Annotated in this window: 99 protein-coding genes, 2 tRNA genes and 2 pseudogenes (1 of these 103 only partly in view); 64 read left to right on the forward strand and 39 right to left on the reverse strand. The window is 67.8% G+C overall.

The genetic code is table 11. The features are described 5' to 3' along the window. From KHC28_RS16940 to KHC28_RS16990, 11 genes are all read left to right on the forward strand, one after another. Positions 1–353, forward strand: partial view of an HAD family hydrolase gene (locus tag KHC28_RS16940; RefSeq protein ID WP_214009957.1) — the end only. It extends 670 nt beyond the left edge of the window; only the last 353 of its 1,023 coding nucleotides appear in the window; its start codon lies off the left edge, out of view; the stop codon is at positions 351–353. A 1-nt stretch (position 354) separates the two neighbouring features. Continuing rightward, positions 355–1,326 carry an AAA family ATPase gene (locus KHC28_RS16945; RefSeq protein WP_214009520.1) on the forward strand — a complete coding sequence of 324 codons (972 nt, stop codon included), beginning with the start codon at positions 355–357 and terminating at the stop codon, positions 1,324–1,326. A gap of 10 nt (positions 1,327–1,336) precedes the next feature. Continuing rightward, positions 1,337–2,356 carry a DUF58 domain-containing protein gene (locus KHC28_RS16950; protein ID WP_214009521.1) on the forward strand — a complete coding sequence of 340 codons (1,020 nt, stop codon included), beginning with the start codon at positions 1,337–1,339 and terminating at the stop codon, positions 2,354–2,356. Continuing rightward, on the forward strand, positions 2,356–2,823 hold the full coding sequence (locus tag KHC28_RS16955; protein WP_214009522.1) for a DUF4381 domain-containing protein: 468 nt from the start codon (positions 2,356–2,358) through the stop codon (positions 2,821–2,823). Before KHC28_RS16950 ends, KHC28_RS16955 begins: the two co-directional genes overlap by 1 nt. A 2-nt stretch (positions 2,824–2,825) precedes the next feature. Then, a complete protein-coding gene (locus KHC28_RS16960) occupies positions 2,826–3,830 on the forward strand; it encodes a VWA domain-containing protein (RefSeq protein ID WP_214009523.1) in 1,005 nt (334 codons plus the stop codon). Continuing rightward, on the forward strand, positions 3,827–4,735 hold the full coding sequence (locus KHC28_RS16965) for a VWA domain-containing protein (RefSeq protein ID WP_246564924.1): 909 nt from the start codon (positions 3,827–3,829) through the stop codon (positions 4,733–4,735). Before KHC28_RS16960 ends, KHC28_RS16965 begins: the two co-directional genes overlap by 4 nt. Beyond that, on the forward strand, positions 4,732–5,385 hold the full coding sequence (locus KHC28_RS16970) for a tetratricopeptide repeat protein (RefSeq protein WP_246564925.1): 654 nt from the start codon (positions 4,732–4,734) through the stop codon (positions 5,383–5,385). The genes KHC28_RS16965 and KHC28_RS16970 overlap by 4 nt, the downstream gene beginning before the upstream one ends. An 8-nt stretch (positions 5,386–5,393) precedes the next feature. Beyond that, positions 5,394–6,659: a BatD family protein gene (locus KHC28_RS16975; RefSeq protein ID WP_214009525.1), complete on the forward strand. Its 1,266-nt coding sequence runs from the start codon at positions 5,394–5,396 to the stop codon at positions 6,657–6,659. Between the two features lie 74 nt (positions 6,660–6,733). Next, positions 6,734–8,374, forward strand: a complete 1,641-nt coding sequence (locus KHC28_RS16980; protein ID WP_214009526.1) for an arylsulfatase — start codon at positions 6,734–6,736, stop codon at positions 8,372–8,374. 166 nt (positions 8,375–8,540) lie between these two features. Next, on the forward strand, positions 8,541–10,052 hold the full coding sequence (locus KHC28_RS16985; protein WP_246564926.1) for an MltF family protein: 1,512 nt from the start codon (positions 8,541–8,543) through the stop codon (positions 10,050–10,052). Between the two features lie 114 nt (positions 10,053–10,166). After that, positions 10,167–10,952 carry a hypothetical protein gene (locus KHC28_RS16990; protein WP_214009527.1) on the forward strand — a complete coding sequence of 262 codons (786 nt, stop codon included), beginning with the start codon at positions 10,167–10,169 and terminating at the stop codon, positions 10,950–10,952. 54 nt (positions 10,953–11,006) lie between these two features. Here the strand turns inward: KHC28_RS16990 and KHC28_RS16995 are convergent, their stop codons facing one another. Beyond that, positions 11,007–11,783, reverse strand: coding sequence for a siderophore-interacting protein (locus KHC28_RS16995; protein WP_214009528.1), 777 nt, complete (start codon positions 11,781–11,783; stop codon positions 11,007–11,009). A gap of 194 nt (positions 11,784–11,977) precedes the next feature. Here KHC28_RS16995 and KHC28_RS17000 point away from each other — a divergent pair, with 194 nt between their 5' ends. From KHC28_RS17000 to KHC28_RS17030, 7 genes are all read left to right on the forward strand, one after another. Then, complete coding sequence (locus KHC28_RS17000; RefSeq protein WP_214009529.1) at positions 11,978–12,469, forward strand: RNA polymerase sigma factor; 492 nt, start codon at positions 11,978–11,980, stop codon at positions 12,467–12,469. Positions 12,470–12,532: 63 nt separating this feature from the next. After that, positions 12,533–13,501 carry a FecR family protein gene (locus KHC28_RS17005; RefSeq protein WP_214009530.1) on the forward strand — a complete coding sequence of 323 codons (969 nt, stop codon included), beginning with the start codon at positions 12,533–12,535 and terminating at the stop codon, positions 13,499–13,501. A gap of 149 nt (positions 13,502–13,650) precedes the next feature. Continuing rightward, positions 13,651–16,074 (forward strand): TonB-dependent receptor, encoded by a 2,424-nt coding sequence (locus KHC28_RS17010; protein ID WP_214009531.1) that lies wholly within the window; start codon positions 13,651–13,653, stop codon positions 16,072–16,074. Positions 16,075–16,131: 57 nt separating this feature from the next. Next, positions 16,132–17,010: an ABC transporter substrate-binding protein gene (locus tag KHC28_RS17015; protein ID WP_214009532.1), complete on the forward strand. Its 879-nt coding sequence runs from the start codon at positions 16,132–16,134 to the stop codon at positions 17,008–17,010. Further along, positions 17,007–18,002: a FecCD family ABC transporter permease gene (locus KHC28_RS17020; RefSeq protein ID WP_214009533.1), complete on the forward strand. Its 996-nt coding sequence runs from the start codon at positions 17,007–17,009 to the stop codon at positions 18,000–18,002. Before KHC28_RS17015 ends, KHC28_RS17020 begins: the two co-directional genes overlap by 4 nt. Beyond that, positions 17,999–19,051 carry a FecCD family ABC transporter permease gene (locus KHC28_RS17025; protein ID WP_214009534.1) on the forward strand — a complete coding sequence of 351 codons (1,053 nt, stop codon included), beginning with the start codon at positions 17,999–18,001 and terminating at the stop codon, positions 19,049–19,051. The genes KHC28_RS17020 and KHC28_RS17025 overlap by 4 nt, the downstream gene beginning before the upstream one ends. Then, positions 19,048–19,863, forward strand: a complete 816-nt coding sequence (locus KHC28_RS17030) for an ABC transporter ATP-binding protein (protein ID WP_214009535.1) — start codon at positions 19,048–19,050, stop codon at positions 19,861–19,863. Before KHC28_RS17025 ends, KHC28_RS17030 begins: the two co-directional genes overlap by 4 nt. On the opposite strand, the gene KHC28_RS17035 is transcribed toward KHC28_RS17030, so the two are convergent. The 9 genes from KHC28_RS17035 to KHC28_RS17075 form a co-directional block, all read right to left on the reverse strand. Next, complete coding sequence (locus KHC28_RS17035) at positions 19,860–20,321, reverse strand: SRPBCC family protein (RefSeq protein WP_214009536.1); 462 nt, start codon at positions 20,319–20,321, stop codon at positions 19,860–19,862. The genes KHC28_RS17030 and KHC28_RS17035 overlap by 4 nt on opposite strands. Before the next feature lie 20 nt (positions 20,322–20,341). Beyond that, positions 20,342–21,046, reverse strand: a complete 705-nt coding sequence (locus tag KHC28_RS17040) for an ABC transporter ATP-binding protein (RefSeq protein ID WP_214009960.1) — start codon at positions 21,044–21,046, stop codon at positions 20,342–20,344. Next, complete coding sequence (locus KHC28_RS17045; RefSeq protein WP_214009537.1) at positions 21,039–21,794, reverse strand: ABC transporter ATP-binding protein; 756 nt, start codon at positions 21,792–21,794, stop codon at positions 21,039–21,041. Before KHC28_RS17045 ends, KHC28_RS17040 begins: the two co-directional genes overlap by 8 nt. Continuing rightward, on the reverse strand, positions 21,791–22,756 hold the full coding sequence (locus tag KHC28_RS17050) for a branched-chain amino acid ABC transporter permease (RefSeq protein WP_246564990.1): 966 nt from the start codon (positions 22,754–22,756) through the stop codon (positions 21,791–21,793). The genes KHC28_RS17045 and KHC28_RS17050 overlap by 4 nt, the downstream gene beginning before the upstream one ends. Positions 22,757–22,801: 45 nt before the next feature. After that, positions 22,802–23,674: a branched-chain amino acid ABC transporter permease gene (locus KHC28_RS17055; protein WP_214009539.1), complete on the reverse strand. Its 873-nt coding sequence runs from the start codon at positions 23,672–23,674 to the stop codon at positions 22,802–22,804. A 28-nt stretch (positions 23,675–23,702) separates the two neighbouring features. After that, positions 23,703–24,959, reverse strand: coding sequence for an ABC transporter substrate-binding protein (locus KHC28_RS17060; protein WP_214009540.1), 1,257 nt, complete (start codon positions 24,957–24,959; stop codon positions 23,703–23,705). Positions 24,960–25,056: 97 nt separating this feature from the next. Then, the gene (locus KHC28_RS17065; RefSeq protein WP_214009541.1) at positions 25,057–27,432 is read right to left on the reverse strand and encodes a xanthine dehydrogenase family protein molybdopterin-binding subunit; all 2,376 of its coding nucleotides are present in this window, start codon (positions 27,430–27,432) and stop codon (positions 25,057–25,059) included. After that, on the reverse strand, positions 27,429–27,941 hold the full coding sequence (locus KHC28_RS17070) for a (2Fe-2S)-binding protein (RefSeq protein WP_214009542.1): 513 nt from the start codon (positions 27,939–27,941) through the stop codon (positions 27,429–27,431). The genes KHC28_RS17065 and KHC28_RS17070 overlap by 4 nt, the downstream gene beginning before the upstream one ends. Then, positions 27,938–28,798: an FAD binding domain-containing protein gene (locus KHC28_RS17075; RefSeq protein ID WP_214009543.1), complete on the reverse strand. Its 861-nt coding sequence runs from the start codon at positions 28,796–28,798 to the stop codon at positions 27,938–27,940. The genes KHC28_RS17070 and KHC28_RS17075 overlap by 4 nt, the downstream gene beginning before the upstream one ends. A gap of 214 nt (positions 28,799–29,012) precedes the next feature. Here KHC28_RS17075 and KHC28_RS17080 point away from each other — a divergent pair, with 214 nt between their 5' ends. Beyond that, on the forward strand, positions 29,013–29,636 hold the full coding sequence (locus KHC28_RS17080; protein ID WP_214009961.1) for a TetR/AcrR family transcriptional regulator: 624 nt from the start codon (positions 29,013–29,015) through the stop codon (positions 29,634–29,636). A 47-nt stretch (positions 29,637–29,683) separates the two neighbouring features. Here the strand turns inward: KHC28_RS17080 and otnC are convergent, their stop codons facing one another. From otnC to KHC28_RS17105, 5 genes are all read right to left on the reverse strand, one after another. Next, on the reverse strand, positions 29,684–30,319 hold the full coding sequence (gene otnC, locus KHC28_RS17085; protein ID WP_214009962.1) for a 3-oxo-tetronate 4-phosphate decarboxylase: 636 nt from the start codon (positions 30,317–30,319) through the stop codon (positions 29,684–29,686). Positions 30,320–30,359: 40 nt separating this feature from the next. Next, positions 30,360–31,643, reverse strand: a complete 1,284-nt coding sequence (gene otnK, locus KHC28_RS17090; RefSeq protein WP_214009544.1) for a 3-oxo-tetronate kinase — start codon at positions 31,641–31,643, stop codon at positions 30,360–30,362. A gap of 2 nt (positions 31,644–31,645) precedes the next feature. After that, a complete protein-coding gene (locus KHC28_RS17095; protein WP_214009545.1) occupies positions 31,646–32,317 on the reverse strand; it encodes an aspartate/glutamate racemase family protein in 672 nt (223 codons plus the stop codon). Between the two features lie 97 nt (positions 32,318–32,414). Further along, positions 32,415–33,797: a CitMHS family transporter gene (locus KHC28_RS17100; RefSeq protein WP_214009546.1), complete on the reverse strand. Its 1,383-nt coding sequence runs from the start codon at positions 33,795–33,797 to the stop codon at positions 32,415–32,417. 57 nt (positions 33,798–33,854) lie between these two features. Next, the gene (locus KHC28_RS17105) at positions 33,855–35,270 is read right to left on the reverse strand and encodes an NAD(P)H-dependent oxidoreductase (protein WP_214009547.1); all 1,416 of its coding nucleotides are present in this window, start codon (positions 35,268–35,270) and stop codon (positions 33,855–33,857) included. A 270-nt stretch (positions 35,271–35,540) separates the two neighbouring features. Here KHC28_RS17105 and KHC28_RS17110 point away from each other — a divergent pair, with 270 nt between their 5' ends. Beyond that, positions 35,541–36,416 (forward strand): LysR family transcriptional regulator, encoded by an 876-nt coding sequence (locus KHC28_RS17110; RefSeq protein ID WP_214009548.1) that lies wholly within the window; start codon positions 35,541–35,543, stop codon positions 36,414–36,416. A 55-nt stretch (positions 36,417–36,471) separates the two neighbouring features. On the opposite strand, the gene KHC28_RS17115 is transcribed toward KHC28_RS17110, so the two are convergent. From KHC28_RS17115 to KHC28_RS17125, 3 genes are all read right to left on the reverse strand, one after another. Continuing rightward, positions 36,472–37,902, reverse strand: coding sequence for a basic amino acid/polyamine antiporter (locus KHC28_RS17115; RefSeq protein ID WP_214009549.1), 1,431 nt, complete (start codon positions 37,900–37,902; stop codon positions 36,472–36,474). Positions 37,903–37,995: 93 nt separating this feature from the next. Next, positions 37,996–39,231: an arginine deiminase gene (locus KHC28_RS17120; protein WP_214009550.1), complete on the reverse strand. Its 1,236-nt coding sequence runs from the start codon at positions 39,229–39,231 to the stop codon at positions 37,996–37,998. A 27-nt stretch (positions 39,232–39,258) separates the two neighbouring features. Continuing rightward, on the reverse strand, positions 39,259–40,692 hold the full coding sequence (locus KHC28_RS17125; protein WP_214009551.1) for a basic amino acid/polyamine antiporter: 1,434 nt from the start codon (positions 40,690–40,692) through the stop codon (positions 39,259–39,261). A 522-nt stretch (positions 40,693–41,214) separates the two neighbouring features. On the opposite strand from KHC28_RS17125, the gene KHC28_RS17130 reads away from it, so the two are divergent. Together KHC28_RS17130 and KHC28_RS17135 are read left to right on the forward strand one after the other, a co-directional pair. Next, entirely contained in the window at positions 41,215–42,339 is a 1,125-nt protein-coding gene (locus KHC28_RS17130) for a Ppx/GppA phosphatase family protein (protein WP_214009552.1), read from the forward strand. Beyond that, positions 42,336–43,106 (forward strand): RlmE family RNA methyltransferase, encoded by a 771-nt coding sequence (locus KHC28_RS17135; protein WP_214009553.1) that lies wholly within the window; start codon positions 42,336–42,338, stop codon positions 43,104–43,106. Before KHC28_RS17130 ends, KHC28_RS17135 begins: the two co-directional genes overlap by 4 nt. A gap of 12 nt (positions 43,107–43,118) precedes the next feature. Here the strand turns inward: KHC28_RS17135 and KHC28_RS17140 are convergent, their stop codons facing one another. Next, complete coding sequence (locus tag KHC28_RS17140; protein WP_214009554.1) at positions 43,119–44,555, reverse strand: MFS transporter; 1,437 nt, start codon at positions 44,553–44,555, stop codon at positions 43,119–43,121. A gap of 307 nt (positions 44,556–44,862) precedes the next feature. Between KHC28_RS17140 and guaB the strand changes: the two genes are divergently transcribed. The 5 genes from guaB (at position 44,863) to KHC28_RS17165 (ending at position 51,364) form a co-directional block, all read left to right on the forward strand. Next, positions 44,863–46,353, forward strand: a complete 1,491-nt coding sequence (guaB, locus tag KHC28_RS17145; protein ID WP_214009555.1) for an IMP dehydrogenase — start codon at positions 44,863–44,865, stop codon at positions 46,351–46,353. Positions 46,354–46,416: 63 nt separating this feature from the next. Then, positions 46,417–46,854, forward strand: coding sequence for an MAPEG family protein (locus tag KHC28_RS17150; protein WP_214009556.1), 438 nt, complete (start codon positions 46,417–46,419; stop codon positions 46,852–46,854). Positions 46,855–46,869: 15 nt separating this feature from the next. After that, positions 46,870–48,171, forward strand: a complete 1,302-nt coding sequence (locus tag KHC28_RS17155) for an RsmB/NOP family class I SAM-dependent RNA methyltransferase (protein WP_214009557.1) — start codon at positions 46,870–46,872, stop codon at positions 48,169–48,171. A gap of 71 nt (positions 48,172–48,242) precedes the next feature. Then, entirely contained in the window at positions 48,243–49,814 is a 1,572-nt protein-coding gene (guaA, locus tag KHC28_RS17160) for a glutamine-hydrolyzing GMP synthase (RefSeq protein WP_214009558.1), read from the forward strand. Positions 49,815–50,107: 293 nt separating this feature from the next. Beyond that, complete coding sequence (locus tag KHC28_RS17165) at positions 50,108–51,364, forward strand: tyrosine-type recombinase/integrase (protein WP_214009559.1); 1,257 nt, start codon at positions 50,108–50,110, stop codon at positions 51,362–51,364. On the opposite strand, the gene KHC28_RS17170 is transcribed toward KHC28_RS17165, so the two are convergent. Further along, complete coding sequence (locus tag KHC28_RS17170; RefSeq protein ID WP_214009560.1) at positions 51,330–51,614, reverse strand: helix-turn-helix transcriptional regulator; 285 nt, start codon at positions 51,612–51,614, stop codon at positions 51,330–51,332. The genes KHC28_RS17165 and KHC28_RS17170 overlap by 35 nt on opposite strands. 449 nt (positions 51,615–52,063) lie before the next feature. Further along, positions 52,064–52,954, reverse strand: coding sequence for a LysR substrate-binding domain-containing protein (locus KHC28_RS17175; RefSeq protein ID WP_214009561.1), 891 nt, complete (start codon positions 52,952–52,954; stop codon positions 52,064–52,066). Positions 52,955–53,043: 89 nt separating this feature from the next. Between KHC28_RS17175 and KHC28_RS17180 the strand changes: the two genes are divergently transcribed. From KHC28_RS17180 to KHC28_RS17195, 4 genes are all read left to right on the forward strand, one after another. Further along, entirely contained in the window at positions 53,044–54,129 is a 1,086-nt protein-coding gene (locus KHC28_RS17180; protein WP_246564929.1) for an alpha/beta fold hydrolase, read from the forward strand. A gap of 4 nt (positions 54,130–54,133) precedes the next feature. Next, entirely contained in the window at positions 54,134–54,640 is a 507-nt protein-coding gene (locus tag KHC28_RS17185) for a hypothetical protein (protein WP_214009562.1), read from the forward strand. A gap of 9 nt (positions 54,641–54,649) precedes the next feature. Further along, positions 54,650–55,108, forward strand: a complete 459-nt coding sequence (locus KHC28_RS17190; RefSeq protein WP_214009563.1) for a hypothetical protein — start codon at positions 54,650–54,652, stop codon at positions 55,106–55,108. Between the two features lie 271 nt (positions 55,109–55,379). Next, positions 55,380–56,354, forward strand: a complete 975-nt coding sequence (locus tag KHC28_RS17195; protein WP_214009564.1) for a LysR family transcriptional regulator — start codon at positions 55,380–55,382, stop codon at positions 56,352–56,354. On the opposite strand, the gene KHC28_RS17200 is transcribed toward KHC28_RS17195, so the two are convergent. The 8 genes and pseudogenes from KHC28_RS17200 to KHC28_RS17235 form a co-directional block, all read right to left on the reverse strand. Then, positions 56,318–56,566, reverse strand: coding sequence for a DUF2274 domain-containing protein (locus KHC28_RS17200; protein WP_214009565.1), 249 nt, complete (start codon positions 56,564–56,566; stop codon positions 56,318–56,320). The genes KHC28_RS17195 and KHC28_RS17200 overlap by 37 nt on opposite strands. Next, the gene (locus tag KHC28_RS17205) at positions 56,566–57,702 is read right to left on the reverse strand and encodes a TraB/TrbI/VirB10 family type IV secretion system protein (protein WP_246564993.1); all 1,137 of its coding nucleotides are present in this window, start codon (positions 57,700–57,702) and stop codon (positions 56,566–56,568) included. The genes KHC28_RS17200 and KHC28_RS17205 overlap by 1 nt, the downstream gene beginning before the upstream one ends. 71 nt (positions 57,703–57,773) lie before the next feature. Then, positions 57,774–58,802: a P-type conjugative transfer protein TrbG gene (gene trbG / locus KHC28_RS17210; protein ID WP_214009567.1), complete on the reverse strand. Its 1,029-nt coding sequence runs from the start codon at positions 58,800–58,802 to the stop codon at positions 57,774–57,776. After that, positions 58,799–59,482 carry a conjugal transfer protein TrbF gene (gene trbF / locus KHC28_RS17215; protein WP_214009568.1) on the reverse strand — a complete coding sequence of 228 codons (684 nt, stop codon included), beginning with the start codon at positions 59,480–59,482 and terminating at the stop codon, positions 58,799–58,801. Before trbF ends, trbG begins: the two co-directional genes overlap by 4 nt. Next, on the reverse strand, positions 59,482–60,840 hold the full coding sequence (trbL, locus tag KHC28_RS17220; protein ID WP_214009569.1) for a P-type conjugative transfer protein TrbL: 1,359 nt from the start codon (positions 60,838–60,840) through the stop codon (positions 59,482–59,484). The genes trbF and trbL overlap by 1 nt, the downstream gene beginning before the upstream one ends. Before the next feature lie 4 nt (positions 60,841–60,844). After that, complete coding sequence (trbK-alt, locus tag KHC28_RS17225) at positions 60,845–61,231, reverse strand: putative entry exclusion protein TrbK-alt (protein WP_214009570.1); 387 nt, start codon at positions 61,229–61,231, stop codon at positions 60,845–60,847. 10 nt (positions 61,232–61,241) lie between these two features. Continuing rightward, positions 61,242–62,006, reverse strand: coding sequence for a P-type conjugative transfer protein TrbJ (trbJ, locus tag KHC28_RS17230; protein WP_214009571.1), 765 nt, complete (start codon positions 62,004–62,006; stop codon positions 61,242–61,244). Beyond that, a pseudogene (locus tag KHC28_RS17235) lies at positions 62,003–62,989 on the reverse strand (TraG/VirB4 family ATPase); the annotation flags it as partial. The gene trbJ and the pseudogene KHC28_RS17235, both read right to left, overlap by 4 nt. Between KHC28_RS17235 and KHC28_RS17240 the strand changes: the two are divergent. The 9 genes and pseudogenes from KHC28_RS17240 (at position 62,976) to KHC28_RS17280 (ending at position 75,048) form a co-directional block, all read left to right on the forward strand. Continuing rightward, entirely contained in the window at positions 62,976–63,521 is a 546-nt protein-coding gene (locus tag KHC28_RS17240) for a type IV toxin-antitoxin system AbiEi family antitoxin domain-containing protein (protein ID WP_214009572.1), read from the forward strand. The pseudogene KHC28_RS17235 and the gene KHC28_RS17240 sit on opposite strands and share 14 nt — an antisense overlap. Then, a pseudogene (locus KHC28_RS17245) lies at positions 63,514–64,335 on the forward strand (nucleotidyl transferase AbiEii/AbiGii toxin family protein); the annotation flags it as partial. The gene KHC28_RS17240 and the pseudogene KHC28_RS17245, both read left to right, overlap by 8 nt. 580 nt (positions 64,336–64,915) lie before the next feature. Next, complete coding sequence (locus KHC28_RS17250) at positions 64,916–66,346, forward strand: DUF3300 domain-containing protein (protein ID WP_376772733.1); 1,431 nt, start codon at positions 64,916–64,918, stop codon at positions 66,344–66,346. Between the two features lie 21 nt (positions 66,347–66,367). Further along, positions 66,368–67,318, forward strand: a complete 951-nt coding sequence (locus tag KHC28_RS17255; RefSeq protein ID WP_214009965.1) for a DUF2950 domain-containing protein — start codon at positions 66,368–66,370, stop codon at positions 67,316–67,318. 47 nt (positions 67,319–67,365) lie between these two features. Beyond that, positions 67,366–68,229 carry a bile acid:sodium symporter family protein gene (locus tag KHC28_RS17260; RefSeq protein ID WP_214009573.1) on the forward strand — a complete coding sequence of 288 codons (864 nt, stop codon included), beginning with the start codon at positions 67,366–67,368 and terminating at the stop codon, positions 68,227–68,229. A gap of 137 nt (positions 68,230–68,366) precedes the next feature. After that, complete coding sequence (locus KHC28_RS17265; RefSeq protein WP_214009574.1) at positions 68,367–69,638, forward strand: alpha/beta hydrolase; 1,272 nt, start codon at positions 68,367–68,369, stop codon at positions 69,636–69,638. Between the two features lie 133 nt (positions 69,639–69,771). Beyond that, positions 69,772–70,848, forward strand: coding sequence for a recombinase RecA (recA, locus tag KHC28_RS17270; RefSeq protein ID WP_214009575.1), 1,077 nt, complete (start codon positions 69,772–69,774; stop codon positions 70,846–70,848). A gap of 191 nt (positions 70,849–71,039) precedes the next feature. Then, positions 71,040–73,691, forward strand: a complete 2,652-nt coding sequence (gene alaS, locus KHC28_RS17275; RefSeq protein ID WP_214009576.1) for an alanine--tRNA ligase — start codon at positions 71,040–71,042, stop codon at positions 73,689–73,691. A gap of 106 nt (positions 73,692–73,797) precedes the next feature. Next, entirely contained in the window at positions 73,798–75,048 is a 1,251-nt protein-coding gene (locus tag KHC28_RS17280) for a cyclic nucleotide-gated ion channel (RefSeq protein WP_214009577.1), read from the forward strand. Between the two features lie 986 nt (positions 75,049–76,034). Here KHC28_RS17280 and KHC28_RS17285 read toward each other — a convergent pair. Next, entirely contained in the window at positions 76,035–77,246 is a 1,212-nt protein-coding gene (locus KHC28_RS17285) for an NADP-dependent isocitrate dehydrogenase (RefSeq protein ID WP_214009578.1), read from the reverse strand. A 294-nt stretch (positions 77,247–77,540) separates the two neighbouring features. Here KHC28_RS17285 and KHC28_RS17290 point away from each other — a divergent pair, with 294 nt between their 5' ends. Then, positions 77,541–78,407: an NHL repeat-containing protein gene (locus KHC28_RS17290; protein WP_214009579.1), complete on the forward strand. Its 867-nt coding sequence runs from the start codon at positions 77,541–77,543 to the stop codon at positions 78,405–78,407. Between the two features lie 174 nt (positions 78,408–78,581). Further along, positions 78,582–79,376 carry an RNA methyltransferase gene (locus KHC28_RS17295; protein ID WP_214009580.1) on the forward strand — a complete coding sequence of 265 codons (795 nt, stop codon included), beginning with the start codon at positions 78,582–78,584 and terminating at the stop codon, positions 79,374–79,376. Between the two features lie 96 nt (positions 79,377–79,472). On the opposite strand, the gene KHC28_RS17300 is transcribed toward KHC28_RS17295, so the two are convergent. Further along, a complete protein-coding gene (locus tag KHC28_RS17300; RefSeq protein ID WP_214009581.1) occupies positions 79,473–80,819 on the reverse strand; it encodes a dicarboxylate/amino acid:cation symporter in 1,347 nt (448 codons plus the stop codon). Positions 80,820–81,096: 277 nt separating this feature from the next. Between KHC28_RS17300 and KHC28_RS17305 the strand changes: the two genes are divergently transcribed. Next, positions 81,097–82,902, forward strand: a complete 1,806-nt coding sequence (locus KHC28_RS17305) for a sensor histidine kinase (RefSeq protein WP_214009582.1) — start codon at positions 81,097–81,099, stop codon at positions 82,900–82,902. Further along, on the forward strand, positions 82,902–84,233 hold the full coding sequence (locus KHC28_RS17310) for a sigma-54-dependent transcriptional regulator (RefSeq protein ID WP_214009583.1): 1,332 nt from the start codon (positions 82,902–82,904) through the stop codon (positions 84,231–84,233). The genes KHC28_RS17305 and KHC28_RS17310 overlap by 1 nt, the downstream gene beginning before the upstream one ends. Positions 84,234–84,251: 18 nt before the next feature. Here KHC28_RS17310 and KHC28_RS17315 read toward each other — a convergent pair whose 3' ends face one another. The 5 genes from KHC28_RS17315 to KHC28_RS17335 all read right to left on the reverse strand — a co-directional run bounded on the left by KHC28_RS17315 (position 84,252) and on the right by KHC28_RS17335 (position 92,428). Next, positions 84,252–85,142, reverse strand: coding sequence for an alginate lyase family protein (locus KHC28_RS17315; protein ID WP_246564995.1), 891 nt, complete (start codon positions 85,140–85,142; stop codon positions 84,252–84,254). Between the two features lie 635 nt (positions 85,143–85,777). Beyond that, entirely contained in the window at positions 85,778–87,565 is a 1,788-nt protein-coding gene (locus KHC28_RS17320) for a polysaccharide pyruvyl transferase family protein (RefSeq protein ID WP_214009585.1), read from the reverse strand. Between the two features lie 164 nt (positions 87,566–87,729). Beyond that, positions 87,730–88,470: a DUF6270 domain-containing protein gene (locus tag KHC28_RS17325; protein WP_214009586.1), complete on the reverse strand. Its 741-nt coding sequence runs from the start codon at positions 88,468–88,470 to the stop codon at positions 87,730–87,732. Beyond that, complete coding sequence (locus KHC28_RS27480; RefSeq protein WP_214009587.1) at positions 88,467–91,469, reverse strand: glycosyltransferase; 3,003 nt, start codon at positions 91,467–91,469, stop codon at positions 88,467–88,469. Before KHC28_RS27480 ends, KHC28_RS17325 begins: the two co-directional genes overlap by 4 nt. Positions 91,470–91,729: 260 nt before the next feature. Further along, on the reverse strand, positions 91,730–92,428 hold the full coding sequence (locus KHC28_RS17335; protein ID WP_214009588.1) for a hypothetical protein: 699 nt from the start codon (positions 92,426–92,428) through the stop codon (positions 91,730–91,732). A 420-nt stretch (positions 92,429–92,848) separates the two neighbouring features. On the opposite strand from KHC28_RS17335, the gene KHC28_RS17340 reads away from it, so the two are divergent. Then, positions 92,849–93,355, forward strand: a complete 507-nt coding sequence (locus KHC28_RS17340) for a hypothetical protein (protein ID WP_214009589.1) — start codon at positions 92,849–92,851, stop codon at positions 93,353–93,355. Positions 93,356–93,422: 67 nt separating this feature from the next. Here the strand turns inward: KHC28_RS17340 and KHC28_RS17345 are convergent, their stop codons facing one another. Beyond that, positions 93,423–93,845, reverse strand: a complete 423-nt coding sequence (locus KHC28_RS17345; protein WP_214009590.1) for a VOC family protein — start codon at positions 93,843–93,845, stop codon at positions 93,423–93,425. A 68-nt stretch (positions 93,846–93,913) separates the two neighbouring features. Between KHC28_RS17345 and KHC28_RS17350 the strand changes: the two genes are divergently transcribed. The 11 genes from KHC28_RS17350 (at position 93,914) to cofD (ending at position 103,077) form a co-directional block, all read left to right on the forward strand. After that, positions 93,914–94,675: an SIR2 family NAD-dependent protein deacylase gene (locus KHC28_RS17350; protein WP_214009591.1), complete on the forward strand. Its 762-nt coding sequence runs from the start codon at positions 93,914–93,916 to the stop codon at positions 94,673–94,675. A 131-nt stretch (positions 94,676–94,806) separates the two neighbouring features. Next, the gene (locus KHC28_RS17355) at positions 94,807–95,409 is read left to right on the forward strand and encodes a cold-shock protein (protein ID WP_214009592.1); all 603 of its coding nucleotides are present in this window, start codon (positions 94,807–94,809) and stop codon (positions 95,407–95,409) included. Positions 95,410–95,551: 142 nt separating this feature from the next. Beyond that, positions 95,552–96,043: a DUF192 domain-containing protein gene (locus KHC28_RS17360; protein ID WP_214009593.1), complete on the forward strand. Its 492-nt coding sequence runs from the start codon at positions 95,552–95,554 to the stop codon at positions 96,041–96,043. A 265-nt stretch (positions 96,044–96,308) separates the two neighbouring features. Beyond that, a tRNA-Pro gene (locus tag KHC28_RS17365) sits at positions 96,309–96,385 on the forward strand. 91 nt (positions 96,386–96,476) lie between these two features. Beyond that, complete coding sequence (locus tag KHC28_RS17370) at positions 96,477–96,782, forward strand: ETC complex I subunit (protein ID WP_214009594.1); 306 nt, start codon at positions 96,477–96,479, stop codon at positions 96,780–96,782. Between the two features lie 70 nt (positions 96,783–96,852). After that, positions 96,853–96,929: transfer RNA gene (locus tag KHC28_RS17375), tRNA-Arg, on the forward strand. Positions 96,930–97,086: 157 nt separating this feature from the next. After that, positions 97,087–98,286, forward strand: coding sequence for a CehA/McbA family metallohydrolase domain-containing protein (locus KHC28_RS17380; RefSeq protein WP_214009595.1), 1,200 nt, complete (start codon positions 97,087–97,089; stop codon positions 98,284–98,286). Positions 98,287–98,478: 192 nt separating this feature from the next. Then, on the forward strand, positions 98,479–99,870 hold the full coding sequence (locus tag KHC28_RS17385; RefSeq protein ID WP_214009596.1) for an aspartate aminotransferase family protein: 1,392 nt from the start codon (positions 98,479–98,481) through the stop codon (positions 99,868–99,870). Between the two features lie 110 nt (positions 99,871–99,980). Next, a complete protein-coding gene (locus tag KHC28_RS17390; protein ID WP_214009597.1) occupies positions 99,981–100,898 on the forward strand; it encodes an LLM class F420-dependent oxidoreductase in 918 nt (305 codons plus the stop codon). Positions 100,899–100,922: 24 nt separating this feature from the next. Beyond that, positions 100,923–102,098 carry a M24 family metallopeptidase gene (locus tag KHC28_RS17395; protein ID WP_214009598.1) on the forward strand — a complete coding sequence of 392 codons (1,176 nt, stop codon included), beginning with the start codon at positions 100,923–100,925 and terminating at the stop codon, positions 102,096–102,098. A 10-nt stretch (positions 102,099–102,108) separates the two neighbouring features. After that, entirely contained in the window at positions 102,109–103,077 is a 969-nt protein-coding gene (cofD, locus tag KHC28_RS17400) for a 2-phospho-L-lactate transferase (protein WP_214009599.1), read from the forward strand. Between the two features lie 114 nt (positions 103,078–103,191). Here cofD and KHC28_RS17405 read toward each other — a convergent pair whose 3' ends face one another. Then, positions 103,192–104,136: a nucleoside hydrolase gene (locus KHC28_RS17405; protein WP_214009600.1), complete on the reverse strand. Its 945-nt coding sequence runs from the start codon at positions 104,134–104,136 to the stop codon at positions 103,192–103,194. 253 nt (positions 104,137–104,389) lie between these two features. On the opposite strand from KHC28_RS17405, the gene KHC28_RS17410 reads away from it, so the two are divergent. The 8 genes from KHC28_RS17410 to KHC28_RS17445 all read left to right on the forward strand — a co-directional run bounded on the left by KHC28_RS17410 (position 104,390) and on the right by KHC28_RS17445 (position 111,533). Then, entirely contained in the window at positions 104,390–105,511 is a 1,122-nt protein-coding gene (locus KHC28_RS17410) for an ABC transporter substrate-binding protein (RefSeq protein WP_214009601.1), read from the forward strand. A 139-nt stretch (positions 105,512–105,650) separates the two neighbouring features. Next, a complete protein-coding gene (locus KHC28_RS17415; protein WP_214009602.1) occupies positions 105,651–106,535 on the forward strand; it encodes a branched-chain amino acid ABC transporter permease in 885 nt (294 codons plus the stop codon). Between the two features lie 4 nt (positions 106,536–106,539). Next, positions 106,540–107,412: a branched-chain amino acid ABC transporter permease gene (locus KHC28_RS17420; protein WP_214009603.1), complete on the forward strand. Its 873-nt coding sequence runs from the start codon at positions 106,540–106,542 to the stop codon at positions 107,410–107,412. Further along, positions 107,396–108,151: an ABC transporter ATP-binding protein gene (locus KHC28_RS17425; protein ID WP_214009966.1), complete on the forward strand. Its 756-nt coding sequence runs from the start codon at positions 107,396–107,398 to the stop codon at positions 108,149–108,151. Before KHC28_RS17420 ends, KHC28_RS17425 begins: the two co-directional genes overlap by 17 nt. A gap of 5 nt (positions 108,152–108,156) precedes the next feature. Continuing rightward, on the forward strand, positions 108,157–108,879 hold the full coding sequence (locus KHC28_RS17430) for an ABC transporter ATP-binding protein (RefSeq protein WP_214009604.1): 723 nt from the start codon (positions 108,157–108,159) through the stop codon (positions 108,877–108,879). Between the two features lie 10 nt (positions 108,880–108,889). After that, positions 108,890–109,777: a polysaccharide deacetylase family protein gene (locus KHC28_RS17435; RefSeq protein ID WP_214009605.1), complete on the forward strand. Its 888-nt coding sequence runs from the start codon at positions 108,890–108,892 to the stop codon at positions 109,775–109,777. 84 nt (positions 109,778–109,861) lie between these two features. Beyond that, the gene (locus KHC28_RS17440; RefSeq protein WP_376772736.1) at positions 109,862–110,971 is read left to right on the forward strand and encodes a DmpA family aminopeptidase; all 1,110 of its coding nucleotides are present in this window, start codon (positions 109,862–109,864) and stop codon (positions 110,969–110,971) included. Positions 110,972–111,005: 34 nt separating this feature from the next. Next, positions 111,006–111,533: an Lrp/AsnC family transcriptional regulator gene (locus tag KHC28_RS17445; RefSeq protein WP_214009607.1), complete on the forward strand. Its 528-nt coding sequence runs from the start codon at positions 111,006–111,008 to the stop codon at positions 111,531–111,533. 7 nt (positions 111,534–111,540) lie between these two features. Here the strand turns inward: KHC28_RS17445 and KHC28_RS17450 are convergent, their stop codons facing one another. Beyond that, positions 111,541–112,302 (reverse strand): SDR family oxidoreductase, encoded by a 762-nt coding sequence (locus KHC28_RS17450; RefSeq protein WP_214009608.1) that lies wholly within the window; start codon positions 112,300–112,302, stop codon positions 111,541–111,543. Positions 112,303–112,581 lie beyond the last annotated feature (279 nt).

Consider the following 112,581-nt stretch of genomic DNA (forward strand, 5'->3'; position numbering starts at 1 on the left):
AGTTCGCGCTCGACGGCGACACGCCGGTGCTGCGCAAGCTGCCGGAGGTCGAGTTCATCGACGATGGCCCCGGCAAGCCGGTCGGTATCAACCGCTTCATCGGCCGCCGGCCGGTGTTCGCCGCCGGCAATTCCGACGGCGACGAGCAGATGCTGCAATGGACCACGATGAACACCGGCGCGCGCTTCGGCCTGATCGTGCACCACACCGATGCGGTGCGGGAATGGGCCTATGACCGGAACTCCCCGGTCGGCAGGCTCGACAAGGCGCTCGACGAGGCGCCGGCGCGCGGCTGGCTGGTGGTCGACATGAAGAACGACTGGAACGTCATCTACCCGTTCGAGAAGAAGTGACATGAGCGCGCGCGAGTCCGTCCTCGAGATCCAGTCCCGTGTGAACCGTGCCGTCATCGGACAGGAACGGGTGGTGGAGCGGCTGGTCATCGCCCTGCTCGCCAATGGCAACATCCTGCTGGAAGGCCTGCCGGGCCTCGCCAAGACCCGCGCCATCAAGAGCCTGTCGGAAGCGCTGGAGAGCGAGTTCAGCCGCATCCAGTTCACACCCGACCTCTTGCCCTCCGACGTCACCGGCGGCGAGATCTACCGCACCGACGCGCAGGGGACGGGAAGCTTCGAGTTCCGCAAGGGGCCGATCTTCGGCAATCTGGTGCTGGCGGACGAGATCAACCGCGCCCCGGCCAAGGTGCAGTCAGCGCTCTTGGAGGCGATGGAGGAGCGGCAGGTGACCGTCTCCGGCACCCGCTACGCGATGCCGGACCTGTTCATGGTGCTGGCGACGCAGAACCCCATCGAGCAGGAGGGCACCTATCCGCTGCCCGAGGCGCAGATGGACCGCTTCCTGATGCACGTCACCATCGGCTACCCCAGCGACGCCGACGAGGCGAAGGTTCTGCGCCTGGTGCGCGCCGAGCAGGCCGGCACCGCCGAGGCGCCGCCGCCGAAGGTCGCCCAGAGCACCGTCTTCGACGCCCGCAAGGAAATCGACGCGGTGAAGATGGTCGAGGCGGTGGAGAGCTACATCGTGGCGCTGGTCGCCGCCACCCGCCGCCCGGCCGAGTTCGGCGACCAGCTGAAGGACTGGATCGGCATCGGCGCCAGCCCACGCGGCACGCTGGCGCTCGACCGCGCCTCGCGCGCCTATGCCTGGCTGCAGGGGCGGGACTATGTCACGCCTGAAGACGTGCAAAGCGTGGCGCATGACTGCCTGCGCCACCGCGTCTCGCTCACCTATGAGGCGAGCGCCGACGGCAAGCGCGCCGACGACGTGATCGACGAGCTGATCCGCCAGGTCGCGGTCGCGGTGTGAGGGGGCGGCGATGGCACGGACCATTCAGCCAAAGGCCCGTGACACCGCAAGCCGCGATCAGGGGGGGCGCACTCACGAAGCGCGCGCTTACGTCACGCTCGACGATTTGCTGCGGCTGAACCACCGCGCCAAGGGCTTCAGCTTCCTGCCGAAGCAGCCGGTGCATTCGCTGCTGGCCGGCCGGCATGCCTCGCGGCTGCGCGGACGCGGGCTCGAATTCGAGGAACTGCGCCATTATTACGAGGGCGACGACGTGCGCGCCATCGACTGGCGCGCCACCGCCCGGCTCGGCGAGCCGCAATTGCGGGTCTATACCGAGGAGCGCGACCGGCCGGTGCTGCTGCTGGTCGACCAGCGGCTCTCCATGTTCTTCGGCAGCCGGGGGGCGATGAAATCGGTGGTCGCGGCCGAGGCGGCGGCGCTGGCGGCGTGGCGGGTGACCTCGCTCGGCGACCGGATCGGCGGGCTGGTGTTCTCCGAGAACGGCATGGACGAGGTGCGCCCGCGCGCCCGGCAGGCCGCCATCGGGCCGCTGTTCGAGGCCATCGTCCGCCGCAATGGGGAACTCAGGGCCGAGGATCCGCGTCCCTCCGACCCGGGCCTGCTCAACGCCGCGCTCGCCAAGGTGCCGCGGCTGCTGCCGCATGACGGGCTGCTCACCCTGATCACCGACGCCGCCGGCGCCGACGCCGAGACGGTGCGGCTGGTGACGGAGATCACCGCGCATAACGACGTGCTGACCGTCTTCGTCTTCGACCCGCTGGAGGCCGAGCTGCCGGATATCGGCCGCACGGTCGTCGCCGATGCCGGCCGGCAGATCGAGATCGACAGCGCCTCGGGCAGCCTGCGCCACCGCTTCGCCGCCAGCTTCGCCGAGCGTCGGGAGGCGATCGAGGGATTTTCCCGCCGCCGCGCCATTCCGGTGCTGCCGCTCTCGACCGGGCGCGACACCGCCGACCAGTTCCGCGAACTGCTCGGCCGGCGGCTGGCGCGGTCGGTGGCGCCGGGACCTCGGGCGAGGGCGGGGTGATGGACGAGGCCGACCTCTCCCGCCTTGCCGATATCGTGGTGCCGCCGCCGGTGGCGTGGTGGCCGCCGGCACCCGGCTGGTGGATGCTGCTCGCGGCCCTGCTCGCGGCGGGCCTGATCCTGCTGGTCGCGGCGGTGCGGCGCTGGCGGCGCAACGCCTATCGGCGCGAGGCGCTGGCCGCGCTCGACCGCCTTGGCCCCGCCACCGATGCGGCGGGCATCGCGGCGGTCTCGGCGGTGCTGAAGCGTACCGCGCTCGCCGCCTATCCGCGCGACCAGGTGGCCTCGCTCACCGGCCGGGCCTGGGTCGCCTTTCTCGACCGGACCTCCGGCAGCCAGACCTTTTCCGCCAGCGGTCTCGCCGGGGCGGCATCGGGAGCCCCGGCCGGCGAGGAGACGGAGCAGCTTGGGGCGGCGCTGCTGGCGGCGGCGCGGCGCTGGGTGACGCATCACCGGGTGGAGGGCTGACCATGCTGTCCTTCGCCTATCCCTGGGTCGCCTTGCTGTTGCCCGCGCCGCTGCTGGTCTACTGGCTGCTGCCGGCGCACGAGACCCGGCGTCCGGCGGTGCGGGTGCCGTTCTTCGCCGCGCTGGCGCAGCTGACCGGGGCGGAGCTGCGCGAGGGGGCGGGCATCAGCCGGCGCGGCCTGTGGCGGCTCATCGCGCTGGTGCTGTGCTGGCTGCTGGTGCTCGCCGCGCTGGCGCGCCCGCAATGGGTGCTGCCGCCGATCCATCAGGACAAGCCGGCGCGCGACTTGCTGCTGCTGGTCGACCTGTCGGCGTCGATGGACACGCCGGACTTCACCGACGCGGCCGGCAACAAGGTGAGCCGCCTCGTTGCGGTGAAGCAGGTACTGGACGATTTTCTCGCCCGCCGGCAGGGCGACCGGGTCGGCGTCGCGGTGTTCGGCAATTCGCCCTTCGCGCTGGTGCCGTTCACTCCCGATCTCGACCTCGCCCGGCAGCTGACGGGCGAGATGCAGGTGGGCATGGCCGGGCCGCGCACCGCCTTGGGCGACGCCATCGGCCTTGGCATCAACCTGTTCTCCGCCTCCACCGTGCCAGCCAAGACCATCATCGCGCTGACCGACGGCAACGACACCGCCAGCCAGGTGCCGCCGGCCGAGGCGGCGCGGGTGGCGCATGACAAGGGCATCGTCATCCACACCGTGGCGGTGGGCGACCCGGCGGCGGCGGGCGAGGAGAAGCTCGACGAAGCCGCGCTGAAGCAGGTCGCCGATGTGACCGGCGGCGGCTTCTACCGCGCGCTCGACCGCGACCAGCTGGCGCAGATCTATACGCGGCTGGACCAGATCGAGGCGCGCAAGGTCGACACCGTGTCGTTCCAGCCCAAGGTCGAGCTGTTCTGGCTGCCGCTGGCCGGGCTCACGCTGCTCTCCATGCTGGCGCAGGCGCTGCGGCTGCTGCGCTGGCCGCGCCGGCGGGCGGTGTCGCCCTCGGAGGTCGCGCGATGATGGGGGAAGTTGCGCAGTTCCATTTCCTGCGTCCGTGGTGGCTGGTGCTGGCGCTGCCGGCGCTCGGCCTGTGGTGGCTGCAGCGGCGCGAGGCCGACACCACGGCACGCTGGCGCCGGGTGATCGATCCGGTGCTGCTGCGCCATCTCACCATAGGCGGCGACCGGCGCCGGTGGCTCAGCCCGGAGAACCTCTTGCTGGTGCTGTGGGCCCTCGGCCTCCTCGCGGTGGCCGGGCCGACCTGGCGGCAATTGCCGTCTCCCTTCGCGCAGGCGGCGCGGCCGGCGATGTTCGTCGTCAAGGTGACGCCCTCCATGCTGGAGCGCGACCTCGCCCCGACCCGCCTCGACCGCGCCCGGCAGAAGATGGCCGACCTGCTCAAGCTGCGCGAGGGCGCGCCGACCGGGCTCGTCGCCTATGCCGGCTCGGCGCATCTGGTGCTGCCGCCGACGCCGGACGCGGCGGCGCTGACCACGATGACCGGGGCGCTGGCGCCCGACCTCATGCCACGCCAGGGCGACGCGCTCGGCGACGCGGTGACGCTCGCCGCCGACACGCTGCGGCGCGGCGGGCAGGGCGGCTCCGTGCTGGTGTTCGCCGATGCGGCGCCGACGCTGGCCGAGGGCGCGTCGGGAGTGCCGGTGACGCTGTATGCCCTGCATCCGCCGTCGCGCGAGGCCGACCCGTCCATCGCGGCGGCGGCGGCCGTGCTTCATGCCGATGTCGTCGACGTCACCCTTGATGACGCCGATGTCGGCGATCTCGCGCATATCCTCGCCACCGCCGGGGCGCCGCCGCCGGCACCGGGGGAGGGCGTGCGCTGGGAGGAGGCAGGGTACTGGCTGACGCCGCTGCTCGCTTTGTTCGCGCTGCTCTGGTTCCGTCGCGGATGGGTGCTGGCATGAGGACGGCGCGCGGCTTCGCCCTCGTCGGCCTCGCGCTGGCGGCCGGTCTCGCCGCCGCCAGTTGGGCGGTCGGCTGGCACCAGCTCTGGGCGAGCCCCGACCAGCGCGGGCGCTATCTGTTCGAGCACGAGCGCTGGGCGGATGCCGCGAGCGCCTTCCGCAATCCGATGTGGCGCGGCGTGGCGCAGATGCGCGGCGGCGACTTCAAGGCGGCGGAGGTCTCCTTCGCCGGCATCGACACCGCCGAGGGCGCCTACAACCAGGCCAACGCATTGGTGATGCTCGGCAAATATGACGAGGCGGTGAAGCGCTACGACCACGCGCTGGAAAAGCGGCCGGGCTGGCCGCAGGCGCAGGCCAATCGCCGGATCGCGCAATTGCGCGCCGAGCGACTGAAGGCGCCCGGCGCCGATGCCGGCGACCAGCGCGAAGGCGCCGACCAGATCGTCTACGACAAGGACGCCAAGAACCCGGAAGGCCAGGAGACCCAGACCGCCGGCGCGCCGATGGACGACGAGGCGGTGCGCGCCCTCTGGCTGAAGCGGGTGCGTACCGAGCCGGCAGACTTCTTGCGCGCGCGCTTCGCCTGGCAGTTGCAGGCGCAGCAGGCGCCGGCGGGCGCGGCACCCTCAGCGGGGACGCAGCCATGAGGTGGATCATGGCGCTGCTCGTTCTGGTCGGCTTCGGCGCGCCGCTCGCCGCGCAGGACAGCGCCTCGCCGGCTGTGTCTCCCGCCGCGCCGGCCACCGCCCCGGCCATCGTGGTGCGCCAGAGCGTCGACCCTGCCAGCGGGGCTGTGGTCGGCCAGCATGTCGCCGTCTATGTGGATGTGCTGTTCCCCGGCGCGATGCCGCATCCGCCGCGCGTGAGCGTGCCCGACGTGCCCGGCCTGCAGGTCTTCCGCTTCGAGACGCAGGGCGTGACGATCAGCGAGACCATCGACGGCGCGGCCTATGCCGGCCAGCGCTTCGAATTCGCGCTCTATGCGCGGCGCGGCGGCACGTTCGAGGTGCCGCCCGCCGTGGTGACGCTGCTCGACCGCGCCGGCGGCGACACGGGAAGCGCGCAGGGACAGGCGGTCCGCCTCGAGGTGACGGTGCCGCCGGGCGTCGACGTCTCGCAGCCGGTGGTCGCCACGCACCGGCTGACGCTCGGCGAGCAATGGGACCCGGTGCCGACCGGACGCTTCAAGGCGGGCGACGCGGTGGTGCGCACCCTCACCCGCAGCGCCGAGGACGTGCCGGGCCTCGCCATGCGCGACCTCGCCTTTCCCGCGCCCGAGGGCGTGCGGGTCTATGCCGATCCGCCGGACATCCAGGACCGCAGCAATCGCGGCGTCGTCACCGGCCGGCGCACCGACCGCGTCACCTATGTCTTCGAGCGCGGCGGGTCCTTCGCCCTGCCGGCGGTGACGCAGCCCTGGTGGGATCTCGGCGCGCGGCGGCTGAGCAACGCGACGGCCCCGGCGGTGACGGTGAAAGTCGAGGCCGGCGCGGCGCCGGCCGCCGCTGGCCGCCATTCTTGGACGCGGCGGGGCCTCGCCTGGGCGGGGCTCGGACTTGTGGGTCTGATCGGGCTGGCCTTGGTCGCGTGGCAGGTGGACCGGCGGCTGCGGGATCGGCGCGCCGATCCCGAGCGCGTGGCCTTCGCCGCGCTGCGCCATGCCTGCGCCGGCACCGATATCCCCGCCATCTATCGCGGCTTTTCCCTCTGGGCGGGCCAGCTGGCACCGGAGCGGCGCCGGGCGGCGAACCGCGAGGCGGCGGCGCTGCAGACCGCGCTGTTCGCCGCCGGCCCGGAAGCCTGGGGCCCGGAGGATTCCCGCCGGCTGCTCGCCGGCCTCGACGCACTTCGTCGGCAACACCCTCCGGCCCATGCGCCGGCGGCGCTGCCGCCGCTCAATCCCGCCACGCCGGCTGCCTAGCCGGGTGGAGGCTACGTGCCTTCAAGAACAAGAAAACGATCGCAGGCCTCGAAGAACACGAAGGAGAGAGACAAATGTCTACGGATAACACCAGTTCGCCCGCGAACGGCACGATGAGCCGTCGCTCGCTGCTGGCGGGCTCGACCGCACTGGTCGCGGCCGCCGCCGCGATCGGCTCCGCCTCGCAGGCCGGTGCCCAGACCCAGCCCGCCGGGGGCTCCGGCAAGCAGCCGAACATCCTCGTCATCTTCGGCGACGACATCGGACAGTCCCAGATCAGCGCCTACACGATGGGGCTGATGGGCTATCGCACGCCCAATATCGACCGCATCGCCAAGGAAGGTGCGATCTTTACCGATTCCTACGGCCAGCAGAGCTGCACCGCCGGCCGTGCCTCGTTCATCCTCGGGCAGGAGCCGTTCCGCACCGGGCTGCTCACCATCGGCATGCCCGGCGACCCGCACGGCATTCAGGACTGGATGCCGACCATCGCCGACGTGATGAAGACGCGCGGCTACGCCACCGGCCAGTTCGGCAAGAACCATCTCGGCGACCAGGACCAGCACCTGCCGACCGCGCATGGCTTCGACGAGTTCTTCGGCAATCTCTACCATCTCAATGCCGAGGAGGAGCCGGAGGGCTATTTCTACCCGAAGGATCCGGAGTTCCGGAAGAAATACGGCCCGCGCGGCGTGATCCATTCCTATGCCGACGGCCGCATCGAGGACACCGGCCCGCTCAACACCAAGCGGATGGAGACCATCGACGAGGAGTTCCTCGGCGCGGCCAAGGACTTCATCGACCGCCAGCACAAGGCCGACAAGCCGTTCTTCGTCTGGTTCAACTCGACCCGCATGCATATCTTCACCCACCTCAAACCCGAGAGCAACGGCAAGACCGGCAAGGGGTTGGAAGCCGACGGCATGACCGAGCATGACGGGCATGTCGGGCAGCTGCTGAAGCAGCTCGACGATCTCGGCATCGCCGACGACACCATCGTGCTCTACACCACCGACAACGGCGCCGAGCTCGCGCTGTGGCCGGACGGCGCGATGACCCCGTTCCACGGCGAGAAGGGCACCACCTGGGAAGGCGGCATGCGCATCCCGATGATGGTGCGCTGGCCGGGCGTGGTGAAGCCGGGCTCGCAGGTCAACGAGATCGTCACGCTGATGGACTGGATGCCGACCTTCGCCACCGCGGCGGGGCTTCCGGACCTCAAGGAGAAGATGAAGACCGGCTTCCAGGCCGGCTCCAAGACCTTCAAGGTGCATCTTGACGGCTTCGACCTGACGGAGCTCCTGAAGGGCACGGCCAAGACGCCGCCACGCGACGCGATGTACTATTTCGATCAGGGCGGCAACCTGAACGCCATACGCTGGAACGACTGGAAGCTCAGCTTCGCCGTCGCCAGCGAGGGCAACATCGCCACCGCGCTGCGCGAAACGCCGAGCTGGGCGGTGATCGCCAATCTCCGCATGGACCCCTATGAGCGCGGCATGAAGGAAGGCGGCGGCGCCATCGAGTTCCTCGCCCGCAACATGTGGCTGCTGGTGCCGATCCAGGGGAAGATCAAGGAGTTCTTCGCAGACTTCAACGACTTCCCGTATCAGGAGGGCAGCACGCTGAACGCCAGCGGCATCAATTACGGATTGCTGCGCCAACAGGCGGCGTTCAAGCGGCTGCAGGAACTGGAGCAGCTGGCGCCGCGCTAGGCGCCGACACGGCAGGCCCGGCGGGAGATTGCTTCCGCCGGCGCCGCACCGGCCGATCCCGGCCGTGGCGGCCTCCACGGGGACCGAGCTATCGAGGCGCGTCATGCTCCAGCAGGCAGAGAACGGCTCTCCCCGGCACCGACCGGCCGGTGGAAGGGGAGGCCGGATGACGGCGACATTCCCGGACGGGGCCGGGTCGACGGACGGGCCGGCACGTGCCGGCGGCCTCGGCGTGCTGGTACGCCTCCTCATGGGGCTGTCCGTGGTCCTGCTCGCGCTGGGGTGGCTGCCGATGGCGGCGCTGGCGCAGGGCGTCACTTCCGGGCCCGGCTTCCGGGGCTGGGCCGGCGATCTCGACGGCATGGAGAAGCGGCGCCTGATCCGCATCCTCGTGCCCTACAGCAAGACGATCTACTTCATCGACCGCGGCCGCCAGCTCGGCACCGCCGTCGAGTTCGGGCAGGCGCTGGAGACCCAGATCAATCGCGGCCGCAAGAAGGAGGTCGAGCGCATGCGCGTCGCCTTCGTGCCGACCGCGCGCGACCAGCTGATCCCGGCGCTGATCGCCGGGCGCGGCGACATCGTCGCCGCCAACCTCACCATCACCCCGGAGCGGCAGGTGCTGGTCGACTTCACCGACCCGCTGGCGACCGGCGTGAGCGAAATACTGGTGACCGGCCCGTCCGCGCCTGCCATCGCAACGCTCGACGACCTCGCCGGCAAGACGGTGCCGCTGCGCAAGAGCAGCAGCTATTTCACCCATGTCAGCGCCCTCAACGAGCGGCTGAAGCGGGAGGGCAAGCCGGAGGTGATCATCCAGCCCATCGACGAGAGCCTCGAGGACGAGGACCTGCTGGAGATGGTCAATGCCGGGCTGCTGCCCTGGACCATCGTGGACCGCCACAAGGCGGAGATCTGGGCGACGACCTTCGAGCACGTCACCCTGCGCGACGACATCGCGGTTGCCGAGGGCGGCGCGATCGCCTGGGCGATCCGCAAGGACAGCCCGAAACTGGCGGCGCTGCTCGACGCATTCGTCGCCGGCCACAAGGTGGGCACCGGCTTCGGCAACATGCTGAAGAAGCGCTACTACCAGAACGACAAGATGGTGCGCGCCGCCTATGACCGCGGCGAACTGGAGAAGTTCGAGGCGCTGGTCGTGCTGTTCGCGCAATACGGCAAGAGCTACGCCTTCGACGAATTGCTGCTGGCCGCGCAGGGCTATCAGGAATCGCAGCTCGACCAGAGCCGGCGCAGCCCGCGCGGGGCGGTCGGCATCATGCAGCTGCTGCCGTCGACGGCGGCCGACAAGGCGGTCGGCATCGCCGGTATCGACAAGAGCGCCGAGCGCAACATCGAGGCGGGCGCCAAATATCTGAACTACCTGTCCACCCGCTATGTGGACGACCCGGCGCTGACGCCGATCAACCGCATGCTGTTCACCATCGCCGCCTACAATGCCGGGCCGGGCAACCTGCGCAAGTTCCGCCGCGAAGCCTCCAGGATGGGGCTCGACCCGAATGTCTGGTTCGGCAATGTCGAGAATGGCGCGGCGAAGATCGTCGGCCGCGAGACGGTCCAGTATGTCGGCAACATCTACAAGTACTACATCGCCTACAAGTTGTACTTCGAGCGCAGGAACGGCGCGCCTTCCGCCGCGACGGCGACGACCAACTAGCCCCGGATGACCGGCCCGCGCACGGCCGACGGCGCGCAAGGGGCGAGGGTGGCGGGAGCCGGCCTCGCTGATAGGATCGGCGCCGTGCCGATTCACCTCGGTCGGGGGGACATGATGAAATCTCTGCACACCTGCGCCGCGCTCGTGGCGCTGCTCGCGCTGGCGACTCCCGCCATCGCGGCGGACCTGCCGGCACCGCCGCCCGCCTCGCCGGCGCCGGTCGCCAAGGACGGCTGGACCTACACCATCGCCCCGTATTTCTGGGCGGCGGGACTGGCGGGCGATGTCGGCCAGTTCGGCCTGCCGGCCGTGCATGTCGATGCGGATTTCGGCGACATCTGGGACCATCTCGACTTCGCCGCCATGGTGATGGGCGAGGCGCGCAACGACCGCTTCAGCGTGTTCGGCGACATCCTCTATGTGAAGCTGTCCTCCGACATCGACGCACCGCGCCGCCTGCCCGCCGACCGGGTGGATATCGGCTCAGAGACCTTCGCCGGTTTCGCCGGCGTCGGCTATTCCGTGCTGCAGGGTCCCGGCGGCAACCTCGACGTGGTCGGCGGGATGCGGGTCTGGCACGTCAGCACGGACATCGATTTCCACGGCCAGTCCCTCGACGGGCGCAGAGGCCGCGACAGCGCGACCTGGGTCGACGGCCTCGCCGGGCTGAAGGGGCGCTACGACCTGACCGACAAGCTCTACCTCACCGGCTGGGGCCTCGTCGGTGCCGGCGGCGCCGATCTCGACTGGGATGTCGGGGGCGGGGTGGGCTATGCCTTCAACGAGCGGCTGTCGCTGATGGTCGGCTACCGCGCCCTCGGCGTCGACTACTCGCAGGACGGCTTCCTGTTCGACGTGGTCGAGCAGGGTCCGATGCTCGGCACGGTACTGAAGTTCTGAGGCTTGCGAGGGCAGGGCGGGGGATGGCCGCGCCGCCCCCCAGCGCGTGACGGCTCAGCCGGGCGCGCGCTTTTCCGCGCCGTGGATCCAGTAGGCTACCGCCTTGCAGGGCACGTCCGCGAAGGCCGGCAGGCGGCGCGCGACGTTGCGGATGCTGCGTGCCACCTTCTGCTCGGCGGCGGCCCAGAGATAACCGACGCCGTCACCGCGCGGGATCTGCGCCAGCTGCCGGTCGAGCGCGCTCACCGCCAGCCCGTTGCCGGTGCCGTGGCTCCAGGTGACGGTGGCGCGCGGATGCGGCGGCAGCGGCTGCTCATGCGCGCGGTCGGCGACCTCGATGACGATACGGCTCTCGACATGCGCCGGGGTCTGCTCCAGCAGCCGCGCCAGCGCCGGCAGGCCGGTGGCGTCGGCCATCAGCACCTGCCAGCCGAGATCGGCCGGCGGCTCGTAGAGGCCGCGCGGGTTGTTGATGACGATACGGTCGCCCGGCTCAGCCGCCTGCGCCCAGCTGCTCGCCAGCCCGCCCTCATGGACGACGAAGTCGATGTCAAGCTCGCCGGCCGCCTTATCGAAGCGGCGTATCGTGTAGGTGGCGTAGCGCACCCGCTCGCGCTCGGCCGGGAAGGTCCAGTGGCCGTCGGCGTCGATCTCGGGCAGCACCATCTCGCCGCTCGCCGGATCGGGGAAGAACAGCCGCACATATTCGTCGCCGATGCCGGTGGAGCGGAAGGCGGCGAGCCCGGCGCCGGCGAAGGTGAGGCGCACCATGCCCGGCGTCAGCAGCCGGCGGCGCGCCACGCTCACATCGTGGAAGGTCGGATGGCTCATCAAGGATCCCGGTCGCTGCGGGCGCCCGGCCGCCCGCCCCTGTCAGGGCATAGTGATAGTGAAGCCAGGCTATTGATGAAAGTCTTCCGAAGAAGAATTATATTATAACAGTTCTAAATATTGCTTGTTGAAGATGTTTTGCAACGTTGCTAGGTGTTGCTGGTTCTTCTCCGATCTGGACGGGCGCCCGACGCATGTCGACGAGTCTCGACGACATCGAGAGTCTTTACGTCTCCGAGCATCGCCGGCTGGAGCGCGTCGCGGCGCGCCGGGTCGGGGCGGCGCACGCGGCCGACGTGGTGCATGACGTCTTCATGGCGCTGTGGGACCGCGCTCGCGGCGAGCAGCCGTTCTCCCCGCGCTACCTGACCGGCGCCACCCGCTATGCCGCGATCGGCCATTACCGCGCCGAGCGTCGCCGCGAGGCGCTGCTGCGGCGGATGACCGAGGAGCAATATGCCGCGCCGGTGCCGTCGCCCGACCAGATCGTCGCGGCGCGGCAGGACCTCGACCGGCTCAACGCCGTGCTGGCGGCGCTGCCGGCGCGCACCCGCCAGATCTTCCTCTTGAACCGCGCGCACCAGTGCACCTATGACGAGATCGCGGCGGCGCTGGAGATTTCCTACAGCACGGTCGAGCGGGAGATCGCCCGCGCTCTTCTCGCCTGCCGGGCCGGCATCGAGTGAGGGACGCGCCGCCGTCGCGCGGCGGCGGGGCAGGCGGCGGACAAGCGGGCCGAACGAACGGACATGGACGAGGAACTGATCCGGCGGCAGGCAGTGGCCTGGTTCACCCGCATGAACGGGCGGCCGTCGTCCGAGGATCGGCGCGACTTCGCGCACTGGCTCGCCGCCTCCGCCGCGCATGAGCAGGCCTATGAGGGCGTGTGCGGCCTGTGGTCGGGCCTCGGCGCGGCGAGCGGGCTCGGCGCGGAGGACGAGGCGGCCCTCGAGCGTTCGCTGGAGCGCATCCGCGAGATGCGCCGCGCGCGCCGGCGCGGCCGGGGGGCGGCGGGTCTCGCGCTCGGCCTCGCGCTGCTGGTCGCCGGCGGCTGGCTCTGGCTCGATCATCCCCACGTGCTGCAGGACCTGCGCGCCGACTATGTGGCGCCGCGCGGCGAGACGCGCAGCGTGGCGCTCGCCGACGGCTCGCTGCTGCTGCTCGACGCCGACACCGCCATCGAGGTCGAACTCGGCGCGGAGCGGCGTCGCGTCGACATCCTGCGCGGCACGGTGTTCTTCCGGGTGAAACCCTCCGCGGTGCCCTTCGTGGTCGGCGCCAGCAATGGCGAGGCGCGCGTGCTCGGCACCGAGTTCGACGTGGCACGGCGGGAGGAGGGCGAGGTGACGGTGACGCTCGACAGCGGCCGCGTCGAGGTCGGCCTCACCGACCGCGCCGGCGCGGTGGTGTTGCAGCCGGGCGAGAGCGTCGACTATGGCGAGGAGGGGCTGGGCGCGCCGCACGCGGTCGACCTCGAGGAGGCGGGGGCGTGGCGGCAGGGCCGCTACATCTTCACCAATGCCCGGCTCGCCGACGTGCTGGAGCGCATCGGCCGCTACCGCGACGGGCGCATCGTGGTGCTCGGCTCGGCGCTCGCCGAGACGCGGGTGAGCGGCAACATCGCCCTGCGCGACACCGACGCCGCGCTGGCCGCGGTGCGCTCCTCGGTCGGCTTCCCGCTGCACGAGATCGGCCGGCTGACCATTATCGGCCCGTGATTTTTGCCGGACGCGGAAAAAAATCGCGATCGGCTGAGGGTGCCGGCCATCCCCGCGCGACATGTCAGTGAAAGCCAGCCGCACCCGCACCGGGTTTGCCGGCGAAACGGCTTTCTCGGACGGGCGGATGCAAGGGGACGGGGATGGGAATGAGCGTTGAGGACGGGGCGGGCAGGCGCGCGGGACTGCTGGCGACCACCTTCCTGTTGGTGGCGGCGGCGGGCGTCGCGACGAGCGGGCCGGCCGGCGCGCAGGCGGCGGTGCAGGCCGCCTATGTCTTCGACATTCCCGCCAAGCCGATCCGCGCGGCGATGAACGATATCGTGCGCGTCACCCGCCTCGACGTGGTGTTCCGCGAGACGCCGACCGCCTCCCGGCTCGGCAATCCGGTGCGCGGCTCGCTCACCGCCGGCCAGGCAGTGGCGATGCTGCTGGCCAATACCGGCCTGTCCTACCGCTTCAGCAACCCGACCACGGTGGAGATCTTCGACCCGGCGACGGCCGGCGCGACCGGCGCCGCGCCCAACGGCGCCATCGCGCTCGACACCATCCAGGTCGAGGGCTCCGGCACGCTGCCGGCTCCCTATGCCGGCGGGCAGGTCGCCACCGGCGGCACGGTGGGCGTGCTCGGCGTGCGCGACGTGATGGACACGCCGTTCACCGTCGCCAACTACACCTCCAAGCTGATCGACGACCAGAACGCCCAGTCGATCGCCGATGTGGTGAAGAACGATCCGGCGATCCGCAATGTCGAGCCGACCAACACCGGAAACGGCAATTATTTCCTCATTCGCGGCATCCAGGTCGGCAACGGCGCGGTGGCGTTCGGCGGCCTGTTCGGCGTGGCGCCGAACAACCAGTCGACGCTGGCCGGCATCGAGCGGGTGGAGGTTCTGAAGGGGCCGGGCGCCTTCCTCAACGGCCTGTCGCCGAGCGGCGTCGGCGGCGTCATCAACCTGGTGCCCAAGCGCGCCGGCGACGACCCGCTGACCGAGCTGACCACCACCTACATCACCGACACCCAGTTCGGCGCCCATCTCGATGTCGGCCGGCGCTTCGGCGAGAACAAGGAATGGGGCGTTCGCGGCAACCTGCTCTATCGCGACGGCGACACCCCGGTCAGCCAGCAGTCGCAGGAGCTGATGAACGCCACGCTGGGCATCGACTACAAGGGCGACAAGCTGCGCCTCGCGCTCGACCTCGGCACGCAGGTCCTCAACACCGACCGGATGAACAACACCGTCACCCTGGCCGCCGGCGCGCAGGTGCCCCGCCCGCCCTCGCCGGAGGACGGCTGGGTATCGCCGTGGAACTACAGCGACTTCCGCGACAATTACGGCATGCTGTCGGCGGAATACGACATCACCGACAACATCATGGTCTATGCCAAGGCCGGCATCGACACCACCGACTGGGACCAGGCGGTCGAATCCGGTACCAACCTGCAGTCCAACGGCAACTTCACCGCCAACGGCTATCGCTACCTGATCGACATCGAGCGGCAGTCAGGCGAGACCGGCGTCAGGGCGAGCTTCGACACCGGGCCCGTGGCGCACCAATTGGCCCTGTCGGCGAGCGCCTATACCGCCACACGCTGGTCGGCACCGACGACGAAGATATCGACCACCCCGTCCAACATCTACGACCCGACCTTCGCGCCCGAGCCCGTCATCCCCACCATGGTGATGGGCCCGCAGAGCGAAACCTCGTTCTCCAGCTACGCGCTGTCCGACACGCTCTCCATGCTCGACGAGCGCATCCAGGTGACGCTCGGGCTGCGCCAGCAATATGTCGACGTCGACAATTTCAACGTCGTCACCGGCGCGCAGACCGGCGCCTATGACAGCGACGCGCTCACCCCGATGGTGGCGGTGCTGGTGAAGCCGTGGGAGCGGGTGTCGCTCTATGCGAGCTACATCGAGGGCCTGACCGCCGGCCAGGTGGTGCCGGTGTCCTACGCCAATGGCGGCGAGGTGCTGCCGCCCTTCACCACCAAGCAGTACGAGGCCGGCATCAAGGTCGACTGGGGCACGCTGCTCACCACGCTGAGCGTCTTCCACACGACGCAGGCTTCCGGCATCGCCAACACCGCGACCAACACCTTCACCGCCGACGGCGAGACGGTGTATCGCGGCATCGAGTTCGACGTCGCCGGCGAGATCGCCCCCTCGCTGCGCATCCTCGGCGGCTTCGTGCTGCTCGACGCCGAGATGACGCAGACCGCCAACGGCACCTATAACGGCAATGACGCCACCGGCGCGCCGCCGGTCACCGCGACGCTCGGCCTCGAATGGGACCCGAGCTTCGTGCCGAACCTCACTTTGTTCGGTCGGATGAACGCCACCGGCTCCGCCTATGTCGACGCCGCCAACACCCAGAAGATCGGCAGCTGGACCACGTTCGACTTCGGCGCCCGCTACAAGATCGAGCGCGAGGGCCGCGAGCCGGTGATCATCCAGGCCAACCTGACCAACGCCTTCAACGAGGCCTACTGGACGACCTATCCCGGCTACAACCTGCTGTACTCGGGCGAGGCGCGCACGCTGGCGATCTCCACCGTGTTCAAGTTCTGAGGCCGGCGGCCGATGCGGGGAACCGCCAGTCGGCGCGGCGTCATCGGGGGCGGGCTCATGCTCGCCCTCTCGGCGTTTTCCGCGCGGGGCGAGGATGCGCGCCGGCGGGTGGAGATGCCGCTCGGCGCGCTCGACGTCCCCGTACCGCCGCGCCGCGTCGTCGCCATCGATTCCCGCATCAGCCTCGAATCCGCGCTGGCGCTCGACCTGCCGCTGGTTGGCTACAGCCACAGCCGCGCACGGCCCTGGGTGCCGGTGCCGGCCTCGGTGCCGATGCTGGCGGCGCCGCCGGACCTCGAGCAGATTCTCATGCTGGCGCCCGACCTCATCCTGTGTCCGGACACCGCGCCCGCCTCCGACTGGTGGCCACTCGACCGGCTGCAGGCCATCGCTCCGGTGCTGCCAAGCAGCCACCGTGTCACCTGGCAGGCCAATCTGCGCGATCTCGCCGGCTGGCTGGACCGCATGGATCTGGCGCAGGCGCGCATCGCCGACCACGCCGCCCGCATCGCCGGCATCCGCGCGCGCCACGGTGCCACCATTGCCGGCACCCGCGTGGCGGCGCTGTATTTCGACCCGCTGAAACGCCGCGCCATGGTGTGCAGCGCCGGCACCGGCTACGGCCTGCTGATGCCGGCGCAGGTGTTGGCCGAGCTTGGCGGCAGCGAGATCGCCGCCGACCGGCTCGGCCCTTATGGCGAGGTGGCGCTGGAATCCTTCGGCGCGGTGCTCGGCGCCGCCGATGCGCTGCTGCTCATCGATTTCGGCGACGGTGCGCCCCAGGCGCTCGCCCGCGAGCCGCTGTGGCGCCGGCTGCCGGCGGTGCGGGCCGGCCGCGTGGAAACCGTCGCCGGCAACTGCACCTTCGGCGCCGGCTACACCGCGGACTATCTGGCGACCGCCTGGCAGGCGCTCTATGCGCGGGTGGAGGCATGAGCCGGCGCGCCTTCCGCCTGGCGCTGTTCTCGACGGCGCTGTTGGTGCTCGCCGCCGGCCTCGGGCTGCTGGCCGGCCCGCGCAGCCTGTCGCTGGCCGCGCTGGCCGAGGCGGTGCGCGGGCACGGCGACGACGAGGCCTGGCTGATCCTCGCCGGGCTGCGCGCACCGCGCGTGCTGCTCGGCGGCCTCGTCGGCGCGGCGCTGGCGGTAGCGGGCGGCATCATCCAGGCGGCGACACGCAATCCGCTCGGCGATCCCGGCCTTCTCGGCATCAATGCCGGCGCCGGCCTCGCCGTGGTGGTCGGCACCGGGCTGCTCGGGCTGGCCGGCGCCGGCTGGATTCTCGTCCTCGCCGCGCTGGGGGCGACGCTGGCGGCGCTGGCGGTGCCCCTGCTGGCCGGGCTGGCGCGCAGCAGCGACGCGCCGGTGCGGCTTACCCTGGCGGGCGTCGCGGTGGGGGCATTGTGCTACGGGCTGACCCAGGCGGCGGCGCTGGCCGATCCCGAGCGCTTCGACCTGGTGCGCAACTGGCGGGTGGGCGCGCTGTCCGGCGACGCGGCGGCGCTGCTGCCGGCGGTGGCGCCGGCACTGCTCGCCGGCTTTCTCGTGAGCGCGCTGCTGGCGCCGGCACTCAACGTCGCGGCGCTCGGCGAGGAGCGCGCGGCGACGCTCGGCCTGCCGCTCGGCGCCACGCGGGCGCTCGCCCTGCTCGCGGTGATTCTGCTCGCGGGCGGCGCGACGGCGGCGGCCGGGCCGATCGGCTTTGTCGGCCTCGCCGCACCGCATGCCGTGCGGCTGCTGGTCGGGGCCGATGCGCGGGCGGCGCTCGTCCATGCCGGACTGATCGGCGCCGCGCTGGTCATCGCCGCCGACGCGCTCGGCCGGGTGGCGGTGGCGCCGGCCGAGGTGCCGGTCGGCATCGTCACCACGCTTGTGGGCGCGCCGGTGCTGCTCCTGCTGGTGCGCACCCGCGCCCGGAGGCCGGCATGAGCCTCGTCCGCGACACCGTGCGGCCGGCGCCGCTGCGGCTGCGCGTCGGGCCGGCGGCGCTGAAGCTGGAGCGACGCATGGCGGGCGTGTGCCTCGCTCTGGCGCTGGGCGCCGTCGCGCTCGCGCTCGCGGCCTTGTGCATCGGCACGCTGCCGGTGACGCCGCTGCAGGCGGGACGGGCGCTGATCGGCGAGGGGCCGGCGGCGGTCCGGCTGGTGGTGACCGAGTGGCGTGCGCCGCGCGTCGCCGGCGCGCTGATGGTCGGCGCCGCGCTCGGCATGGCCGGCGCGCTGTTCCAGACGCTGCTGCGCAACCCGCTCGGCAGCCCGGACATCGTCGGCTTCGACGCCGGGGCGTTCAGCGGCGCACTGCTCGCCATGCTGGCCGGGGCGGGGCCGCTGGCGGTCGCCGGCGCCGGTTTCGGCGGCGGGCTCGTCGCCGGGCTCGCGGTGTTCCTGCTCGCCGGCGCCGGGAGGCGGCTGGCGCTGATCCTCACCGGCATCGCTGTCGGGGCGCTGTTCACCGCGCTGAACGACTGGATCATCCTCACCGCCCGGCTCGATACCGCGCTGGCGGCGGCAAGCTGGCGGCTCGGTTCGCTCGCCGGCATCGAGCGCGGCCGTCTTGTCGCGGCGGCGGCGCTGCTCCTCGTGCTGCTGCCGCTCGGGCTCGCCTGCGCGCGCACGCTACGGGCCCTCGAACTCGGCGAGGAGCGGGCGGCGTCGCTGGGCGAGGCGCGCCGGCCGGCATGGACGCGCATCGCGCTGGTCGGGCTGGCGCTCACGGCCACCGCGACCTTCCTCGCCGGGCCGATCGGCTTCGTGGCGCTGATCGCGCCGCAGATCGCGCGGAGCCTCACGCGCAGCGCCGGCCTGCCGCTGCTGGCCTCGGCACTGTCCGGCGCGGTGTTCCTGCTGGCGAGCGACGTGGCGGGGCGGCTGCTGTTCGCCCCGCGCACTATCCCCGCCGGGGCGCTGACTGCGGCAGTCGGCGGCGTCTATTTCGTCGCGCTGCTGTGGATGCGGCGGACCGGCGGAGCGATGCGATGAGCGTGGCGGCGAGCGCGACACTTGCGCTGGAGGCGCGCGGCCTGGTGGCCGGGCATGGCGGACGCGCGGTGCTGGACGGCATCGATATCGGCTTTCCGCGCGGCGGCTTCTCGATCGTCGTCGGCCCCAACGCTTCCGGCAAGTCGACGCTGCTGCGCTGCCTCGCCAGCCTGATCCGGCCGATGGCGGGGGAGGTGCGGCTGGACGGCGAGAACATCGCCGGGCTGGGGCGGCGCGTGCTGGCCCGCCGGCTCGGCCTGCTGCCGCAACACATGGAGTTTCCCGAGGGCATACGGGTCGAGGAACTGGTGGGGCGCGGCCGCCACCCGCATCAGAGCCTGCTGCGGCAATGGTCCGATGCCGACGAGGTCGCCGTCACTGACGCGATGCGGGTCACCGGCACCGCGTCGCTGGCCGGACGGCCGGTGCAGCAGCTCTCCGGCGGCCAGCGCCAGCGTGTGTCGATCGCCATGGCGCTGGCCCAGGAAACGCCGATCCTGCTGCTCGACGAGCCGACCACCTATCTCGACCTCGCCCACCAGATCGAGGTGCTCGATTTGTGCCTGACGCTCAACCGGCTGGGTAAGACGCTGGTCGCGGTGCTGCACGACCTCAACCTCGCCTGCCGCTATGCCAGCCATCTCGTCGCGATGAAGGACGGGCGGATCGCGGCGCAGGGCGCGCCGGCCGATATCGTCAGCGCGTCCTTCGTCGCACGGGTGTTCGGCATCGATGCCCTGGTGCTGCCGGACCCGCTGACCGGCACGCCGATGGTGATTCCCGCCGCCCCGCACGGGCACCGGGCCGGCTAGGACGGCAGCGCGGCGGCACTGGCCTTCAGCCGCTCGGCGAAGGCGGTGAAGAACTGGTCCGCCAGCTTGCGCGCGGTGGCCTGCACCAGCCGGCCGCCGAGCGAGGCCAGCTTGCCGCCGATCTCCGCCGTGGCAGCGTAGCCGAGCACGGTCTCCTCGCCGTCGGCGGCGAGCGTCACCGCCGAGGCGCCCTTGGCGAAGCCGGCGACGCCCCCATTGCCCTGGCCGACGATGCGGCAGCCCTCGGGCGCCTCGATGTCCTGCAACTCCACCGTACCGGCGAAGTTCGCCGACATCGGCCCGACCTTGAGCTGCACCTTGGCGCGGAAGCCGGTCGGCGAGGTCTGTTCCAGTTCCTTGCAGCCGGGAATACAGGCCTTCAATGTCTCGACGTCGAAAAGCGCCGCCCAGACCGCCGCGCGCGGCGCGGCGATGCGGTGTTCGCCGGTAATCTCCATGAAGTGTCCTCCGGGCGCCGTCACACGGCGCAGTAGCGTTCCTGGATGGCCTTGTCGGCGAGCAGCGCCGCCGCAGAGCTGGAATGGACGATCTCGCCCTGGTCGATGATGACCGCCCGGTCGGCGAGCCTGAGCGCCCATTCGACGTTCTGCTCGACCAGCAGGAGGGTGACGCCCTCATCGCGCAGCCGGCGGAACAGCGCGCCCATCTCCTCGACCAGCACCGGCATGATGCCTTCCGACGGTTCGTCGAGCAGGATCATGCGCGGGCCGGCAATCATGGCGCGGGCGATGGCCAGCATCTGCTGCTCGCCGCCCGACAGGGTGACGCCCTGCTGGTCGAGCCGCTCCTTCAGACGCGGGAAGGTGCGGGCGATTTCGTCGATGGCGGCCCGCTCGTCGATACGGCCGCCAGCGGCGAGCAGGCCGAGCTGCAGGTTCTCCCGCACCGACAGGCCCGGCACGATGCGCCGCTCCTCCGGCACATAGGCGAGGCCGAGCCGGAAGCGGGCATGGGCGGGAAGCGTCAGCAACTCGGTGCCGGCGAAGCGCACCGAGCCGGTCGCCTTCGGCATCAGCCCCATCACCGAGCGGATGGTGGTGGTCTTGCCGGCGCCGTTCCGGCCGACCAGCGCGACGATCTCGCCCGGCTCCACCGCCAGCGACAGGCCGTGCAGCACATGGCTGGCGCCGTACCAGGCGTTCAGTTCCTCGATTTCAAGCATAGCCATCGTTCTGTCCCAGATAGACGCGGCGGACCTCCGGGTCCGACTGGATGTGGCGCGGGTCGCCGTCGGCGATCAGCCGGCCGTGATGCAGCACGAGGATGCGGTCGCTGAGACCGAGGATCATCTTCATCTTGTGCTCGACCAGGAGGACGGTGCGGTCGGCCGCCAGCTTCTCCAGCAGCGCGACCATGTCGCGGGTCTCCTCCGGGCCCATGCCGGCGGTCGGCTCGTCGAGCAGCAGAAGCTCGGGATCGGCGACGAGGGCGATGGCGATCTCCAGCGCCCGCTGCTGGCCATGGGCGAGGAACTTCGCCGTGGTGGCGCGCCGGCCGATGAGGCCGACGGCGGCCAGCGCGGCGTCGGCCTTCGCGTCGAGCTCGCTCATCGCCTCGCGCGGACGCCAGATGTCGTAGCGCGCGCGGAAGGCCTGCGCGGCGACGCGGACATTCTCGTGCACCGACAGCTCTGGGAAGATGTTGGTGATCTGGTAGGAGCGGGCGATGCCGAGATGCACGAAGCGGTGCTGCGGCGTGCCGGTGATGTCGCGGCCCTTGAAGCGGATCGTCCCGGCCGAGGGGGCGAGCACGCCGGAGAGCAGGTTGAAGAAGGTGCTCTTGCCGGCACCGTTGGGGCCGATGATCGCCGTCACCCGGTTCGGCTCGAAGGCGGCGGTGACGCCTTCGAGCGCGACGAAGCCACCGAAGCGCCGACCGATATTCTCCACCGCGAGAAGGGGCGCGCTCATCGGCCGGCCCTCCAGGCGAGCGCGGTGCCCCAGATGCCCTTGGGCAGGAACAGCACGAACAGGATGAACACCGTGCCGACGACGATCTGCCAGTGCGGGGTCCACAGCGCGACCACGTCCTCCATCAGCAGGAAGGCGAGGGCGCCGATGAAGGGACCGAAGAAGCTGCCGGCGCCGCCGAGCAGCGTCATCATCACGATCATGCCGGAGGTCTGGATGCTCAGCGTGTCCAGCGGCACGATGGCGAGGTGCAGCGCGAACAGCGTGCCGGCCAGCGCGCAGACGAGGCCCGACAGGGTGAAGGCGATCACCTTCGAGCGCTCGACGTCGTAGCCGCAGGCGCGCGCCCGGGTCTCGTTCTCGCGGATCGCCTCGATCACCGCCCCGAAGGGCGAGCCGAGCACGCGCGAGACGAACCACAGCGCGGCGGCGGCGAAGGCCATCAGCACATAGTACTTCTTGATGGGATCGAGGAAGTCGACCGGCCAGCCGAACAGCTCGATGCGCGCCACGGTGAAGCCGCGCAGGCCGTTCTCGCCGCCGGTGAGCGAGGTGGCCTGCAGCGCCGTGTAGTAGACGAGCTGCGCCAGCGCCAGCGTCACCATCGAGAAGTAGATGCCGCGGGTGCGGATCGACAAGAGGCCGACCACGAAGGCGAGGGCGCCGCCGACCAGCATGCCGAACGGGATCGCCGCGTACCAGGGCAGGCCGAGCTGGCCGATGCCGAGGCCGGCGGCATAGGCACCGGCGCCGAAGAAGGCGGCGTGGCCGAAGGACAGCATGCCGGTATAGCCGAACAGCAGATTGTAGCCGACGGCGACCAGCCCGTAGATCAGCACGTTGACGGCCAGCGCCTGCGAGGGCAGCACCCAGGGCAGCAGGCACAGGACGAGGATGGAGAGCGGCACCCGCCAGGCGGCGAGGCGGGCGCGCCAGCCGCGCCGGCCGGCGGGGCCGGCCATCACCTGCGCGACGGAGTGGACGGAGGCGGTCATGTCGGGATCTCCTCACGCCCGTCCGGGCTTGCCGAACAGCCCCTGCGGGCGGATCAGCAGCACGAGGGCCATCAGGGCGAACATCACGATGGTCGCCATTTCGGGGGCGAACAGCGCCGTCATGCTGACGGCGATGCCAATGAGCAGGCCGGCGACCACCGCGCCGACCAGCGAACCCATGCCGCCGATGACGGTGACGACGAAGGCTTCCGCGAGCACCAGCGCCCCCATTTCCGGGTCGACGCTACGCATCGGCGCGGCGAGCACGCCGCCGAGCGCGGTGAGCCCGACGCCGAGGCCGAACACCATGAGCCAGACCTTCGCGACGTCGACGCCGAGCACCCGCATGATCTGCGGGTCGCGCGCGCCGGCCCGCACGATCAGGCCGAACCTGGTCTTCTCCAGCCCCAGCCACAGCAGCACGAGCACCACCGCGACGACGCCGACCACGAACAGCCGGTAGATCGGGAAATAGCCGATGCCGAGATCGGCGACGCCCGACAGCTCCGGCGGGGTGGGGAAGGGCATGCCCTCATTGCCGAAGGCGATGCGCACGCTCTCCACCAGCACGTAGCCGAGGCCGAAGGTGAGCAGCAGCGGATCGTCGACCGAGCGCTTGTAGAGCGGGCGGATCAGCACTCTCTCGATCAGCATCCCGAAGGCGCCCACCGCAAGGGGGGCGATCAGCAGTCCCCACCAGAAGCTGCCGGTGAGCGTGGCGACGTAGAGCCCGGCATAGGCTCCGACCATGAACAGCGCGCCATGGGCGAAGTTCACCACGCCCAGCATGCCGAAGATGATCGACAGGCCGAGCGCGACCATGACGAGGATGGCGCCAAGCGCCACCCCCGAGAAAAGCTGCATGGCGATGAGTTCGGCATCCATCACGGCGCCTCCCTGACAAGGTGGCGGATCAGGACGGGAAGCCGAGCTCGGCGCAGCTGCGCAATATGTCCTCGGAGGCCGGCTCGACCGCGAGGATGCGGAACGGATCGGCCTGATCCGGCGTGTCGGCCTTGGCCTTGGATTGCAGCACCAGCACCGACTGCACCGACTGGTGGTCGCATTTGCGGTAGTGCTGCGGCCCCTTGGCGACGTCGTAGGTGAGGTTCTCCAGCGCCGCCACCACCTTGTCGGTGTCGGTGCCGCCGGCCTTCTCCATGGCGAGCAGCAGCGAGGAAATGCCGGTGAAGCCGTAGGCGCCGTAGTCGGTCGGGTAGGCGCCGTTATACGCCGCCTTGTAGGCGTCGTTGAACGCCTTGGCCGAGGGCAGGGTGTCCTGCAGCTTCCAGTAATAATTGGCGCCGCCGATCACGCCCTCATAGGCCTCCGCGCCGATGCCGAGGCGCTGGGTGTAGAGCAGCACCGGCACCACGATCTTCGCCTGCTTGTTGAGGCCGAAATCCACCGCCTGCTTGATCGAATTGGCCTGGTCGCGGCCGAAATTGCAGATGCAGAGGATGTCCGGCTTCATCGCGCGCAGTCGCGGCATGAAGGTCGAATAATCGGGAGCACCGATCGGGTGCAGGATCTCGCCGACGCTCTCGGCGCCGATCGCCGCCTGCGCCCGCTTGAAGCCGCGCAGGATCTCGTGGCCAAAGGCGTAGTCGGCGACGAGATAGGCGATCTTCATGCCGGGCTTGAAGCTGTGCTTGGCGACGGCGGCGGTGGTCATGTGCGGGTTCAGCGCCTCGTGGAAGGTGACGCGGCTGAAATCCTTGACCTCGTTGATGGTGTCGGACTGGCTGATCGAGACGAAGATGACACCGCGGGCGCGGGTCACCTCGTTGATCGCCAGCTGCACCGCACTCGACAGCGAGCCGACCACGGCGTGGACCTTTTCCTTCTCGATCAGCTCCAGCGTGCGGGTGGCGGCCTCGCCGGCGTTCATCTTGTCGTCGCGTACGAGCAGCTCGACCTTGCGCCCGCCGATGCCGCCCTTGTCGTTGACGAGCTTCACCGCCAGCTCGGCGCTGCGCACCTGGTCCTTCGCCTCGGCGGCATAGGGGCCGGTCAGCGGGGTGGGAAAGCCGATGCGGATCGTCTCAGCCTGCGCCCGCAGCAGCCCGGGCATGGCGAGCGTGGCGGTGCCGGCGGCGAGGCCGGCCAGCGCGTGGCGGCGGGTTATGCGAAACGCAGGCAGGCCGGATGTCGGGCCGTTGCTGGTCATGGTTTCCTCCGAGGAATTTCATTCTTGTCGTTGTGTTTGGCGTTGTGCTTGGCGGCAGTGTGTTGTCAGTCGATACGTTTTAATCAGTGGCTTGTCGTCAGATCTTGCCGAGCGACTTCAACAGTCGCTCCGGTGTCATCGGTATCTGGGCGATGCTCGCCCCGAGGGGCGCCATCGCGTCGTTGACGGCATTGAGTGCCGCTGCCGAGGCGGCGGCGGTGCCGGCCTCGCCGCAGCCCTTGGCGCCGAGCGCGGTGTCGGCGGTCGGGGTCTCGATATGGCCGACGACGATGTCGGGCATCTCGCAGGCCATCGGCACGAGGTAATCGGCGAGCGAGCCGTTGGTAAGCTGGCCGTTGTCGTCGTAGCGGCACTCCTCGAAGAAGGCGGCGCCGAGCCCCTGCACCACGCCGCCGCGCACCTGCTCGTCGACCAGCAGCGGGTTGATGATGCGGCCGCAATCCTCCACCACCCAATGCTTCAGGACCTTCACCAGCCCGGTGTCGGCGTCGAGTTCGACATGGCAGCCCTGGATGCCGTTGGTGAAGGCGAAGGGGTAGCCCTGCGGCGCGTAGTGATGGGTGATAGACAATTGCGCCCGCGCGTCCGGCGGCAGGGTGTCGGAGCGGAAATAGGCGATGCGGGCGACCTCGGCGAGGCTGACCCGCTCGGCACCGGAGAGGGCGTCGACGACGATGCCATCGCGCAGGTCGAGATCGCCGGGCCGCGCCTGCAGGATGGTGGCGGCCAGCGCCAGCACGTTGTCGCGCAGCCGGCGGGCCGCCTGTAGCGCCGTCTCGCCGCCGATGCCGGCGCCCCGGCAGGCCCATGTCGCCCCGCCATGCGGGGTGATCTCGGTGTCGCCGGTGATGACCCGCACCTTCTCGCGCGCCACGCCGAACTGGTCGGCGACGATCTGGCCGATGATGGTCTCGGTGCCCTGGCCCTGCTCGGTCACCGAGATTAGGCACCGCACCTCGCCCGAGGGGGTGACGCTCAGCGTGGCGCCGTCCTGTGCCGAGATGCGGGCGCCGCCTATGCCGTAGAAGGCCGGGCTGGGATTGGAGATCTCGACGAAGCTGGCGATGCCGATGCCGCGATGGATGCCGCGCGCCCGTAGCGCCGCCTGCTCGGCGCGCAGCGCGTCATAATCCATCAGCGCCTTGAGCCGGACGAGGCTGGCCTGGTGCGACAGCGCCTCGAACTGGTAGCCGGTCGGCGAGGAGCAGGGGTAGGCGTCGTCGGGGATCAGGTTCCTCTCGCGCATCGCCGCCGGATCGAGGCCGGCGCGGGCGGCGGCCAGATCGACCAACCGCTCGGTGACGGCGCAGGCAACGGGATGGCCGACGGCGCGGTACTGGCTGGTCTGCACCTTGTTCTGGAACACCACCGACAGCTCCGCGCGGTAGTTGCGGAAGCGGTAGGGTGCGCCCATCAGCCGGATCACCTGATTGCCTTCCACCGCGCTGGTGCGCGGATAGGTCGAGAAGGCGCCGATGGCGGTGACATCGTCGACGTCCATGGCGAGGATGGTGCCGTCATCATCCACCGCCATGCGGGCGCGCACCCGGTGATCGCGGGCATGGATGTCGGAAACGAAGGATTCCATCCGGTCGGCGACGTATTTCACCGGCCGGCGGCACAGGAGGGAAAGGCCGACCACCGCCATGTCCTCGTGATAGACATGCAGCTTCATGCCGAACGAGCCACCGAGGTCCGGCGCGATCACCCGCACGCTGGCTTCCGAAATGCCGTAATGGCGCGAATAGAGGTCCTGGAACTGGTAGGGCGTCTGGGTGGCGTGGTGGACGGTGAGCTTGCCCTCGCTGGCGTCCCAATCGGCGAGGATGGCGCGCGGCTCCAGCGTCACCGCGGTGTGGCGGCCGAAATGGAACTCTTCCTCGACGACATGGGCGGCGCCCGCGAACAGCGCGTCGATGCCGCCGGTGTCGAGGCGGCTGCGGAAGCACAGATTGTCCTCGATCCCCGCCGCCGCACGGGCGGCGTCGGGTTCGCGGGCGGTGTCGATGTCGGCGACCGGCGGCAGTTCCTCGAACTCGACGAGAACCGCCTCGGCGGCGTCCTCCGCCTGGGCACGGCTGTCGGCGACCACCGCGACCACGGCCTGCCCGGACCACAGCACCTCCTCGACCGGCAGCGGCAGCTGCGGCGCCGACTTCATGCCCTTGAAATGGTCGAGCGTGCCGACCCAGGGCGTGCAGAGCCGCGCGAGGTCGGCGCCGGTGGCAACAAGGCGCACACCCGGCATGGCTCGCGCCGCTTCCACATCGATGGAGACGATACGGGCATGGGCATAGGGGCTGCGCAGGAAGGCGGCGTGCAGCATGCGTGGCAACACGAGATCGGTGACATAGCGCCCGCGCCCGGCCAGAAGGCGCTTGGCGTTGGGGCGCGTCACCGCGCGGCCGATATAGGAGTTGGGGCGGTCGAGGCTCCCGAGCGGGGCGTTCATGCCGGCTCCTCCGCGAAGGCGGGCGCCGTCTCGCCCGCCGCCCGCCGTCTGGCGACGGTCTCGATGGCGTCGACGATCGCCTCATAGCCGGTGCAGCGGCAGTAATTGCCGGACAGCGCGTCGCGGATCTCCGCCCGGCTCGGCAGGGGGAGGCGGGCGAGCAGCCCCTGCGCGGCGATGAGCATGCCCGGCGTGCAGAAGCCGCATTGCAGGGCGTTGCGTTCGTGGAAGGCGCGCTGGAGGTCGGCGATGACCGTGCTTTCCGTCAGCCCCTCGACAGTGGCGATCTCAGTGCCCGCCGCCTGCACGGCGAAGGTGAGGCAGGCATGCACCGGCAGGCCGTCGAGCATGACGAGGCAGGCGCCGCAGACCCCCATCTCGCAGCCGGTATGGGTGCCGGTGAGGCCGAGGTCGCGGCGCAGTAAATCGGCCAGCGTCTCGCGCGGCTCGACGAGGCGGGTCAGCGTCTCGCCATTGACGGTGAGGGTGACGGGCAGCGTCGCGCTCATGCGGCCTCCGCGATCTGGGCGAGCAGGCGGCCGAGCAGCACGCGGGCGAGATGACAACGCATCGCCGCCGGCACCTCGGGGGCGTCCGGCGGATCGAGATCGTCCATCAGGGCCGCCTGGGCGTGGCGGATGGCGTCGGCGTCGAGCGCCGCGCCGGTCAGCGCCGCCTCGGCGGCGTGCGCCCGCAGCGGCGTCGGACCGACCGACAAGAGGGCGATGCGCGCTTCCTCCACCACGCCACCGGACATGGCGAGGATGATTCCGCAGCCGGCCAGCGCGTAGTCGCCGCGCCGGCGGGCGATCTCGTCGAAGGCGCAGCGGTGCTCCGGCCGCGCGACGGGAATATGCAGGGCGACGAGCAGTTCGCCGGGTTCAAGCGCCGTCTGGTAGAGGTCGAGGAAGAAGGCGTCGGCCGGCACGCGCCGGATGCCCTCCGGCCCGGCGATCTCCATCTCCGCACCCATGGCCAGCATCATCGCCGGAAATTCGGAGGCGGGATCGGCGAGGGCGACGCTGCCACCCAGCGTGCCGCGGTTGCGGATCGCCGGATGCGCGACATGAGGCGCGGCCAGCGCCAGCAGCGGGGCATGCGCGGCGATCAGCGGATGGTCATGGGCGTCGACATGGCGGGTCAGCGCGCCGAGCCGCAGCCAGCCCGCCTCGACCGCGATGCCGCGCAACTCGGCGATATGGCCGATGTCGATCAGCCACGCCGGCGCCTGCAGGCGCAGCGCCAGCGCCGGCACCAGGCTTTGCCCGCCGGCAATGTAGCTGGCGTCGCCGTCCGCCTCGGCAAAGGCGGCCAGCGCCTCCGCGACGCTGGCGGGGCGTGCATAGTCAAAGGCTCGGGCTTTCAAGGCTCCGAACTCCCTGGCTGCGTTTCCTATCCAGATTTGTAACCATCTGGTCTCAAAATGAACGCACGACAGCCGGAGGGCGTCAAGTTAAAATGACCATGTGGTCACAAATTTGCGCCGGCAGATCCTTGCGCTATATTTGTGAATGCATAACGGAGCGCGCATGACGATTGTCGAAGACGATGTGGCCGAGACCCGCCCCCGCCGGCGCAACATGCGGGCCGCCGAGCGCGAGCAGGCCATTCTGGACGAGGCGATCCGCTTCTTCGCCGAACAGGGTTTCGAGGGGCAGACCCGCGAGCTCGCCAAACGCATGGGCATCACCCATTCGGCGATCTACCGGCATTTCCCCAGCAAGGAGGCGCTGATCGAGCGTGTCTACGAACACGTCTATCTCAGCCGCTGGAAATCGTCCTGGGGGCCGCTGATCGCCGACCGGTCACGGCCGGTCGGCCAGCGGCTCGAGCAGTTCTATCGCGAATATGTCGAGCAGGTGTTCGACCATGACTGGGTGCGGATCTTCGTCTTCTCCGGCCTGCGCTCGGTCGACATCACCAGCCGCTATCTCGACATGGTCCGGCGCGAGGTCATCGAGCCCGCCTGCGCCGAGCTGCGCGCCGAGTTCGGCCTGCCCGAGGTGAGCGAGGCGCCGCTCAGCGAGCGCGAGACCGAGATGTTCTGGGGCCTGCACGGCCGTATCTTCTACATCGCGATCCGGCGCTATGTGTACCAGGCGCCGGCGCCGCGCGACCTCGACGAGATCATCTCGGATGCGGTGCGTATCTTCGTCATCGGCGCCCGCGAGGTACTGCCGGAGATCGTGCGCGGCCGGCGCTGAGGCGGAGGTCCGTCGCGCCGGGGAGGGCACCTCAGCTGGGCAGTGTCTTAGCTGGGGAAATGCCGCTCCAGATCCTCGATCGCCTCGCAGGTCAGCGGTGCGGCGCGGCGCTCGCCGATGAGGAAGAACAGCTTGGCGGTCTCCTCCAGCTCCTCATAGGCGTGTACCGCCTCCGCCAGCGTCTTGCCGGCGACGATCGGTCCGTGATTGGCGAGCAGCATCGCCTTGTGACTGCGGGCAAAGCCGCGCACCGCTTCGGCGAGCTGGCGGTCGCCGGGCCGAAAATACGGCACCAGCGGCAGCTTGCCGACCCGCATGACGTGATAGGCGGTCAGCGGCGGCAGCACGTTCGAGGTGTCGGCGTGGCACAGGCAGGACACCGCCACGGCGTTGGTGGAATGCAGGTGCACCACCGCCCGCGCCGCCGGCCGCTCTTCATAGACGGCAAGGTGGAAGAACGCTTCCTTGGAAGGCGGATCGCCGCCGAGGTGCCGGCCGCCTGCATCGACTTTGGAAATGCGCTCCGGCGCGAGGAAGCCCAGCGACGAATTGGTCGGCGTCACCAATATGCTGCCGTCGTCGAGCCGCACCGACAGGTTGCCGGCGCTGCCATGGGCGAGGCCGCGCGCATAGAGCAGGGCGCCGAAGCGCACGATCTCGTCGCGCAGGGCGTCCTCGTTCACGTCGCCTGTCCTGCTCATGCGTGTCCCCTGCTCCTGCGGTTCATTTGCCGGCCAGAGCCGCCAACGCCTTGGCGAAGAAGTCCGGCGCGCCGAAATTACCGGATTTGAGCGCCAGCGCGACCCCACCATCGGGCGCGGCGAGGATCGGCACGCCGGGGTCGATCTCCGGGCCGATCTCCAGCGCCTCCAGCCCTAGCGCCTGCGCCACCGCGCCGGAGGTCTCGCCGCCGGCGACGACGAGGCGGCGGAGCCCGCCGGACACCAGCGCGCGGGCGGTGTCGGCGAACAGCCCCTCCAGCGTGCCGGAGAGCTTCTCGCGGCCATAGCGCTGCTGCAGCGCCGCCACTTCCGCCGGATCGTCGGAAGAGTAGATCAGCGGCGCCTCCCCAGGATGCGCGGCGATGAAGTCGGTCAGCTGCGTGACGCCGATCCGGCCGTCCATCACCGCGTCGACGTCGAGCGCCAGTACCGGGTGCGCCTCCGCATGGACGGCGATCTGCCCGCGGGTCGCGCCCGAGCAACTGCCGGCGAGGATGGCTTCCGGACCGTCCACCCCGGCAAAGACGGTCGCCACGCCCTTGGCCTGTCCACGGGCGATGAAATTGGCGGGCAACCCGATGGCGATGCCCGAGCCGCCGGTGACGAGCGCCGCCTCGGCGGCGGCGGCGCCGAGCGCGACGAGATCCGCGTCGGTGGCGGCGTCGCAGATTACCAGCGTCTCGCCGCGCGCGGCACAGGCCTCCAGGGCCTGCCGCACGACACGCGCGCCGGCGCGCACCGTCGGCGCGGCGACGAGGCCGACGGCGTCGCGGGTCTGACGACGCAGCCAGCGGCGAATGTCGGGATCGGTCATCGGGGTGAGCGGATGGTTCTGCATGCCGCTCTCGCTGAGCAGCCGGTCATGCACGAACAGGTGCCCCTGATGCACGCTGCGCCCGACGGTCGGGAAGGCGGGGCAGGCGATGACGCCCTTGGCACCCAGCGCCTCGGCCAGCGCCTCGCCGACCGGGCCGATATTGCCTTCCGGCGTCGAATCGAAGGTCGAGCAATATTTGAAGACGATCTGCGTGCAGCCTTGCGCCTTCAGCCAGTCGAGCGCCGCCAGCGACTGCGCCACCGCCTCTGCGGCGGGGATGGAGCGGGTCTTCAGCGAAATGACGCCGGCTTCCACTCCCGGGGCCGCCGGATGCGCGGGCACGCCGAGATACTGCGTCACCGCGAGGCCTCCAGCATTGGGCGAATCCTTGCCCGGCAGGCCCTTGGCGAGCGTGTTGGCGATGTCGCCGGCTCCCGTGAAATCGTCGGCAATCACTCCGAGCAGCATGTTCAGCTCCCTGCGTTCTCGATCAGCTGGCGCAGGCGCGCCACCGCCGCCTCGGGGGCGGTGAACACCGGCACATCGACCGCGGCGCGTACCGCCTCGGCGGCGCGGGCGGTGGAGAATTGCGCCAGCATGATCGCGTCATGGCCGGCGAGGTCGGGCGCGCGTGCGGCGACGAGCGCGTTGTGGGCGCTCGCGTCACCGGCGCGCAGCCGGTCGATGGCGTCGGCGACGACGAGGGTGTCGAGGCTGGCGTCGGTACCGGCCTGCGCCGCGAAGTCGGTGAATTCCTCGGTCATGGTCGGCACCGCCGGGGCGAAGGTGGCGAGCATGCCGATCCGCCGGCCGCTGGCGATGGCGGCGCGAAACATCGCCTCGTTCGGCTTCAGCACCGGAACCGGCATCTCCGCCGCCAGCCGCTCGATCGCCGGGCCAAAGGCCGAGCAGGTGACCAGCACGCCGTCGGCGCCGATACGGGCGGCATAGCGGCCGAGGGCGAGGAAGCGCTGCGTCATCTCCTCGGGGAGATCGGGCGTCGCGGCGCGGTCGATGGAGAGCGAATCGTCGAGCAGGTTCACCGTCTCCGCCTCCGGCCAGCCGGCCGCGAAAGCCTGCTGCACGGGTTCCATCGCCACCGGGGTGGCATGGAGGAGGACGATGCGAGGGCGTGCCGTCATGAGAATCTCGCCGGTTTGCCGGACGTGGATGGTGGTCCGGAGAAGGCGATGCCGGCGGCAGCGACCGCCGGCATCGTTGGTCAGGTGGAGCGCAGGCTCAGCGATAGAGCGGCACCACGCCCAGCAGCACGGCGCAGACGATGAAGATGCCGAACAGCGCCAGACACCAGGGGAAGCAGGCCTTCTGCCATTCGCCCATGTCGAGGCCGGTCATGCTGAGCAGCAGGTAGATGAAGGCGGTCAGCGGGCTCAGCATGTGGAAGGCCTGGCCGAGCAGCGAGGCGAAGCCGATCTGGAACGGCGTGAAGCCGTAGACCTTGCCGGCTTCCACCAGCGGCGGCAGCACGCCGTAGAAGAAGGCGTCGTTGGACAGGAAGAAGCCGCCCGGCGCCGAGATCAGCACCACGATCAGGCCCCAGAAATCGCCCAGCGCCGGCGGCACGATGTGGACGAGGCTGGAGGCCAGCGAGTCGGACATGCCCGAATTGGTGAACAGGCCCATGAACACGCCGGCGCCGATCACCATGATCACCGTCTGCAGCACCTCGCCGGAATTGGCGTAGATGCGGTCCTTCTGCTGCGCCAGCGTCTCGTAGTTGATGACGAGCGCCACCACCGTGCCGACGAGGAAGGTGAAGACCGGATCGAACACGCCGGAGATCAGCGAGGCCAGCACCGCGAAGGTCAGGATGCCGTTGATCAGTGCGAATTGCGGGCGCTTCAGCGCGTCCTCGTCGCTGGTGTGCACGGCGAAGATCGCCTCGATGTCGGCGTCGCTGAGATGCTGCACGCCGAGGCGCCGCCGCTCCTGCAGACCAAGCCAATAGGCGCCGGCGGTGACGAACAGGCTGCCCAGCACCATGCCCGGCAGCAGCGCCATGAGCAGAGCCTGCACGTCGATGCCTTCGATCACCGCGATGACGCGGGCGGTCGGCCCGCTCCACGGCAGCAGGTTGAGGATGGTGTTCTGCAGGATCAGCAGCACGCCCAGATGCATCATCTTGAGGTTGAGCTTCTGGTAGACCGGGATCAGCGCGGTACAGCAGATCAGCGTGGTGGTGGTGCCGTCGCCGCTCATCGAGACCACGGTGGCGAGCACGCTGGTCGCCACCAGCACCTTCAAGGGATCGCCCTTGGCGAGCTGTACGACCTTCTTGGTGAGCGGGTCGAACAGCCCGACATTGAGCATCAGCGAGAAGAAGAAGATGGCGAAGAACAGCATGAACGCCGTTCCCGAGGTCTTGGTCAGCCCCTGCTTCACCCACAGCCCGAGGACCGAGATCTGGTCCCACATGGTGACGCTTTCGACCGGGATCTTCAGCGTCTTGGCGGTGGGCGCCTCGTAGAGGCCGAGCAGCGCGCCGACGAAGGCGAACAGCACCGGGATCAGCACGATGGCGGTGAAGGGGTGCATCTTCTTGGTGAGGATCAGCGTCATGAAGACGATGACCGTTCCCCAGGCAAGCAGGGTCAGCAGCATGCTTTCCTCCCAGTCTTTTGTTGTTCAGTGAGGTGATCGATCGGGTTGATTGCCGTGTCAGGCGAGGAAGGTGGCGTCCTGCTGCCGCCGGGTCTGCCACAATAGCGAGCCGGCGGGCTCCTCGACCATGTCGTAGGTGATGGTGGTGCCCTTGGGGATATCGACGCTGGCGCGGTTGCCGGTGATCAGATGCGCGGCGGCGGCGTTGCCGGGCGCGACCGGCAAGGCGGGCACGATGCGGGCGGTGAGCTGCGGGCTGTGGTCGTTGCCGAACGCCTCGCCGGCCTTGATGTCGCGATTGGCGACCTTGATCAGGTCGAAGCGCGGCCGGTAATCGTCCGACCCGGTGTCGAGGCCCAGCAGGCCGGCGACCAGGATGGTGCTGGAGGTCTCTACGCCGCACAGATGGTAGGGCCGGTAGATCACCGCCGCGCTGTTGTCGGCATTGGCGATCTGTCCCTTGGTGGTCAGCACGTGGTTGGAATAGGCGTTGTCGCAGCGCACGACCAGGAACACGCCACCGCCGAGGCCGGATTCGACCGGGTCGCGCAAGCAGGTGGCGAGGTCGATGACGCCGGCGCCGTCGAAGATGCCGCCATTCTCGCGCTCGCAATAGGCGACCGGGATCTCGGTGATGCGCAGCGGCGCGTGATAGAGCGTGTCGACCGCCGGGGCGAGGCCGGTATAGTTCGCCGCCACCGTGGTCTCGCAGAGGTCGTAGGCGCCGGGCTGCGGCAGGCGCGAGAGGATTTCGACCCGCTTGGCGATGTACTCCGCGGCCTTTCCGGCCGGGATCATGCCGAGATATTGGCGGTCCTCGGGAGCGACCTCGATGGTCTCGACATAGGGGGCGTGGATCTTCTTGTCGGTCTTGATCGTCACCGTGCCGGCGACGTCGTCATAGACGAACTCGCCATCGGTGGCCTTGCCGCCGCTGAGCACGGTGAGGCCGATGGACTTCGCCCATTCGTAGAACTGGATCAGCAGGCCGTGCTGGTCGCCGTCGACCGGCGTGTAGACCACGCCCGCCTCGGTCGCCAGCTTCTTCAGCATCGGCCCGACGGTGACGTCGCAGTCCTTGGTGATCATGGCGACGTGCTTGCCGTTGCCGATCGCCTGCAGGGCGTAGATGGTGCTGGCCTCCGGCACGCCGGTGCTCTCGCAGACGATATCCACCGCCGGGATGTCGCCCACCAGCGCCGGCTGGTCGGTATAGACCCGTTTGCCGGCGGCGATGGCCGCCTCGGCTTCCGCCGCGGTGGCGCAATAGGCGAGGGCGTCGGGCGCGAAGCCGGCCTTCTCATAGGCGCCGCGCGCCACTTCCAGCGAGAGATCCGCCACCGCGACGACGGTCATGCGCGGCGTGTAGGGATCCTGGGTGACGATGGCGGTGCCGTAATTGCCGGCGCCGATCACGCCGACGCGCACCTCGTCCTTCTTGGCGAACTTGGAGTACAGATGATGATAGATCATGGCGACGTCGGCTCTGCTTCAACAATAAGGGCCCATCCGCGCCCAAGGGGCACGGCATATAGTTCCATGCTCGAAACGGATATTGGCGCTACTGCCATCTCCCGCTGGCGAATGCCTGGGAGGCAGTCGCCGGCCCGGTCACACATGGCGCCGAGGTCTTGTTATTCCGATGAGTCGTAAGCGAGCTTGACGCACGTGTAAAATTGCGATCTCTCATGGTTCTCCATTCCAAAATGGAATGGCTGACGCAGCGGCGGCGCAGTCGGGACGATGGACGAGACCACCTGCAAGATCATTCTGGAGCTGCACCGCACCGCCAACATCACCCGGGCGGCGGACCGCCTCGCCATGACCCAGCCGGCGCTGTCGAAGCGGCTGCAGGCGATCGAGCGCGATTTCGGCGTGCAGCTGGTGGTGCGCACGCAGAAGGGCGTCGCCTTCACCCCGGAGGGCGAATATCTCGCCCGCGAGGCCGACAAGGTGCTGGCGCATTTCGGCGAGATCCGCACGCAGCTGATGAGCTTCGGCGACCGCGCCGGGACTATCCGGCTCGGCGTCACCAATTCCTTCGCGCGCTACACGCTGCCGCCCTGCCTGAAGCGCTACCGGGCGAGCAGCCCCGACGTGACCTTCGACATCTCGACCGGCGTCAGTGCCGACATCGTCAAGCTGGTCGAGGACGGGCGGGTGCATGTCGGCTTCATCTATGGCGACTTCGACGGCCATTTCGAGCGCATGCTGATCGGTCAGGAGCAGGCCTGCCTGGTCAATCGCGAGAAGATCGAGCTGGCGGAGCTGCCGGCGACGCCGCAAATCTCCTATCTCAGCGACCCGTTCGCCAAGCGGCTGCTACAGGACTGGTGGCACAGCCATTTCGCCGCGCCGATGCTGATCGGCATGCGGGCCAATCATGGCGACACCTGCCTGGAGATGATCGCCAACGGCCTCGGCTACGGCATCTTCCTGTCGCCGAAATTCGTCGATCGGTCGGACCGGCTCTATACGATGCCGCTCGACAATGCCGACGGCACCCCCTTCGCCCGCAAGGCCTGGATGATCTGGCGCCGCGAGTTCGCCGGCATCGCACTGATCAGCCGTTTCATCGCCTTCGCCACCGAAAACCGCGACGTGTTCGACTGCCGGTAGCGGCGGGCGGGAGCGGGATCATCGACCATCGGCCACAGCGCCTGCCGCGCCGCCCTCACACGCCGATGCGCCCGGTCGCCAGCCCGTAGACCGCCAGCACCGCGCCGGCGGCGGCGGTGGCGAACAGCAGCGTCTCCGCCCGCGTGAACACCGGCTGGCCGCGCTCCCGCTGGGCGAGGACGAACAGCACCGTGCCCGGCACATAGATCACCAGCGACAGCAGCAGGAACTTCAGCCCGCCGGCATAGACCAGCCCGGCGGCATAGAGCGTCGCGAGCGCCGCCCGGACGAGGTCGGCGCCGCGTCCCCTCGGCTCCAGCACGTAGATGCCGCCCTGCCAGGCCAGCTTCAGCGCATAGGCAGCGGTGAGCAGGTAGGGAAGCAGGATCATCGACGAGGTGAGCTTCAGCGCCAGCAGGAAGGCCTGCTCGGCGAACAGCGTCAGGATGAGGAAAAGCTGGATCAGGCTGTTGGTCAGCCACAGCGCGGCGAACGGCACCTTGTTGCGGTTCTCCGCCGTCAGGAAGGCCGGCATGCTCTGCATCTTCGCCGCCGAGAACAGCACCTCCGCCGCCAGCAGCGACCAGGAGAGATAGGCGCCCAGCACCGATACGATGAGGCCGACGCTGATGAACACCGCGCCCCATCGCCCGACCACCGCCTGCAGCACGCCGGCCATGGAGGGATTGCGCAGCGCGGCGAGGTCCGGGCGCAGCATCACGCCGTAGGACAGCATCGTCACCAGCACCAGCAGGCACAGAACGCCGAGGAAGCCGAGCAGCGTGGCGAGGCCGACATCCTCGCGCCGCCGGGCGTAGCGGGAATAGACGCTGGCGCCCTCGATGCCGACGAAGACGAACACCGTCACCAGCATGGTGCCGCGCACCTGGGTGAACAGGCCCTCGGCTTCCAGCCCCGGCCCGCCGTGGAAATTGGCGGCGAAGATGTCCGCCTTGAAGCCGACGCCGACGAAGACGAGGAAGATCAGGATCGGGATGATCTTCGCCACGGTGACGACGGTGTTGATGAACGCCGCCTCGCGCACCCCGCGCAGGATCAGGAAATGCACTACCCACACGCCGACCGAGGAGATCGCGACCGCCGCCACGGTGTTGCCGTCGCCGAAGATGGGGAACAGAGCGCCGAGCGTCGACTTGATCAGCACCCAGTAGGAGACGTTGCCGAGGCAGCACACCGTCCAGTAGCCGAGCGCCGAGAGGAAGCCGAGATAATTGCCGAAGCCGGCCTTGGCATAGGCATAGACGCCGGCGTCGAGGTCCGGCTGGCGCCGCGACAGCGTCTGGAACACGAAGGCCAGCATCAGCATGCCGCCGCCGGCGATTCCCCAGGCGATCAGCGCGCCGAGCCCGCCGGTGACGCGCCCGAAGGTCTGCGGCAGGGAGAAGATGCCGGCGCCGACCATCGAACCGACCACCATGGCCGTCAGGGTCGGCAGCGCGAATTTCTGTTCCGTCGGCTGGCTCATTCCGGCTGGCACTCGCTTGCGGAGAACAATGTGCAAAGAAGAGGGGGACGGTGCGGGCTGCCGCACCGTCCCCCTCGCCGATGTCTCTTACGCTCAGAAATCCACGGCGTCGCGGATGATCGGGCAGGTCATGCAATGGCCGCCGCCGCGCCCGCGCCCGAGCTCGGAGCCGTCGATGGTGATGACCTCGATGCCGGCCTTGCGCAGCAGGGTGTTGGCGTAGGTGTTGCGATCATAGGCGAACACCACGCCCGGCGAGGCGCAGACGAGGTTGGCGCCGGAATCCCACTGGGTGCGCTCGCGCATATAGTCGTTGCCGCCGGTCTCGACGACGCGGATTTCCTTGAGGCCGAGTGCCTCACGCACCGTCTCGACCAGCCCCTTGTCCTTGGACAGCTCGATGCCGCCCTTGCCGTCCGGGCGGTAGGAGAAGCATTCGATCTTGTCGACGATATCGGGATAGAGCAACACGCAGTCGCGGTCGGCAAAGGTGAACACCGTATCGAGATGCATCGCCGCGCGCAGCTTGGGCATGGCGGCGATGATGACCCGCTCGGCGGCACCCTGCGCGAACAGCGCGCCGGCAAGCTGGCTGATCGCCTGGCGCGAGGTGCGCTCGCTCATGCCGATGAGCACGTTGCCCTTGCCGATCGGCATGACGTCGCCGCCCTCCAGCGTGGCGAGGCCCCAGTCCTTGGTGGGGTCGCCCCACCAGACGTTCACCTTGCCGGCGAAGTCGGGGTGGAACTTGTAGATCGACGAGGTGAGGATGGTCTCCTCATGCCGCGCCGGCCAGTAGAGCGGGTTCTGCGTTACGCCGCCATAGATCCAGCAGGTGGTGTCGCGGGTGTAGAGCGTGTTGGGCAGCGGCGGCAGCAGGTACTCGTTGACGCCGGCGGCGTCGCGGATCAGCGCCAGCGTGTCGCCGCCGATGGTCTCGGGGAATTCAAAGGTGGACAGGCCGCCGATCAGCGTCTCGGCGAGCTGGCGATTGGGCAGGCCGTCGAGATAGGAGCGCACCTCGTCGACGAAGCCGAGGCCGATGGTGTTCGGCACCACCTGATGATCGAGAATCCATTTCCTGGCTTCCGGGATGGCGACCGTCTCGGTGAGCAGGTTGTGCATCTCCACCACCTCGATGCCGCGCTCGCGCATCTTGTTGATGAAGTCGAAATGGTCGCGCTTGGCGACGTCGACCCACAGGACGTCGTCGAACAAGAGGGCGTCGCAATTGCTCGGGGTGAGGCGCTGATGCGCGCGCCCGGGTGCGCAGACCATCACCTTGCGCAGCTGGCCGACCTCGGAGTGAACGCCGAAGGGGGTTTCCATGGGGGGCTCCTTTGGTGCCTGTTCTTGTCAGGGAGTGATGAGGCCGGTGGCGAGGCCGTAGACGCCGGCGAGCCCGGCGACCAGCGTGACGCCGAAGATGATCAGTTCGGCGGGCGTGAACAGCTGCGCCCGCTGCTCGCGCCGCGCCCAGAAATAGAGGATGGTGCCGGGGATATAGAGCACCGCCACCAGCAGCACGTATTTCAGGCCGGCGGCGACGAACATGAACAGCGTGTAGACGACGGCGATCCAGGCGAAGATCTGGTCGCGCCCGCGCTTGTTCTCGACCCCCTCATAGCCGACCCCGCTGCGCGCCAGCAGCACGCCGTAGCCCGCCACCAAGAGATAGGGCAGCAGCGCGGTCACGCTGGTCATGTCGAGCATGATGTTGAAGGCGTCGCGCGACCAGTAGGTCGAGATGACGAACAGCGAGACGACGATGTTGGTCAGCCACAACGCGTTGGCCGGCACCCGGTTGCGGTTCTGCGCCGCGAACAGCTTCGGCATGTCGCTCGACTTGGCGGCGGCGAACAGCACTTCCGCGCAGATCAGCGACCAGGCGAGATAGGCGCCGAGCACCGAGACCAGCACGCCGATGGAGATGAACACCGCGCCCCAGTGCCCGACGACCAGTTCCAGCGCGCCGGCGAGCGAGGGGTTCGACACTCCCGCGATCGCCGCACGCGGCGCGGTGGCGAAGGGCAGCAGGGTGACCGCCACCATCAGCCCGGTGACGGCGACGAAGCCGAGAATGGTGGCCGAGCCGACGTCCGAGCGCGTCTTGGCATAGCGCGAATAGACGCTGGCGCCCTCGATGCCGAGGAACACGAAGATGGTGATGAGCATGGTGTCACGCACCTGCGCCAGCAGCGTCTTTTCCGGCATGCCGACGCCGCCGAAGAAGTTCTCCGAGAACTGCGTGTAGTTGAAGAAGAACACGAAGGCGAGGACCGCGACGATCAGCGGCACGATCTTGGCGACGGTGACGACGGTGTTGATGAAGGTCGCCTGCTCGACGCCGCGCAGGATCATGAAGTGGAACGCCCAGATGCCGGCCAGCGACACGATGATGGCGATGGCGCTCGACCCGTCTCCGAAGAGTTCGGGAAAGAAGCGCCCCAGCGTCGAGCCGATCAGCACCCAGTAGAACACGTTGCCGAGGCAGCTGCCGAGCCAGTAGCCGAAGGCCGACAGGAAGCCCATATAGTCGCCGAAGCCGGCCTTGGCGTAGGCGAACACACCCGAATCGATGTCGGGCCGTCGCGCCGCCAGGGCCTGGAACACCCGTGCCAGCATGTACATGCCGGTGCCCGCGACGGCCCAGGCGATGATGGCGCCGAAGGGGCCGGTGGCGGTGGCGAAACGGCCGGGCAGGTTGAAGATGCCGGCGCCGACCATCGAGCCGATCACCATGGCGGTGAGCGAGAAGAGGGACAGTTTGCCGGCTGACCCGTTTGCCATAGTTTACCTCGTCATGCAGGGGAGGCGATTCCGCCCGTTCGCGGGTTGATCAGACATCAGTAACGGCGCATCCCGCCATTTTCCGTGCCATGTAGTCCGCACACAATCGATCTTGCTAGGAGGTAGCCTAGTCAGAACGGAGCGGATTGCGAGGTGAAATTTCAAATTCCGTATAATTAAATCGCTTGCTTCGGCGGTGCGGAATTTGGTTCGCTAGTGCAGCAATGGCGACTTTACTCTCAATCTAATAGGGGATTCGTTCGGTTCGAGAGGGCGAATTCTATCGGCAGTTCTACCTATATCCATTTGTTGGGGCCGCTCGTGCCTCAACCTTCCGTTGCAGTCGAGGGGTGCGATCGTCCCGCCGCGTCGACGCGTCGGCGAGGCTGTCCGCAGCGCATTGCCATCAACCACATTGCGCATGCCGGCTCCGATGCTACATTTCATGCAACTCATGAAACTGAGCCGAGCTGCCGCTTCGTGCCGGCGGCCGGCTGATCGGCTTCGGCCGGGGACAGAACAATGGTCGACGAGACCCACAAACCGGCAGATCTCCGGCCGGCCGAGTGGTCGTGCAGGGAGGAGGCGGCGCATGCGCGTCATCGCTCGCGCCCCTGGCACGGACGGCGCGGCGACGGACCGGCCGGCGACCGGCAACCGGCGGAAGCCTGCTATGCCGCGCTCGATCTTGGCACCAATAATTGCCGCCTGCTGGTCGCCCGCCCGACCTCGGGCGGCTTTCGCGTCGTCGACGCCTTCTCGCGAATCGTGCGCCTCGGCGAGGGCCTGATCGGCTCGGGGCGGCTGGGCGAGACGGCGATGAACCGCGCCGTCGAGGCGCTCGGCGTCTGCGCCTCCAAACTGTCGGTGCGCCGTATCGCCGGCCAGCGGCTCATCGCCACCGAGGCCTGCCGCTCGGCCGCCAATGGCGACGCCTTCATCGCCCGCGTCGAGGCGGAGACCGGCCTCAAGCTGGAGATCGTCGACCGCGAAACCGAGGCGCGCCTCGCGGCCGCCGGCTGCACCCCGCTGGTCGACCCGTCCTCGGATGGCGCGCTCTTGTTCGACATCGGCGGCGGCTCGACCGAGGTGGTCTGGCTCGACCGGGTGGAAACCCGCGACGGCGGCCCGCCGGCGGCGATCATCCGTGCCTGGGTGTCGGTGCCGCTCGGCGTCGTCACCGTGGCGGAGCGGCATGGCGGCGTGCTGGTGACGCGCGACGGCTTCGAGGCGATGGTGAACGAGTTCCGCCCGCATCTCGACGGCTTCGTAAAGGCAGTCGGCCCGCATGATTGCGGCCGGCTGCACCTTCTGGGCACGTCGGGCACCGTCACCACCATCGCCGGCGTGCATCTCGACCTGCCGCGCTATGACCGCTCGCAGGTCGACGGCACCTGGCTCGACGCGCCGCAGGTGTGCGGCGTAGTGGACCGGCTGCTGGCCATGCCGTTCTCCGAGCGCGTCGCCAATCCCTGCATCGGCGCCGAGCGGGCCGATCTGGTACTGGCGGGCTGCGCGATTCTCGAAGCCGTGCGCCGCGCCTTTCCTTGTGACCGTCTTCGCGTCGCCGATCGTGGCCTGCGGGAAGGCATTCTGGTCGAGCTCATGCGAGCCGACCGCGTCTGGCGTAGCGGAGCCTATCGATGAGTGAGCGCGTACCGGGAAAGGGACCGGGGGCGACCCGTGGCGAGGCACGGCCGCTGAAGGTGCGGCTGAAGAAGGCGCGCTCGCTGTCCTCGTCGTCGCAGAAATGGCTGCAGCGGCAGCTGAACGATCCCTATGTGGCGCGCGCCAAGCGGGAAGGGTGGCGGTCCCGCGCGGCCTTCAAGCTGATCGAGATCGACGAGAAGGCCAAGCTGCTGCGCCCCGGCCTGCGGGTGGTCGATCTCGGCGCGGCGCCGGGCGGCTGGAGCCAGGTGGCGGCGAAGGCGGTGAAGGCCGAGGAAGGCCGCGGCAAGGTGGTGGCCATCGATCTGCTGGAGATCGACCCCATTGCCGGCGTCGATTTCGCCCAGCTCGACTTCCTCAAGGACGAGGCGCCCGCGCAGCTGAAGCAGATGCTCGGCGGCGAGGCCGACCTCGTGCTGTCCGACATGGCCGCCAACACCACCGGTCACCGGGCGACCGACCATCTGCGGATCGTCGGGCTCGTCGAGCTCGCCATCGATTTCGCCCGGCAGGTGCTGGCGCCGGGCGGCGGCTTCGTCGCCAAGGTGTTCCAGGGCGGCACCGAGAACGAGCTGCTCGCCGAGCTCAAGCGCAACTTCGCCACCGTGCGCCATGTGAAGCCGCAGGCGAGCCGGGCGGATTCGGCCGAACTCTATGTGGTGGCGACCGGCTTCCGCGGGCGCCAGAACGAGACCGGCCGGGACGAGGACGGCCGGGACGAGGACGGCGACGACAGCGAGAACTGACGCTTCAGGCGGTCAGGCGGTGCTGCCCATCTCGCCCGGCGCCTCGGTGGGCGCGGCCGGCTTGCTGCCGGGCTTACGCGCCAGCTCGGCGCCGGCATCGTCCGGCAGGCGCAGATAGAAGAACACCGAGCACACCGCGATCAGCGCGATGACGGTGAACGCCACGCTGAAATCCCCCAGCTGGATGGTGCCGTCGCCGCGCCATGTGCGCATGCCGTCGAGGATCAGCGCCGCCACCGCGACGCCGGTGGAGATCGACACCTGCTGCGCCACGCTGGCGAAGCTGGTGGCCCGGCTCATCGCCTCGTTGGAGATGTCGGCATAGGACAGCGCATTGGTGCTGGTGAATTGCAGCGAGCGGAAGAAGCCGCCGAACAGCAGCGCGCCGATCAGGATGAGATGCGGCATGTCCGGCCGGAAGAAGGCGGAGATGCCGATGAAGGCCGAGGCGATCACGCAATTGACGATCAGCACCCGGCGGAAACCGAAGGCGCGGATGATCGGCGCCGCGGTCAGCTTCATCGTCATGGCGCCGGCGGCGGAGGCGAAGGTGATCATGCCCGAGGCGAAGGGCGTCATGCCGAAGCCCAGCTGCAGCATCAGCGGCAGCAGGAAGGGCAGGGCGCCGATGCCGATGCGGAACAGCGAGGCGCCGACCACACCGGCGAAGAAGGTCGGAACCTTCAACAGCGTCAGGTCGAGGATCGGCCGGTCGGTGTGCCGCGCGTGGCGCACATAGAAGGTCATGGCGACGGCGCCGACCGCGATCACCGTCAGCGCGATCCACGGCGCCACCGCGTGCTGGCCCAGCAGCGCGAAGCCGAAGACGAGACCGGCGAGGCCGACGCTCGACATCAGCATGCCGTGCAGGTCGAACGGCGCCACGTCCTCCTCGCGGATGTCCGGGATGAACAGGCTGGCGAGCACCACGCCGACCATGCCGATCGGGATGTTGAGGAAGAAGATCAGGCGCCAGTCGAAATAGGTGGTGATGAAGCCGCCGATCGGCGGGCCGAGCACCGGGCCGAGCAGGGCCGGGACGGTCAGCCAGGCCAGCGCCGAGACGAGCTCGCCCTTGGGCACGGTGCGCAGGATCACCAGCCGCCCGACCGGCACCATCATCGCCCCGCCCATGCCCTGGATGATGCGGTAGATCACGAAGTCCGGCAGCGAGGTGGCAAGCCCGCAGAGCAGCGATCCGGTGGTGAACACGACGATGGCGGCGCGGAACACCGTGCGCGAGCCGAAGCGGTCGGCGAACCAGCCGCTGGCCGGGATGAACACCGCCAGGCTGAGCAGGTAGGAGGTGAGCGCCAGCTTCAGCGAGATCGGGTCCTCGTGCAGATCGGCGGCGATCGCCGGCAGCGAGGTGGAGATCACCGTCGAATCGAGCTGTTCCATGAACAGCGCGCAGGCGACGATGAGCGGGACGAGACGTTCGGGGCGCACGTCACTTTATCCGTCTTGACCAGTCGGATCGGCTAGCAGGCACGTCTCTATAGACGCTAGGTTGTCGTCCCGCGAGTGTGCCGTTTCGTCATCTCGCGTCTTCGTCATTGCAATGCGCAAGGGCGGCTCGACGCGGGGCGGCAATGCGTTTCGCACAGAGCGAGACCGCTAGGAATGGCGACCATGCCATGGTATGAGCCCTCGCCAACTCGGAGAGAGCGGGCGACCTTGGTGCCCGTGTCGCTTTGACCATCCATCCATCGGGCACATGCGGGTCTTTCCGCCTGCCCCAAATCGGGAGTTGGCGATGCCGGTGATCGACGGCCTCGCGCGGGAAGCGCTTACATTCGACGATGTCCTGCTGAAGCCCGGCCTGTCCGATGTGATGCCCGGTCAGGTTGATATCCGCTCGCGGGTGACACGCTCGATCCTGCTCAACCTGCCCATCCTGTCCTCGGCGATGGACACCGTGACCGAATCGCGCATGGCCATCGCCATGGCGCAGGCCGGCGGCCTCGGCGTCATCCACCGTAACCTCGACCCCGAGGTGCAGGCCGAGCATGTGCGGCAGGTGAAGAAGTTCGAGAGCGGCATGGTGGTGAACCCCGTCACCATCCACCCCGACCAGACGCTGGCCGACGCGCTGGCGCTGATGAAGCTGCACTCCATCTCCGGCATCCCGGTGGTCGAGCGCGGGCCGAACGGGCGCGGCGGCAAGCTGGTCGGCATCGTCACCAACCGCGACGTGCGCTTCGCCACCCATCCCAACCAGCCGGTCGCCGAGCTGATGACCAAGGACCGGCTCATCACCGTCAACGAAGGCGTCGAGCAGGCGGAAGCCAAGAAGCTGCTGCACCAGTACCGGATCGAGAAGCTGCTGGTGGTGGACGACGACCATCGCTGCGTCGGCCTCATCACGGTGAAGGACATCGAGAAGGCGGTCGCCAATCCCAACTCCACCAAGGACGAGCAGGGTCGCCTGCGCGTCGCCGCCGCCACCACGGTGGGCGAGGACGGCTTCCACCGTACCGAGCTTCTGGTCGATGCCGGCGTCGACCTGGTGGTGGTCGACACCGCCCACGGGCATTCCCGCAAGGTTCTCGACCAGGTGAGCCGCATCAAGCAGCTCTCCAACAAGGTGCAGATCCTCGCCGGCAACGTCGCCACCGGGGAGGGCGCCCGTGCGCTGATCGATTCCGGCGCCGACGCGGTGAAGGTCGGCATCGGTCCGGGCTCGATCTGCACCACCCGCATCGTCGCCGGCGTCGGCGTGCCGCAGTTCACCGCCATCCTCGATGCCGTCGAGCAGGCCAGCAAGCTGGACACGCCGGTGATCGCCGATGGCGGCATCAAGTTCTCCGGCGACCTCGCCAAGGCGCTGGCCGCCGGCGCCGAATGCGCCATGATCGGCTCGCTGCTGGCCGGTACCGACGAGAGCCCCGGCGAGGTCTATCTCTACCAGGGCCGCTCCTATAAGTCGTATCGCGGCATGGGTTCGGTCGGCGCCATGGCGCGCGGCTCGGCGGACCGCTACTTCCAGGCGGAAGTGAAGGACACGCTGAAGCTGGTGCCGGAAGGCATCGAGGGCCAGGTTCCCTACAAGGGCCCGGCCTCCGGCGTGCTGCACCAGCTCGCCGGCGGCCTGCGCGCCGCCATGGGCTATGTCGGCGGCGGCACGCTCGCCGAGTTCCGCGAGAAGGCGCAGTTCGTGCGCATCTCCGGCGCCAGCCTGCGCGAGAGCCATGTCCACGACGTGACCATCACCCGCGAGAGCCCGAACTACCCCTCGCGGACCTGACGAACGCGCCGCCGGGAACCGGTTTCCCGGCGGCCATCCGCAGCTTCGGGGGCCTCCGACGCCATGACCTATGCCGCGATCCTGATGCCGGTCTTCGCGATGGTATTGCTCACTTTCGCGGTGCTCATCCGGCTCGGCGTCCTGCGGTGGCGGGCGGTGAAGGCCGGGCTGGTCGCCGATCGCGAAGGAGCGGTCACCGGCGACGAGCGGGTCTGGCCGGTGGCGGTGCGGCAGGCGTCGAGCTGCTTCCGCAACCAGTTCGAAGTGCCGGTGCTGTTCTATGTGCTGAGCGTGCTGGTGCTGGTGACGCGCAAGGCCGATTTTCTCTATATCGTCCTCGCCTGGATCTTCGTCGCCAGCCGCTGGGTGCATGCCGGCATCCATTGCGGTCCGAATCTCGTCGGGCCGCGCTTTTCCCTGTTCTTCGTCGGCGTCCTCGTGCTGATGGCGATGTGGCTGCTTTTCGCCCTCTCCATCCTCGTCGCGCCGATCGTGCCGTGAGTGTCGGATCGTAACATGACCCCTGCCGCGCGCCTCGCCGCCGCCATCGACATCGTCAACACCATCGCCGCCGACCGGCGCCCCGCCTCCGAGGTGCTGAAGGAGTGGGGGCGCGGCCACCGTTTCGCCGGTTCCGGCGACCGGGCGGCCATCGCGGCGCTGGTCTATGACGTCGAGCGCCGCAGGGCCTCGGCCGCGTATCTGATGGGTGCGGAGGAGGGGCGGGCGCTGGCGCTCGGCGCGCTGAAGCTGGCGCGCGGCCTCGATGTCGAGGCCATCGCCGCGCTGTGCGACGGCTCGCGCTTCGGGCCGGCGCCGCTCACTGACGAGGAGCGCGCCAGGCTGGAGGCCGGCAGCCTCGACGGCGCCCCGGCGCCGGTCGCCGGCGACTATCCCGAATGGCTCGACGCCTCGCTCGCCGCGGTGTTCGGCGAGGCGCGGGCGGCCGAGGGGCAGGCGCTCGCCGAGCGGGCGCCGCTCGACCTGCGCGTCAACACGCTGAAGGCCGCGCCGGAGAAGGCGACCGAGGCGCTGGCGCACCTCAACCCGGCCGCCACCGACTGGTCGCCGCTCGCCCTGCGCATCGGCTTCGAGGTCGACGGCAAGGCGCACGCGCTGACCGCCGAGCCGGCCTTCATCAAGGGGCAGGTGGAGATCCAGGATGAGGGCTCGCAGATCGCCGCCATCCTCGCCGCCCCGCCGCGCGGCGGGCAGGTGCTGGACCTGTGCGCCGGCGGCGGCGGCAAGACGCTGGAACTGGCGGCGCTGATGGACAATGCCGGCCAGCTCTACGCCTATGACAGCGACATGCGCCGCCTGGCGCCGATCCATGAGCGCCTGCAGCGCGCCGGGGTGCGCAACGTGCAGGTGCGCACGCCGCGCGGCGCCACCGACGTGCTCGCCGATCTCGAAGCCCGCATGGACCTCGTGCTGGTCGACGCGCCCTGCACCGGCACCGGCACCTGGCGCCGCAACCCGGACGCCAAGTGGCGCATGCGGCCCGGCGCCCTCGCCGAGCGGCAGAAGGACCAAGCCGAGGTGCTCGACGCCGCCGCCCGCTTCGTCAAGCCGGGCGGGCGCATCGCCTATGTGACCTGCTCGCTGCTCGACGAGGAGAATGGCGGGCAGGTGCGGGCCTTCCTCGCCCGCCACCCCGATTTTGCCGTCGTGCCGCCGGACGAGACCGTGCTGGCGCTCGGCGAGCGCGGCATCCGCCTGAAGCAGGCGGCGCTGGCGAGCGCGGAGGGCCTGCTGCTGACGCCGCGGCGCACCGGCACCGACGGCTTCTTCGTCAGCCTGCTCGCCCGCACGGTGTGACGGCGAAAGTGCCTTTTGCGGAAGTGCCTTTGATTGTGGACGTGACACAGGACAGCGATTAGAAGCCCGCCATGACCCAGACCGCTGACACCCCCACCCACGACACCCTGCTCATCATCGATTTCGGCTCGCAGGTCACGCAGCTCATCGCGCGGCGCGTGCGCGAGACCGGCGTCTATTGCGAGATCCACCCCTTCCAGAACGCCAATGAGGCGTTCGAGCGGCTGAAGCCGAAGGGGGTGATCTTCTCCGGCGGCCCGGATTCGGTCATTCGCGAGGGCAGCCCGCGCGCCCCGCAGGCGGTGTTCGACAGCGGCGTGCCGATCCTCGGCATCTGCTACGGCCAGCAGACGCTGGCCACCCAGCTGGGCGGCGTCGTCGAGGGAGGCCATGCCGCCGAGTTCGGCCGCGCCGATGTCGAGATCAAGGCGGCGAGCCCGCTGTTCGACGGCATCTGGGAGGTCGGCAAGCGCTACCCGGTGTGGATGAGCCATGGCGACCGGGTGACCAAGCTTCCCGAGGGCTTCAGCGTCATCGCCACCTCGGAGAACGCGCCCTTCGCCATCGCCGCCGACGAGGGCCGGCAATACTACACCACCATGTTCCACCCCGAGGTGGTGCACACGCCGGATGGCGGCAAGTTGCTCGCCAATTTCGTGCACAATATCGTCGGGCTGAAGTCGGACTGGACGATGAAGGCCTTCCGCGAGGAGGCGATCAAGCGCATCCGCGAGCAGGTCGGCACCGAGAAGGTCATCTGCGGCCTGTCGGGCGGCGTGGACTCGTCGGTGGCGGCGGTGCTGATCCACGAGGCGATCGGCGACCAGCTGACCTGCGTGTTCGTCGACCACGGCCTTCTGCGCCTCGGCGAGGCGCAGAAGGTAGTGACGCTGTTCCGCGACAGCTACAACATCCCGCTGGTGCATGTGGACGCCGAGGAGATGTTCCTCAAGGCGCTGGAGGGCGTCACCGACCCCGAGGTGAAGCGCAAGACCATCGGCAAGCTGTTCATCGACGTGTTCGAGGCCGAGGCGAAGAAGATCGGTGGCGCCGCTTTCCTCGCCCAGGGCACGCTCTACCCGGACGTGATCGAGAGCGTGAGCTTCACCGGCGGCCCGTCGGTGACGATCAAGAGCCACCACAATGTCGGCGGCCTGCCCGCGCGGATGAACATGAAGCTCGTCGAGCCGCTGCGCGAGCTGTTCAAGGACGAGGTGCGCGCGCTCGGCCGCGAGCTCGGCCTGCCGGAGGTGTTCGTCGGCCGCCACCCGTTCCCGGGGCCGGGCCTGGCGATCCGCTGCCCGGGCGAGATCACCCGCGAGAAGCTGGACATATTGCGCCTCGCCGACGAGGTCTATCTCGAGGAGATCCGCCGCGGCGGGCTCTACGACCAGATCTGGCAGGCCTTCGCGGTGATCCTGCCGGTGAAGACGGTCGGCGTGATGGGCGACTACCGCACCTATGACTATGTGGTCGGCCTGCGCGCGGTGACCTCGGTGGACGGCATGACGGCAGATTTCTACCCGTTCGACATGGCCTTCCTCGGCCGGGTGGCGACGCGGATCGTCAACGAGGTGAAGGGCGTGAACCGCGTCGTCTACGACGTGACGTCCAAGCCGCCGGGCACGATCGAATGGGAGTGATTTTTGCCTATCCGGGCATATCCAAAACCACGCTAAAATATGATCTAACCCACTGATAAAAATAAATATTCCTGTCGACATCTATCGATGCCTATCGGTGGGCAGAGATCGCGGCTGTCGGCCCCGTTGACGGGCCTTGGCCATATTGATCGCGACGAAATTTGAAAGTACCGTCAAGGGAGATGAGGCTCCTGACGGTACTTTTTTGACGCTAAGCTGCTGACAATACGCAGACTTTTCCGACGAGAGCCCCCCAAAACCGCGCGACGGTACTTTTTTGGAGGTGGCATAGCATGTTGACGGATGCAGCGATCAAAGCGCTGAAACCCAAAGAGAAAATGTACAAGGTGACGGACCGCGACGGCATGTATGTGCGCGTCGCGCCATCTGGTGCGCTCTCGTTCAGGTTGGACTACCGGCTTAATGGTCGACGCGAGACGGTCTACCTGGGCAAATACGGGCGAGATGGAATCTCGCTGGCCCGAGCCCGGGAGTTGTGCCTGGACGCGCGGCGTGCGATTAGTGAGGGCCGTTCACCGGCCATTGAGAAGCAGCGCGAGAAGCGTCGTATCAAGGAAGCGAAGAGCTTCGGCGAGTTCGGCGAAAAATGGTTGGTGAACGCGCCGATGGCCGACAGTACCCGAGCAATGCGTCGTTCCATCTTCGAACGAGAGTTATTGCCGGTTTGGCGCAACCGCCTTCTCACCGAAATCACGCCGGACGATCTTCGCGCGCAATGCGGAAAGATTGTCGATCGCGGCGCGCCAGCGACGGCGATCCATGTCCGGGATATCCTGAAGCAGATCTACGGCTTCGCGATTTTGCACGGCGAGAAGGTGGCCAATCCGGCCGATGACGTCGGACCAGCATCGATCGCGACGTTCGCGCCGAAGGATCGGGCGCTGTCGCCTGCGGAAATTCGAGTGATGTTGAAAGAGCTGGAAAAGGTCGCGACGTTGCCGACGATCCGGCTCGGAATGCGGCTCTTCTTGCTGACGATGGTGCGCAAGAGCGAACTGCAGGACGCGGTGTGGGATGAGGTCGATTTCGAGAACGCCGTTTGGACGATTCCCAAGGAGCGAATGAAGCGGTCGAAGGCGCACAACGTCTATCTCTGCCGCCAGACTCTCGACATAATGATTGCGCTCAGGACCTGCGCCGGCAACTCCCGGTATCTACTACCTTCGCGCTACGATGCGGACGCTCCAATGTCTCGAGCGACGTTCAATCGGGTCACTTATTCAGTTGTGGAGCAGGCCAAAGAAGATGGGCTGCCGCTCGAACCATTCACGGTACACGACCTGCGGCGAACTGGATCGACCCTACTCAATGAGTTGGGTTTCAATCGCGACTGGATCGAAAAGTGCTTGGCGCACGAGGATGGGCGATCTTCTCGCGGCGTCTACAACAAGGCGGAATACGAGGTGCAGCGCCGGCATATGATGCAGGAATGGGCGGATACAGTGGACGCTTGGGCGGAAGGTCGCAGGCATACCCCCACACTAATGCCTGCAACTATAAATTTGATGGAGCTTGATCCCGCTCTCTGACCGGACGGGATTTGCGCTTAGTGACGTCGGGGTGCTGCGCACGACGGATTGGGGCGGTCCGTCGTGCGATCAGCCAAGCCTCGACCTCGGCCAGATCCCACACGATGCAACGTGGCGAGAGCGCGAACCGCCGGGGAAATTCGCCGCGCTGTTCCATTTCATAAATAGTGCTATCGGCCATCGGCACCATTTCACGCAACTGCTGCCGCCGGATTGTTTTTCGGATTTGCGTAGCTTCAAGTTTTGCCATCTCAATCTCCTACGTTGCCGGAGCGATTGAGACCGATAGATGTTGATACTGGAAGCCCTCTCGAGATGCTGTGCGGTATTTGCGGGGAATGGCGTACACATCGGCGGGTTTTCCCTGACCCGTAGGTGCAGCATAGAAGCGAACTGGCGCTGCTGAACGGGCTCGAAAAGGGTTGGCTCGTCACAAGAAGGAAGCATTCAGTAAACGCGCCTCCCTTTAAAATCCGGTTCCGAAAGGCGTGTCGGTTCGATTCCGACCACCCGCACCATCCTTCTTAGGCGGAGAATGGTCGCCGATCTCCATCGTCCTGGACGCCTGCTGGCTAAGCCTTCTCCTACTATACGTCATAGGTGGCGACAGTGGCGGTCCCGCGAACTGAGGCAACCGCCGTGCTGGAGCGGTCCCCAATTCGACCGGAAAGGCGGCGCAACGGGATTGGGGTTGTGACGCTACTGCACGATCTCTGTGGCAGACTTTGTGAATATACCCCAGACCCGCCCCACAATTGGAGGCCGCGCTCTACGCCGGGCGATCAAGGCAAGGGAAAGAGACGGAAGCTTCGCATCCGTAATTTCGGCGTAGCGAACTCCTTCGAAGGTCAGGCGGCGGATAGATTGCGGCAGCACGGCCGCTCCCAAGCCCGCTGACACCAGCGAGAGCATGGTCAGAGCGCGGGTGGCTTCCTGCACGATCTTCACTTCGACGCCAGCGCTCGTAAAGCAATCGAGGAGGCGCGCATGCAGCACCGGCCCTTGAGCTTCGGGGAAGAGGATCAGCCCATGTTCGGCCAGCTCAGCCAAGCTGACACCTGTATCCTTCCCATCTTCCGGCAACACCGCGATGCTCGCTTCTAGCGGCAATTCCATCACGTCCAATCGCTCTCCCGTACCGAGAGGTGGGTGCGCGATGCCGATGTCGATCGTGCCGTCGCTCAAGGCCACCAACTGGTCATTGGTAGAGAGTTCCAAGAGCTTCGGCTTGATGCCTGGGAGGCTTCGCCGCAGTTGTGCCAACCGTCGGGGTAGATACTCATAAAGCGCGGCTGAGACGAAGCCGATCCTGATCTCGCCGGCAGCGCCATTCTCGGCCGATCTGGCCAGCGCGAAGGCGGCGTCCGCGTGCAGCACCGATGATCGGGCTTCGTCGATGAAAGCGGTGCCAGCGCGGGTAAGCGCCATACGCCGGTTCGCCCGGTCGAACAGCCGCACTCCCAGTTCTTTTTCGAGCCGAGCGATCGATTGGCTGAGTGGCGGCTGCGCCATGCCCAGCCGCTCGGCGGCACGGCCCATGTGCAACTCGTCAGCGACAGCAAGAAAATGGCGAAGGTGGCGAAGTTCCATATTATGACGATATCAAATTTGCGTCGATAGGTCATCGATCTAGTTTCATCCGTTGGTCATTTTGCACCCATCGAACAGATGGAGATGTGATGATCGACCGCTTAGCCCCAGCCCTCGCGGGCGCGCTGCTCATAACCACAAACCTTGCAACGGCCGCTGAGCCGGCCGTTGTCAGGATCGACCGCCATGTCGATCTCGCCACCGGCGAGCATCTGTTTGTTCGAGAGGTTCGCCGTGCGGGTGGTCCGGCCGATGTCAACTCCGCCGTACTTCTCCTCCATGGCGCACGGGTCCCCGGCGTCGCCTCATTCGATCTCTCCGTGGAGGGCGGTTCCCTGGCTGCTGATCTCGCGGAAGCCGGACATCTCGTCTATATCCTCGACCTGCGGGGGTATGGGCAGTCGAGCCGTCCTGCGGCGATGGCACATCCAGCGATCGACTCCGCCCCTCTGATCCGCACCAACGAGGCGGTTGCCGATATCGCTGCGGCCGTGGACGCAATCACCGAGTGGAGTGGGGATACGCAGGTCAGCATCGTCGGCTGGGCGACAGGCGGACATTGGGCTGCGGCGTTCGCGGCAGAACACCCACGAACGGTCGAACGGCTGGTGCTCTACAATACTCTCTATGGCAGATCGAACGAGCACAAGTCGCTTGGTCATGGCTCACCGCTCGAAGATCCCCTGAAGCCGGGGCAGTTCAACATTTCCTCCTTCGGGGGCTATCGCTTCAACACAAGAGCGAGCCTGTTCACGGCCTGGGACAATAGCATTCCTGCTCCGGACAAGACGACCTGGAGAGACCCTCGCGTCGCTGGCGCCTATGCGGATGCAGCACTGGCTTCCGATGAAACATCGGTCACTCGCGAACCGCCAAGCTTCCGATCCCCCAGTGGGGCCATGGCGGATAGCTTTGAGCTCGCAGTAGGCAAACGCCAATGGGCCGCATCAGCCCTGACGATGCCGGTCATGGTCGTGCGATCCGGACGTGACTTCTGGAGCCGGGCGCAGGACGCGCAGGACATCGTCACCGAGGCGCCACGGGCAGAGCTGGTGACGATCCCGGAAGCTACGCATTTCGTACATCTCGACCGCGCCGATGCCGGTAGGGACGTCTTCCTGCGGGCCGTTACCCGGTTTCTGGAGCCCAGCCATACGCCGCAAGTTGGAGAGTGACGTCATGAAGAAAAAGCTCGCCATTCTTGCTGCGGCGCTTGTTCTGGCCTTCGATACGGTTCCGGTCTTCGCGCACCATGGCTGGACGTATTTCGACACCAGCCGCATCTATTATCTTGAGGGCCACATCGTATCGGTGCGCTGGGGCAATCCACATCCCGAGATTGTCCTGCGTCCAACCGCGATGTCGTCAGTACCCGACTTGTCGCGGGTGAAAATGCCACAAGCGGAAAACGGGCTTCTGCGCACGATGCCCGCCTTGCCTGTCCCCACAAGCATTCAGGCGCTGCCGACCGATGGAGCAGAGTACGTCATCGTTCTTGCGCCACCGTCGCGCCTCGCCGATTGGGGCATGACAGAGAGCGATACCGCCTCGGGTCGCCGTCTGCGGATGGTCGGCTATCTCGCTTGTGACGATGGTCATGAATTCAGGCCCGAAGTCGTCATTCTCGACGACAACCGCGCGGTTCGACAACGGTCCGTGCCGGTACCACCGACATCATGCTCATGAGCGCCAAAGATGTTGGAACTGCTGCAAGCCTTGCCGATCTCCGACCTCATTCGCCGCTCGACATGGCTGTTTCCGGCGATCGAGGTCCTGCATCTGGCCGGGATCGCGATGGTCCTCGGGACTGTTACAGTTGTCGATCTCGCCCTCTTGGGCATCCTGCGATCTCCAGCGCTCGCGACCGCCGTGACGCCGCTGTTGGCGGTCACAAAATGTGGCATCGCCATCGCAGCACTCTCTGGGGCTCTGCTGTTCGTGTCAGACCCTCTAGAGTTCTGGAACAACCCGGCTTTTCGACTGAAACTGCTGGCATTCTCGCTGGCAATTGCCAATGCACTGCTCTTTCAACGTTTCACTCGTGGGTCAGCGGAGATCACAGCGCTGGGGCCGATCAAGACGCTTTCCATCTCAGCGTCCCTGTTGCTGTGGTGCAGCGTTCTCGTTCTTGGGAGGGCTATCGCTTACGTCTAGCGGAGACCAGCTTGCATTTTGAGGGGCGGATCACCGTAAGCGGCCTTCGGGTGGATGCGCCGGCCCAAAAACTCGGTCCCCTTGGAGGCTGTCGCGGAAATGCGCCAGGGCGACCTCCGCAGCCGAGGTCGATCGGTCCCGCGTATAGAGGCCATACTGCACGAAGGGACGGAAGCGAGGTGAAGAAGCCTGAGTTCGCCTCCCACCCTCTAAGCCCCATGGCGCTAGAGCAGATCGAGAAAGTCGGGGTATTCCTAACTGGGACGGTGCTATGAGGCATGCCGTTCGGCAGCTCAAATACTTGACGACCGCCGCCCAAGTGGGAAGCTTCAGGCGTGCTGCGGAACTGTGCGACGTCGATCAGTCTAGCATCAGTCGCGCCCTCCGGCAGCTCGAGGATTATCTCGGCATAATGCTGTTCGAACGGTCAAGCTCTGGAGTGCGGCTAACCACTGCGGGAGAGCAGTTCCTGGCTGAGGTCGCGCCGGCGCTTGAGCAATTTGAGTCGGCAAGGCGCTCAGCTCGGGCGATGCGCCGCGCCGAAACGGGCCTGGTGCGCATCGGCATTCTGACCTCGCTGGCCGGGGGATTCCTGCGCCAACTGGTCGAAGCCTATGCCGAGCGGCACCCGCGGGTCAGGATCGATCTGCGGGACGGCGGTCGGCGCGAGCACTTGGCGGCGGTCCGCGTTCAGCGACTGGATGCCGCTATCATCACCGGTTCAGATCCCGTTCCCGGATGTGAGACACGCGAGCTCTGGCGCGAGCGCGTCTATGTCGCGCTGTGGGCAGGGCATCCGCTCGCAGGAAGGCCTAAGCTCGACTGGGCCGATCTCAAGACCGAGCACTTCATCGTCAGTCGGTGTGAACCTGGACCAGAGGTGCATGACTACATCATCCGTCGGTCGGCCGATTACAGCAACTATCCCGACATCGAAGACAAGCTGGTCCTCCAAGACACGCTGATGAACCTGGTCACCCTTGGTCAGGGAATCACTCTGGTTTCGGCCGCGTGGACCGCGGTCAATGTTCCTGGCTTGGTGCTGCGGCCGCTCACCGCTCAAGCCGATATCGTGCCGTTCAGCGTCGTCTGGTCAGCAGCGAATGACAATCCTGCCTTCCTCAGCTTCCTGAAAACCGCGCAACTACTCGCAAGCAGCAGATGCGGATCGTCGCAGAACGACACGATCCTGGACACTTGGAGCCGTGCCTATGACTCCGCCGGGTCCGTCTTTTGCGGCCCTTGACCCCTACGGGCCTTGGCGAACCCGCGATCAGTCTGGATGAATCGCGCCAGCATCGGCGCGATCAGCTTCGACGGATCGCTGATGTCCTGTCTGTTCTCGCGAGCGAGGACTTCTGCGTAGGCCGCGAGATCGCGATGAAGCGCCGCTGGCAGTTCGATCGTGACCTTTACTGGCTTGTCGTCGATCAGCGGCCCCAGCTTCAGTTTCGCCATCAAGATCCTCCATAGGGTTCAAGCACCAGATCGCGGGTGACGATCACCCTCACGGGGAAGCCTGGCCGGATCGTCAGCGTCGGCGCAATTGTGAGCTGGCGGCGGACAATCTGCTGGCCGGCGTCATTGATTGTGTCCTGCCCGCCATTGCGGATCGCCTGGATCAAGCGATCATCATTGTCCACGGCGAGTTCGGCGCCGACGCTGAGCAGCGTCGAAAGGCCGGCCGCCTTGGCGAGATCCCACCAGTGATAATCGACGCCGTCCTGCAGGCCGGCATATCCCTCCGCATCAGCGCCAGGTTGCCGTTCTAGGACGATGCTGCGGCCATTCGGGAAGATCAGCCGGTTCCAGACGAGCAGAACGCGGCTCTGCCCGAACTGCACGTTGTTGTCATACTGGCCGATGACGCGCGTGCCCTGCGGCACGAGCAGGATGCGGCCGGTCGGGCTATCATAGATGTTCTCGGTGACCTGCGCGGTGATCTGGCCCGGGAGGTCCGAACGGATGCCGGTGATCAGCGCCGCCGAGATGACCGCGCCCGCCTGCAGGATGTTCGGCGACGCCGGCGCGGCGACGCGATCGGCCGCGACAGTGCGCCGGTCGACCGGAGCGTTGAGGAACGCCTGCTGCCGCTCCTGAGCCGTTGGCGTCGCCGCCGGCGGCGCGAGGCCAAGGCTCGTTAGATCGGGCTGCGCCAGCGTCTGCGTGCTCGGCGTCGCCGGCGTCGTGGTGCGGGCTTCCGAGGCCGCAAACAGCCGGCTAGTCCGCGCCGTCTCGATCTCCTGTAGGCGGCGCTGCTCTTCCGGGCTGATACCGGGCTGCACAGGCGCGACGCCGGGCGCCGGCACGGGCTGGCCGCGGTTCTGAGCGCTGACGATCGGCCGGCCGAGATCGCCGGGCAATGGCGGCCCGAGCTGCGGCACGCCAGTATAGTCGCGCGGCAGGCCCTGGAGGCCGTCCGCCGTCGAGCGGTTGTCGGTCGAATAGAGTTCCTCGGGCGGCCGCCCACCGTTGCGGGTCTGGAGCGCGTAGACCAGCGCGCCGCCGAGGCCGAGGCTCGCTACCAGTCCGAGCCCAGCCAGCACCTTGCGCGACAGCCGCGTGACACGCGGAGCCTCGGCGCGCAACCGCATTGGGGCCGCCGCCTCCGGCGCCGATCCCGTCAGCGGCGCGCCGGCTTCCTCTTCCTCGTTCCGGTCATCGCTCACGACGCGGGCCTCCCGTCGGTGCGGCTGATCCGGACGCGCCTCTGGCTGTCGCCGGAGCCGAAGCGCAGCTCCGCGGCCGCGAAGAGCCGGTCGACGATCATGTAGTTGTTGCGGACCCGGTAGTTGACGAGTTCGGAGGTGTTGCCCTCGGCGCCGACAACGAAGAGCGGCGGCATTTCGCCCTGACCGATGCCCCGGGGGAATTCGATGAAGACCTGCCGGCCGTCGTCATAGGCGCGCAGCGGACGCCACGCAGCGCGGTCGCCCGTCACCTCGTAGCGGAAATTGATGCGCGAGAGATCGACGCCGGTGGCAACTGGCTGGCTTGCCTGCGCCTCGGCGTTCTGGCGGCGAAGGGCAATGAGTTGGTCCTGCGGATACTGCCAGGAGACCGAGGCCATATAGGTGCGCTCGGTTGAGCGCAGTTCCATGTGGTAGGTGCGCAGATTGGTATTGATGACGAGATTGGTCATCAGCTCGGCTCGTGTCGGCTTCACCAGGATGTGGACCTGCAGCGTCGCGCCGGAACCGCTCTGGGTGTCGCCAATGATCCAGCGCACGGTATCGCCGGCGGCCACAGGCCCGGAGCCGACGAGTTGCTCGCCGGGTTGGAGCGCGATGTCGGTTATCTGACCGACTGCGGTGTAGACCTGATAGAGCGCCCCTTGCGTGAAGGGATAGACTTGCATCGAGTTGATAAAGCCGTCGCGCACCGGCTGGATGCGGGCGGCGGCATTGGCTTGGTTGATGCGGGCCGTGGGATCGGCCGGTTCGGGCGCGCGCCGCGACTCCTCGACGGGTTTCATCTGCCCGGGCAGCGGCAGCGGCCTCGGCAGTTCGACCACCCGCACCGGCGCTGGTGGGTCGACCGTCTGCACCGCGGCCGGCGCGTCGTCGTAGCTAATCTCAGGAGGCTTCTGCGTCGTCGCGCAGCCGGCAAGCGCCGTCGCGGAAAGCAGCAAAGCCGTCAGTGTGTGAGAACGTAAAGCCGGTTCTCCGGCTTTACGGAAAATCGGTATCGTCATTGCCCCAGCTCCCGTGACCATGAAATTGCGTTGACGTAGATCCCCAGCGGATTGGCGCGCAGCCGGTCGGCGTTGCGCGGAATCTGGACGACGATGGTGAGGATCGCCGTCCATCGGGTCGTTTCGGCGAGTTGGCCGTTTTCGTAGCGGCGCTCGCTCCATGCGACCCGGAAGCTGTCGGGAGACGCGCGGATCACGCTCGAGACGTCGACGGCGATCTGCTGGCGGCCCACCTTGGTGAAGGGATCGTTCGCGCGCGCGTAGTCGTTGAGCGCGGCTGCTCCCCGGTCCGTCGTGAAGTCATAGGCGCGCAGCCAGTTTTGGCGGACGATGATGGCGTCCGCCGGGATCGAACGGACCTGCTCGATGAAGCGCGCGAGGTGGAACGCGATCTGGGGGTCGGTCGGTTGGTAGTCCGCCGTCGCCGACGCGATCGCTTGGGCCTGGCCGAGCCGGTCGGTCTGAACAACCCAGGGAACGACAGTGCCGCGCGCCGACTGCCAGACCAGCGCCGCCGCGAATCCCGCCGACAGGAAAAGTGAGCCGAACGCCATGTAGCGCCAGTTGTGCGCCTGGACGCGGGCCGAGCCGATGCGGTCATCCCAGACCTGCGCGGCGCGCTGATACGGCGTTTCGGGTTCGGGAGCTTTTCCATAGTGGGTAGAGGGTCGTCGAAACATCAGCGGTCACCTTCGGAGAGATTGATGGAGGAGCCGCCGCCGTGGCTGTCGCCGCTGCGCACAGCATGAACCGTGGTCGAGACGGCGTGGCTCATCTGTTGAGAGCGCTTCATGCGGCGGGCCCAGGCCGGCGGCTGATCGCCGCCGCCGGCAGGGCTTGGCGCTGCGTCGTTGGCGGCTTCGCCGACACTGCCCATGGTCGAGGAGCCCCCGGTCGCCTCGAAGGCGGCGCGGGCTCCGCTCGAGAAGCTGGAGCGCATGCTCGATGACGCACGTTCGGCGGCGCGTCGCAGCGGCGATGTGGCGGCCGAGCCAGCGGCGCGGGCGACCCCGCCCAGGCCGCTCGCCACGCCCGAGGCGCCCGTCTGCCCTGCAGCGCCCAGGCTGTGTGCAGTCGATGCGCCGCCCGCCAGTGCCGCACCGCCACGGGCTGCTGCGGCTGCGCCGCCCGCCAGCGCCGCGCCGCCGGAGGCGACGGCGCCGACTGTGGCGGCGCCCGCTGCGACCATGCCGCCTGCAGCGAGCCCAGTGCCGACCGCGGCGCCGGCGCCGAGCTGCGGACCGCCGGACACGAGGCCGTTGGCGATGCCAGGACCAAATATGCCGAGGCCGAGCAGCGTCAGCGCCGCAAGCACGATCGCCATCGCCTCGTCGATCGTCGGCGTCCGGCCGCCAAAGCCGGCAGTGAATTCGGAGAAGAGGCTCGACCCGATACCGATGATGACGCCGAGAACCAGCACCTTGATGCCGGAGGAAATCACGTTGCCGAGCACGCGCTCGGCCATGAAGGCGCTCTTTCCGAAGAGGCCGAAGGGAATCAGCACGAAGCCGGCGAGCGTGGTCAGCTTGAATTCGATCAGCGTGACGAAGAGCTGGATCGCGAGGATAAAGAAGGCGAGCAGCACGAGCGCCCAGGCCAGCAGCATCACTGCGATCTGAATGAAGTTTTCGAAGAAACTCCAGTAACCCATGAGATCGGATATGGAATCGAGCAGCGGCCGGCCAGCATCGAGCCCCGTCTGCGCGACGCGGCCGGGCCGCATCATGTCGGCGACCGTGAAGCCAGTCCCGGATGCCTTCAGCCCGAGCCCGGCGAAGCTCTCGAAGATGATGCGGGCGAGGTTGTTCCAGTTGCCGATCAGGTAGGCGAAGACGCCGACGAAGAGCGTCTTCTTGACCAGGCGCGCCATGATGTCGTCGTCGGCGCCCCAGCTCCAGAACAGCGCGGCGAGCGTCACGTCGATCACGATCAGGGTGGTGGCGATGAAGGCCACTTCGCCGCTGAGGAGGCCAAAGCCGCTATCGATGTAGCGGGTGAAGACCTCCAGGAAATGGTCGATGACGCCCGTGCCGCCCATGATCTCAACGCGCCTCGTTCGTGTGGGAGTCGGTCGCTGGCGCGGTCTCGTTGACCGCGGGGGCGCGCGGGGCCAGAGGGTTCTGCGGCTGGCCCTGCGGACCTGGCGCTTGCGGTGCCGGCTGCGGCTGCAAGGCCTGCGAGGATTTCAGGAAGCGGTCGCGGTTGTCTGCCCAGGCCTGAAGGCAGGCTGGATCACGGGTCCCGGCTTCCCCGAACTGCTGGCAGCGCCGCAGCTCGGCTTTGAGCGGGTCGACGCCGGTCTCGGCCGCCGCGGCGACGCTGCGATACAGCGGCGGTTCGTCCTTGCGGGAGAGTTCGATGGCCGTCGCCGTGATCGCGAAGGTCACGAAACCGATGGCGCCGATACGCGCGAGCAACTTACCGTCCATCGCCGCGCCCTCAGTTGCTGCCGGGGAACATCTGCGCATTGCCGGACTGGTAGCCGACGCCCGGGGTCAGGAAGCGGCGGCGCTGCTCGCGACCCTGTTCGGCGGCGGCCGACCGCTCGGCCTCGGCGAGCGCCTGGGCCCGGCCGTTGGCCGAGACGACGGCGGTGAGGTCGGCGAGTTGCTGGGCCTGGAGCGCGAGGAGCTGGTTGCCGGCCTGCGTCGCCTGCAAGGCTCCGGTGGCGCCTTGGCTCTGTCCGACCAGCGCCGACATCTGCGTACGGTTGGTATCGATGTTGCCGACGACGCCGGCCTGCACGCGCATCGCGTCCTGCAGGCTTGAAACGGTGTTGTTCCAGCGCTCTTTCGCCTGAGCGACGAGCTGCTGATCGGAGGCGCTCATCGACGCGCTGCCGGCCCCGTAGTTCGTATTGAACGCCTGGTCGATGTTCTGGACGTTATAGGCGATGCCCTGCGCTTGCTGAAGGAGCTGCTGGGTCCGCTGCACTGACTGCTGAAGCTGCTGAAGCGACGAAAATGGAAGGCTGGCGAGGTTTCGCGCCTGATTGATCAGGGACTGCGCCTCGTTCTGCAGAGAAGTGATTTGGTTGTTGATCTGCTGCAACGCGCGAGCCGCCTGCAGCACGTTTTGCGCATAGTTGGTTGGGTCGTAGACGATGATGGCTTGGGCAGGCGTCGCGAAAACTGGCGCGAGCGCGGCAGGAGCCGCGAGCAGTGCAGCAGCGAATCGCGCTGCGCGGTAACGGCGCAATTTCATGATGGTGTCTCCAGGTTGGTGAGGTTGGGAATGAGGTCGGCCGCCCACGCGACGCCGCGATGGCGCAGCCACGCTGCGAGGAAGCCCTCGCGTCCGTGCTCGGTGACGATCCGGTCTATGGCGGCTTGGTCGGTCTTGGAGGATGCCGCGCAGAGCGCGAGCGCGACGTCGGCGAGGCCCAGCTCGAACAGCCGGTTGCCGCGACGGCTCTGGCAGTAATAGTCCCGCTTGGGCATGGCCCTGGCGAGGATCTCGATCTGCCGATCGTTGAGGCCGAAGCGGCGGTAGATCGCGGTGATCTGCGGCTCGATCGCCCGTTCGTTCGGCAGCAGCAGCCGGGTCTGGCAGCTCTCGATGATGGCGGGCGCGATCGCCGATCCGTCGATGTCGGACAGCGACTGGGTAGCGAAGACGACGCTTGCGTTCTTCTTGCGCAGCGTCTTCAGCCACTCGCGGAGCTGGCCGGCGAAGCCTTCGTCGTCGAGGGCGAGCCAGCCTTCGTCGACGATGATCAGCGTCGGCTCGCCGTTAAGCCGGTCCTCGATGCGGTGGAAGAGATAGGCGAGCACCGCCGGAGCCGCGGCCGTCCCTATCAAGCCTTCCGTTTCGAAGGCCTGGACGGTTGCGACGCCGAGATGCTCGCTCTCGGCATCGAGCAACCGGCCGTAGGGCCCGCCGACGCAGTACGGCCGCAGCGCCTGCTTCAGGTCGTTCGATTGCAGCAGCACCGCGAGGCCCGTCAGGGTGCGCTCGCCGATCGGCGCGCTCGCCAGCGACGACAGCGCCGTCCAGATCAGCTCCTTGACCTCGGGCGTGACCTGAATGTTTTCGCGCATCAGGATCGCGACGATCCAGTCGGCGGCCCAGGCACGCTCTGCCGCCTCGTCGATCCGAGAGAGCGGCTGTAGCGCGACGCTGTCGGCGGAGCCCTCGGTCAGGCCACCGCCGAGATCGTGCCAGTCGCCGCCCATGGCGATGGCGGCGGGAGTGACCGCGGCCACCATGAGCCGCATGGAGCGGGATGGCGAGGTGCTCCGGCTTGCGCGAGGGCTTTATCAACTCCCCGATGCGCCGCTCGACGCCCACCACAGTCTCGCAGAGGCAGCGAAACGCGTGCCCAAGGGTGTGATCTGCCTCGTCTCGGCCCTCGCGTTCCATCAACTTACCGATCAACTCCCAAGGCAGGTGTGGATCGCCATTGGCCAAAAGGATTGGGCTCCCAAAGCTGATGGCGCGCCGGTTCGGCTGGTGCGGTTCACGGACCGCCTGCTCACGGAGGGCGTTGAATCCCATACCATCGAGGGCGTGCCCGTAAAGGTTTTCGGCGTCGCCAAGACGATTGCCGACTGCTTCCGGTATCGGAACAAGATCGGCCTGTCGGTGGCGATTGAAGGGCTCCAGGAGGCGCTGCGTCAACGCAAGACGACGCCTGGCGAGATTGCCAGGCAGGCCGAGCGAGGGGCGGTCGCTACGATCATTCGACCCTATCTCGAGGCGCTTACCGCCAATGGCTAAGGAGCTCAAGAATATCGGCGCCTCGGTTCGCGCCCGCCTGCTGCAACTCGCTAAGGCAAGCGGCCAGAGCTTCGATCTCGTTCTGACGCGCTTTGCCCTCGAACGGCTACTGTTCCGGCTCGGCCAATCACCGCATGCGGACCGCTTCGTCCTAAAAGGCGCAATGCTGATGATGAGTTGGTTCGAGGATCCACATCGTGGCACGCGCGATCTCGATCTGTTGGGCTTCGGCGATCCTGAACCCGAGTCGATGCTGGCGACATTCCGCGAAATCCTGGCGCAGGAAGCTACCGACGGCGTGGAATTCGACGTCGACGCACTCCGGGTCGATCGTATCCGTGAAGAGCTGGAATATGGCGGACTGCGACTGCGGACAACGGCCTCGATCAGCGGCGCCCGCATCGGTCTGACGATCGACATCGGCTTTGGCGATGCGATGGAGCCTGGAGCCGAGATGTTGGATTATCCCTCCATGCTGGAATTTCCTGCCCCACGGCTGCGAGCCTATGCGCGCGAGACGGTCATTGCCGAGAAGTTCCAGGCGATGGTCGCGCTAGGGCGTGCCAACAGCCGGATGAAGGACTTCTATGACATCTGGATTCTCAGCAGGTCGTTCAGCTTCGACGACGACAGGCTGGCGCGGGCGATCGCGGCCACCTTCGCGCGGCGCGAGACGGCAATTCCGGAAAATCTGCCAGATGCACTGACGCCAGCTTTCGCAGCGGATGACCAAAAGCAGCGTCAATGGCGCGCCTTCATCAAGGACGTCGCGCACAATCCGGGCGAGTTCGCTGATGTCGTGGGAGATATAGCCGAATTGCCGAGAGCGAGGCCGGTCTGGTGCTGCTCGAGCCGCCGATCGACGTTCCGGGCTTCGTCAAGCTGGCGGTCTGGCACGAGCGCACCCATCGCGATGCCGGCCACCGCTGGGTCCGCGCGCTGCTGTTCGAAACCTGTGGCTGTCTCGAAGCCGCCGAAGCCGGCTCACGTTCCTTGCCCCGGCATGGCCGTGCCGATCCTCGGCCATCGTCCTCGCGCGCGGTAGCGCGGTAGCTCAGATCGCGGCGTCCGGGTTGATAGCGGGGCAGGGGAGGCGGGACAAAGCATTCGCCCGGCGAGAAAACCAGCAGTCGACCTCAGAATAAATCCTAGAAATTTTGAAATGTTACGTCGATGTCGACAAGCCGATCGCCCCACATGTTGCGTGTTTGAAAATTCGGAAAAGTGATTATCTTGGCGTGTTCCGATCCGAAGGGGTCGAAGTGGCGACGGCCACGGAGGGTGTCATGGAAATTTGCTGCAACGCCGAAGAAGAAACGCCGCGCAAAATCCCTCGATCCAGCTTTCGTTCAGCGGCCCATAGTAAACCGTTCGCAGGCGGCTGGCGCGGCGTGTTGAGCCTTGCGCTTGCGGCGGTGCTCGGCATAGGGCCGGCGATGGTCGCGCCGGCGCGGGCACAGAGCCCGGCGGCGCAGCCGGCGGCGGCCGCCGCGGCCGCGCCCGCAACTCCCGCCGACGCGGCGCCCGAGCCGCTGAGCGAGCAGGAACTGGAAGTGTTGGTCGCCCGCATCGCGCTCTATCCGGACGAGCTGGTGGCGGTGATCTCGGCCGCCTCGCTCTATCCGCTGCAGATCGTCGAAGCCCAGCGCTTCCTCGATGCGCGCCAGAAGGATCCCAAGCTGCAGCCCAAGACGAGCTGGGACGACAGCGTGATCGCGCTGCTCAACTACCCGCAGATCGTCAAGATGATGAGCGACGATCTCGACTGGACGCAGCAGCTCGGCGACGCGCTGGCCAACCAGCAGAAGGACGTGCTGGTCGCCATCCAGCAGCTGCGCGACCAGGCGGTCGCCACCGGCATCATCAAGTCCGACGACAAGGTCAAGGTGACGACCGAGAACGACAACGTCATCATCCAGGCCGCCAATCCCGAGAAGATCTACATCCCGCAATACCCGCCGGAGATGCTCTACGAGCCCGGCTACGTCCCGGCGCCGGTGACCTATTACGACGAACCCTATCCGTCCTATTTCTGGCCGACGGCGACCTTCTTCACCGCCGCCGTGACCGGGGCGATCTGGGCGGCGACGGTCGATTGGAACGACTGGGGCGTGTGGGGCGGGCGCTGGCGCGGCGATGCCGACTTCGACTGCAACAACTGCTTCAACGACCGCAACTTCAACGGCCGGGTCAACATCAAGGACGTCGACTGGCGCAATGTCGATCGCAGCAAGCTGAACTTCGACCGCAACCAGCTCAACAAGATCGACCGCACCAACATCCGCAACGGCCTCGAAGGCGATCGTGGCAACAACCTCAAGAACAAGGCCGGCGACATCCGCCGCAACAATCCCGGCGGGGCGCGTCCCGGCGGCGGCCCGGTCGGCGACGTGCGCAAGAGCACGCTCGACGGTCTGAAGGCGGGTGGCGGCAACCGTCCCGGCCCCGGCGGAGCGGGTGGTCCGGGCATCGCCCAGCGCCCCAATGTCGGTGATCGCCCCGGCGGCGGTGACCGACCCGGCGCCGGCCAGATCAATCGTCCCTCCGGCGGGCAGGTCAACCGGCCCGGGGGTGGTCAGGTCAACCGGCCGTCCGGCGGGCAGGTTAAACGCCCGTCCGGCGCGCCCAAGCCCGGCGGCCGGGTCGACAATCGCCCACGGACCCCCTCGGGCCTCGGCGAGGTGCGCTCGGGCCGCAGCGCTCAGATGCATTCCAGCCGCGGCGCGGCGGTGCGCGGCGGCGGCCAGCGCGCCATGCCGCCGCGTGGCATGGGCGGCGGCGGACGCGGCGGTGGCGGTGGCCATCGTGGCGGCGGCCGGCGCTGAGACGGAGGGAGGGACATGACCATGCTCAGCAATCTGCGTCTCGCACTGATCGGCTCTCTCGCCGCCCTGGCCGTCTCGGCGGGCGTCGCCACCCTTGGCGCGCCGGCGGCGCTGGCGCAGGGGATGCCAAATGTCGTCGCCAGCCAGCCGGCGCCCGGCTTCGACGATCCGGCCAAGGCGGTCGAGGCGTTCAAGGCCGCCTTGGCCGCGAACGACTTCGACGCCGTCGCCAAGCTGCTCGGCCTCGATGCCGCCAAGCTGCGCGCCAGCGACAGCGCCAGCGACACCTTCGACAAGATCCGGCAGGGCGCGGCGGAGCGGCTCGACGTCAAGGACATCGCGCCGGACCGCAAGATCCTCGACATCGGACGGGAGATCTGGCCGTTTCCGTTCCCGCTGGTGAAGTCGGCCAAGGGCACTTGGGCGTTCGACACCGCCGCCGGGCTCGACGAGATCGAGAACCGGCGCATCGGCGAGAACGAGATCGAGGCCATCGCCACGCTGCGCGCCTATGTCGACGCCCAGCGGACCTATGCCACGGTCGATCACGATGGCGACGGCGTACTGGAATTCGCCCAGAAGCTGATCAGCTCCGAGGGACAGACCGACGGCCTCTACTGGCCGTCCGAGCAGGGCGACGGTGACAGCCCGGCCGGCGCTTCCATCGATACCGGCGCGCTGGAGAAGGCCAAGCAGGGCAAGGGCTATTTCGGCTACCGCTTCCGCATCCTGCGCGGGCAGGGCGACAATGTCGCGGGCGGGCGCTACGACTATGTCATCAACGGCAACATGATCGCCGGCTACGGCCTGATCGCCTGGCCGGTCGTCTATGGCGAGACCGGGGTGCATACATTCGTCGTCAACCAGGCCGGCGTCGTCTACGAGAAGGATCTCGGCCGCGACACTGAGGCGTTGGCCGCCAAGATCCGCCGCTTCAACCCGGACAAGAGCTGGGAGGTCTCGGGCGACTAGTCCGACCCGGCCGGCGCGACGGTCGCACGCCGCACGGAGAGGTACCGATGCTGGCCATGCTTCCGATCTTGATCAAGGCGGCCATGGTCGCCCTGATCATGGCCATCGGCATGGGGGCGTCGATCGCCGACGTCACCCACCTGCTGCGACGCCCGGCGCTGCTGCTCCGCTCGCTGCTGGCGATGTATGTCATCGTGCCGGCGACCGCGATGCTGCTGGTCTGGCTGCTGCCGCTCACGCCGGGCGTCAAGGCGACGCTGCTCGTGCTTGCCGTCTCGGCGGGAGCGCCGCTGCTGCCGCGCAAGCTGAAGGGCATCGGCCGCAATGCCTACGGCTTCAGCCTGGTGGCGATCTCCTCGCTGCTGGCGATGATCGTCACGCCGGCGTGGGTGGCGCTGCTGGCGTGGCATTTCGGCGTGGCGGCCGAGCTTTCGTGGCTCGACGTGGCCCGCGCCATCGGCCTGGCGTTCTTCGTGCCGCTGGTCGCCGGCATGGTGCTCGGCCGCGTGCTCGCCCGTCTGCTCCCGGCGCGCGCCGACCGGATCGCCGATGTGCTGGGGGCAACCGCCATGCTGGTGCTGACGCTGTCGGCGGTGATCCTGCTGGCCAGCCAGTGGGCCATCCTGTTCGACGTGCGGCTGGTTGGGCTGCTGGCGCTGACGCTGTTCATGGCGCTGGCTCTCGGCATCGGCCATTACTGCGGCGGTCCGGCAGAGGATGACCGCACCACGCTCGCCGTCGCCTGCTGCACACGCCATATCGGCATCGCCATCATCGTCGCCACGCTGTTCCACGGGCCGGGAACGCTGGTGCTGCTGGCGGTCTACATCCTCGTGTCGACGATGGTGACGGTGCCGTATCTGCAGTGGCGGCGCAAGAAGCGGCTGTCCTCGCTGCCGACGCGTGTCTAGCGACGGTATTTCCGAGACATTTGTCCAGCTAAACGACTGTTCTCGTAAACCAACACTAGAAAAGATTCGGACCCCTAACCCTTGCCAACCCGGACATTCTCGGGGATGAGAGATCGGCAGTTGGCACAGAGGCCCGGATGATACTCCTGTCGAGAAGCCTTGTTGTCGTTCTGGGGTTGACGCTGGCTGCCTGTGCCGGGCCGCCGGAAGGCGTTCTCGCGCCGGTGGCGGAGACCGCCGCGACCACCGCCGGAACCTCGAAGGTCGACATGGTGGTGGCGACCACGCGCCTGCCCTCCGACAATCCCGGCAGCATGTATACCGGCGAGCGCGGCCGCCCGACGCTGTCCTTCGCCCGCATCACCGTCTCGATTCCGCCGGAGACCGCCCGCAAGGTCGGCGAGGTGCAATGGCCCAAGCGGGTACCTGGCAACCCGCAGACCGATTTCGTCACCACCCGCGCCGAGATGATCGACCGCGACCAGGCACTGTCCTGGTTCAGCGACCGGCTCAAGGCGACGCCGAAGCGCCGGGTGATGGTGTTCATCCACGGCTTCAACAACCGCTTCGAAGACGCTGTTTTCCGCTTCGCGCAGATCATCCACGATTCCAACGCGCCGGTGGTGCCGATCCTGTTCACCTGGCCCTCGCGCGCCAGCGTGCTGGCCTATGGCTATGACCGCGAGAGCACCAACTATTCGCGCGACGCGCTGGAGCGGCTGCTCGGGTACCTCGCCGCCGATCCGCAGGTTGGCGAGATCACCGTGCTGGCCCACTCGATGGGCAACTGGCTGACCATCGAGGCACTGCGGCAGATGGCGATCCGCGACAAGCGCGTCGCGCCGAAGATCCAGAACGTCATCCTCGCCGCGCCCGACGTCGACGTCGACGTGTTCCGCACCCAGCTCTACGACATGGGCCAGCCGCGGCCGAACATCACCGTCTTCGTCTCCCGCGACGACCGCGCCTTGTCGCTGTCGCGCCGGGTATGGGGCAGCACCGACCGCCTCGGTGCCATCGACCCGGACAAGGAGCCGTACAAGACCGAGTTCGAGCGCGACAAGATCACGGTGGTCGACCTCACCAAGCTGCGCACCGGCGACCCGCTGAATCACGGCAAGTTCGCCGAGAGCCCGGAAGTGGTGCAGATGATCGGCCAGCGCCTCGCCGAGGGGCAGAGCATCAACGATTCCCGCGTCGGGCTCGGCGACCACATCATCGAGGCGTCGGCCGGTGCGGCGGCAGCGGTCGGCACCGCCGCCGGCGTCATCGTCGCCGCCCCGGTCGCGGTGGTCGACGCCAATACCCGCAAGAACTACGACGCGCAGCTCAAGAATCTCGGGCACAGCGTCACCGGCGGCACCGACGAGCATAAGCCGCTGGCGCCGCCCCCGGCGCCGGAAGAATAACATCCGACCCGGTTCGGGCGCGGCCATGCGGCACGCGCCCGTTTTGGGATGAGAACATATTGCGAACTGGGAACAAACCGGGTACGTTATCGAAATCATAGCAAAACACTTGCTTGCGACCCGGAGCCCGGCAATGACTCAAGCCACGTTGCGACTCGTCGAAGGATCTTCCATGGACAAGGCCAAGGCGCTGGATGCGGCGCTTTCTCAGATCGAGCGGCATTTCGGCAAAGGCTCGATCATGCGGCTCGGCAAGGGCGACAAGGTCATGGAGATCGAGACGGTCTCCACCGGGTCGCTCGGGCTCGACATCGCGCTCGGCATTGGCGGCCTGCCGCGCGGGCGCGTCGTCGAGATCTTCGGACCGGAATCGTCCGGCAAGACCACACTGGCGCTGCACACCATCGCCGAGGCGCAGAAGAAGGGCGGCGTCTGCGCCTTCATCGACGCCGAGCACGCGCTCGACCCGATCTATGCCCGCAAGCTGGGCGTCGACCTCGACAATCTCCTCATCTCGCAGCCGGATGCCGGCGAGCAGGCGCTGGAGATCGCCGACACGCTGGTGCGTTCCGGCGCGGTGGACGTGCTGGTGGTCGATTCGGTGGCGGCGCTGACCCCGCGGGCCGAGCTCGATGGCGAGATGGGCGACAATCAGCCGGGCATGCAGGCGCGGCTGATGAGCCAGGCGCTGCGCAAGCTGACCGGCTCGATCAGTCGCTCCAACACCATGGTGATCTTCATCAACCAGATCCGTATGAAGATCGGCGTGATGTATGGCAGCCCGGAGACCACCACGGGCGGCAATGCGCTGAAATTCTACGCCTCCGTGCGCCTCGACATCCGCCGCATCGGCTCCATCAAGGAGCGCGAGGAAGTGGTGGGCAACCAGACCCGCGTGAAGGTGGTGAAGAACAAGCTCGCCCCGCCTTTCAAGCAGGTCGAGTTCGACATCATGTATGGCGAGGGCGTCTCGAAGATGGGCGAGCTCATCGACCTCGGCATCAAGGCTGGCGTGGTCGAGAAGTCCGGTGCCTGGTTCTCCTATGACAGCCAGCGGCTGGGGCAGGGGCGTGAGAACGCCAAGAACTTCCTGCGCCAGAATCCTGACGTCTCCGGTCGCATCGAGGCGACCATCCGGCAGAATGCCGGCTTGATCGCCGACCAGATCCTCGCCGGCGAGGCGGAGAGCGAGGACGACGCCGACGCCTGAGCATGTTTCGGGCCGCCCCACCCGCAGGCAACCGGTCTTCGCGACCGGTCGCCCTTCGGTCGTGGACGGGAGCGACCCGGCATGCGGCCTTTCTGGACAAGCTATTGCGGCGTCGTTAGAACCGGTGCGCGCGCCGTTCCGGCGCGGGCCGGCGGACCTGCCGGAGGTCTATTTTCTACGGGCAGTGTTCGATGAGCGGCGTCAACGAGATCAGGTCGACCTTCCTCGATTATTTCGCGAAGAACGGCCATCAGGTAGTGGAGTCGTCTCCGCTGGTGCCGCGCAACGATCCGACGTTGATGTTCACCAATGCCGGGATGGTGCAGTTCAAGAACGTCTTCACCGGCATGGAGAAGCGTCCTTATTCGCGCGCGACGACCTCGCAGAAATGCGTGCGCGCCGGCGGCAAGCACAACGATCTCGACAATGTCGGCTACACCGCCCGGCACCATACCTTCTTCGAAATGCTCGGCAATTTCTCCTTCGGCGACTATTTCAAGGAGAATGCCATTGAGTTCGCCTGGAACCTGATCACCCGCGAGTTCGAGCTTCCGGTCGAGAAGCTCTTGGTGACCGTGTACCATGAGGACGACGAGGCGTTCGACCTGTGGAAGAAGATCGCCGGCCTGCCGGACAGCAAGATCATCCGCATTCCGACCTCGGATAATTTCTGGCAGATGGGCGATACGGGTCCCTGCGGTCCCTGCTCCGAGATATTCTACGACCACGGCTCGCATATTCCGGGCGGCCCCCCCGGCTCGCCCGATGCCGATGGCGACCGTTTCATCGAGATCTGGAACCTCGTCTTCATGCAGTTCGAGCAGCTGCCGGGCGGCGAGCGGATCAACCTGCCGCGCCCCTCGATCGACACCGGCATGGGGCTTGAGCGCGTCTCGGCGGTGCTGCAGGGCACGCACGACAATTACGAGATCGACCTGATGCGCGCGCTGACCGGCGCGGTCGAGGACTACACCAATATCGCCGCCGACGGCCCGCAGAAGGCCAGCCACCGGGTGATCGCCGACCATCTGCGTGCCGCAACCTTCCTCGTCGCCGACGGGGTGCTGCCCTCCAATGAGGGGCGTGGCTATGTGCTGCGGCGGATCATGCGCCGCGCGATGCGCCACGCGCAGCTCCTCGGCGCCCGCGATCCGCTGATGCACCGCCTGGTGCCAGTGCTGGTGCGCGAGATGGGCCGGGCCTATCCCGAGATCGTGCGGGCCGAGGCACTGGTGACCGAGACGCTGCGCCTCGAAGAGACACGCTTCCGCAAGACGCTGGAGCGCGGTCTGTCGATCCTGGAGACGGAGAGCGAGGGGCTCGGCGACGGCGCCAAGTTCTCCGGCGAGACTGCCTTCAAGCTCTATGACACCTATGGCTTCCCGCTCGACCTGACCGAGGATGCGCTGCGCGCCCGCGGCATCAGCGTCGACACCGCCGCGTTCGGCACCGCGATGGAACGCCAGCGCGCCGAGGCGCGCGCCTCCTGGTCGGGTTCCGGCGAGGCGGCGACCGATGCCGTCTGGTTCGGCATTCGTGAGAAGGTGGGCGCGAGCGAATTCCTCGGCTACGGCACCGAAACCGCCGAAGGGTCGATCGTCGCGCTGCTGGCGGACGGCGTCGAGGTGGCGGAGATCGCCGCCGGCGGCCGCGGCCTCGTGGTGCTCAACCAGACGCCGTTCTATGGCGAGTCCGGCGGCCAGCTCGGCGACGCCGGCGTGCTGACCGGCGAGGGCGGGGTGCGGGCGCGGGTGCTCGATACCCAGAAGAAGCTCGGCGACGTCTTCGTGCACGAGGTCGAGGTGGAGAGCGGCACGCTGACGCTCGGCGCCGCGCTGGCGCTCGATGTCGACCACACCCGCCGCAGCGCCATTCGCGCCAATCATTCGGCGACGCATCTTCTGCACGAGGCGCTGCGCCGCGTGCTCGGCGATCATGTCGCCCAGAAGGGGTCGATGGTGGGGCCGGACCGGCTGCGCTTCGATTTCAGCCATCCCAAGCCGCTGAGCGACGCGGAGATCGCAGAAGTTGCCGATATCGCCAATGCGGTGATCCTGCGCAACGAGCCGGTCGAGACGCGGCTCATGGCGGTCGACGACGCCATCGCCTCCGGGGCGCGCGCGCTGTTCGGCGAGAAATACGGCGACGAGGTGCGGGTGGTTTCCATGGGAACCGATCCCGGCAACGGCGCCCCCTATTCGGTGGAGCTCTGCGGCGGCACCCATGTGGGCCGTACCGGCGACATCGGCCTCGTCACCGTGCTCGGCGAGAGCGCGGTCGGCGCCGGCGTGCGGCGTCTCGAGGCGATGACCGCCGACGCGGCGCGCCACTATCTCGATGCGCAGAACCAGGCGCTGCAGGCGACGGCGACGGTGCTGAAGGCGCCGGTCGGCGAGGTCGAGGCGCGCGTCGCCCAGCTGGTCGAGGAGCGCCGCAGGCTGGAGCGCGAGCTCGCCGAGGCGCGCCGCCGGCTGGCGATGGGCGGCGGCGAGGCCGGCGAGGAGCCGGCGCGCACCGTGGGCACGGTCAAGCTGCTGGCCAAGCAGGTCTCCGGCATCGACCTGAAGGATCTCAAGAGCCTCGCCGACGAGGGCAAGAAGCGGCTCGGTTCTGGCATCGTGGCGATCGTCGCGGTGACCGAGGAGGGGCGCGCGGGCCTGGTGGTCGGCGTGACGCCGGATCTGACCGACCGCTACGATGCGGTGGCGCTGGTGCGGCGCGGCGCCGAGGCGCTGGGCGGCAAGGGCGGCGGTGGCCGGGCCGACATGGCGCAGGCCGGCGGACCGGATGGCGCGCAGGCCGCGGCGGCGCTGGAGGCCATCGAGGCCGCGCTGGCCGGCTGACCCTGCCGCGCGACAGCGGGCACCCGGGCGGAACGTCCGGGCGGCTGGCCTGGGTGGTCTTCGGCGAATGGTCGGCGCGGGAGTGGTCGGCGGGAGTGTTCGATACATGGCGTCCCGCAGGCAGCATGTCGGCTGGTGGTCCAGCGCCCGGCGCCGCGAGATGCGGCGTCGGCTCTACGAGCTTCTCGAGGGCAGCGCCTCGGAGGATCGTCTCGGCCGGTGGCTCAATGGCGGGCTCGTCTTGCTGGTGCTGGCCAATGTGCTGGCGGCGGTGCTGGAGACCGTGCCGAGCCTGATGCTGCACGACGCCGCCCTGCTCAGGGGGTTCGAGACGTTTTCGCTGGTCGCCTTCGCGCTCGAATACGCGTTGCGGCTATGGATGGCGCCGGAGGACCCGCGCTATCGCGGCCTTCGCCTGCGCGCGGCCCGTTGGCGCTACGCACGCACGCTGCCGGCCCTGGTGGACCTCGCCGCGTGGCTGCCCTTCGCGGTGTCGGCGCTGTGGGGCGTCGACCTGCGCTCGCTGGCGATCCTGCGCCTCCTGCGATTTGTGAAGCTCGCCCGCTACTCGCCTGGAATGCAATCACTTTTCGAGGTGTTCCGTGCCGAGCGCCAGTCGCTGATCGCCTGCCTGCTGCTGCTGGTCGCGGCGGTGCTGGTCGCGGCCTCCGCCATGTATGTCGCGGAGGGCAGCGTGCAGCCGGATCGCCTCGGTTCGATCCCGCAGGCGATGTGGTGGGCGATGGCGACGGTGACCACGGTCGGCTATGGCGACGTCTATCCGGTGACCGTCATCGGGCGGATGATCGCCGGTGCGACCATGCTGACCGGCATCGTGATGATCGCGCTGCCGGTCGGCATCATCGCCACCGCCTTCGTCGAGGTCATCAAGCGGCGGGATTTCGTCATCACCTGGGGGATGCTGGCCCGGGTGCCGCTGTTCGCCGAGCTCGATGCGGCGTCGATCGGCGAGATCCACAAGGTGCTGTCCGCGCATACCGCTCAGCCCGGCGAGATCCTCGTCCGCCGCGGCGAGGAGGCGCGGTCGATGTATTTCATCGCCTCCGGCGAGATCGAGCTGGATCTCGGCGAGGAGACCGCGGTGCTGGGGACGGGGCAGTTCTTCGGCGAGATGGCGCTCGTGCGCAGCACGCGCCGTGCGGCCACAGCCCGGGCGCGACGCCGGAGCATGCTGTTGGTGCTGGATGCCGACGATCTGGCGGAAGTGGTTCGCCGCCACCCGGATATCGGCCAGCGCATCCGCAGCATGGCGAAGGACGAGGAAGGTCCGCGTCAGGTGGTGCGTCGCAGCGACATCGCCGCAGACGAACTGCCGGAGAAGGACGCGAAGGACTAAAGCACTGTCGAGCGAAGCGGGCTCCGGCTCGTGCGCAGAAAATGCGTAAAAACAACAAGCTGGAGCTGTCCGATGAACCGGACGTCATCCAGCCTGCTCCAGGTATCCAGGCCCGCGGTGCGATGGCGTATTGTTGTCATCCTCGGAAAGGGACGCGTTGCGGGCGAGGATCTTCACGGTCGCGCCAAGGCTCCGCACGCCGGTCGAGCGGAGCTGCAGCGATCGCCGGCTTCGGCCGTGGAGTTCGCGCGGGTGGCCCGCTCACATGCGAACCCAGAAGGAGCGCCAGACCCGGCGATCGGCCGATCTGGTCATTTGCGGCCCGTGAAACCAGAGCAGGCGGTCTTTCCGCAAACTCAATCACCTCATGCGCAGTGCGACGCGTTTCGGTAAACGCACCCGAGACGTTCTCGCCGTCATCCTCATCGTTTCAACAAGGCTCTGGTCCAGAACATATGAGTCTGCGGCCTCTCCCGGCCGCTGGCCATGCTGACCCGGCATGTGACGACGAGGCGAGAGGTGGGGCGGCGGTGACGGGGCGGCGGCGGCGTCCGTCCGGATCTACCGGCTGCGTGGGCGCGCTTGGCCGGGCGGCATTGAAGGGCTGGCCGTGACGCCCGTCATCAGGATCGTGGCAGAGCGGCAAGGCCGAGGGGGCGTCTGAGGCAACGGGTGGGAGCGTTCCGCTGGCATTGCCGAGTCCCACGACAGGACCATCGACATCATTCCACAGGCCCCGCTTCATGCTGCGACGGCAAGGCCGTCAGGTGCCGCCAAAAGGGGCGAGTGCCAGCACGTCGAGGCGTTTGGCGCCCGCATGGCTGGACAGCCGGACACCGCCGGCACTGCAAGGCGGGCGCTGTTCGGGCATGCCGGCGATCATCCGGCCGCACGATCGGCACGTAGATCGGCCCCACATGGGCGGAGGAAGGTCTCGCAAAGGTGCGGGACGGGGGCTGCCCCCATCCCGCCTGTCGTAGAACGCGTCAGGTCAGGGCCGCGCGCAGGTTGTCGGAGATCTTGTCGAGGAAGCCGGTGGTGGAGAGCCACTTCTGGTCCGGCCCGATCAGCAGGGCGAGGTCCTTGGTCATGTCGCCGGCCTCGACGGTGTCGACGCACACCTTCTCCAGCGTGGCGGCGAACGTCGCGAGCTCGGCATTGTCGTCGAGCTTGGCGCGGTGGGAGAGACCGCGCGTCCAGGCGAAGATCGAGGCGATGGAGTTGGTCGAGGTCTCCTTGCCCTTCTGGTGCTCGCGATAGTGGCGGGTCACCGTGCCGTGCGCCGCCTCGGCTTCCACCGTCTTACCGTCCGGCGTCATCAGCACCGAGGTCATCAGGCCGAGCGAGCCGAAGCCCTGCGCCACGATGTCGGACTGCACGTCGCCATCATAGTTCTTGCAGGCCCAGACATAGCCGCCGGACCACTTGAGCGCCGAGGCGACCATGTCGTCGATGAGGCGGTGCTCGTACCAGATCTTCCGCTTCTCGAACTCGGCCTTGAACTCGGCGTCGTAGATGTCCTGGAAGATCTTGCGGAAGCGGCCGTCATACTGCTTCAGGATGGTGTCCTTGGTCGACAGGTACACCGGGTAGTTGCGCATCAGGCCGTAATTGAGCGAAGCGCGGGCGAATTCGACGATGGACTCGTCGATGTTGTACATCGACAGCGCCACGCCGGCGCCGGGGAACTTGTAGACCTCGTGCTCGATCACCTGGCCGTCTTCGCCGGCGAACTTGATCGTCAGCGTGCCCTTGCCGGGCACGGTGAAGTCGGTGGCGCGGTACTGGTCGCCGAACGCATGGCGGCCGACGATGATCGGCTGGGTCCAGCCCGGCACCAGGCGCGGCACGTTCTTGCAGATGATCGGCTCGCGGAAGATCACGCCGCCGAGGATGTTGCGGATCGTGCCGTTGGGCGAGCGCCACATCTTCTTCAGGTTGTATTCCTTCACCCGGCCGACATCGGGGGTGATGGTGGCGCACTTCACGCCGACGCCGACCCGCTTGATCGCTTCCGCGGCATCGATCGTCACCTGATCCTCGGTGCGGTCACGGTTCTCGACGCCGAGGTCGTAATACTCGAGGTCGATGTCGAGATAGGGGTGGATCAGCTTGTCCTTGATGTACTGCCAGATGATGCGGGTCATCTCGTCGCCGTCGAGTTCGACGACCGGATTCGCAACCTTGATCTTCGCCATGGTTCTACCTCGCGCGGATTCGGCTTCGTAATGGGGCCTCGGCGCCAGTCCGCGCGGCTGGCGCCGGTGCGAGCGTGATACCGCGACCTTGGGTCAAACGAAAGCGCCTCGGGCCCCGACTTTCTGGCAAGTTCCGGGCCGGTTTCGGGCTACCGGCCTTGGACTCGTAGGCAGGGGCTGCCGGGCAGGGAACCGGGGGCGGGACTGTCGCGGGAGGTTCACATGCCGCTGCTAGGCGGCAGGCGTCATCAAGGTATGGCGGCCGGGTTCGCCGGGCCGCCTCAGGAGACGTCCATGCCCACATCCTCCTCCCGTCGCCGCCCCTTCCTCGCGGCCGCCGCCGGCGCCGTGCTCGCCCTGGTGTTCGCCGCGCCGGCGGCCCTCGCCCAGGAGCAGCGCCCGGCCGCCGAGACCATCAAGCGCTTCCAGGTGCCGGAGGCCCGCCAGGCGGTCGCGGTGACCGAGCGCTCTTTCTACGCCATCGACAACCGCACCATCGCCAAGTTCGACAAGGGGACCGGCAAGCAGGTCGCCAAGTGGGAAGGGCCGAAGGGTGGGCCGATCCTGCATCTCGACAGCGGCGTGGTGCGCGACGGCAAGCTCTACACCGCCCATTCCAACTATCCGGACTGGCCGATGGTCTCTTCGGTCGAGGTGTGGGATGCCGAGACGCTGAAGCATCTGGAGAGCCACAGCTTCGGCATCGACCGTGGCTCCTTCACCTGGCTGGACCGCGACCCGCAGGGCCGCTGGTGGGGTGCCTTCGCTAACTACAACCGGGTATTCGAGAAGAGCCCGCTGGCCTATGGCAACAAGTTCAACACCCAGATCGTGCGCTTCAATCCCGACTGGAGCGTCGCCGAGGCATTCGTCTATCCAGATGCGCTGGTGGCGCGCTTCCAGGACATGAGCAATTCCGGCGGCGCCTTCGGAGCTGACGGCCGGCTCTACATCACCGGCCACGACAATGCCGAGCTCTATGTCATCGCCCCGCCGGAGATGGGCTCGGTCATGCAGTGGCTGGAGACCATTCCACTGGAGATCGGCGGCCAGGGCTTCGCCTTCGATCCCGCCGAGCGCGGCGTGGTGTGGGGACTGATCCGCAACAAGGCCGGCGGCCCCAATGACGTGACGGTCAGCCGCCTGCCGCCGCGCCCGTGAGCGCGGGCGAGCTTCCCGCGACGGAACGGGGCTGAGCTTCGCCGGACCGTTCGATGCGCGTGCGATGCCCGTTCAAATTTGCTCGGACATGCTCTAGGAGGAGCGCATGTCCGAGCTCATCGCCACCATCCCGCCCGCCCTGTGCCCTCTCCCGTTCCGCGAGGGGGTACGCTGATGCCTGGCGCGGGAACCGACAGCACCAAGGCGTGGCACGAAGGCGGGCCGGTGGTGATCCTCGTCGAGCCGCAGCTCGGCGAGAATATCGGCGCGGCGGCACGCGCCATGGGCAATTTCGGATTGTCGCGGCTGCGCCTGGTCAATCCGCGCGAGGGCTGGCCGAACCCCAAATCGACCATCTTCGCCTCCGGTGCCGACCGCATCCTGGACAATGCGACGGTGTTCCCCGACGTGCGCGCGGCGGTGGCGGACCTCAAATTCGTCGTCGCCACCACGGCGCGCGAGCGCGGCATGGCGAAGCCGGTGATGGGCGCCGATGCCGCGGCGGCCGAGGTCGCGGGCCGTCTCTCGGTCGGCGAGGATGTCGGCCTGCTGTTCGGCCGCGAGCGCACCGGCCTCTATACCGAGGAGGTCTCGTTCGCCGATGCCATCCTCACTTTGCCGGTGAACCCGGCCTTCGCCTCGCTCAATCTCGGCACCGCCGTCGCGGTCGTCGGCTATGAATGGTACAAGATCGCGTCCGCCGGCGCCCTGCCGTTCCAGCCCCCGGACCGCTCGCCGCTCGCCGACAAGGGGGACCTGTTCGCCTTCTTCGACCATGTCGAGCGCGAACTGGACACGGCCGGCTTCTTCCACTCGCCGGAAAAGAAGCCGTCGACCATCCGCAACATTCGCAACATCTTCCACCGCGTCAGCCTGACCCGGCAGGATCTGGCGACGCTGCACGGTGTCATCACCGCGCTGGTAGAGGGGCGGGAAGGACGGCTGGCCCGCCGCAAGCGCGAGGGCTGACCGCGCGGGTCCGCCTCCGCCGGCCTGCGGTCTTCCAAAACGACGAACGCGGCCCGGAGGCCGCGTTCGCATGTCATGTCCCGATATGAGGCCGGATCACTCGGCCGGCGCCGGGGAGGGCGCGATGGCGATTTCCGGCAGCGGATCGGGCAGGGTTGCCTCGCCGGCCAGCGCCCGGCGCAGCTTGTCGGCGTCGAGCTCGCCTTCCCAGCGCGCCACCACGATGGTCGCCACCGCATTGCCGATGAAATTGGTCAGCGCGCGGCATTCCGACATGAAGCGGTCGATGCCGAGGATCAGCGCCATGCCGGCGACCGGCACCGAGGGCACCACCGAGAGGGTAGCCGCCAGGGTGATGAAGCCGGCGCCGGTGATGCCCGCCGCGCCCTTGGAGGACAGCATGGCGACCAGCAGCAGCAGGATCTGGTCCCACAGGCTCAGCTCGATGCCGGTGGCCTGGGCGATGAACAGCGCCGCCAGCGTCATGTAAATGTTGGTGCCGTCGAGATTGAAGGAATAGCCGGTCGGGATGACCAGACCGACCACCGACTTCTTGCAGCCGGCGCGCTCCATCTTCTCCATCAGGCTCGGCAGCGCCGCTTCCGAGGAGGAGGTGCCGAGCACCAGCAGCAGCTCTTCCTTGATGTAGCGCAGCAGCGCGAGGATCGAGAAGCCGTTGTAGCGCGCCACCGCGCCGAGCACGACCAGCACGAACAGCAGGCTGGTGAGGTAGAAGGTGGCGATCAGCATGGCGAGATTGGCGACCGAGCCGATGCCGTATTTGCCGATGGTAAAGGCCATGGCGCCGAAGGCGCCGATCGGCGCGGCCTTCATCAGGATCGACACCAGCTTGAACATCGCCTGCGACAGCGAGGTGAAGAACTCCATCACCGGATGGCCACGCTCGCCGATGATGCCGAGCGCGATGCCGAACAGCACGGCGAAGAACAGCACCTGCAGGATGTCGCCGGAGGCGAGCGCGCTGGTCGGCGTGTTCGGAATGATGTTCATCAGGAAGCCGACGATCGTCTGATCGTGGACCTTCTCGGTATAGGTCGCCACCGCCTTCGGATCGAACGAGGCGGGATCGATGTTCAGCCCCGCGCCGGGCTGCACCACATTGGCGACGACGAGGCCGATGATCAGCGCCAACGTCGAGAAGGTGAGGAAGTACAGCATCGCCTTGCCGGCGACCCGCCCGACCTTGCCGAGGTCGCGCATGCCGGCGATGCCGGTGACCACGGTGAGGAAGATCACCGGGGCGATGATCATCTTCACCAGCTTGATGAAGGCGTCGCCCAGCGGCTTCATGTCGGTGCCGAGCGAGGGATAGTAGTGACCGAGCGCGATACCCGCCGCGATGGCGACGAGAACCTGCACATAGAGGTGCTGGTAGAATTTCCGGGGCTTGGCCGGAACGGGAGCGGAAATGGCGTGCGCCATGTTGCTTTCCTCCTAGGGAACCGTCGTCGCCTCGTTGTCCTGGGCGTCGCTGGGAGCCGTGACTGTGGTGGACCGGCGCGAGACGCGCCTTCCCGTCCCTTGCGCAAGGCGCATGCCAACAATGCCGAAAACGGCACGGTAAATTAACGCCTTGTTATCGAATGACTTTTCGCGGGAGATCGGCGTAACCTCTCGACATGTTGTGTGGAATTCCACACAATGACATCCGATCCTGTGCGATATTCCGCACGTATTCCGTCGCCCGGAGACGTCCCTTATGTCCGAGATGCGCCGTCTCCGGCCCTCCGCGCGCTGGCTGCTCGCCGGGGTGGCCGGCGTTGCGCTGCTGACCGGGCTCGACATCGCGGCCCGCTATGGCGCGGAGCGATGGGCGCTCGGCGAGGTGCGGGCGGGGGCCGAGGCGGCGGCCACGTTCCGCGCCGCAATGCTGCGCAGCGAGATCGAGAAGCAGCGCACCCTGCCGGTCATCCTGGCACAGGACCCCGACGTCCGTACGGCACTGGAAAGCCGCGATCCCGCACGGATCGCCGCGCTCAACACCAAGCTGGAGGCGCTCGCCGCCGCCACCCGCGCCGGCGTGATCTATGTGATCGACGCCGGCGGCATCGCCATCGCCGCCAGCAATTACCGGCTGCCGATCAGCTTCGTCGGCAACGACTATGCGTTCCGGCCCTATTTCACCCGCAGCATGGCGGAGGGCGGCTTCGAGCATTTCGCGCTCGGCACGGTGAGCCACAAGCCGGGGCTCTATATCGCCAGCCGGATCGGCGCGGCCGAGCAGCCGATCGGCGTGGTGGTCGCCAAGGCGGAGTTCGACGAGGTCGAGACCGACTGGCGCCGCGCCGCCGATCCGACCTTCGTGACCGATCCGCGCGACATCGTGCTGGTGACCAGCGTGGCGGACTGGCGGTTCCGCGCCATCACCCCGATCCCGGCCGACCAGCGCGAGGCGATCCGCGCCAGCCTGCAATTCGGCGACGCCTCGCTCGACCTGCTGCCGCTCCGCGCCGAGGAGGGCGGGCGGGTGGAGTGGCCGCGGGCGCAGGGCGAGCGGAGCTTCATCGAGGCGTCGGTCGCGGTGCCGACCACCCGCTGGACGCTGCATGTGCTGGAGCCGCTCTCCGCGACGCTGCGACTTGCCGGGCTGGCGGCGCGGCTGAGCGCCCTGCTGGTCGGCCTCGCGGTGATCGGTGCGGCAGCGCTGGTGCTGGTCCGTCGCCGCCGGCTTGGCGAGGAGCGACGCCAGCAGGCGCAGATGCGCCGCGAGTTGGAGGCCCGCGTCGGGGAACGCACCGTCGAGCTCAGCGACGCCAATGATCGCCTGCGCGCGGAGATGGAGGAGCGCCGCCGCGCCGAAGCCGCCGCCCGCACCGCGCAGGACGAACTCGCGCAGGCGAGCAAGCTCGCCGTGCTCGGCCAGATCGCCGCCAGCGTCGCCCATGAGGTCAACCAGCCGGTCGCCGCCATCCGCACCTTCGCCGACAATGGCGGCCTGCTGCTGGAGCGCGGGCAGCTGGAGGTGGCGCGGGGCAATTTCGCCACCATCGCCTCGCTCACCGAGCGCATCGGCGCCATCACCCAGGAGATGCGCGCCTTCGCCCGCAAGAGCCCCGCCGCCATCGGCGAGGTGGCGCTGCGCCCGGCCATCGAGGGGGCGCTGATCCTGGTCGGCCATCGCCTGCGCCAGAACGCCATCGAGCTGGTGCTCGACCTGCCGCTGGACGAGGTGGCCGTACGGGCCGAGCGCTGGCGGCTGGAGCAGGTGCTGGTGAACCTGCTGCAGAACGCCGTCGAGGCACTGGCGGGGCGGGAAGGGGCGCAGATCCGCCTCGGCGTCCGCGTCGCGCCGGCAACTGTCGAGCTGGTCGTCGCCGATAACGGGCCGGGCCTGCCGCCCGACGTGCTCGACAAGCTGTTCGTGCCGTTCACCACCACCAAGCCGGACGGGCTCGGGCTCGGGCTGGTCATCTCGCACGACATCGTCGCCGAATTCGGCGGCCGGCTGAGCGCCGCCAATGAAGGCGGTGCGGTCTTCACCCTCACTTTGCCGAGGCTTCACTGATGGACGTGGCCTTCATCGACGACGACGAGACGCTGCGCGCCGCCAATGTGCAGGCGCTGATGCTCGCCGGCTTCAAGGTCACCGCCTATCCCTCGGCGGTGGAGGCGCTGGAGGAGATCGACGCCGAATTTCCCGGCGTCGTCGTCACCGATGTGCGCATGCCGCGCATCGACGGGCTGGAGCTGTTCCGCCGGCTCCGGCGCCGCGACGAGGAACTGCCGGTCATTCTGGTCACCGGCCATGGCGATATCGGCATGGCGGTCGAGGCGATGCGGGAGGGCGCCTACGACTTCATCGCCAAGCCCTACGCGCTCGACCGCCTCTTGGTGGCGGTGCGCCACGCGCTCGACAAGCGCCGCCTGGTCCTGGAGAACCGCGCGCTGCGCCGCCGGGCCGAGGCGGCCTCGCCCGGCGAGCCGCTGATCGGCGAGACGCCGGCGATGCAGCGGCTGCGCCAGACATTGCGCCAGATCGCCGATGCCGACATCGACGTGCTGGTGGAGGGCGAGACCGGCAGCGGCAAGGAGGTGGTGGCGCAGACACTGCACCGCTGGAGCCCGCGCGCGAGCCGCCCCTTCGTGGCGGTGAATTGCGGGGCGCTGCCGGAAAATGTCATCGAGAGCGAGCTGTTCGGCCACGACGCCGGCGCCTTCACCGGCGCGCTGAAGAAGCGCGTGGGGCGCGTCGAGCACGCCAGCGGTGGCACGCTGTTCCTCGACGAGATCGAGGCAATGTCGCCTGCGCTGCAGGTCAAGATGCTGCGGGTGCTGGAAGCGCGCGAGATCACCCCGCTCGGCACCAATGAGGTGCGCCGCGTCGACATCCGGGTAATCGCCGCCTCCAAGGCCGATCTCGCCGAGCTGGTGCGGCAGGGCAGCTTCCGCGAGGACCTGTATTACCGGCTGCATGTCGCCTTCGTCCGCATTCCGCCGCTGCGCGAGCGCCGCGAGGACGTGCCGCTGCTGTTCGGCCATTTCCTCGGCCGCGCCGCCAAGCGCTTCCGCCGCGAGCCGCCGCTGCTCGATGCCGCCGTCCGCCGGCACCTCGACACCCATGACTGGCCGGGCAATGTGCGCGAGCTCGCCCATTACGCCGAGCGCTTCGCGCTCGGCCTCGCCTCCGCGCCGGCACCGGCGGCCGGGGAGGGCGCCACCACCCTGCCCGAGCGGGTCGATGCCTTCGAAGCGCTGCAGATCCGCGATGCGCTCGCCGCCTGCCAGGGTGACATCCAGGCGACGCTGCGCACGCTCGGCATTCCCCGCAAGACGCTCTACGACAAGCTGAAGCGCCACGGCATCGACCAGTCGCGCTTCCGCCCGGCGGGTGGCTGACGCGGCTTCTCGCGTGGCCTAGCGCGCGCAGCTGAGCGCGGTGAAGAGGGTGGACAATTGCCCGCCGGTGCGCGCCGAGGCGTGATCCCTGAGACTGGCAGGGAGCTGACCACCATCCATCGCGTCGAGCCAGCCGGGATTGCTGACCGGCAGTTGCGGCTGCCCGGCGCGCGGCGCGAGCCACTGAGGATCGGCCAGGATGCGGTGCAACGCGCCGTCGAGCTTCGCCAGGGTGGCACGTTCATCCGCAGGCATCGGATCGCCGAAGCAGGAGCGGATGTCGCCGTAGACCATGACGGGCATCGCCGCGAAGAAGTGATAGTGCGACGCCTTGGGGCCGCGCGACATTTCACGCGGAAGCGTGCCGTCCGGCTGGGTATCGGCGAGGGAGAGCGACACGCGGCCATTGGCCCACTGCACGAGATCGGGCTGGCCGGCGAGATATCCGGTGGTGCCCACGCCGAGCGCCGCCCACAATATGTGATTGTTCAGCTGGGTGTGCCTGTCGTGGAACTCCATCACCTCCCGGGCGAGTTGCGTCAGCCATGACAGCGAGTCCGGGGAGAGCGGGATGCCGGCGCGCTGCAGCTTGAAGGCCGCCAGCGACATGCCCGCGACCGCCCATTGCAGCTCGTAGCCGGAGCGCATCTGCCGCGGCTTGTCCACCAGCAGGGAGTCCTCGCGCCCTTCCTGTTGCAGGATGTCGTTGATGCAGCCGACATCGAAGGGGACCGATCGCGGGTCGCCGCTGGCGGTTGCGGCGGCGGAGCGCTTGGCCGCTTTCGTCACGGCGTCGTCCGACAAGCGGCCGACGAGGGCGGTGAAACGCCGTATGTTGGCGATACCGTCGTCGTACTCGTCCTGCTTCTGCTTGAGCGCATCCGAGCCGGGAGCGAGAGTCGGGTTCATCCGCACCTCGACCCGCTTCGGCAGCGGGGGCGGATTGGGACACGACTGCGCGGCCGCCGGCCGGCCACCGCCGGCCAGCGAGAGGGCGACGAGAAAGGCAAGGCAAAGGATCCGCGTTCCGTGCGGGCGGAATACCGTCATGCTCAAACTGCCCTCCATGTGCCGCGCGCCTGTGAGCGTCGAGAATCCGCTCCAGCATCCTGCCGGCCAAGCTGGAATGGGTATGCAGCAACTTCAAGGCCGGAGCGATGACGCAGGCGTGAGTTCCGGCGTGCCGCATCTGCGATGCCGAGCCTGCCCCGCCGCCGGGCCGCGTTGCCCGACAACGGCGAACGGCGCCCTCCGCGACGCAAGAGGTTCAGTATCGGCTTCGACGGTGCCGAGCAGGAGCAGCCGGTGGAGCGGCCACGCCGCGCCAGGCGCATGGCGGAAGCTCGGCATGATCGCGGCCCGGCTGTGCGAGCATCGGCATGCACGTATGCCGATGACGACCGCCGCCCGCATCGAGGAAGCGCGACGAAAGCGACCCCAGCATCGCGCGCCAAACCCGGAACGGCATTCCAGGGCGTCGCCGCGCGGGCGACGGCTCCGTCCCGGCGAACAACGGCGTCGCCGGGACGATCGGTCGTCCCGGATCAGGCCGCGACCGCCGTGGCGGGCGATATGAGGCCGAGGCCGCGGGTCTTCAGCCGGTCGAGGATTTCCGCTTTCACCTGCGGATGGATGAACGGGCAGGATTCGATCAGGCGAACCGGGTCGACCAGCGGATTGGTCGGCCGATCAGGTCCGATCAGATCCTCCAGATAGGAGCCCGCCGGGCACAGCACCGGCTCTGCGTCGTCGACGCCCATCGAGCTCCAATAGTCCTGGAACTTGAAGCCGTCACCCTTCTGGCGATCGCCGAACTTGATCCAGACGCCTGGCACGCCAAGCGAGTGCGCCGCGATCAGGCCGTGCAGCGAACTCGACACGATGCGCCGGCACGAGAGGATCTGGTCGACCACCTCCTCGATGCCGCCCATGATGTCGATCACGCGCACGCTGGCGCCCTTGCGGCTCGTGGGCAGCACGACCTCGTCATCCTTGTCCTTGAAATGCGGGATGATGCCGTAGTCGTAGGTCGGCGTGACGTCGGGATGGTAGAGCAGCGGATAGAGCAGGGTGGGGTCGCCATAGATTTCCGGGCAGTCCACGCCCTGCTTGAGCAGCTTGGCGCGGGTGAGCGGGCCGCGCACCGCGAAGATCTTCCGCGGCGGTGTGGACACCCGGTCGTCGAAGCTGATGAAGCCGGTCCCCCAGACCATCTCCGTCGGCGAAACGCTGGCGAGGCTGGATCCGATGACGATGTAGACCTGCTTGCCCTTCATCTTGGGCTTTTCGCTGGGATTGAAGACGTTCTTCCGGCTTATCAGATGCGCCAGCTCACGATTCAGCTTGTCGCCCCAATTGTGCTTGAGCCGCCCCTTTTCCGAGAAACGCACCAGCAGCACCGTGGTTTCCGGCTTGGCGGCCTCGAGAGCCTCCGGCACGGTCGGCGCAACGGGTTCCGGTTCGGGCTCCGGCTCCGGCTCGGCCGGAGGCGGGACGACGGAGAACCTCTCGAGGATCTCCTCGACTTCCTCCTGGGACTCCAGCTTCATCCGCTCGACCATGGCGGACTTGTTCTTGCTGGTGCCTTTTTCCTGGATGTTGCTGGCGCCGTGATTGAGGAAATACAGCCCGGCGTGAAACGGGAACGGCGCGATCGGTCGGCCGAGTTCCGCGCAGATCTCGGGGTAGGAGGTATGATCGAGCAGCTTGTGCCAGATCGTCGTGCGATCATTGGTGTTCTTGGGAAGATCTTCCGTGGTCACCCAGAACGCCGCGCAAGATCCGCACTGCTTGTAGAACGACATCTTCGGCGGGCTGAAGACAGCGACATGTCCCGTCGAGGCATCGTAGAGATAGCCCTTGTCGGCATAATAGCCGAGCCGGTTGTCATCCGCGCGAATGTGCTTGCACACGTTGGGGTGCAGGAAATCGTCCGCATCGAGCGTATAGAAATAGAACCCCGTCAGCTCCGTACGGCGGAGTTGGGACAAGATGAGGCGGCGCTTCTTCTGCTTGTCGTTGCTGTATTGGCTGGGGTCGGTCGGCGGATCCCAATCGGCTTCCAGCCACACGACATTCTCGCCATACTTCCCGAGCTTCGGCTCGTCATGTCCCGCGATGGCGATGATGAAATTGTCGTCGGTCTGCTTGCTCAGGGCCGCGAGGGTAGCACGCAGGTTCGCTTCGACGATCAGCCACTGCTCCTCGCTGCGTTTTGCCTTCAGCGAAATACCGAATACAACCAGAGGAGATTCACGCTTAGCGGCCAGGCGATTGGTTTTATCAATAAAATTCTGCCTGATAATGTCGCGGTCAATTTCAGACGACTGCATCCCAACGCCCTCGTTTCGCCCATGCATCTATAAGCATGAACGCTAGAAACTAAATAGCACGTACACGCGTAGCCCGATAGTTCAACGGCTATTCTGCTGCGTCAATACATGACGCAGATACCGCCTCACGAAGCCTCCGGCACGGACGGGAGCAAATACCCCGGTCAGCCGGCATTGTCGGGAAACGCCGCGGAGATCTTGCTCCAGACGTCAACATAATAGGCGTCAATATAGTGAAAAGGCGCGGCACCCCATTGGTGCTCCTGGGCCGCGCGCTGCACCGATGCGTCGGCACTGACCACGCAAGCGTCGGGCAATGCGGCGCAGATGATGTCGTAGAGCTGGTTGAGGAACAGGTTCTGGTCATCGACTGCCGCCTCGCCGACATCGGCGCCGTAGGCCCACACCGCGCGATGGATGACGATCGGCGTATCGCCGACGGCCTTCTTGAGCTGCGCAGCCCAGAGCGGCGCCTGTTTCAGGGTTTCATCGCGCACCGACGGCGGCCGGTGGAGTTTCCAGGGCGGCGGCAACTTGCCCATGAGCGCTTCGAGGCCCTTGGAGTTGACCAGCACCGCGTCTCCCGCGCTCCAGGTACTCAGCCGCTCGTCGATCATGTCGACGATGCAGATGTCGACCTCCGCCGTCCCCAGCTGCTTGAAGGCCGATTTCGCGACGTCCGTTTCGAAGTTGCGCCGCTCGAACCCCGACAGGTCGGCGGGGTCGCCATAGGACAACTTGGCCGGCGAGTGGGCGAGGGCCGAGCGCACCGTGCCGCGGGCGAGGTATTTCTTCACCTGCACCGTGTCGCCCGCCGCAATGCGAATCATATCGCGGCTGACGCAGGTGCCGAGAATGGCGACGCTCTTGATGCGGGTACTCCCGGGAATGGCTGCGACCGTCAAGACGGCGTCCCCAGAAAGCCGGCCATACGGTTTTGCAGCGAGGTCACATGGCAGTTCTGCGCCACGAAATCACGTCCGGCCCGCGCATAGTGCATGTAGAGCACCGGATCGCTCCAGATCTTGCGGATGGTCTCGCCCACTTCCATCGGCTCGCAATAGATCGCCGCGTCGTGGAACGTCTCGCGGAACACCGGCGGCAGCACCGCAGGCACGCCGCGCGCCATCGCCTCGGCGACGTTGCGGCCGAACTCCTCGATATATTGCGTGTGCGGGAAGTGGACGAGGAAATCCAGCGAATCGATGAAGTCGAGCACCGGGATGCTGTCGAACTCCATCACTTCCCAGTTGGCCGGCACGCCGCTCAGCAGCCGCTCCGGCGTATTGGCGCCGCCCAGGAGGCGCACCGTCACCTCGGAATCCACCATATAGGCGGCCGACAGCAGCCCGACATTCTGCGGCCACTTGGTCCAGTGGTCGCGGGCATGGCGGCCGATGACCGGCGGCCGATCGGGCGCCTCGTGCGGCGGCGGGTCGCGCAGCGGCATGTTGATCGGCGGCAGCCAATCGATTTCCGTCATCTTGAGGCCGCTGTCCTGCTCCTCCAGATGCCGCCGCACCAGCGTGGAGATCGGTGCCCATTGAGGGTGGATGCCGAAGAGCTGGCGGAAATTGCGCTCGGCCAGCAGCGGCTCGTAGAAGGAGTTCTGCCCGCCCTGCACCTGATAGGGCAGCTGGTTCACCAGGATCACCCCGTGCTTGGCGGCGATCTTCGGGAAGCGGTCAAGCATGTACTTCATCACCGGCGGGTGATGCAGGATGAGCAGCTCGCACTCCGCTTCCTCCTCGCAGGTGATGATGTCCACTTGCGGGTGCTGGTTGCGGTCGCGATAGGCCGCGTCGATGTCCGGCAGCAGGCGCAGGTCGCCGCGCGGCCAGTGGAACAGGCCGACCCGGCGGCCCGCCGCCACGGCGGCGTCGATATAGCCGAGATTGCAGCCGCGCGTACCGCCGAGCAGCGACAGGTCCGATACCAGGATCATGTCGTATTTCGGCTCCGGCCGCATGTGATAGGGCAGGAGCAGCTGGGGCGACGCGAAGGGTTCCTTCTTGCTCAGGCGCTCGCCGGGGACGACGCCTTCGGCCTCCCACTTCTTCGTCATGTACGCGACCTGGCGGTCATATTCGTGGCGCACGCCGAAGGTGAGGCTGAGCAGGCTGGTCTCGCCCTGCTCGGTCAGCGATTCCGGGCGGACGAGGAAGAACGACATCGGCGTGCTGGGCAGCGCGTCGACCAGGCGCTCGGCGCCGAACTTGGCGCGCAGGCGGGCCACCATCTCGGCGTCGGCATTGGCGCGCACGCCGTCCCAGACGCCGACCTGATCGAGGTCGGCGCGCCGCACCAGTAGCGACGGATAGCTGCGATGCACCGTCTCGAGGTTGCGACGGCTCGGGCGGATGCCGAAGCGCAGGTCCGGCGTCACGCGGCACATCATCGAGAAGGTCGCCTTGACCTCCTCGGGGTCGCGCTCGAGGAACGGCTTCATCTGCGCCGCCAGCATCTCCGGATGCGACCAGTCATCACTGTCATGGACGGTGATGAACTCGCCGGTGGCGTAGCCGAGCGCGTTGTTGCGGGTGATGTAGGCGCCCTGGTTCTCGCTGTTGCGGAAGATGCGCACCCGGTCGTCCAGGGCGGCGAAATGCTGCATCCGCTCCCAGGTGCCGTCCGGGCTGCAATCCTCGACGATGATCAGCTCGAGATTGCGCCAGGTCTGGCCGAGGATCGATTCCACCGCGAGATGAAGATGCTCCTCGGCGCCATAGGCGGCCATGAGCACGCTCACCTTGGGACCGTCGGTGATCCAGCGGTCGGTCGCGTCGCAGCGCAGGCTGTTGATGTTCAGCTCTTCCTTGTCGAGGTCGACGAGGAGCGGCACCAGCCCATCCTGCTCGAACATGGCGTTGAAGGCCGCGAGCCGCTGCGCGCTCATCTCCTTCAGCCGCTCGGGATGGTTGATCGCGCGCAGATAGGCGACATTAGTGCCCATCAGCCGGTAGTCGTTATCGTCCGGCCGCCCCTTCATCGCGTCCTCGACGCGCTTGGCGGCGGTGTCGAGATCACCGGTCTGGAGCAGGGCGTTGATTTCGACGAGGCGGAAGGTCTTCCGGCGCGCAAACGGCTTGGAAAGCGCGCGCACCTCGGTGAGGAGCTCGACCACCTGCGGGAAGTCGCCCTTCACGGAGAACCAGCGCGACAATTCCCAGCACGCCCGCACCCGGGCCTCGGGATGGGAGAGGCGCGACTTGGCAACGCGCAGCAGGCCTTCCTGCGCCACCTGCGAGTAGCCGCCCCACAGCGCCCGTTCGAGATGCGAAATCTCGTTGTCGATCGCCTTGAGGTCCTTCGAGGAGATGCTGGGAGCCGGCGCCGAGGCGGGTGCCGGGGCGGGCGCAGCGCTGGCCGTCACCGGCGTGGCCGTGCCGGGCGCCGGGGCGCCCGCGCTGAAGAGCGGCAGCACCGTGGCGCCCATGGCAGGCACGGCGGCGGGGGGCGCGCCGAGCGCTTCGGCCGCGAAGTCGCCGGGCTCGCGCAACGTCGCAATGTCGGCGATGCGGACATTGTCGTGACGGAAGCTGTTCTCGTGATCGCCTTCCTTGACGATGGTCGGCAGCGCGAGGCGCAGGGCCACCCGCGGGGACCGGATCACGAAATCCAGATGCAGCGTGTCGCCGATGGTTCCGTTGATCTTCGTCGAGGCGATCTCGTCATAGACATCCTTGAAGATGTCCTGATCTTCCGGGCGCAGGAGAATTTCGTGCCCGACGACCTGGGCGGGAATCTCGATATTGTTGGCGACGGGCAGCACGGTGCCGAGCAGCCGGCCGCCCTTTTCACGCCGCACGATTTCGATCGTGTCGATGATGCCGCCCGTCTCGCCGTCGGCGGCACCGAGCACGAAGGCCACCGAGAGCGGAAAGCGACGGTCTTCCCGCACCACGGGTATCTCCGCTTCCAGGCGGAGATACCCGTTGCTCTGAACGCCGAGCACACGCACGCCGGGCGCGACGACATTCCCGCCCGGACCGGTAAGGGGTATGGACACGAAGGAATAGGCAGCCCTGGTCGAGCCTTGCCGCAGCACGATCGACCATCCGCCCCCCATGAAAGCACGGGACCCAGAAACCAGTGCTCCCTCGAGAACGGGATCTGCCAGATTCGTCTTCATGTCCACCCTTCTACTGCCGCGGGATCAGCCCTTCACGCTGCGACGTCGGCCGCCGCAACGGCGACGGCGCTGGCCAGCGGCGGCGCGACATAGCTGAACACCGTGTTGCTATTGATATCGCGGAACTCGTTCGGCGGAATCCGCCAACGATCGAGGTCCGAATCCGAGAAGCGGGCGGCGAAGTTGAAGCGCGGGTTGTTCTGCTGCCGCAGCGTGGCCAGCGCGCGCGGGAAGTCCGCGGCCCCGAACAGGCGGTAGCGATCGGCGCGGCCGAAACGCTTGGCCCGCTCGGCCTCGTCGAGCATCAGATCGCCACCCTCGTCGGTCCGCATGCCGCGCACGGTCACGGTGAACAGGTGGATGCCGTTCGGCTTGAGCAGGCCGTCGAGCTTGGAAATCACCTCGAAGGGACGCAGCGACGCGACTTCCAGCAGGTTGTTGTGCAGGATGATGTCGTACTTGTCGTTGGTGCCTTCCAGCAGCGCGTCGAGATCCGCATAGGCCTCGCACTCGACGAAATCGACAGCCGCGCCGATGGTCTTGGCGCGGTAACCCTTGCCATAGGTCTTGCTCAACAACCGGGCCGTGGCCCGATCGGGCATGATGTGGAGCGCCTTCTTCTTCTTGCTTTCGAAATAACCGAGGCATTTCAAGGCAAGAATTTCAGCGCGCTCTCTGGCCTTCGACTTGCACTTCTTGCACTCTTCCAGGGCGCGACCCCGGAAATCCACAAAGGTACTCGCTCCGCAAATCGGGCAAGAGAAATCAGCCACCTTCCGAACCCCCATTACTAAAAATAAAAAAGCCCATTTTGAGCAATCGCAACATGAGGCTAGCGCAGCTTCGATCCCCTTGGCAAGATCGAGGGCAAGGATTTGAACCGTGACGGATATCGTCATAATCGGCGGAGACTGACGGGGCTGTATTTGGCGCCACATCTCGCATTCAAACCGGAAAATCCGACCGCCCATCTTGCGTTGCAGCATGAGACGAGAACGGTATACAGGTAGTATTCGAGTCGCATCGGCGCCGATACGCTCCGTCTGCGGCGGAACGTCCGGGTCTTTCGCTGTCGCCGGTCCTTTTGGCGCGCGGCGCGCCGGAGGCCGGCTTAATCTCGCCGCGATGCCGTTGCTGACTGCACGCCCGCCATGCTGAAGCTGTTGAAATCGATTCCGCGCCTGCTGTTCGAAGCCGTAGTGCTGCTGGTCGTCCTGCTCGACGAGCTGGCCCGGCCGATCTATCGCCCGCTGATCGCCGCGGTGGCCCGCTGGCGGCTGATGCAGCGCTTCGAGGCCTGGGTGGCCGGGCATGGGCGCCTGACCATCCTGATCCTGCTGGCGGTGCCGCTGGTGGTGGTCGAGCCGATGAAGTTCCTGGCGGTGATCTGGGCCGCCAAGGGGCACTACGCGTCCGGCACCGTCGCGCTCGGCCTCGCCTATCTGGTCAGCTTCGTGGTGGTGGAGCGCATCTACAGCGCCGGCAAGCCCAAATTGATGACCTTCCCCTGGTTCGCCTGGGGGGTCGGGCTGATGGAGACGGTGCGCGGCGCGGCGCTGGAGGTATTGCGCGCCAGCCCGCTCTGGCAGCGGGCGACGCGGCTGGCGGCGTGGCTGCGCAGCGGCCTTGCCCGCCTGCGGGCCGGCACGCCGCGCTGACGGCGGGAAGCGTTTCCCGCCGCTCCTGATCGCGGGGAGGGCGCGGGGAGGGAAGCGCGCCCGGCCCTCACCACTTCCCGGTATTGGCCATCGACGCCCACGGCTCCTGCGCCGGCTTGGCGCCGCCCTTCTGCAGCAGCTCGATCGACACGTTGTCGGGCGAGCGGATGAACGCCATATAGCCGTCGCGCGGCGGCCGGTTGATGATGACGCCGGCGTCCATCAGCTTCTGGCAGGTGGCGTAGATGTCGTCGACCTCATAGGCGAGGTGGCCGAAATTGCGGCCTTCGCCATAGGCTTCCGGGTCCCAGTTATAGGTGAGCTCCACCTCGGCGACGCCGGCCTGGCCGGGGGCCGCGAGGAAGACCAGCGTGTAGCGCCCCTGGGGCACTTCCTTGCGGCGCACTTCCTCGAGGCCGAGCTTGTTGACGTAGAAGTCGAGCGAGGCATCGATGTCGGTGACGCGCACCATGGTGTGCAGATATTTCATGGCATCCTCGGCTGATCGGCGAATGGAACCGCCCGCGGTCCGGGCGATGGAACAGGCGGCAGCAACATATGGTCCTTGACGACGACATCAAGTCCGCGCGGGCGGCGCTCGCCGACATACTGGAGGACATGCGGGCCGGCGTCGCCTTCACCGGGGCCGGCATCTCCACCGAATGCGGCATTCCCGATTTCCGCTCGCCGGGCGGGCTGTGGACGCGCAACCGGCCGATCGACTTCGAGGCCTTCCTGTCGAGTCAGGAAATGCGCGACGAGGCCTGGCGCCGGCGCTTCGCCATGGAGGAGGCGTTCGGCGGCGCGCAGCCGGGGCGCGGCCACCGGGCACTGGCCCGGATGATCGCGCAGGGGAGTCTCGCCGCCGTCGTCACCCAGAACATCGACGGGCTGCACCAGGCCTCCGGCGTGCCGGAGGAGCGGCTCGTCGAGCTGCATGGCAACTCGACCTACGCCACCTGCCTCGCCTGCGGGCTGCGGCACGAACTGTCCTGGGTGCGGACGCGATTCGACGCGCTGGGCGGGCGCGCGCCGGACTGCCGGGAATGCGACGGGCCGGTCAAGACCGCGACGATTTCCTTCGGCCAGGCGATGCCGGGCGAGGCGATGGCGCGGGCGCGGCAGTTTACACAGGACTGCGATGTGTTTCTGGCCATCGGCTCGTCGCTGGTCGTGTATCCCGCGGCGGGATTTCCCTTGGAAGCCAAGAGGAACGGCGCGACTCTGGTGATCATCAACCGCGAGCCGACCGATCTAGACCCGGTCGCCGACCTGGTGATCCATGCCGATATCGGCGACATATTGGATGAAGTCGAATAGACACACCCGGGCTTTTTGACTCGATTGGGGTGTTTTCGTGGCGGAATCGGGTGCTATGCTCAACCCTGCTTGAATCGAGGGTAGGTGCCGAAGCCGGAGCGGTGGGGTACCGCCGCAAGTGGGGTGGGTCGATGGTGTCCGACGGATCTTCGCCACGTTATGGTCTGAACGCGCGTGGCGGGCCGGGCGGCGATCTCGACGAGGGCACGGACGCCGATGCCAACCTGATCCAGGTGGCCGGCACCATCAAGTGGTTCGACGTTTCCAAGGGCTACGGCTTCATCATTCCCGACGAGGGCGGCAGCGACATCCTCCTGCACGTCACCTGCCTGCGCCGCGGCGGTTTCCAGACCGCGCAGGAAGGCGCCCGCGTGGTCTGCGAGGTGGTGGCGCGCGAGCGCGGCTTCCAGGCGCTGCGCGTGCTGTCGATGGACGAGACCACGGCGCTGCACCATTCGCAGCTGCCGCCGGCGCGCACCCATGTCGCGGTGCAGCCGACCGGCGGCTTCGAGCGGGCCTGGGTGAAGTGGTTCAACCGTCTGAGGGGCTTCGGCTTCCTCAGCCGCGGCGAGGGCACGCCCGACATCTTCGTGCACATGGAGACGCTGCGCCGCCACGGGCTCACCGAGCTGCGTCCCGGCCAGGTGGTGCTGGTGCGCTTCGGGCCGGGCCCGAAGGGGCTGATGGCGGCCGAGGTGCGGCCGGACGGCTCCTCCATCCCGTCCTCGCACTGATCCCGGCGGCTTCTCGCCGCCGAGGGGGTGGCCGGCTTTTCCGTTCCGTGTTTCCGGCCATATCGGCGCCATGTTGCGCTGGTGCTTTCGCCCGATCTCCCCGCCAAGCAAGGGAAGGCGCCTTCTGCGCCGCCGCAGTATCATGACCGCATCGATCCGACTTTCCGCGATCCGCCTCGCAATCCTGCCGGCCGCGCTGCTGGCGCTCAGCCTCATCTGTCTCGCGCTGGCGCCGCAGATGGCTCATGCCGCCAGCTTCGAGAAGGCGACCATCGACACCCGCTCGGGCCCGGTGACCTTCGACGTCGAGATCGCGGTCACCGCCGACGAGCGTGCCAAGGGGCTGATGTACCGCACCGAGCTGGCGCCGACCGCCGGCATGCTGTTCGACTTCGCGGTGACCCAGCCGGTCTATATGTGGATGAAGAACACCTATATCCCGCTCGACATGCTGTTCATCCGCTCCGACGGCCGTATCGCCCGCATCGCCGCCGACACCACCCCGCTGTCGACCCAGACCATCGAATCCGGCGAGCCGGTGCGCGCGGTGCTGGAACTGCCGGCCGGTACCGCCAAGGCGCGCGGCATCGCGGTGGGCGACCGCATCCGGCACCGCTTCTTCACCGCCAATTGAGGCGGGCAGGGGCGGGGGGTCCTCCGTATGGTGGGCGTCGCCGACGGGGCGTCGCGGTGTCCGTCGCTCCCTCGACGCGCCGGTCGGTGGGCTCGCTTGCGCGCCAGCGCGGAGCGGGATGGGCAGGATGTGAACATCCTTCGGGAGTTTGGCGGGACTTTTGGTACGCGCCCTTGCCATCGCGGGCGTCCCTGTGCCATTCCATGTCCCGGACGGTGGAGCTTCCATCGTTGGATTTCGTTGGAACACAACGGGTTTCGGTCGGCGGGGTATAGCGCAGCCCGGTAGCGCGGAAGTTTTGGGTACTTCAGGTCGCAGGTTCGAATCCTGCTGCCCCGACCAGACCGGACACGCACCTTGGTTCGTCGCCTTCGCCGCCTTCGAGAGTCGGGGCGCGGGCCATGGGGCGCGCGGGATTTGGGAGCGCAGGTCGATGGTCGCACGCATCTACAAGCCGAGCCGCAACGCGATGCAGTCGGGCACCGCGAAGACCAAGCTGTGGGTGCTGGACTACGAGCCCGAGCAGCCCCGTCAGGTCGAGCCGCTGATGGGCTACACCAGCTCCGGCGACATGAAGAGCCAGCTGCGCCTGCGCTTCGACAGCAAGGAAGAGGCGGTGGCCTATGCCGAGCGGCACGGCATCGCCTATCAGGTGCAGGAGCCGAAGGAGGCGACCCGGCGCCGCATCGCCTATTCCGACAATTTCAGCTTCCGCCGCGTCGGGCAGTGGACGCACTGACGCCGAGCCGGGGCGTGCCGCCGGCGCGCCCTGTCCTGCCGGCCGCCGCGAACCTGATCGCCGGTCTCTTGGCCCCGTAGCTCAGCTGGATAGAGCAGCCGCCTTCTAAGCGGCAGGTCCCTGGTTCGAGCCCAGGCGGGGTCGCCATCCCTGCGATGGTTTTCGGGCCGCGCACGTCCCGCGCCTGCCGCTCTGCCTCATGCGGGCCGCGGCGGTTTCACACTCCCGCCATCCGCATGGTCTTCGCTGCCGGACCTCACCCGTGCTCGGTCGTCTCGTCGGCTGAACGATGCGGAGCCGACGCATGCGCAGAGCCTTGTTCCTTGTCGTCGTCATTGCGAGCCTGATGCTTGGCGGCGCGCTGCTCCGGCTCGGCCTGATGCTGCCGCGCCCGGCCGAGGCGATGCCAGGAAGCGAGGTCGCCGGCCATTACGACTATGCCGGCATCGTCCACGGACATTCCGGCTTTTCCGGCGACGCCTATGGCAGCTATGACGACCTCGCCGGGGCCGCCGCCGCGCAGGGCCTGCGCTTCCTCGCCCTCACCGAACACAACAATCTGAGGGCGACGCTGGAGGGCATGGAAGGCTGGCACCACGGCGTGCTGATGCTCTCCGGCGTGGAGAGCTCCCGGCCGGAAGGCTATCTGCTGGCGCTGGGCACGCGGAGCTACCAGACCGCCCGGACGGACGCGACCGATCGTTTCCTCGCCGAGGCGGCCTCGCAGGACGGCGTCGTGCTGATCGCCCATCCGGGCCGGCCGAAATGGCAATGGTCGGGGCCTGTCGATTCCCGCATCGCCGGCATGGAGATCCTCGACCTCGCCGATTGCTTCTATGCCGCGCCGTTGCTCGACAAGCTGGCGCTGGTCCTGCTGTACCCCTTCCGGCGGGAGGCGGCCTTCCTGACGGTCTACGACGCGCCGGAGGCTGGCCTGCAACGCTGGGATGCGGTCAATGCGACGCGTCCCTTCGTCGGTACCTATGGTCCCGACTTCCACCAGTCGATCGGCCTTGTCGGATCGCTCAAGCTGCACTGGCCGCCGGCCGGCGACCTCATGCGGTTCGCGCGCGACCATGTCCTTCTCGACCGGCCGCTCGCCACCGAGGCACCGGTAGCGCGCGGGCAGGTGCTCGGTGGCATCGGGCGCGGCCATCTCTATGTGTCCGTCGACCTCGTCGGCGACGCCACCGGCTTCATGTTCGCCGCCACGCGCGGATCGGCGCAGGCCTGGATGGGGGATACGCTCGCCGGCACCGGCGCGGCCCGCTTCCGGGTCGACCTGCCGCCATCGGCCGAGCGCCTGCATCCGGTGGTGAGGCTCCTGCGCGACGGCGTCGAACTGGAGCGGCAGCCCTGGCGCGGTCAGCCGGTCGAGTTCACCGGCGTGCAGGCCGGTGCCTATCGCGTCGAGGTGCGGGTCCGCGTGCCCCGGTTCTTCGGCGGCACGCGCGAGATCGTCTGGATCTACGCCAATCCGATCCATCTCGCCGTCGCCTCGTGACGCCGTGATGGCCCCGGTCGCGCCGGCTCGCGGCTCCGGAGAAACCGGATGGTTTTCTCGCATCGGCCGAAATGTCGCCGGAAGATGCTCCGGCTTGCCGCGACTGTCTCGCTTCGCCGCCGCCTAAAATGGCCGCGAAGGGTGGTGCGGGCGCCATGAGGGCGCCCCGCGCCCGCAGTGACGGAGACGACGATGCTTGACCATTCCGGCCCCACCGACAACCAGCTGCATGCCTGGGACCGGGATCACTTCTTCCATCCCTCCACCGCCATGGGCACCCATGCACGCGGCGAGACGCCGAACCGCATCGTCACCGGCGGCGAGGGGGTCTACATCGTCGACCGCGACGGACGCCGCAGCCTCGACGCCTTCGGCGGACTTTATTGCGTGAATGTCGGCTATGGCCGGAAATCCATCGCCGATGCCATCGCCGACCAGGCGCACAAGCTCGCCTATTACCACGCCTATGCCGGCCACGGCTCCGAGCCCTCCATCGAGCTCGCCAAGATGGTGATCGACCGCGCGCCGAAGGGCATGAGCCGGGTGTTCTTCGGCCTGTCGGGCTCGGATGCCAACGAGACCAACATCAAGCTCATTCGCTACGTCAACAACGTGCTCGGCCGGCCGGAGAAGAAGAAGATCATCTCGCGCTGGCGCGGCTATCACGGCTCCGGCCTGATGACCGGCAGCCTCACCGGGCTGGCCGGCTTCCACAATCTGTTCGATCTGCCGATGGGCAACATCCTGCACACCGAGGCGCCGTATTATTTCCGCCGCGCCGATCGCAGCCTCACCGAGGAGCAGCTCTCCGATTTCTGCGCCGCCAGGCTGGAGGAGATGATCCTCGCCGAAGGGCCGGACACCGTCGCCGCCTTCGTCGGCGAGCCGATGCTCGGCACCGGCGGCATCGTGCCGCCGCCGGCCGGCTACTGGCCGAAGATCCAGGCGGTGCTGAAGAAGTACGACATCCTCTTGGTGGTCGACGAGGTCATCACCGGCTTCGGGCGGCTCGGCACCATGTTCGGCTCGGATTTCTACGGGATGGAGCCGGACCTCATCACCATCGCCAAGGGCCTCACCTCGGCCTATGCGCCGCTGTCGGGCGTCATCGTCTCCGACAAGGTGTGGAAGATCCTCGTCGACGGCTCCGACACGTTCGGCCCCATCGGCCATGGCTGGACCTATTCCTCGCACCCGCTCTGCGCCGCCGCCGGCGTCGCCAACCTCAAGCTGATCGACGAGCTCGACCTCCTCGCCAATGTCCGCGAGGTCGGCCCCTATCTGCGCGCGGCGCTGGCCGACGCACTGGGCGGCCATGAGCTGGTCGGCGAGGTGCGCGGCGAGGGCATGCTCGCCGCCGTCGAGCTGGTGAAGGACAAGGACGACCGGGTGTTCTTCGAGCCTTCCAACAAGGTCAGCGTCCGCGTCGCGGCGGCGATGCTGGAGCGCGGCGTCATCGCCCGCGCCATGCCGCAGGGCGACATCATCGGCTTCGCCCCGCCGCTCTGCCTCACCCGCGAGGAGGCCGACATCGTCGTCGACGCGACCAGGCAGGCGGTGGAGACCGTCGCGGCCAGCCTTTGATCGATCCGTTGGCTAAGTAGGCGTCCCGGCTTTTGCCGGGTCGCCTAGCGTCCTAAACAGATTGGCGGGGCGGCTACCGCGCCCGCCCGACTCGTTCCCGGAGAAGCTTCATGAAGATCGGCGCCCTGTTCCCGCAATTCGAGATCGGCACCGATCCGAAGACCATCAAGGAGTTCGCCGTCGTATCCGAGGAGCTCGGCTACACGCATCTCACCGCCTTCGACCAGATCATCGGCCTCAACAAGGCGAGCCGGCCGGGCTGGACCTATGTCCATGACGCCGAGGACATGTTCCACGAGCTGTTCGTGCTGTTCGGCTACCTCGCGGCGGTGACCACGAAGATCGACTTCGTCACCGGCGTGCTGGTGCTGCCGATGCGCGGCACCGCGCTGGTTGCCAAGCAGGCGGCCGAGGTCGACCTGCTCTCCGGCGGCCGGCTGCGGCTCGGCGTCGGCGTCGGCGTGAAGCCGGAGGAGTTCGAGGCGTGCGGCGAGGAATTCGGCAATCGTGGCAGGCGGATGGACGAGCAGATTGATGTTCTGCGCAAACTCTGGTGCGCCGATCTGATCAGCTATGAGGGCAAGTATCACCGCATCGAGGATGGCGGCATCAACCCGCTGCCGGTGCAGCGGCCGATCCCGATCTGGATCGGCGGCGTGTCGGAGGCGGCGATCCGCCGGGTCGCCAAGCTCGGCGATGGCTGGCTGCCGAACTTCCAGGCCGATGACACCGGCAAGCGCGGCATCGAGGAGATGAAGGCGCAGGCGCGCGCCAATGGCCGCGACCCGGACGCCATCGGCATCGAGGCGACCATGACCATCATCGACCGCACCCCGGCCGAGCTTGCCGAGGAGGTGGAGGCGTGGCGCGCCATCGGCGCCACCCACATCACCGTCAACACCATGCCCGAGCGCTGGGTCGAGGAGGAGAAGCGCTGGAACAAGGCGGCGATCGGCGGACTTCACGATCCGCAGGCGCATATCGAGGCGATCCGCGAGTTCCGCGCCGCCCTGCCGCATCTGTTCTGACGGCCGGGCAAGGGAGAAGGCGGCATGCCGGTTTTCGCGCGCGGGGAGTATCTCGCCCGCCTCGCCCGGGTGAAGGCGCGGATGCGCGAGCGCGGCCTCGATGTGCTCGTCTGTGCCGATCCGGCGAGCATGAACTACCTCACCGGCTATGACGGCTGGTCGTTCTACGTGCACCAGTATGTCGTGGTCGGCCTCGATCGCGAGGAGCCGCTCTGGGTCGGCCGGGCGATGGACGCGCCCGGCGCCCGGCTCACCGCCTTTCTCGGCGCCGATTCGATCCGCGCCTATCCCGAGAGCCACGTCGATTCGCCGCGGCTGCACCCCGCGCAGTTCCTTGCCGGGGTGATCGCCGATCTCGGCTGGGGGCGGGCGGTGGTCGGCGTCGATCTCGACGCCTTCTACTTCACCGCCCGCGCCTATCTCGAACTCGGCAAGGCGCTGCCCGCCGCGCGGCTGGTCGATGCCGAGCTCCTGGTCGCCTGGGTCCGGCTGGTGAAGTCGGAGGCGGAGATCGAACTGATGCGCGGCGCCGCCGCCATCGTCTCCAACGCGATGACGGTCGGCATGCAGGCGGTGGCGCCGGGCGTGCGCGAATGCGACGCGGTGGCGGAGATCACCGCCGCGCAGTTCCGCGGCAGTGCCGGCTTCTGGGGCGACTATCCCGCCGCGCTCGCCAATGTGCCGCATGGCGAGAAGACCGCCGCGCCGCACCTCACCTGGACCGGCGAGCGCTACAAGCACGGCGAGGTCGCCTATCTCGAGCTCGGCGGCTGCCACGCCCGCTACCATGCGGCGCTGGCGCGCACGCTCTACATGGGCACGCCGCCGGCCGCGCTGCTCGACGTGGTGAAGGTGGTGGCCGAGGGCATGGAGGTGGCGCTCGACGCCGCTCGTGCCGGAACCACCGCCCATGAGGTGGCGAGCGTCTGGAATCGCGTCATCGCCCGCGCTGGCTATGAAAAGCCCTCGCGCATCGGCTATTCCATCGGTCTCAACTACCCGCCGGACTGGGGCGAGCGCACGCTCAGCCTGCGCGAGGGCGAGCATGCGGTTCTGGAAGAAAACATGTGCTTCCACATGATCCTTGGCATGTGGATGGACGATTGGGGCTATGAGCTCAGCGAGACCTTTCGCATCACCGCCTCCGGCGCGCCGGAGGTGCTGACGGATTTTCCGCGCGAACTGGTGATCAAGCCCTGACGGGGGAACGATGACGATACCAGAGGAGAATTCGCGGGCGCAGGTGCTGGCGCTGTGCGGCGGCATCGGCGGGGCCAAGCTGGCGCTCGGCCTCTACCGCACGCTGGGGCCGGGCCATCTCACCGTGGCGGTCAATACCGGCGACGACTTCACCCATCTCGGCCTGCATGTCTCGCCTGACATCGACACCGTCGCCTACACGCTGGCCGGGCTGAACGATACCGAGCGCGGCTGGGGCCTCGCCGGCGAGACCTGGCACTTCATGGAGGCGCTCGGCCGGCTCGGCGGCGACACCTGGTTCCAGCTCGGCGACCACGACCTCGCCACCCATGTGGTGCGTACGCAGCGCCTGGCGGCCGGCGAGACTCTGTCGCAGGTGACGGCCGGGATCGCCGCGCGGCTCGGCCTGCACGCCCGGCTGCTGCCGATGAGCGACGATCCGGTGCGCACCCTGATTGACACCGAGGAAGGCCGGCTGGCCTTCCAGAACTATTTCGTCGAGCACCGCTGCCGGCCGCGCGTCACCGGCATCACCTTCGCCGGCGCCGAGACGGCGAAGCCGCAGGAGGACGTGCTGGCGCTGCTCGCCGACGGCACGCTGGCCGCCATCGTCATCTGCCCGTCCAACCCGTATCTGTCGGTCGATCCCATGCTGGCGATCCCCGGCCTGCGCGAGGCGCTGAAGGCTTCGCCGGCGCCGGTCATCGCGGTGTCCCCGATCGTCGGCGGCAAGGCGGTGAAGGGACCGACCGCCAAGATCATGGAGGAGCTCGGCCTGCCGGTGTCGATCCGCGCCATCGCCGACCATTATCGCGACCTCATCGACGGCTTCATCCTCGACGACGCCGATGCGGCGGATTCCACCGGCCTCGGCATCCCCTCGGTGGCGACCCGCACGCTGATGGAGACGCTGGGCGACCGCGAGCGGCTCGCCCGCTCGGTGCTCGACTTCGCCGCCGGCCTGCGCCGCCATCGCTGACGGCACGCCGGACGCCTGATTCCCCGTGCACGCGCCGGCTCCCTCTCCCGGTCGGGGAGAGGGCTGGGGTAAGGAGCCTTCGCCCGGCGGCGATCGACCCCGCCGTCGTCGGGCTCAACGCAGCTGCGCGATCCGCTCCAGCATCAGCTCGTAGAAGGGCGGGTTGTCGAGGTCGCGCAGCACCAGGCAATTGGCCGGCTTCTTGGTGACGTTCCACCAGTCGACCACCGTCATGCCGGAGGTCACCGGTGAGTGGATCTCCACCTCGACATGGCATTTGCGGCCGGTGAACAGGTCCGGCCGCAGCAGGTAGCCGATCACGCAGGGATCATGCAGCGGGTAGCTGTCGGTGCCGAATTTCTTGTTGCCGTAGTCCTGGTAGAACTCGGCCATGCCGGCCGCCTCCACCGCCGCGCGGGTGCCCACGGCGCGCAACCGCCGCAGCCAGTCCGGCGTCATCAGCGCCTTGTAGGTGACATCGATCGGCACCATCGTCACCGGCGCGCCGGAGGCCAGCACCACATGCGCCGCATGCGGATCGACATAGATGTTGAACTCCGCCGCCGGGGTGGTGTTGCCGCCCTCGAAGAAGCCGCCGCCCATGAACACCACTTCGGCGAGGCGCGGGATGATCGCCGGCTCCTTGATCATCGCCACGGCGAGATTGGTCATCGGCCCGAGCGTGCAGACCGTAATTTCTCCGGGCGCCGCCGCCATCACCGTGTCGATGATGAAGTCGACGCCGTGCTTGTCGCCGACCGGCGCCGAGGGTGGCGGCAGGTCGCAGCCGTCGAGGCCGCTCGGCCCGTGCACATATTCGGCGGTAAAGCCGGGCTTCACCATCGGGCGCGGGCAGCCGGGATAGACCGGGATGTCGGCGCGCCCGGCGAGCTCGATCACCATCTGCGCATTCACCGTGGTGCGGGCGAGCGGCACATTGCCGTGCACCGAGGTGACACCGACCACCTCCAGTTCGTCCGGTGAGCCGAGCGCCAGCAGCAGCGCGAAGGCGTCGTCCTGTCCGGGGTCGGTGTCGATGATGATCTTGCGTCGCGTCATGGGTCCTTGAGTCCGTCGGTTCGGGTGGGCAGACGATACGCCGGACGCCCCGGAGAAAAGCCGGGCGACACCCGCTCGCTTCGCCGAAAATCCTTCGGACGGTCGGCCGTGTGTCGGGTTTTCTTTCCCTCGGCGCCCATTAACGTGGGGAGGTCATGTGCAGTGTCGGCTTTTCCGCGTCGAATGCGACGCCGGGGCCGGCTTTGTGCCAAAGAATAATCCGCAAGCGACCTGACCGGAGAGAGGCACGACGATGAAGAATTTTCTGTCCCTGGCATTTTGCAGTGCACTCGCTCTCGCAGCGGTGCAGGGCCCGGCGCGCGCCGCCGATCCCATCCAGATTGGCGTGATCGCCAACCTCACCGGCTCGGCGGTGAAGACCAGCGTGCAGATGACCCGCGGCGTTGAGCTCGCCGCCGACGCCATCAACGCCGCCGGCGGCATCGATGGCCGGCCGGTGAAGCTGATCGTCGAGGATTCGGAGAACCGCGCCCAGGAAGCGCTGAACGCCGCCAACAAGCTCTACAATGTCGACAAGGTGCCGGCCGCCATCATGTTCGGCGGCTCGGGCCTGATGATCCCGGTGGCGGAGCTGGCCAAGGAGAAGGGCCGGGTGCTGGTCAACACCTCGTCCTCCTCGCCCAAGCTCGGCAATTATCCCGGCACGCTGTTCTCGATCCTGCCGCTCGACGACATTGTCGGCAAGGAACTCGGCCTGCTGATCGCCGACAGCGGCGCCAAGACCGCCGCCATCGTGGTGCCAAACTCCACCTTCGGCCTCGGCGTCGCCGAGGCGGCGGCCGCCGCCTTCGAATCGAAGGGCGGCAAGATCGTCAAGAAGGTCGCCTTCACCGAGGGCCAGCCGGACTACCGCGCCGACATCCAGCCGGTGGTGCCGGTGAAGCCGGACGTGATCATCACCGCCGGCTATGGCGATGATTCCCGCGCCATGCTGAAGGCCGCCCGCGAGCTCGGCATCACCGCCAAGTGGTACGCCGCCTATCCCTCGATCCTCGAGCTCGAGAACAAGGCCTTCGTCGAGGGCAAGCTGTTCGGCGTCGACAATGGCGGCTACGCCCAGCCGGCCGGCAAGGCGGTCGCCGACAAGTACGGCGCCAAGTTCAACGGCACCGCCGACCTGATGGCGCATGTCTATTACGGCTATGACGCGCTGATGGTCATCGCCGCCGCCATCAAGAAGGCCGGCAGCGCCGAGCCCGCCGCCATCGCCAAGGCGCTGCCCGAAGTGGTGTCGAGCTATGACGGCGCCACCGGCAAGATCGTGTGGGATGCCCGCGGCCAGCGCGTCTCCCCGCCGATCGACGTCATCGAGTACAAGGGCGGCGACTTCGTCACCACCGCCACCCGCAACTGACGCCTGATGCCAGCACCGCCCGGCGCGCCCAGCGCGTCGGGCGGTTCCGCCTGTCCGGCGAATGCCTCGACCTCCTCCCCGTCGACATCGTGCCCGCCGGCATCCTGCCCGTCCGCTCCTTGGGAAGCTTTCCCCGCCCGTGCTCCAGGTCCTGTTCAATTCCCTCGTCTATGCCAGCATGATCGCGGTGATCGCGGTCGGGGTGGCGCTGTGCTACTCGATCCTGCGCTTCGCCAATTTCGCGCATATCCAGTTCGCGGTGGTCGGCGGCTATCTCACCTACAGCTTCGCCGCCATTCCCGGCCTGCCGCTGCCCGCCGCCGTGGCGCTGAGCGCGGTGGCCACCGGCCTCATCGCCATCCTCGTCGATATCCTGGTCTTCAGCCGCCTGCGCGACATCACGCCGGAGGGCAAGATGATCGTCTCCTGGGGCGTCGCGCTGTTCATCCGCTCGGTGGTGGCCATCATCTATGGCGGCGGCGGGCGTGCCTTCGACATTTCCTCCGAGGCGGTGATCGTCGGCGACGCGGTGTTCACCACCCTCGACGCGCTGGTGGTCGCGGTGGCGGCGGTGCTGATGCTGCTGCTGCACCTGTTCCTCAATCGCACCCGCATCGGCTCGGGGCTACGCGCGCTGGCCTCGAACGCCGATCTCGCGGTCACCCGCGGCATTCCCGGCGAGCGGCTGATCCGGCTGATGTGGTTCCTCTCCGGCGCGCTCGCCGCCATCGGCGGCACGCTGCTCGCCTTCGAGACCCGCCTGCAGCCGAACATGGACCTCATCATCCTCCTGCCGGTCTTCGCCGCCGTCACCATTGGCGGCCTGTCCAACGTGTTCGGCGCGGTCCTCGGCGCGCTGATCCTGTCCTTCGCGCAGAACCTGCTGATCTATGTCGACTTCGGCGCCCTGTTCGGCGGCGACAGCTGGCAGATCCCCACCCAGTTCCGTGACTATGTCGCCGTCCTCGCGCTGGTCGTGGTGCTGCTCCTGCGCCCGCGCCTGTCGCCGCTGGCGGGGAGGTGAGGCGATGCTCGATTTCGCGATCTACTGCCTCACCATCATCGCCGTCTGGTCGGTGCTCGGCCTCAGCCTCAACATCCAGTTCGGACTCACCGGCCTCGTCAATTTCGGCCAGGTGCTGCCCTTCGGCCTCGGCGCCTATGCCGCTGCGCTCGCCGCGCAGGCGGGCCTGCCCTGGCCGGCCGGCGCCGCGCTCGGCCTCGTCGTCGCCGTGGCTGTCTCGCTTATGGTGCTGCTGCCGGCGCGCCGGCTGTCGCAGGATTACTGGGCGCTGATCACGCTGGGCGCCGGCGAACTGTTCCGCCTCACCGCGCTCAACGCGCCGAGCCTCGGCGGCGCCGACGGCCTCACCGTGCCGCGCTTCGCCGACCCGCATCTGGCACTGGGCGCCGCGCTGGCGCTGATGGCGGCGGCGTGGCTGGTGTCGCACCGCATTTCTCACTCGCCGTTCGGCCGCCTCCTGAAGGTGCTGCGCGAGGACGAGGTGCTGGCCGCCACGCTCGGCCGCAACCCGGTCTCCTATCAGCGCACCGTCTCGATCATCGCCTGGGCGATGGCGGCGGCGGGTGGCGTGCTCTACGCCCATATCGTCGGCTATGTCTCGCCGAGCAGCTTCACCGTCACCGAGACCTTCATCGTCTGGACGGCGCTGATCCTCGGCGGTCCCGGCAACAATCTCGGCGTCGTCGTCGGCGCGGCGGCTGTGCAGCTGCTCAGCGTGTCCTCGCGCTTCGTCGCCTCCTGGATCGACCTGCCGGCCGACGTGCTGGCCAATGGCCGGCTCGCGCTGTTCGGGCTGGTGCTGGTGCTGATGTTCCTGTTCCGCCCGCAGGGGCTGGTTCCCGAGAAGAAGGAGGTCCGCGATGCTCAGCGTCGATAAGGTGTCGCTGTCCTTCGGCGGCTTCCAGGCGCTGCGCGCGGTGTCGCTCGTGGCGATGCCGGCCAGCATCACCGGCATCATCGGGCCCAACGGCTCCGGCAAGTCGACGCTGCTCAACGTCGTCGCCGGCGTCTATGTGCCGGATTCCGGCGCGGTGACGCTGAACGGTCGCCCGCTCGCCTATGGCCGGCCCGAGCAGGTGGCGGCGGCCGGCATCGGCCGCACCTTCCAGGTGCCGCGCCTCGCGCACCGGCTCACCGTGTTCCAGAACATGATGGCCGGCGAGCGCGACCAGGCCGGGGAGGGCGTGTTCAACCTGTTCCTGCGCCCCGCCGCCGTGTCCTCGCGCGAGGCGGAGATCGCCGGCCGCGCCGAGGCGATGCTGAAGCGCCTCGGCCTCGCCCACAAGGCCAACGACTATGCCGGCTCGCTCTCCGGTGGCCAGCAGAAGCTGCTGACCATGGGCATGCTGCTGATGTCCGATCCCGCCGTGCTGCTGCTCGACGAGCCGGCGGCCGGCGTCAACCCGGTGCTGATCGAGCAGCAGGCGGCGCTGCTGCACGAGCTGAAGGCGGAAGGCCGCATCGTCATGCTGATCGAGCACAATATGGAAATGATCGCCAATGTCTGCGACCGGGTGTTCGTGCTCGACGCCGGGGAGCTGATCGCCGCCGGCACCCCGGCGGAGATCCGCGCCGACGAGCGGGTGGTGCGCTCCTATCTCGGCATGCCGGCGTGACCGCGATGACCGATGTACTGACGCTCTCCAACCTTACCGCCGGCTACGGCCCGATCACCGTGCTGGACGATCTCTCGCTCACCCTGCGCGCGGGGGAGGTGGTCGCGCTGCTCGGCGCCAATGGCTCGGGCAAGTCGACGGTGCTGAAGACCGCCATGGGGCTGACCCGCGTGCGCTCCGGCTCGATCGCGCTCGGCGGGCGCGACGTCACCCAGCTGCCGGCGCATGGCCGGGCGGCGGCCGGCCTCGGCTATGTGCCGCAGACCCGCAACGTATTCGGCGACATGAGCGTCGCCGACAATCTGCGGATGGGCGCCTATCTCCGGCCGAAGACCTTCGAGCAGGAGGTGGAGAAGGTGTTCGCGCTGTTCCCGCGCCTCAAGGAGCGGCGGCGGGCGCTGGCCGGCAACCTGTCCGGCGGTGAGCGGCGCATGCTGGCCATCGGCTCGACGTTGCTGCTCAACCCCTCGGTGCTGCTGCTCGACGAGCCGTCGAGCGATCTCGCCCCGGCCACCGTCGACCTTGTCTTCGAGGCGATCGCCGACGTCCACAAGCGGCTGTCGATCCCGATCCTCTTGGTCGAGCAGAACGTCGCCAAGGCGCTCGCCCTGGCCAGCCGCGTCTGTGTGCTGGTGCGCGGGCACGAGGCGCTGGACGCGCCGGTCGGCGAGGTCGATACCCACGATCTGCACGCGCTGTTCCTCGACGGCGGCGTGCGTACCAGCTGAGGGAGCCGCCATGATCGCCAATCCGCCGCCCTGGCCGAATGGCGCGCGCTGCGCCGTCGCCTTCAGCTTCGATGTCGACGCCGACAGCGTCGTGCACGCCGCCCATCGCGCCGGCGCGGCCGACCTGCCGCAGGCGCTGGCGCATATGCGCTACGATCCCTTCGTCGGCACGCCGCGCCTTGCCGATATGTTCGCCCGCGCCGGCGTGCCGTTGACCGCCTTCGTGCCGGGCTGGGTGATCGAGACCTATCCCGCCGCCATCGAGACGCTGCTGAAGGCCGGCGCCGAGATCGGCCATCACGGCCATTTCCACGAATGGCCAAGCAAGCAGACGCGGGACGAGGAACTCGCCACGCTGCGGCGCGGCAGCGAGGTGATCGAACGCTTTTGCGGTGCGAAGCCGCGGGGGTACCGCGCGCCCTATTACGGCCTGTCCCGCTCCACCTTCGACCTGCTGATCGAGGAGGGGTTCACCTATGATTCTTCGCTCTTCGCCGACGATATCCCGCTCCGGCTCGACAATGGCCGGGGCAGCCTGATCGAACTGCCGGTGCCGGCCTCGGTGGACGACTACAACCAGTACGTTTCCGCCCGCGCCTTCGATTACCTGATGACAATCTCGCCGCCCTCGCAGGCGCTGGCGGTGTTCCGCGAGGAGTTCGACGCGTTCTGGGAGTTCGGTGGCCTGTTCGTGCCGGTCTGGCACCCCGCGGTGAGCGGTCGCCCGGCGCAGGCGCTTGCCATCCGCGCGCTCATCGAGCACATGCAGGCCAAGGGGGACGTCTGGTTCGCGACGCTCGCGCAGGTTGCCGAGCACGTCCGGGCGCTGGAGGCGGAAGGCCGGTGGGTACCGCGCGGCGAGAAAATTCCCTTCCATATTGGAACGATTCTCGATTAATCTCGACTTATCCTATTGTTTGGATAGTTGTTTCTTATGGTGCGCTGCATTCCATATTGCGCAGATTTCGTCTACTAGTTGTCTATGAATTCATACCATTTCACCCCGGCTGGCCGGCCGCGCGCGCGGCATTACGGCATACCCTTCGAAGGGGTGCCGGGGCCGAATAACGCCATCACCGACGTGCCCGGCGTCGCCGTGGGCTATGCCACTCTCATCGAGGGCGAAGGCCCGCTGGTGGTGGGGGAGGGGCCGGTGCGCACCGGCGTCACCGCCATCCTGCCGCGCCCGCGCGATCAGCTCGCCGCCCCGGTCTTCGCCGGCCTGTTCAGCGCCAATGGCAATGGCGAGATGAGCGGCTCGCACATCATCGAGGAGATCGGCGCCTTCAATTTCCCGATCACCATCACCAACACCCATAGCTGCGGCGTTACCCGCGACGCCACCCTCGGCTGGATGAACGCGCGGGCGCCTTCGGTGATGGAGGACGCCTGGGGCCTCCCGGTCGCCGCCGAGACCTATGACGGCTTCCTCAACGACATTAACGGCTTCCATGTGAAGCCGGAGCATGTCTTCGCCGCCATCGACAGTGCGGCGGAAGGGCCGATCGAGGAAGGCAGCGTCGGCGGCGGCACCGGCATGATCGTGTTCAATTTCAAGGGCGGCTCCGGTACCGCCTCGCGCCGCGTCGAGTGGGCCGGGGAGAGCTCCACCGTCGGCGCCTTCGTGCAGGCGAATTTCGGCCAGCGCCGCAACCTGATGATTCGCGGCCGTCGTGTCGGCGCCGAACTCGCCGAGCCGGCGATGATCGAGCGCACGCCGCTCATGGAGAAGGGCTCGATCATCGCGGTGATCGCCACCGATGCGCCGTTCCTGCCGCATCAGCTCAAGCGGCTGGCGCGCCGGGTGCCGCTCGGCGTCGCCTGGACCGGCGGGCTCGGCTATCACTCGTCCGGCGACATCTTCCTCGCCTTCTCGACCGCCAATGCCGAGGCCGCCACCGGCGCCAGCGGCCGGCGGCTCGCTGCGGAATTTGTACCCGAGGCCGACATCGATCGGTTTTTTGACGCATTGGTGCATAGCGTCGAGGAGGCCATCCTCAATGCGATGGTCGCCAATGACGACATGACCGGACGTGACGGTAATTTTGTACCGGCCTTGCCGAAGGATTGGTTGAAGCGCAGTTACGGCTGATTGCGGCGCTCAGCGCCAACGAAAGGACGAACCGATGGCAGGCGACAGGTTGGACGCGGTGGATGTGCGCATCCTCGCCCTGCTGCAGAAGAACGGGCGCATCAAGAAGGTCGAGCTGGCCTCCGCCATCGGTCTGTCGCTGAGCTCCTGCTGGGATCGGCTCCAGAAGATGGAGCAGGCCGGCTATGTGCGCGGCTATCGCGGCGAGATCGATCTCGCCCGCTTGGTCAAGACCGAGCTGATCTTCACCACGCTGACGCTGCAACACCATACCAGCGCGCATTTCGCCCGCTTCGAGCAGGTGGTGAAGACGATCCCCGAGGTTCTGGCCTGCCATGCGGTCGGCGGCGGCATCGACTACATCCTGCAGATCATCGCGCGCAACATAACCCATTACCAGGAGATCATCGACGACCTGCTGACCCGCGAGATCGGCATCTCCGTCTATTTCACCTATGTGGTGACCAAGACGGTGAAGCGTTTCGAGGGTTATCCGATCGCCGAGCTGCTGGACGTCTCGCTGGAGAGCGAGGAGCCGCCGCGCCAGCGCCGCGGCGGTTGAGCCAGCTTCAGCCGCGCCCGACGAAGGGGGCGGCGCTCGCCATCACCGTCATGGTCAGCACATTGGCGTCGAGCGGCAGGCTCGCCATATAGGCGACCGCACGGCCGGCGTGGACGGGGTCGAACACCGGCTCGACCATGATCTGGCCGTTGGCCTGCAGGATGCCGGTCTTCATCTTCGCCGCCATGTCTGTGTCGGCATTGCCGATATCGATCTGGCCGCAGGCGATGTTGTGCACCCGCCCTTCCAGCGCCACCTGCTTGGTCAGTCCGCTCACCGCGTGCTTGGTGGCGGTGTAGGGGGCGGTCAGCGGGCGCGGCGCATGCGCCGAGATCGAGCCGTTGTTGATGATGCGCCCGCCCTTCGGCGTCTGCGCCTTCATCAGCCGGATCGCCGCCTGCGAGCACAGAAACACCCCGGTCAGGTTGACGTTCACCACGCGCTGCCAATCGTCGAACGACACGTCCTCGATCGGCGCGCCGGGCGACCAGCCGCCGGCATTGTTGAACAGCAGGTCCAGCCGGCCGAAGCGTGCCGCGATCTCGGCGAACAGCGCGTCGATCGACGCCTTGTCGCTGACATCGGCCGGCAGCACCTGCGCCGCCGCGCCGATCTCGCCGGCCAGCGCCTCGAGCGGCTCGCGCCGGCGGCCGGTCAGCGCCAGCGTCCAGCCATCGGCGGCAAGCGCCAGGGCGGCGGCCTTGCCGATGCCGGTGCCGGCGCCGGTGACGAGGGCGATCTTTCGGGAAGCGTCGGGCGTGGCGTTCATGGCGTTCCTCGTTCGGCCGGGAGCCGGGTTCCTGTCGCCCGGAGATGTTCTCCAAGGGCGATGGAAAGAGAAATTTGGAACCGGACGGCTACGACATCGTTATTGCAGCAGGAGATCCTGAACCTCAGGGAGGATTCAAGAAATGCCTGCTATTCTTATGTGGCTGATCGGCATTCCGATCCCGATCATCATTCTTCTCTACCTGCTCACCTGACCGGACGCGAACCGTTCAGCTTCGGCAGCTTCATGAAAGCCCGGATGGCAGAGCATGCCTCCGGG

The sequence above is a fragment of the Ancylobacter sonchi genome, from assembly GCF_018390695.1.
GTDB classification, from domain to species: domain Bacteria; phylum Pseudomonadota; class Alphaproteobacteria; order Rhizobiales; family Xanthobacteraceae; genus Ancylobacter; species Ancylobacter sonchi.

What these genes read in the sequence shown, in the direction of transcription:
- KHC28_RS16990 (WP_214009527.1), top strand. Translation starts at nt 10,167, where the DNA reads ATGAAATCTCTGCACACCTGCGCCGCGCTCGTGGCGCTGCTCGCGCTG.
- KHC28_RS17295 (WP_214009580.1), top strand. Translation starts at nt 78,582, where the DNA reads ATGCCTGGCGCGGGAACCGACAGCACCAAGGCGTGGCACGAAGGCGGG.
- KHC28_RS16950 (WP_214009521.1), top strand. Translation starts at nt 1,337, where the DNA reads ATGGCACGGACCATTCAGCCAAAGGCCCGTGACACCGCAAGCCGCGAT.
- KHC28_RS17190 (WP_214009563.1), top strand. Translation starts at nt 54,650, where the DNA reads ATGTTGGAACTGCTGCAAGCCTTGCCGATCTCCGACCTCATTCGCCGC.
- KHC28_RS17315 (WP_246564995.1), bottom strand. Translation starts at nt 85,142, where the DNA reads ATGAACCCGACTCTCGCTCCCGGCTCGGATGCGCTCAAGCAGAAGCAG.
- KHC28_RS17445 (WP_214009607.1), top strand. Translation starts at nt 111,006, where the DNA reads ATGGCAGGCGACAGGTTGGACGCGGTGGATGTGCGCATCCTCGCCCTG.
- KHC28_RS17105 (WP_214009547.1), bottom strand. Translation starts at nt 35,270, where the DNA reads ATGATCTATCATCATCTGTACTCCAAGTTCGCCAAGAAGGACGAGGTG.
- KHC28_RS17255 (WP_214009965.1), top strand. Translation starts at nt 66,368, where the DNA reads ATGCTCAGCAATCTGCGTCTCGCACTGATCGGCTCTCTCGCCGCCCTG.
- KHC28_RS17000 (WP_214009529.1), top strand. Translation starts at nt 11,978, where the DNA reads ATGTCGACGAGTCTCGACGACATCGAGAGTCTTTACGTCTCCGAGCAT.
- KHC28_RS17040 (WP_214009960.1), bottom strand. Translation starts at nt 21,046, where the DNA reads ATGCTTGAAATCGAGGAACTGAACGCCTGGTACGGCGCCAGCCATGTG.
- KHC28_RS17305 (WP_214009582.1), top strand. Translation starts at nt 81,097, where the DNA reads ATGTCCGAGATGCGCCGTCTCCGGCCCTCCGCGCGCTGGCTGCTCGCC.
- alaS (WP_214009576.1), top strand. Translation starts at nt 71,040, where the DNA reads ATGAGCGGCGTCAACGAGATCAGGTCGACCTTCCTCGATTATTTCGCG.
- KHC28_RS17035 (WP_214009536.1), bottom strand. Translation starts at nt 20,321, where the DNA reads ATGGAGATTACCGGCGAACACCGCATCGCCGCGCCGCGCGCGGCGGTC.
- KHC28_RS17150 (WP_214009556.1), top strand. Translation starts at nt 46,417, where the DNA reads ATGACCTATGCCGCGATCCTGATGCCGGTCTTCGCGATGGTATTGCTC.
- KHC28_RS17060 (WP_214009540.1), bottom strand. Translation starts at nt 24,959, where the DNA reads ATGACCAGCAACGGCCCGACATCCGGCCTGCCTGCGTTTCGCATAACC.
- KHC28_RS17015 (WP_214009532.1), top strand. Translation starts at nt 16,132, where the DNA reads ATGCTCGCCCTCTCGGCGTTTTCCGCGCGGGGCGAGGATGCGCGCCGG.
- KHC28_RS17025 (WP_214009534.1), top strand. Translation starts at nt 17,999, where the DNA reads ATGAGCCTCGTCCGCGACACCGTGCGGCCGGCGCCGCTGCGGCTGCGC.
- KHC28_RS17045 (WP_214009537.1), bottom strand. Translation starts at nt 21,794, where the DNA reads ATGAGCGCGCCCCTTCTCGCGGTGGAGAATATCGGTCGGCGCTTCGGT.
- KHC28_RS17310 (WP_214009583.1), top strand. Translation starts at nt 82,902, where the DNA reads ATGGACGTGGCCTTCATCGACGACGACGAGACGCTGCGCGCCGCCAAT.
- KHC28_RS17370 (WP_214009594.1), top strand. Translation starts at nt 96,477, where the DNA reads ATGGTCGCACGCATCTACAAGCCGAGCCGCAACGCGATGCAGTCGGGC.
- KHC28_RS17100 (WP_214009546.1), bottom strand. Translation starts at nt 33,797, where the DNA reads ATGCTGCTGACCCTGCTTGCCTGGGGAACGGTCATCGTCTTCATGACG.
- KHC28_RS17405 (WP_214009600.1), bottom strand. Translation starts at nt 104,136, where the DNA reads ATGACGCGACGCAAGATCATCATCGACACCGACCCCGGACAGGACGAC.
- KHC28_RS17170 (WP_214009560.1), bottom strand. Translation starts at nt 51,614, where the DNA reads ATGGCAAAACTTGAAGCTACGCAAATCCGAAAAACAATCCGGCGGCAG.
- KHC28_RS17435 (WP_214009605.1), top strand. Translation starts at nt 108,890, where the DNA reads ATGATCGCCAATCCGCCGCCCTGGCCGAATGGCGCGCGCTGCGCCGTC.
- KHC28_RS17340 (WP_214009589.1), top strand. Translation starts at nt 92,849, where the DNA reads ATGCTGAAGCTGTTGAAATCGATTCCGCGCCTGCTGTTCGAAGCCGTA.
- otnK (WP_214009544.1), bottom strand. Translation starts at nt 31,643, where the DNA reads ATGCTGCTCGGAGTGATTGCCGACGATTTCACGGGAGCCGGCGACATC.
- KHC28_RS17265 (WP_214009574.1), top strand. Translation starts at nt 68,367, where the DNA reads ATGATACTCCTGTCGAGAAGCCTTGTTGTCGTTCTGGGGTTGACGCTG.
- KHC28_RS17410 (WP_214009601.1), top strand. Translation starts at nt 104,390, where the DNA reads ATGAAGAATTTTCTGTCCCTGGCATTTTGCAGTGCACTCGCTCTCGCA.
- KHC28_RS17135 (WP_214009553.1), top strand. Translation starts at nt 42,336, where the DNA reads ATGAGTGAGCGCGTACCGGGAAAGGGACCGGGGGCGACCCGTGGCGAG.
- KHC28_RS17320 (WP_214009585.1), bottom strand. Translation starts at nt 87,565, where the DNA reads ATGCAGTCGTCTGAAATTGACCGCGACATTATCAGGCAGAATTTTATT.
- KHC28_RS16945 (WP_214009520.1), top strand. Translation starts at nt 355, where the DNA reads ATGAGCGCGCGCGAGTCCGTCCTCGAGATCCAGTCCCGTGTGAACCGT.
- recA (WP_214009575.1), top strand. Translation starts at nt 69,772, where the DNA reads ATGACTCAAGCCACGTTGCGACTCGTCGAAGGATCTTCCATGGACAAG.
- KHC28_RS16985 (WP_246564926.1), top strand. Translation starts at nt 8,541, where the DNA reads ATGACGGCGACATTCCCGGACGGGGCCGGGTCGACGGACGGGCCGGCA.
- KHC28_RS17180 (WP_246564929.1), top strand. Translation starts at nt 53,044, where the DNA reads ATGATCGACCGCTTAGCCCCAGCCCTCGCGGGCGCGCTGCTCATAACC.
- KHC28_RS17240 (WP_214009572.1), top strand. Translation starts at nt 62,976, where the DNA reads ATGGCGATGGCGGCGGGAGTGACCGCGGCCACCATGAGCCGCATGGAG.
- KHC28_RS17165 (WP_214009559.1), top strand. Translation starts at nt 50,108, where the DNA reads ATGTTGACGGATGCAGCGATCAAAGCGCTGAAACCCAAAGAGAAAATG.
- KHC28_RS17070 (WP_214009542.1), bottom strand. Translation starts at nt 27,941, where the DNA reads ATGAGCGCGACGCTGCCCGTCACCCTCACCGTCAATGGCGAGACGCTG.
- trbF (WP_214009568.1), bottom strand. Translation starts at nt 59,482, where the DNA reads ATGTTTCGACGACCCTCTACCCACTATGGAAAAGCTCCCGAACCCGAA.
- KHC28_RS16975 (WP_214009525.1), top strand. Translation starts at nt 5,394, where the DNA reads ATGGCGCTGCTCGTTCTGGTCGGCTTCGGCGCGCCGCTCGCCGCGCAG.
- KHC28_RS17020 (WP_214009533.1), top strand. Translation starts at nt 17,007, where the DNA reads ATGAGCCGGCGCGCCTTCCGCCTGGCGCTGTTCTCGACGGCGCTGTTG.
- KHC28_RS17290 (WP_214009579.1), top strand. Translation starts at nt 77,541, where the DNA reads ATGCCCACATCCTCCTCCCGTCGCCGCCCCTTCCTCGCGGCCGCCGCC.
- KHC28_RS17010 (WP_214009531.1), top strand. Translation starts at nt 13,651, where the DNA reads ATGAGCGTTGAGGACGGGGCGGGCAGGCGCGCGGGACTGCTGGCGACC.
- trbL (WP_214009569.1), bottom strand. Translation starts at nt 60,840, where the DNA reads ATGGGCGGCACGGGCGTCATCGACCATTTCCTGGAGGTCTTCACCCGC.
- KHC28_RS17280 (WP_214009577.1), top strand. Translation starts at nt 73,798, where the DNA reads ATGGCGTCCCGCAGGCAGCATGTCGGCTGGTGGTCCAGCGCCCGGCGC.
- KHC28_RS17205 (WP_246564993.1), bottom strand. Translation starts at nt 57,702, where the DNA reads ATGCGGTTGCGCGCCGAGGCTCCGCGTGTCACGCGGCTGTCGCGCAAG.
- KHC28_RS17395 (WP_214009598.1), top strand. Translation starts at nt 100,923, where the DNA reads ATGCCGGTTTTCGCGCGCGGGGAGTATCTCGCCCGCCTCGCCCGGGTG.
- KHC28_RS17425 (WP_214009966.1), top strand. Translation starts at nt 107,396, where the DNA reads ATGCTCAGCGTCGATAAGGTGTCGCTGTCCTTCGGCGGCTTCCAGGCG.
- KHC28_RS17360 (WP_214009593.1), top strand. Translation starts at nt 95,552, where the DNA reads ATGACCGCATCGATCCGACTTTCCGCGATCCGCCTCGCAATCCTGCCG.
- KHC28_RS17185 (WP_214009562.1), top strand. Translation starts at nt 54,134, where the DNA reads ATGAAGAAAAAGCTCGCCATTCTTGCTGCGGCGCTTGTTCTGGCCTTC.
- KHC28_RS16965 (WP_246564924.1), top strand. Translation starts at nt 3,827, where the DNA reads ATGATGGGGGAAGTTGCGCAGTTCCATTTCCTGCGTCCGTGGTGGCTG.
- KHC28_RS17200 (WP_214009565.1), bottom strand. Translation starts at nt 56,566, where the DNA reads ATGGCGAAACTGAAGCTGGGGCCGCTGATCGACGACAAGCCAGTAAAG.
- KHC28_RS17120 (WP_214009550.1), bottom strand. Translation starts at nt 39,231, where the DNA reads ATGGAAACCCCCTTCGGCGTTCACTCCGAGGTCGGCCAGCTGCGCAAG.
- guaB (WP_214009555.1), top strand. Translation starts at nt 44,863, where the DNA reads ATGCCGGTGATCGACGGCCTCGCGCGGGAAGCGCTTACATTCGACGAT.
- cofD (WP_214009599.1), top strand. Translation starts at nt 102,109, where the DNA reads ATGACGATACCAGAGGAGAATTCGCGGGCGCAGGTGCTGGCGCTGTGC.
- trbG (WP_214009567.1), bottom strand. Translation starts at nt 58,802, where the DNA reads ATGACGATACCGATTTTCCGTAAAGCCGGAGAACCGGCTTTACGTTCT.
- KHC28_RS17300 (WP_214009581.1), bottom strand. Translation starts at nt 80,819, where the DNA reads ATGGCGCACGCCATTTCCGCTCCCGTTCCGGCCAAGCCCCGGAAATTC.
- trbJ (WP_214009571.1), bottom strand. Translation starts at nt 62,006, where the DNA reads ATGAAATTGCGCCGTTACCGCGCAGCGCGATTCGCTGCTGCACTGCTC.
- trbK-alt (WP_214009570.1), bottom strand. Translation starts at nt 61,231, where the DNA reads ATGGACGGTAAGTTGCTCGCGCGTATCGGCGCCATCGGTTTCGTGACC.
- KHC28_RS17095 (WP_214009545.1), bottom strand. Translation starts at nt 32,317, where the DNA reads ATGACGGCACGCCCTCGCATCGTCCTCCTCCATGCCACCCCGGTGGCG.
- KHC28_RS17345 (WP_214009590.1), bottom strand. Translation starts at nt 93,845, where the DNA reads ATGAAATATCTGCACACCATGGTGCGCGTCACCGACATCGATGCCTCG.
- KHC28_RS16955 (WP_214009522.1), top strand. Translation starts at nt 2,356, where the DNA reads ATGGACGAGGCCGACCTCTCCCGCCTTGCCGATATCGTGGTGCCGCCG.
- KHC28_RS17420 (WP_214009603.1), top strand. Translation starts at nt 106,540, where the DNA reads ATGCTCGATTTCGCGATCTACTGCCTCACCATCATCGCCGTCTGGTCG.
- guaA (WP_214009558.1), top strand. Translation starts at nt 48,243, where the DNA reads ATGACCCAGACCGCTGACACCCCCACCCACGACACCCTGCTCATCATC.
- KHC28_RS17080 (WP_214009961.1), top strand. Translation starts at nt 29,013, where the DNA reads ATGCGGGCCGCCGAGCGCGAGCAGGCCATTCTGGACGAGGCGATCCGC.
- KHC28_RS17050 (WP_246564990.1), bottom strand. Translation starts at nt 22,756, where the DNA reads ATGGCCGGCCCCGCCGGCCGGCGCGGCTGGCGCGCCCGCCTCGCCGCC.
- KHC28_RS17055 (WP_214009539.1), bottom strand. Translation starts at nt 23,674, where the DNA reads ATGGATGCCGAACTCATCGCCATGCAGCTTTTCTCGGGGGTGGCGCTT.
- KHC28_RS17065 (WP_214009541.1), bottom strand. Translation starts at nt 27,432, where the DNA reads ATGAACGCCCCGCTCGGGAGCCTCGACCGCCCCAACTCCTATATCGGC.
- KHC28_RS17450 (WP_214009608.1), bottom strand. Translation starts at nt 112,302, where the DNA reads ATGAACGCCACGCCCGACGCTTCCCGAAAGATCGCCCTCGTCACCGGC.
- KHC28_RS16995 (WP_214009528.1), bottom strand. Translation starts at nt 11,783, where the DNA reads ATGAGCCATCCGACCTTCCACGATGTGAGCGTGGCGCGCCGCCGGCTG.
- KHC28_RS17155 (WP_214009557.1), top strand. Translation starts at nt 46,870, where the DNA reads ATGACCCCTGCCGCGCGCCTCGCCGCCGCCATCGACATCGTCAACACC.
- KHC28_RS17380 (WP_214009595.1), top strand. Translation starts at nt 97,087, where the DNA reads ATGCGCAGAGCCTTGTTCCTTGTCGTCGTCATTGCGAGCCTGATGCTT.
- KHC28_RS17430 (WP_214009604.1), top strand. Translation starts at nt 108,157, where the DNA reads ATGACCGATGTACTGACGCTCTCCAACCTTACCGCCGGCTACGGCCCG.
- KHC28_RS17355 (WP_214009592.1), top strand. Translation starts at nt 94,807, where the DNA reads ATGGTGTCCGACGGATCTTCGCCACGTTATGGTCTGAACGCGCGTGGC.
- KHC28_RS17260 (WP_214009573.1), top strand. Translation starts at nt 67,366, where the DNA reads ATGCTGGCCATGCTTCCGATCTTGATCAAGGCGGCCATGGTCGCCCTG.
- KHC28_RS16980 (WP_214009526.1), top strand. Translation starts at nt 6,734, where the DNA reads ATGTCTACGGATAACACCAGTTCGCCCGCGAACGGCACGATGAGCCGT.
- KHC28_RS17175 (WP_214009561.1), bottom strand. Translation starts at nt 52,954, where the DNA reads ATGGAACTTCGCCACCTTCGCCATTTTCTTGCTGTCGCTGACGAGTTG.
- KHC28_RS16970 (WP_246564925.1), top strand. Translation starts at nt 4,732, where the DNA reads ATGAGGACGGCGCGCGGCTTCGCCCTCGTCGGCCTCGCGCTGGCGGCC.
- KHC28_RS17195 (WP_214009564.1), top strand. Translation starts at nt 55,380, where the DNA reads ATGAGGCATGCCGTTCGGCAGCTCAAATACTTGACGACCGCCGCCCAA.
- KHC28_RS17385 (WP_214009596.1), top strand. Translation starts at nt 98,479, where the DNA reads ATGCTTGACCATTCCGGCCCCACCGACAACCAGCTGCATGCCTGGGAC.
- KHC28_RS17440 (WP_376772736.1), top strand. Translation starts at nt 109,862, where the DNA reads ATGAATTCATACCATTTCACCCCGGCTGGCCGGCCGCGCGCGCGGCAT.
- KHC28_RS17350 (WP_214009591.1), top strand. Translation starts at nt 93,914, where the DNA reads ATGGTCCTTGACGACGACATCAAGTCCGCGCGGGCGGCGCTCGCCGAC.
- KHC28_RS17285 (WP_214009578.1), bottom strand. Translation starts at nt 77,246, where the DNA reads ATGGCGAAGATCAAGGTTGCGAATCCGGTCGTCGAACTCGACGGCGAC.
- KHC28_RS17115 (WP_214009549.1), bottom strand. Translation starts at nt 37,902, where the DNA reads ATGAGCCAGCCGACGGAACAGAAATTCGCGCTGCCGACCCTGACGGCC.
- KHC28_RS17030 (WP_214009535.1), top strand. Translation starts at nt 19,048, where the DNA reads ATGAGCGTGGCGGCGAGCGCGACACTTGCGCTGGAGGCGCGCGGCCTG.
- KHC28_RS17110 (WP_214009548.1), top strand. Translation starts at nt 35,541, where the DNA reads ATGGACGAGACCACCTGCAAGATCATTCTGGAGCTGCACCGCACCGCC.
- KHC28_RS16960 (WP_214009523.1), top strand. Translation starts at nt 2,826, where the DNA reads ATGCTGTCCTTCGCCTATCCCTGGGTCGCCTTGCTGTTGCCCGCGCCG.
- KHC28_RS17390 (WP_214009597.1), top strand. Translation starts at nt 99,981, where the DNA reads ATGAAGATCGGCGCCCTGTTCCCGCAATTCGAGATCGGCACCGATCCG.
- KHC28_RS17125 (WP_214009551.1), bottom strand. Translation starts at nt 40,692, where the DNA reads ATGGCAAACGGGTCAGCCGGCAAACTGTCCCTCTTCTCGCTCACCGCC.
- KHC28_RS17005 (WP_214009530.1), top strand. Translation starts at nt 12,533, where the DNA reads ATGGACGAGGAACTGATCCGGCGGCAGGCAGTGGCCTGGTTCACCCGC.
- KHC28_RS17130 (WP_214009552.1), top strand. Translation starts at nt 41,215, where the DNA reads ATGGTCGACGAGACCCACAAACCGGCAGATCTCCGGCCGGCCGAGTGG.